General features: G+C 33.6%; 87 protein-coding genes and 1 tRNA gene (2 of these 88 cut by a window edge). 41 read left to right on the top strand and 47 right to left on the bottom strand.

The genetic code is table 11. The features are described 5' to 3' along the window. The 15 genes from NLJ00_RS05695 to NLJ00_RS05625 form a co-directional block, all read right to left on the bottom strand. Positions 1-146, bottom strand: the beginning of a protein-coding gene (locus NLJ00_RS05695; protein WP_256636533.1) for an OmpA family protein. The gene continues 1669 nt to the left of window position 1, outside the view; 146 of the gene's 1815 nt are visible here — the first part of the coding sequence; it begins with the start codon at positions 144-146; its stop codon lies beyond the left edge, outside the window. A gap of 28 nt (positions 147-174) precedes the next feature. Further along, positions 175-1296, bottom strand: a complete 1122-nt coding sequence (locus tag NLJ00_RS05690) for a hypothetical protein (RefSeq protein WP_053472980.1) — start codon at positions 1294-1296, stop codon at positions 175-177. Beyond that, complete coding sequence (locus tag NLJ00_RS05685) at positions 1296-1973, bottom strand: kinetochore protein SPC24 (protein WP_256636532.1); 678 nt, start codon at positions 1971-1973, stop codon at positions 1296-1298. The genes NLJ00_RS05690 and NLJ00_RS05685 overlap by 1 nt, the downstream gene beginning before the upstream one ends. A 397-nt stretch (positions 1974-2370) precedes the next feature. After that, complete coding sequence (gene atpG, locus NLJ00_RS05680) at positions 2371-3231, bottom strand: ATP synthase F1 subunit gamma (RefSeq protein WP_053472982.1); 861 nt, start codon at positions 3229-3231, stop codon at positions 2371-2373. Positions 3232-3321: 90 nt separating this feature from the next. Beyond that, entirely contained in the window at positions 3322-4899 is a 1578-nt protein-coding gene (gene atpA, locus NLJ00_RS05675; RefSeq protein WP_053472983.1) for a F0F1 ATP synthase subunit alpha, read from the bottom strand. 39 nt (positions 4900-4938) lie between these two features. Next, positions 4939-5472: an ATP synthase F1 subunit delta gene (atpH, locus tag NLJ00_RS05670; RefSeq protein ID WP_256636531.1), complete on the bottom strand. Its 534-nt coding sequence runs from the start codon at positions 5470-5472 to the stop codon at positions 4939-4941. Positions 5473-5477: 5 nt separating this feature from the next. Then, positions 5478-5978, bottom strand: coding sequence for a F0F1 ATP synthase subunit B (locus NLJ00_RS05665; RefSeq protein WP_256636530.1), 501 nt, complete (start codon positions 5976-5978; stop codon positions 5478-5480). A gap of 87 nt (positions 5979-6065) precedes the next feature. Next, entirely contained in the window at positions 6066-6263 is a 198-nt protein-coding gene (gene atpE / locus NLJ00_RS05660; RefSeq protein WP_008465835.1) for an ATP synthase F0 subunit C, read from the bottom strand. Positions 6264-6295: 32 nt separating this feature from the next. Then, on the bottom strand, positions 6296-7474 hold the full coding sequence (atpB, locus tag NLJ00_RS05655; protein ID WP_256636529.1) for a F0F1 ATP synthase subunit A: 1179 nt from the start codon (positions 7472-7474) through the stop codon (positions 6296-6298). Between the two features lie 118 nt (positions 7475-7592). Beyond that, a complete protein-coding gene (locus tag NLJ00_RS05650) occupies positions 7593-7985 on the bottom strand; it encodes a hypothetical protein (RefSeq protein WP_256636528.1) in 393 nt (130 codons plus the stop codon). A 58-nt stretch (positions 7986-8043) separates the two neighbouring features. Next, on the bottom strand, positions 8044-8268 hold the full coding sequence (locus NLJ00_RS05645) for an AtpZ/AtpI family protein (RefSeq protein WP_256636527.1): 225 nt from the start codon (positions 8266-8268) through the stop codon (positions 8044-8046). Beyond that, positions 8249-8647: a bactofilin family protein gene (locus NLJ00_RS05640; protein WP_053472990.1), complete on the bottom strand. Its 399-nt coding sequence runs from the start codon at positions 8645-8647 to the stop codon at positions 8249-8251. The genes NLJ00_RS05645 and NLJ00_RS05640 overlap by 20 nt, the downstream gene beginning before the upstream one ends. Positions 8648-8651: 4 nt before the next feature. Continuing rightward, positions 8652-11264, bottom strand: coding sequence for a type IX secretion system periplasmic lipoprotein PorW/SprE (gene porW / locus NLJ00_RS05635; protein WP_256636526.1), 2613 nt, complete (start codon positions 11262-11264; stop codon positions 8652-8654). 89 nt (positions 11265-11353) lie between these two features. Then, positions 11354-12049, bottom strand: coding sequence for an ABC transporter ATP-binding protein (locus NLJ00_RS05630; protein ID WP_053472992.1), 696 nt, complete (start codon positions 12047-12049; stop codon positions 11354-11356). Positions 12050-12120: 71 nt separating this feature from the next. Then, entirely contained in the window at positions 12121-13590 is a 1470-nt protein-coding gene (locus tag NLJ00_RS05625) for a DUF5687 family protein (protein WP_256636525.1), read from the bottom strand. 127 nt (positions 13591-13717) lie between these two features. Here NLJ00_RS05625 and NLJ00_RS05620 point away from each other — a divergent pair, with 127 nt between their 5' ends. Beyond that, positions 13718-14770 carry a ferredoxin--NADP reductase gene (locus tag NLJ00_RS05620; protein ID WP_053472994.1) on the top strand — a complete coding sequence of 351 codons (1053 nt, stop codon included), beginning with the start codon at positions 13718-13720 and terminating at the stop codon, positions 14768-14770. A 391-nt stretch (positions 14771-15161) separates the two neighbouring features. Beyond that, positions 15162-15407: a hypothetical protein gene (locus tag NLJ00_RS05615; protein WP_235991996.1), complete on the top strand. Its 246-nt coding sequence runs from the start codon at positions 15162-15164 to the stop codon at positions 15405-15407. Between the two features lie 74 nt (positions 15408-15481). On the opposite strand, the gene NLJ00_RS05610 is transcribed toward NLJ00_RS05615, so the two are convergent. Together NLJ00_RS05610 and NLJ00_RS05605 are read right to left on the bottom strand one after the other, a co-directional pair. Then, the gene (locus NLJ00_RS05610; protein WP_256636524.1) at positions 15482-16492 is read right to left on the bottom strand and encodes a glycosyltransferase family 9 protein; all 1011 of its coding nucleotides are present in this window, start codon (positions 16490-16492) and stop codon (positions 15482-15484) included. A 43-nt stretch (positions 16493-16535) separates the two neighbouring features. Next, complete coding sequence (locus NLJ00_RS05605; protein ID WP_053472996.1) at positions 16536-17141, bottom strand: DUF4254 domain-containing protein; 606 nt, start codon at positions 17139-17141, stop codon at positions 16536-16538. A 110-nt stretch (positions 17142-17251) separates the two neighbouring features. Here NLJ00_RS05605 and upp point away from each other — a divergent pair, with 110 nt between their 5' ends. Further along, complete coding sequence (gene upp / locus NLJ00_RS05600) at positions 17252-17905, top strand: uracil phosphoribosyltransferase (RefSeq protein WP_256636523.1); 654 nt, start codon at positions 17252-17254, stop codon at positions 17903-17905. On the opposite strand, the gene NLJ00_RS05595 is transcribed toward upp, so the two are convergent. Then, complete coding sequence (locus NLJ00_RS05595) at positions 17900-18829, bottom strand: DUF6427 family protein (protein WP_256636522.1); 930 nt, start codon at positions 18827-18829, stop codon at positions 17900-17902. The genes upp and NLJ00_RS05595 overlap by 6 nt on opposite strands. Before the next feature lie 135 nt (positions 18830-18964). On the opposite strand from NLJ00_RS05595, the gene NLJ00_RS05590 reads away from it, so the two are divergent. Beyond that, positions 18965-19195 (top strand): DUF6341 family protein, encoded by a 231-nt coding sequence (locus tag NLJ00_RS05590; protein ID WP_053472999.1) that lies wholly within the window; start codon positions 18965-18967, stop codon positions 19193-19195. On the opposite strand, the gene purD is transcribed toward NLJ00_RS05590, so the two are convergent. Beyond that, on the bottom strand, positions 19187-20461 hold the full coding sequence (gene purD / locus NLJ00_RS05585) for a phosphoribosylamine--glycine ligase (RefSeq protein ID WP_256636521.1): 1275 nt from the start codon (positions 20459-20461) through the stop codon (positions 19187-19189). The two genes, NLJ00_RS05590 and purD, sit on opposite strands and share 9 nt — an antisense overlap. 97 nt (positions 20462-20558) lie before the next feature. Here purD and NLJ00_RS05580 point away from each other — a divergent pair, with 97 nt between their 5' ends. The 4 genes from NLJ00_RS05580 to NLJ00_RS05565 are packed head-to-tail and all read left to right on the top strand — an operon-like array spanning position 20559 to position 23037. Continuing rightward, the gene (locus NLJ00_RS05580; RefSeq protein WP_256636520.1) at positions 20559-20840 is read left to right on the top strand and encodes a type II toxin-antitoxin system RelE/ParE family toxin; all 282 of its coding nucleotides are present in this window, start codon (positions 20559-20561) and stop codon (positions 20838-20840) included. A 12-nt stretch (positions 20841-20852) separates the two neighbouring features. Next, positions 20853-21155, top strand: coding sequence for a HigA family addiction module antitoxin (locus tag NLJ00_RS05575; RefSeq protein ID WP_053473002.1), 303 nt, complete (start codon positions 20853-20855; stop codon positions 21153-21155). Continuing rightward, entirely contained in the window at positions 21155-22465 is a 1311-nt protein-coding gene (locus NLJ00_RS05570; RefSeq protein WP_256636519.1) for a phenylacetate--CoA ligase family protein, read from the top strand. Before NLJ00_RS05575 ends, NLJ00_RS05570 begins: the two co-directional genes overlap by 1 nt. Positions 22466-22506: 41 nt before the next feature. Then, positions 22507-23037, top strand: coding sequence for an ORF6N domain-containing protein (locus NLJ00_RS05565; RefSeq protein WP_256636518.1), 531 nt, complete (start codon positions 22507-22509; stop codon positions 23035-23037). A gap of 293 nt (positions 23038-23330) precedes the next feature. Here NLJ00_RS05565 and NLJ00_RS05560 read toward each other — a convergent pair whose 3' ends face one another. The 3 genes from NLJ00_RS05560 to NLJ00_RS05550 are packed head-to-tail and all read right to left on the bottom strand — an operon-like array spanning position 23331 to position 26499. Beyond that, positions 23331-24098 (bottom strand): glycosyltransferase family 2 protein, encoded by a 768-nt coding sequence (locus NLJ00_RS05560; RefSeq protein ID WP_256636517.1) that lies wholly within the window; start codon positions 24096-24098, stop codon positions 23331-23333. Beyond that, positions 24098-25465 carry an undecaprenyl-phosphate glucose phosphotransferase gene (locus NLJ00_RS05555; RefSeq protein ID WP_256636516.1) on the bottom strand — a complete coding sequence of 456 codons (1368 nt, stop codon included), beginning with the start codon at positions 25463-25465 and terminating at the stop codon, positions 24098-24100. Before NLJ00_RS05555 ends, NLJ00_RS05560 begins: the two co-directional genes overlap by 1 nt. A gap of 50 nt (positions 25466-25515) precedes the next feature. Next, the gene (locus NLJ00_RS05550) at positions 25516-26499 is read right to left on the bottom strand and encodes a UDP-glucuronic acid decarboxylase family protein (protein WP_056207444.1); all 984 of its coding nucleotides are present in this window, start codon (positions 26497-26499) and stop codon (positions 25516-25518) included. Positions 26500-26669: 170 nt separating this feature from the next. Here NLJ00_RS05550 and NLJ00_RS05545 point away from each other — a divergent pair, with 170 nt between their 5' ends. Then, complete coding sequence (locus NLJ00_RS05545; RefSeq protein WP_256636515.1) at positions 26670-27746, top strand: glycosyltransferase; 1077 nt, start codon at positions 26670-26672, stop codon at positions 27744-27746. Here the strand turns inward: NLJ00_RS05545 and NLJ00_RS05540 are convergent. From NLJ00_RS05540 to NLJ00_RS05510, 7 genes are all read right to left on the bottom strand, one after another. Continuing rightward, positions 27715-28881, bottom strand: coding sequence for an O-antigen ligase family protein (locus NLJ00_RS05540; protein ID WP_256636514.1), 1167 nt, complete (start codon positions 28879-28881; stop codon positions 27715-27717). The genes NLJ00_RS05545 and NLJ00_RS05540 overlap by 32 nt on opposite strands. A gap of 109 nt (positions 28882-28990) precedes the next feature. Next, on the bottom strand, positions 28991-30055 hold the full coding sequence (locus NLJ00_RS05535) for a hypothetical protein (protein ID WP_256636513.1): 1065 nt from the start codon (positions 30053-30055) through the stop codon (positions 28991-28993). Positions 30056-30070: 15 nt separating this feature from the next. Beyond that, on the bottom strand, positions 30071-31375 hold the full coding sequence (locus NLJ00_RS05530; RefSeq protein ID WP_256636512.1) for an oligosaccharide flippase family protein: 1305 nt from the start codon (positions 31373-31375) through the stop codon (positions 30071-30073). 7 nt (positions 31376-31382) lie between these two features. Further along, complete coding sequence (locus tag NLJ00_RS05525) at positions 31383-32369, bottom strand: hypothetical protein (RefSeq protein ID WP_256636511.1); 987 nt, start codon at positions 32367-32369, stop codon at positions 31383-31385. 9 nt (positions 32370-32378) lie between these two features. Continuing rightward, positions 32379-34058, bottom strand: coding sequence for a DUF6909 family protein (locus NLJ00_RS05520; protein WP_256636510.1), 1680 nt, complete (start codon positions 34056-34058; stop codon positions 32379-32381). Between the two features lie 136 nt (positions 34059-34194). After that, a complete protein-coding gene (locus tag NLJ00_RS05515; protein ID WP_256636509.1) occupies positions 34195-35679 on the bottom strand; it encodes a GH3 auxin-responsive promoter family protein in 1485 nt (494 codons plus the stop codon). A gap of 11 nt (positions 35680-35690) precedes the next feature. Further along, positions 35691-36191: a hypothetical protein gene (locus tag NLJ00_RS05510; protein ID WP_053473019.1), complete on the bottom strand. Its 501-nt coding sequence runs from the start codon at positions 36189-36191 to the stop codon at positions 35691-35693. Between the two features lie 211 nt (positions 36192-36402). Here NLJ00_RS05510 and NLJ00_RS05505 point away from each other — a divergent pair, with 211 nt between their 5' ends. Further along, positions 36403-36582: a Sec-independent protein translocase subunit TatA/TatB gene (locus NLJ00_RS05505; protein WP_042564899.1), complete on the top strand. Its 180-nt coding sequence runs from the start codon at positions 36403-36405 to the stop codon at positions 36580-36582. Between the two features lie 96 nt (positions 36583-36678). On the opposite strand, the gene NLJ00_RS05500 is transcribed toward NLJ00_RS05505, so the two are convergent. Next, entirely contained in the window at positions 36679-38802 is a 2124-nt protein-coding gene (locus NLJ00_RS05500; RefSeq protein WP_256636508.1) for a Tex family protein, read from the bottom strand. 115 nt (positions 38803-38917) lie between these two features. On the opposite strand from NLJ00_RS05500, the gene NLJ00_RS05495 reads away from it, so the two are divergent. Beyond that, complete coding sequence (locus NLJ00_RS05495; protein ID WP_256636507.1) at positions 38918-39187, top strand: DUF1294 domain-containing protein; 270 nt, start codon at positions 38918-38920, stop codon at positions 39185-39187. A 157-nt stretch (positions 39188-39344) separates the two neighbouring features. Here NLJ00_RS05495 and rpiB read toward each other — a convergent pair whose 3' ends face one another. Next, positions 39345-39773, bottom strand: a complete 429-nt coding sequence (gene rpiB, locus NLJ00_RS05490; protein WP_256636506.1) for a ribose 5-phosphate isomerase B — start codon at positions 39771-39773, stop codon at positions 39345-39347. Positions 39774-40667: 894 nt separating this feature from the next. Further along, positions 40668-40901, bottom strand: a complete 234-nt coding sequence (locus NLJ00_RS05485) for a putative signal transducing protein (protein WP_053473022.1) — start codon at positions 40899-40901, stop codon at positions 40668-40670. 110 nt (positions 40902-41011) lie between these two features. Here NLJ00_RS05485 and rnr point away from each other — a divergent pair, with 110 nt between their 5' ends. The 3 genes from rnr to NLJ00_RS05470 are packed head-to-tail and all read left to right on the top strand — an operon-like array spanning position 41012 to position 44581. Then, a complete protein-coding gene (gene rnr / locus NLJ00_RS05480; RefSeq protein WP_256636505.1) occupies positions 41012-43192 on the top strand; it encodes a ribonuclease R in 2181 nt (726 codons plus the stop codon). Between the two features lie 25 nt (positions 43193-43217). Then, positions 43218-43886, top strand: coding sequence for a head GIN domain-containing protein (locus NLJ00_RS05475; protein ID WP_256636504.1), 669 nt, complete (start codon positions 43218-43220; stop codon positions 43884-43886). Between the two features lie 14 nt (positions 43887-43900). Continuing rightward, on the top strand, positions 43901-44581 hold the full coding sequence (locus tag NLJ00_RS05470) for a LysE family translocator (protein ID WP_053473025.1): 681 nt from the start codon (positions 43901-43903) through the stop codon (positions 44579-44581). Between the two features lie 272 nt (positions 44582-44853). On the opposite strand, the gene NLJ00_RS05465 is transcribed toward NLJ00_RS05470, so the two are convergent. From NLJ00_RS05465 to NLJ00_RS05455, 3 genes are all read right to left on the bottom strand, one after another. Further along, a tRNA-Cys gene (locus NLJ00_RS05465) sits at positions 44854-44924 on the bottom strand. 94 nt (positions 44925-45018) lie between these two features. Continuing rightward, positions 45019-45378: a dihydroneopterin aldolase gene (folB, locus tag NLJ00_RS05460; protein ID WP_256636503.1), complete on the bottom strand. Its 360-nt coding sequence runs from the start codon at positions 45376-45378 to the stop codon at positions 45019-45021. A gap of 60 nt (positions 45379-45438) precedes the next feature. Then, complete coding sequence (locus NLJ00_RS05455; RefSeq protein WP_256636502.1) at positions 45439-45639, bottom strand: hypothetical protein; 201 nt, start codon at positions 45637-45639, stop codon at positions 45439-45441. A 129-nt stretch (positions 45640-45768) separates the two neighbouring features. Between NLJ00_RS05455 and NLJ00_RS05450 the strand changes: the two genes are divergently transcribed. From NLJ00_RS05450 to NLJ00_RS05430, 5 genes are all read left to right on the top strand, one after another. Beyond that, positions 45769-47886 (top strand): glutamine--tRNA ligase/YqeY domain fusion protein, encoded by a 2118-nt coding sequence (locus NLJ00_RS05450; protein WP_256636501.1) that lies wholly within the window; start codon positions 45769-45771, stop codon positions 47884-47886. Positions 47887-48716: 830 nt separating this feature from the next. Beyond that, positions 48717-49196 (top strand): hypothetical protein, encoded by a 480-nt coding sequence (locus NLJ00_RS05445; RefSeq protein WP_053474334.1) that lies wholly within the window; start codon positions 48717-48719, stop codon positions 49194-49196. Between the two features lie 81 nt (positions 49197-49277). Beyond that, entirely contained in the window at positions 49278-49604 is a 327-nt protein-coding gene (locus tag NLJ00_RS05440; protein ID WP_053474335.1) for a YtxH domain-containing protein, read from the top strand. A gap of 75 nt (positions 49605-49679) precedes the next feature. Beyond that, a complete protein-coding gene (locus NLJ00_RS05435) occupies positions 49680-50030 on the top strand; it encodes a competence protein (protein ID WP_180861935.1) in 351 nt (116 codons plus the stop codon). Between the two features lie 5 nt (positions 50031-50035). Next, entirely contained in the window at positions 50036-50290 is a 255-nt protein-coding gene (locus NLJ00_RS05430) for a DUF6327 family protein (protein WP_053474337.1), read from the top strand. A gap of 20 nt (positions 50291-50310) precedes the next feature. Here NLJ00_RS05430 and NLJ00_RS05425 read toward each other — a convergent pair whose 3' ends face one another. Both NLJ00_RS05425 and gltX read right to left on the bottom strand, forming a co-directional pair. Further along, positions 50311-51294 (bottom strand): SPFH domain-containing protein, encoded by a 984-nt coding sequence (locus tag NLJ00_RS05425; protein ID WP_180856291.1) that lies wholly within the window; start codon positions 51292-51294, stop codon positions 50311-50313. A gap of 243 nt (positions 51295-51537) precedes the next feature. Next, positions 51538-53043, bottom strand: coding sequence for a glutamate--tRNA ligase (gltX, locus tag NLJ00_RS05420; protein ID WP_256636500.1), 1506 nt, complete (start codon positions 53041-53043; stop codon positions 51538-51540). Positions 53044-53206: 163 nt separating this feature from the next. On the opposite strand from gltX, the gene NLJ00_RS05415 reads away from it, so the two are divergent. The 8 genes from NLJ00_RS05415 (at position 53207) to NLJ00_RS05380 (ending at position 65572) form a co-directional block, all read left to right on the top strand. Continuing rightward, positions 53207-56611, top strand: a complete 3405-nt coding sequence (locus NLJ00_RS05415) for a coiled-coil domain-containing protein (RefSeq protein WP_180856281.1) — start codon at positions 53207-53209, stop codon at positions 56609-56611. Beyond that, positions 56608-57027, top strand: coding sequence for an rRNA maturation RNase YbeY (gene ybeY, locus NLJ00_RS05410; RefSeq protein ID WP_180856279.1), 420 nt, complete (start codon positions 56608-56610; stop codon positions 57025-57027). Before NLJ00_RS05415 ends, ybeY begins: the two co-directional genes overlap by 4 nt. Before the next feature lie 506 nt (positions 57028-57533). Further along, positions 57534-59405: a tRNA uridine-5-carboxymethylaminomethyl(34) synthesis enzyme MnmG gene (gene mnmG / locus NLJ00_RS05405; protein ID WP_256636499.1), complete on the top strand. Its 1872-nt coding sequence runs from the start codon at positions 57534-57536 to the stop codon at positions 59403-59405. A gap of 234 nt (positions 59406-59639) precedes the next feature. Beyond that, on the top strand, positions 59640-60104 hold the full coding sequence (locus tag NLJ00_RS05400) for a hypothetical protein (RefSeq protein WP_256636498.1): 465 nt from the start codon (positions 59640-59642) through the stop codon (positions 60102-60104). Positions 60105-60193: 89 nt separating this feature from the next. Further along, positions 60194-61042: a class I SAM-dependent methyltransferase gene (locus NLJ00_RS05395; RefSeq protein ID WP_256636497.1), complete on the top strand. Its 849-nt coding sequence runs from the start codon at positions 60194-60196 to the stop codon at positions 61040-61042. Positions 61043-61727: 685 nt separating this feature from the next. After that, the gene (locus NLJ00_RS05390; protein WP_053474345.1) at positions 61728-62303 is read left to right on the top strand and encodes an OmpH family outer membrane protein; all 576 of its coding nucleotides are present in this window, start codon (positions 61728-61730) and stop codon (positions 62301-62303) included. Positions 62304-62409: 106 nt separating this feature from the next. Next, complete coding sequence (locus NLJ00_RS05385) at positions 62410-64689, top strand: helix-turn-helix domain-containing protein (RefSeq protein ID WP_256636496.1); 2280 nt, start codon at positions 62410-62412, stop codon at positions 64687-64689. A gap of 124 nt (positions 64690-64813) precedes the next feature. After that, positions 64814-65572 carry a hypothetical protein gene (locus NLJ00_RS05380; protein WP_256636495.1) on the top strand — a complete coding sequence of 253 codons (759 nt, stop codon included), beginning with the start codon at positions 64814-64816 and terminating at the stop codon, positions 65570-65572. A gap of 43 nt (positions 65573-65615) precedes the next feature. Here the strand turns inward: NLJ00_RS05380 and NLJ00_RS05375 are convergent, their stop codons facing one another. Together NLJ00_RS05375 and NLJ00_RS05370 are read right to left on the bottom strand one after the other, a co-directional pair. Further along, positions 65616-66086: a hypothetical protein gene (locus tag NLJ00_RS05375; RefSeq protein ID WP_256636494.1), complete on the bottom strand. Its 471-nt coding sequence runs from the start codon at positions 66084-66086 to the stop codon at positions 65616-65618. Between the two features lie 121 nt (positions 66087-66207). After that, a complete protein-coding gene (locus NLJ00_RS05370) occupies positions 66208-67173 on the bottom strand; it encodes an HU domain-containing protein (protein ID WP_053474349.1) in 966 nt (321 codons plus the stop codon). 238 nt (positions 67174-67411) lie between these two features. Between NLJ00_RS05370 and dprA the strand changes: the two genes are divergently transcribed. Further along, on the top strand, positions 67412-68512 hold the full coding sequence (gene dprA, locus NLJ00_RS05365) for a DNA-processing protein DprA (protein WP_256636493.1): 1101 nt from the start codon (positions 67412-67414) through the stop codon (positions 68510-68512). 154 nt (positions 68513-68666) lie between these two features. Further along, on the top strand, positions 68667-69527 hold the full coding sequence (locus tag NLJ00_RS05360; RefSeq protein WP_256636492.1) for a hypothetical protein: 861 nt from the start codon (positions 68667-68669) through the stop codon (positions 69525-69527). Positions 69528-69592: 65 nt separating this feature from the next. On the opposite strand, the gene NLJ00_RS05355 is transcribed toward NLJ00_RS05360, so the two are convergent. The 3 genes from NLJ00_RS05355 to NLJ00_RS05345 form a co-directional block, all read right to left on the bottom strand. Then, positions 69593-70003 (bottom strand): hypothetical protein, encoded by a 411-nt coding sequence (locus NLJ00_RS05355; RefSeq protein ID WP_256636491.1) that lies wholly within the window; start codon positions 70001-70003, stop codon positions 69593-69595. A 25-nt stretch (positions 70004-70028) separates the two neighbouring features. Beyond that, on the bottom strand, positions 70029-71003 hold the full coding sequence (trpS, locus tag NLJ00_RS05350; RefSeq protein ID WP_256636490.1) for a tryptophan--tRNA ligase: 975 nt from the start codon (positions 71001-71003) through the stop codon (positions 70029-70031). A 171-nt stretch (positions 71004-71174) separates the two neighbouring features. Continuing rightward, a complete protein-coding gene (locus tag NLJ00_RS05345) occupies positions 71175-71552 on the bottom strand; it encodes a GxxExxY protein (protein ID WP_256636489.1) in 378 nt (125 codons plus the stop codon). A 295-nt stretch (positions 71553-71847) separates the two neighbouring features. Between NLJ00_RS05345 and NLJ00_RS05340 the strand changes: the two genes are divergently transcribed. Then, positions 71848-72603, top strand: coding sequence for a lysophospholipid acyltransferase family protein (locus NLJ00_RS05340; protein ID WP_256636488.1), 756 nt, complete (start codon positions 71848-71850; stop codon positions 72601-72603). Positions 72604-73164: 561 nt separating this feature from the next. Here the strand turns inward: NLJ00_RS05340 and recA are convergent. From recA to NLJ00_RS05315, 5 genes are all read right to left on the bottom strand, one after another. After that, positions 73165-74172, bottom strand: coding sequence for a recombinase RecA (recA, locus tag NLJ00_RS05335; RefSeq protein WP_053474356.1), 1008 nt, complete (start codon positions 74170-74172; stop codon positions 73165-73167). Positions 74173-74327: 155 nt separating this feature from the next. Beyond that, positions 74328-74837, bottom strand: coding sequence for an acyl-CoA thioesterase (locus tag NLJ00_RS05330; RefSeq protein WP_073486072.1), 510 nt, complete (start codon positions 74835-74837; stop codon positions 74328-74330). Between the two features lie 28 nt (positions 74838-74865). After that, complete coding sequence (locus NLJ00_RS05325) at positions 74866-75837, bottom strand: KilA-N domain-containing protein (protein ID WP_082356489.1); 972 nt, start codon at positions 75835-75837, stop codon at positions 74866-74868. Between the two features lie 68 nt (positions 75838-75905). Further along, complete coding sequence (locus tag NLJ00_RS05320; protein WP_180856253.1) at positions 75906-76289, bottom strand: DoxX family protein; 384 nt, start codon at positions 76287-76289, stop codon at positions 75906-75908. Positions 76290-76296: 7 nt separating this feature from the next. Next, on the bottom strand, positions 76297-77445 hold the full coding sequence (locus NLJ00_RS05315; RefSeq protein ID WP_180856251.1) for a DNA polymerase III subunit: 1149 nt from the start codon (positions 77443-77445) through the stop codon (positions 76297-76299). Positions 77446-77868: 423 nt separating this feature from the next. On the opposite strand from NLJ00_RS05315, the gene NLJ00_RS05310 reads away from it, so the two are divergent. From NLJ00_RS05310 to NLJ00_RS05260, 11 genes are all read left to right on the top strand, one after another. After that, positions 77869-78321, top strand: a complete 453-nt coding sequence (locus tag NLJ00_RS05310; protein WP_180856249.1) for a hypothetical protein — start codon at positions 77869-77871, stop codon at positions 78319-78321. Positions 78322-78533: 212 nt separating this feature from the next. Beyond that, positions 78534-79826, top strand: a complete 1293-nt coding sequence (locus tag NLJ00_RS05305) for a hypothetical protein (RefSeq protein WP_180856248.1) — start codon at positions 78534-78536, stop codon at positions 79824-79826. A 101-nt stretch (positions 79827-79927) separates the two neighbouring features. After that, positions 79928-80338 carry a hypothetical protein gene (locus NLJ00_RS05300; protein WP_053474362.1) on the top strand — a complete coding sequence of 137 codons (411 nt, stop codon included), beginning with the start codon at positions 79928-79930 and terminating at the stop codon, positions 80336-80338. Beyond that, entirely contained in the window at positions 80335-81816 is a 1482-nt protein-coding gene (gene sprC, locus NLJ00_RS05295) for a gliding motility protein SprC (RefSeq protein ID WP_256636487.1), read from the top strand. Before NLJ00_RS05300 ends, sprC begins: the two co-directional genes overlap by 4 nt. Beyond that, positions 81816-86426 (top strand): PorP/SprF family type IX secretion system membrane protein, encoded by a 4611-nt coding sequence (locus NLJ00_RS05290; protein WP_256636486.1) that lies wholly within the window; start codon positions 81816-81818, stop codon positions 86424-86426. Before sprC ends, NLJ00_RS05290 begins: the two co-directional genes overlap by 1 nt. Before the next feature lie 128 nt (positions 86427-86554). Next, a complete protein-coding gene (locus NLJ00_RS05285) occupies positions 86555-110992 on the top strand; it encodes a T9SS type B sorting domain-containing protein (protein ID WP_256636485.1) in 24438 nt (8145 codons plus the stop codon). A gap of 43 nt (positions 110993-111035) precedes the next feature. Further along, positions 111036-112010: a PorP/SprF family type IX secretion system membrane protein gene (locus NLJ00_RS05280; protein ID WP_256636484.1), complete on the top strand. Its 975-nt coding sequence runs from the start codon at positions 111036-111038 to the stop codon at positions 112008-112010. A 165-nt stretch (positions 112011-112175) separates the two neighbouring features. Continuing rightward, positions 112176-113264 (top strand): sensor histidine kinase, encoded by a 1089-nt coding sequence (locus NLJ00_RS05275; RefSeq protein ID WP_256636483.1) that lies wholly within the window; start codon positions 112176-112178, stop codon positions 113262-113264. Further along, positions 113261-113950, top strand: a complete 690-nt coding sequence (locus NLJ00_RS05270; RefSeq protein WP_256636482.1) for a LytR/AlgR family response regulator transcription factor — start codon at positions 113261-113263, stop codon at positions 113948-113950. Before NLJ00_RS05275 ends, NLJ00_RS05270 begins: the two co-directional genes overlap by 4 nt. A 168-nt stretch (positions 113951-114118) precedes the next feature. Next, positions 114119-114871 carry a dioxygenase family protein gene (locus NLJ00_RS05265; RefSeq protein WP_256636481.1) on the top strand — a complete coding sequence of 251 codons (753 nt, stop codon included), beginning with the start codon at positions 114119-114121 and terminating at the stop codon, positions 114869-114871. A gap of 18 nt (positions 114872-114889) precedes the next feature. Further along, on the top strand, positions 114890-115343 hold the 5' portion of the coding sequence (locus NLJ00_RS05260; RefSeq protein ID WP_256636480.1) for a pirin family protein. 245 nt of this gene lie beyond the right edge of the window; the window shows 454 of its 699 coding nt (coding positions 1-454); the start codon lies at positions 114890-114892; its stop codon lies off the right edge, out of view.

The raw sequence follows: 115343 nt of genomic DNA, 5'->3' as shown, positions 1-115343 counted from the left end.
TCAATTCCATTTAATTGTTTTGAAACTGCAGTCTTAATTCCTGGAGATACATAATAAACTCCTCCTAAAATTGCACCAATTGCAACAATAACGATAAGTAATTCAGAAAAGGTTGTTAACTTTTCAGTTCTTAAAATTTTTCCCATTTTTATTTAAAAATTTAATTTAATTGTATTAAAAAATATCACCAAAACCACCACTGGATAATTTATCTTCTTTGGTCATTTTATAATTTGGACTCGTATATTTTGTTGAATCCGGAATGGTGTTATCACCTGTTTTAATTTCATCTGCTAACGAATCTAATCTTGAATAAAGCTCGTCGTTATCAACAGAATATTTAGATGTTAATGCGTCGATGTCAATCAGGTTTTCTGAAGTTCTGGCAATATCCTGAGCGATAGTAGACGTTACTACTTCAAGAGCATATTCTAATTCCCAGTCTTTAGTAAACATCATGGCGCTTTTTGCACTTTCTGTTGCTTCTTTAGCATTTCTGGCAAATTCATATTCTTTTTGAAGCATCTTAACCGTAACATCAAAATCAGCAATTTTAATATCAATAGCTGTTCCTGCCAAAGTTAATTTACGATCCATTTTTCCTAAAACATTAGCACGAACACCATATTTTTGAATAAAACTTTTGCTTTGTTCGTATTGAGTTGAAACTCTTTGAGAATCGCTTAACTTTCTGGCTAACTCACTTTGCAGGGCTACATACTCATCTGTATCTTTTGCCGCAACTCCATTTTGTTTTACCATTTCATCCATCGCCGATTTCAGTTTTTCTGACTGGCGCTGTAAGCTCAACACATCTTCCTGAAATGCTTTTGCTTCTTTTTCAGACTTACTGGCTTCAATTTCCATTTCATTTTTAAGACCTTTTAGCTTTGCTTTAGTATTCTTAAAAACTTCACGGTTTTTAATCATTTTTTGTTTTTGCTCTTCTAATTCATTGAAAGGATTACTTTGAATTAATGCTTTATGAAGATTTTTTGTTGCAAAACGAAGACCTTTCATTATAACAGGAGCCATCATTACTAAAAAAACCAAAAATACTCCTGTTGCAGATAAGGCTATTGCCTGACCTAACATTGTAAATAATGGCGGGATAATATAAGTCCAGACCAAATATCCTCCAACTCCTAATAAACCTAATGCCAAAGCCAAAAACAATGACTTCTCTCCTTTTTTAAGTGCACCTGATTTCAAAGCAATTTCTCCTTTAGACTCGTCAAAATGTTTAAGTATTGGCAGCGTCAAAAGAGTGCTTCTTTCTTGTTCGAATTTATCCATTATTGTAAATATTGATTTATTCCTGTTATTACAGTATTGATTGATGATAGTATTTTTTGTTTTGCCAAATCATTCGCTTCCATTTTCAATTGAATCTCCGAAAGCTGCTCCCTGTTAACAGGATCAATTTTTTGAAGTTCTATTTTCTTCGCTTCTAATTCTTTTTGAAGATCAAGAATTTTGGCTTCTAAATCAGAAATACTTTTGGATAAATTGTTTTTTTCTTTTGTAATTGTATTGTCTAATTCTGTTTTCTTATTTTTTCCAACAGTATCATATTTAGTATGTACTTTTTCAATTTCTGTAATATAAAAACTTCCTTTTTGTAAAAGAAAATCTTTAGTCAAATCAGATTTAATTGATTTTCCCATTGCAAAAGCCATCTGATAGCTTTGCGGATTTGTTACTCCAACAGCCATAACAGACTTATAAAGTTCAAAAAAATCAAAACCTTCTTCGTTCAATGAATCAAAACCTTTGTCATAAACTTCAAAAATTTCATTTAAAAAAGGGTTTGCCAATGAATTTGCTTGAAATGATTCAGTAATTTGATTCGGAAATTTATTGTCTGTGGTTGGTAAAACGGGAGCTGATGGTGGAGTTGCAGCTTTGCCCTCTGAATTATCGGTCTCATCATTAATGAAAAGACTCTTCCAATTAAAACTTTCTTTTGCCATTGTTTGTAGGTGATCTATTTTTAATACCTTTTTGGTTGTTAAATGTTATACGCAGAAAGCGTTAAAAAGTTACTAATTTTAAAAGTATAAATATATACTTTTTTAAAAATATAATGTAACTAATTTATTATCAGATCTTTTTGTTATAATCAAATTTTAAAAAATTTCCTTCATTATTCTCCTTATCTTTAAAAAAACAGGTATAAAACAAAAGCCAAAAATAGCTAATAAAAAATAAAATTCAGCATAAACAAGAACAAAAAGTAAGAATTAACTTAAATGTGATTATTGGGAGAAAATTTAAAATTCATCTCCATTTTTCGTTCAGCAATTCGTGTAAAAAAAAAGAGCCAGCAAATAATGCTAGCTCCTTTAAATTTTAAAAAAAATTATCTTATTATCCGTTCAAAGCTTCTGCTCCACCTACGATCTCCAAGATTTCGTTTGTAATTGCAGCTTGACGCGCTTTGTTGTAAGTTAATTTCAATTGGTTTCTTAATTCTGTTGCGTTGTCAGTTGCTTTGTGCATAGCTGTCATACGTGCTCCGTGTTCTGAAGCAAATGAATCACGAATACCTTTGTATAATTGTGTTTTTAAAGACTTTGGAATTAAAGTCAAAACAATTTCTTCTTTTGAAGGTTCGAAAATATAATCTCCAGCAGAAACTGCAACATCAGTTTTAATAGGTGCTAAAGGCAAAAACTGCTCTGTTTGAACAATTTGAGTCGCAGCATTTTTAAATTGATTGTAGATTAATTCGATTCTGTCATATTCTCCAGATAAGAATTTTTGAGTCAAATTATCAGCAATTCCGGCAACATTCTCAAAAGTTAAATGATCAAAAATTGCATTATGATGACCGTGAACTTTATGCGTTTTAGTTAAAGCATCATTTCCTTTTTTACCAATAGCAAAAACGTCAACTTGTTTTCCTGCATAAAAATCGGTACGATTTTTAATCTCTTTAATAACATTTGAATTGAATGCACCACATAAACCTCTGTTTGAAGTTATAGCAACAAGCAATACTTTTTTTACTTCACGTTGTGTAGTGTAATCTCCTCCAACTTCACCTTCAAGTGTAGCAGAAAGATTTTGCAGTAACTCCGTTAATTTCTCGGCATAAGGGCGCATTGCAGTGATTGCATCTTGTGCTTTCTTAAGCTTTGCAGCAGAAACCATTTTCATAGCCGATGTAATCTGCATCGTCGATGAAACGGAAGTAATTCTATTACGGATTTCCTTTAAATTTGCCATCTATTAATTAGAAAATGTGACAATTTGAAAATTAGATAATCAGAATAATGATAAGTCATTTTCTAATTATCTAATTTACCAATTATCTAATTAGTTATATTTTGCTGAAATTTCTTTTGCTGCTTTTTCGATAACATCAGTAATGTTGTCATCTAATTTACCAGCTTTCAACGCGTTAAGCGTATCTTTATGTTTACTGTTTAAGTAAGCTAAGAAATCAGCTTCAAATTCTTTTACTTTATTTACAGGAACGTTTCTTAATAAGTTTTTAGAACCAGCGTAAATAATAGCTACTTGGTTTTCAACTGTATAAGGATCATTTAAACCTTGTTTCAAGATCTCAACGTTTCTTTTTCCTTTTTCAATTACGTTTAATGTAACTGAATCTAAGTCAGAACCAAATTTAGCAAACGCTTCTAATTCACGGAATTGAGCTTGGTCTAATTTTAAAGTTCCTGAAACTTTTTTCATTGATTTAATTTGAGCATTACCTCCAACACGAGATACAGAGATACCTACGTTAATAGCAGGACGAACTCCAGAGTTGAACAAATCTCCATCAAGGAAAATCTGACCATCTGTAATCGAGATTACGTTTGTTGGGATGTATGCAGAAACGTCACCAGCCTGAGTTTCGATAATTGGTAAAGCAGTCAATGAACCACCACCTTTTACGATAGACTTGATAGAATCTGGTAAATCGTTCATGTTTTTAGCAATTCCGTCATCAGCAATTACTTTACAAGCACGCTCTAATAAACGAGAGTGTAAGTAGAAAACGTCTCCAGGATAAGCCTCACGTCCCGGTGGTCTTCTTAATAAAAGAGAAACCTCACGGTAAGCAACAGCTTGTTTAGATAAATCATCATACACGATAAGTGCAGGACGACCTGAATCTCTAAAGTATTCTCCAATTGCAGCACCTGCGAAAGGAGCATAAACTTGCATTGGAGCTGGGTCAGAAGCATTTGCAGCAACGATAACTGTATAAGCCATTGCTCCTTTTTCTTCTAACATTTTTGCGATTCCTGCTACAGTTGAAGCTTTTTGTCCAATTGCAACATATATACAAAATACAGGTTTTCCTGCATCGTAAAATTCTTTTTGATTTAAGATAGTATCGATACAAACAGTTGATTTACCTGTTTGACGGTCACCGATAACAAGCTCACGTTGTCCACGTCCAACCGGGATCATAGCATCTACTGCTTTTACTCCTGTTTGTAATGGCTCAGTAACTGGCTGACGGAAGATAACTCCAGGAGCTTTTCTTTCTAAAGGCATTTCGTATAAGTCCCCACCAATTGGTCCTTTTCCATCAATTGGAAAACCAAGAGTGTTAACCACACGTCCTACCATTTGCTCACCTACTTTAAGAGAAGCAATACGTTGTGTTCTTTTTGCTGTTGATCCTTCTTTGATTCCTGTTGATGGTCCTAAAAGTACCACACCAACATTGTCTTCTTCAAGGTTCAATACAATAGCTTCAAGTCCGTTATCAAATTCAACTAACTCACCATATTGTACATTCGATAACCCGTAAATACGAGCAATACCGTCTCCAACTTGAAGTACTGTTCCTACTTCCTCTAGCGTAGCACCAGATTCAAAACCTTCTACTTGCTTTCTTAATATTGCTGAAATTTCAGCAGGTTTGATTTCCGCCATCTTAATTTATAATTTAGACACTTTTTATGTGTAATAAAACTAATTACTTAACTCTCTTTTTAATACTTGTAATCTGTTTGCAACAGATGCATTGTATTGATTATCACCTATTCTTAAAATAAATCCACCAATGATTGAAGGATCTACTATATTTTCAATTGTAATTTTTTTATCTGACAAAGTTGCAATTTTAGCTAAAACTTTTGCTTCTAATGCAGCATCCATAGGAATTGCAGTTGTAACTTTTGCTACTTCAACACCATTACTTTGATCAAATAATTTGATGTATTCTACTGCAATTGCATCTAGAATTTCAAATCTTTTGTTTTCGAATAATAAATGAAATAAACCTTTGGTTACGCCATTTACATTTGCGAAAACTTCTAAAAGAGCACTTTCTTTAACTTCAACTTTTGTCGTTGGGTTCTCGATAAAGGTACTCAATTCTAAATTTGTTTCAATTGCATTCGCAATTGTTTTCATATCGTTATTGACAGCTTCGGCAACACCTTTAGAGTTTGCTAAGTCTAGAATTGCTTTTGCATAACGAATTGCTGCTCTTGTACTTGCCATAATCTTTAGTTTAACTTTACGTCACCTAACATTTTCTCTACTAATTTAGTTTGAGATTCTTTGTTAGATAATTCTTCTTTCAATAATTTTTCAGCAATACTTAATGACAAACTTGAAACTTGTGCTTTCACTTCAGCCATTGCAGCATTTTTTTCACTTTCGATAGCAGCTTTAGCCTGCTCAATCATTTTTTGACCAGCTTCTTGTGCTTCGTTTTTAGAATCAGCAATCATTTTCTCCTTCATTTCGCGAGCTTCTTTCAACATCGCATCACGTTCTGCACGAGCCTCATTCAATATTCTTTGGTTATCTGCTTGCAGATTTTCCATTTCTCTTTTTGCATTTTCAGCAGAAAGTAATGCATTTTTAATACCTTCTTCTCTTGCAGTAATGGATTCCATAATTGGTTTCCAAGCGAATTTTACTAAAAGTAAAATTAATATTACCAAGATTAAAGCTTGCCAGAAGAATAACCCGAATGAAAAATCGTTAATTAACTTATCCATTTTATAACTATATTAAATATTTAATTTCTTTTTTAAAAGTAACAACATCTTTAACCAACCGTTAAAGATGCTGTTATTTCTTCTTTATTATTTTCCTAAGATCAAAGCAGCAAATGCTAAACCTTCTAATAAAGCCGCGATAATAATCATCGCAGTTTGGATTTTACCAGCAGCTTCTGGCTGACGAGCAATAGCGTCCATAGCAGATCCACCGATTTTACCTAAACCTAAACCTGCACCGATTACTACTAAACCAGCACCTACTAAAGTTGGAATTGTTCCCATAAGTATTTATATATATAAAATTAAACTTCTAATTAAATAATTACATTTTCTTCGTGATGTCCATGATCATCATGGTGGTGATCTTGAACTGCCATACCAATAAATAATGATGATAACATTGTAAAGATAAATGCTTGTAAAAATGCAACTAAAACTTCAATAACAGAGATAAATAATGTCAATCCTAATGAAATTGGCAAATCTGCTGCTAAATTTTTACCAACAAAAATCATCGCAATCAAACTCATAATTACTACGTGACCAGCAGTAATGTTTGCATACAAACGAATTAATAATGCGAATGGTTTTGTTAATGTTCCTAGAACCTCAATTGGTGCTAAAATAATTTTCATTGGAACAGGTACTCCCGGCATCCAGAAAATGTGCCCCCAATACTCTTTGTTTGCACTGAATTGTGTAATGATAAAAGTAAAGGCTGCTAAACAAACTGTAATAGCAATATTTCCTGTAACGTTAATTCCAAGTGGAGTCATTCCTAATAAGTTTAATACCCAAACAAAGAAAAATACAGTTAATAGGTATCCCATATATTTACGATACTTTGTCTCCCCAATATTAGGAACAGCAATTTCGTCTCTGATAAAAATTACTAATGGTTCTAAAACTCTACCAAATCCAGTTGGGATTGGTCCTTTTTTATATGATCTTGCTAAACCAGTAAACATTAAGAATAATAATACTGAAACAAAAAGCATTGAAACAACATTTTTTGTGATTGAAAAATCTAAAGGTTTTTCGTTTGATGGATGACCGTGTTCGTCAAAGTTAATTGTACCAGCTGCATCCGTTTTATAAATTTTACCATGAACAAGTTTGTAAAAGTTTCCGTCAACTTCCGCAACTTCTTCTCCGTGATGTAATTTTGAAGAAGAGAAAATTTTCAAACCCCCATCCATTAATATAACAGGCAATGGGAAACCATATTCTTTATTTTCTTTTTCATCTGAAAAGAAAACAAAATCATGAGAATCTTGTAAGTGGTGATCAATAAAAGCATCCACTTTTGCTTTTGGATCAAGAGTAACATGCTCTTCTTCATGAGAGGCATTGTGTGAAACTACTTTCTCTTCATGAGCTGTTTCAGTTTGAACATGCGTTGAGTCATTCTCTGGATTTGCAAAACCCATAATCGGTAGAGAAGCTACAAAAGCGGCAAGAATAAAGCTGAGCGGTTTGTTTGAAATCACCATATCGTGGAAAATCTTATTTTTTTACGTTTCTAAAATTTGGTGCAAAGGTACATTTTTTATTAATATTCAAAAGGATATGAAAAATTATTTTTAAACCTTGTTTTAAAGAATTGTTATTTTAAGGCTTTTCATTTAATAATCGGACAGTTAAAAGCGTCTGAAATAACAAAAACAGCACAAATGTTATAAAAAAACTAACTTTTTCAACATTGGTTTCTCCCATTTCGTTTTTTAAAATTGGCTGCAAAATTAAATAGGCTAATAACATTTGTGTAAAAGTTCCGAATAAAAACGCCATTCCGACGATTTCAAAATTCTTCTTTTTTACTATCAATAATATAATGTATAATAAAGAGGAGATTGCAAAGAAGTATAAATACAATAATTCTAAACTGTAATGAAAGTTCTTGATAGTAATTTCATTAAAGAAAAAAATAGCTTTATGAATAATATAGGTTCCTAAAGCAAGACATAACAAATAAAAAATAGGTTTGTAATTCTTTGAAAGCATTTGAAATAATTTTAGTGCAAAGATGCAACTTTTATCTCAAGCGGTTTTTATTTGCAAACTACTTTGTTTTATTAATATCATTTACTTGTCGAATTACATTATATAAAGCAATTCCAACACCTAGTAATACAAAAATGGTATTATAATACACTTTAGGGCTTGGATGGTTTTCATCAAGCCAAGTTCCAAAATATGAGAATACAAATATAATTACTCCCATTTGAAAAGGAATATTTATAAATGCAAGCCACTTATTTCTTCTATTATTCGGGTCCTTTTCCATCTTCTAACATAATTACTGGATTTGAATGTGCCAGCATGGTACAAGTTGCTGTAAACTCTGCTCCTGGTTCTATAGACAGTTTTCCAACGGCAACTTCGCCGTGAATTTTTGCCGCTGCTTTGATATTAAGGATTTCAAGAACTTTAATTTTTCCATGAAATTCTCCTTCGATATCGGCATTATTACAAATGATTTCTCCTTTTACTGCGCCTGTTGCGCCTATCACTAATTTTCCCTGTGAGGTGAAATTTCCAATCAATTCGCCGTCTAATCTAAAATCGGCTTTTGAAACAATATCTCCTACAATAGAAGTTCCTTCAACAATTCGGTTTGTTTTTCCTAAAAGTTCAGTTCCGTTTTTTTTTACTTTGTCAAACATTATATTATGGGGTTTTTGGGGCAAGGTAGGCGTCTAGGTTCTTTTTAATTTGAACCACTTTGTAATTATCTGCTGATATAATAATTGACGGATATGCAATTTTATATTTATCGTCTTCTCTCAAAACTCCAGCCACATCTCTGGCATAAGCTTCAGATTTTAAACCATGAATTGACACAAAACTTTGGGTTCTGTTGTATTTATCAAAAGACGTTGTTAGTCTCTCAAAATTTTCGACTAATAAAAATACTCTAATTGCTTCTTCAATTTTTTTAACTGTTTTAGTATCCGTATTAGAAACCAGATATACGATTTTCCAGTTTTTATTATCTACAGTTGTAAAATTAAGTCTTTCTAAAGCTGGGACATCTTTCTCCAAAATTTCTCTTGCTTTTTTTCCTTCTTCACTATTTGGATAATTATCTGCCACGTTTTCTAAACCTTTTTTATAGGCATCCAGTCCGTTGACTTTTCCTAAAGTGTTTGCTTTTAGCAATTCAAATTTAGAAACAATTTCTTCTCCAGAATATTGATTGATCAAATTATCAATATTATCTAAGACAATATCAAAATTCTCTTCCTGAAATAGTTTATACCATTTTTGGTATTCTTTTTCAGGCGAAGCTATATCATCAGCATTTGTGTTATTTAAAATCTGAGCATATCTCGATGTTGGATAATTTGTTGTTATGTCTGATTTAATTCTTGCTGCTTTTTCAGGATCTGTAATTTGGTATATTTTATACAAATTATACTTTGATGGAAGCACCAATTTTTCTTCTGGATTATTTTTAAGTAATTGCTCCAGTTTATCACTTGCCAATTTATATTCCTTAAATTTCTCCTTATATATAAGACCTAATTGATAATAGGCAAAGTTGCGTTCTTTACCAATGCTGTCCATTGCTGTTTGTGTTTTCGGAAGTTGCTTTTCATAAAAAGCAGTGGTATATTTTTCAATAACAACGGTATCTTTCAACTTCGCCGCTTCTACTTCATTTATACTGTCATTGAGCATTGCTGCATCATTTGCAGATTTTATTGTGGCCAGTCTCCAGTTTCCGCCAAGCGTTCTGTTACCCCACATTTTTTTAAACTGAAGTTTTCCGTATGCAACTGTTGTTGGGTTGTAAAAATAAAAAGTACTTGCCGTGGCATCATTTCCAGATGGCGGTCTTATCCCGTCATCAGGATCTACGGGTTTTCCTAATGAATTCGGATTTACTGCTGTTGGTGCACTCGAAGCATTTGTGTTTCGGTCAATATTCGCTAATTTCTCTTTTTCCTTCTCTTCTAAAATTCGTTTTGCTTCGTCTTTCTTTTTAAGCTCGGCAATATAATTTTCAAAATAAATTTTTCTGTCAGCATCAGGTAATCCGTAAACCTTAATAATACTGTCGTTTCGTTTTGCAATTCCTTCGTATTTAATTACGTTGTCAAGATTTTTTCTGTTTTTCTCTATTAAAACAAATTCCCTTGTTTTTGGATCTAACTTGGTCAATGTACTGTCATAATATTTAGCAGCCATTGTATAATCTGTATTTTTAAAATACATGTTTCCAATGTTTCGGTAAGCCGATGCCATTAAATAAGGATCTGTAGATTTTCTGCCTAAAGATTTATTGTAGAATTTTAATGCATTTTCTTTGTCTTTCTTTTTATCATAGAAAACTCCCATTTCATAAAAAAGAACATCATAATAAGGTCGGTTTTCACGATCTGCAACTAGCTTATTATAGATTTTTAAAAATATAGTATCATTGCCTTTTTCATAATCGTACATCTGCGCTTTTTTTGCGTAAGCGTGCATCATGTATTTTCTGTTGGCTTTACGATTCATATCGATTACGCCATCATAATAATAAGTGGCGCTGTCTTTATTTCCAACTTCCTGATACATTTGTCCCAGGATGAATTTATAACGGGCACGATCTTCATTTATTCTTGAAAATTCTTCTGCAATTCTAAGTTTTGCAACGGCACTGTCTCTTTCTTCTAAATTCAGGAAAGCTTCGGCCAATAAAGCATTGGCATCAGAAAATGTTTGTTTATTTAAATCTGTTTTCTTTAATAATTGATTGATATTTTTAACCACAATCGCATCATTTCCTAAACGCATATTGGTTTTTTCGCGCCATATTTTTGCCGTATAAATATTACTGCTGTTCGGGTATTTGTAGAGAATGTAATTGAAAGCATCTAAGGCCGGAATAAAACGCTGATCGTAATATCTGGCTTTTCCAAGCATTAAATATGCTTCATCAATTTGATAGTTTCTTTCTCTTCCTCCAATATTCATGGAGTGTTTTTGAATTGCTTTTGTTGCTTTAGTTTCCGCTTTTTCGAAGTCAGGATTTTTTGTTTTTGATCCTTCCGAAAAATTTTCATCAAACTGCATTTTTTCTATAGGAAGCCTTTTCCAGAAATTATCCTGATTATTGGCCTGAATAGCCAGCAGCCCTTTGTCAAGACCAATCCCGCCATTATACAAAATGTTATATTTTGTACTTAATGCATGGGAATTTCTGTTCACAAAAGTATTATTCTTGGTAGAACATGCTATCAAAAGGAGAAAAAACGTGAGAAAAAAACTATATTTAAGAGTATTCTTTTTCAATAGAACTGATTTTAAAGCATTAACTTCTAAAAAGCATTTTTAGTATAATGACTTGTAAAAATACACTTCTTTTTTGAAACTTTAGAGGGTTATACCGCAAAAAACAATTCCAATTCTTGTAAGGTTTCTTCTGAGGTTTGAATATCCTTTACAATTTCACCTTTATTGAGTGCAACAATTCGGTCGCAAACCTCAACGGTGTGTTGTAAATCATGGCTAGAAACCAAAACAGTAACGTTTGGATTTTCAGCTAATTCTTTAATAATTTTCTTTAATCTGCTTACTGTTGTCGGATCTAAATTTGCAAAAGGTTCGTCTAAAATTACTACTTCAGGATTTCCAATAAGTGTGGCAATAATTCCAACTTTCTTTTGATTTCCTTTTGATAAATCACGAAGGTATTTTTTGTTGTTTAAAATTTCTCCATTAAAAAATTCTTCATGTTTCGCTAGCAATGCATCAATATCGGCTTTATTTTGATGACGTAAATCTCCAATAAAATAAAAATATTCTTCGGGAGTTAAATAGCCAATCAGGAAGCTTTCATCTAAAAAAGAACCAGTAAAAGATTTCCAGTTTTCACTCGTATTTACCTGAATATCATTGCTTGTTATATTTCCTGTTGAAGGCTGGATCAAATCTAAAAGCAAACTAAAAAAAGTAGTTTTTCCTGCTCCGTTATTGCCCACTAATCCAAAGCTCTGTCCTTTTGGAATTTCAAGATTTTGAATATTTAAAACTGTAGTACCGTTATATTTTTTTGAAAGTTGATTTACTTGTATCATGGTGTAATTTTAGATTTTAGATTGTTGATTTTAGATTAATTATCAAATTGACTCATTTTCTAATTATCTAATTAACTCTTTTGTTTATAAGCATTTATTGTACTGTACTTTTCGATTTTATATCTTTTTTCGATTAAAGAAAAAACTTTGTCTTTAAAGATAAAACCTAAAACACCTGCTCCGGCAACTAGTGCTAATCCCAGGTTTTTATTGTCAAAATAAATTCCTGCTCCATATAGTCCCAAAGGCAGTAAAATTTTGGGAAGTGTTAATAACATCGCACTTACATTAAACGCTTTTTTATCTCCAAAAGCACCGCCTGCATTACTTAAATCGATTGGAGTTTTAGTAAAAGCACCTCCCAATAAAACTAAATGCGAATTGACTCCAATGTTATAAATTGCCGCAACAACAATAGTTAAATAAATCTGCCATCCAAAATAAATATAAAATGAAGCCAGAATTGTAGAAATAATTGTGGCAATAACAATCAACCACCATTTTGCCATAATATAACCGCGATATGGAATATTTTGTGTCATCATTAATTGATAATACGCACTATCCCAGCTTGGAACAAATTGTCCAAAGACAAATAAAAATCCGCCCGAAACAAAAATCCCCGCCAAAAGGTGCATTACTGGTTTGTCGTAGGTTTCAATCCCTCCGGAGAAAAACAAAAATCCGTAGAACAAAAATAAAATGCTCATAAAAATAGTCGTTTTCGACCTTTTGTTTCTTTTGATAAGTTTAATATCGTTTTTCAGAAAAGTTCCCAAAGTTCCAAACTGATTCAGCCACGAAAGATTTTCTGTTTGAGCAACATCTTCTTTTACAGAAAGGCCTGCGTCGAGATAAAGATTTTTTTTGAGGAATTTAAAACTAAAAATATACAAACCTGCTAATACTAAAACGGGAATTAAAAATAATCCTTTTATATTATAAAGTCCTTGAAAAAAGGGAGTTGTGAAAATTGTGACATCAAACAATTTGTAATATTGCGCACCGCCCAAAACAAGAATTAATCCAAGAAAAACAACAAATAATTTGTCGATATTACTTAAAATTATATTCAAAAAATTGTTGATGTATATAAAAGAAAGCATTGCCAAATTCCAGAAAATAATAGCTGTTATATCATATCCTTCAATTGCCAAAACAACTGAAAACGGAACAAAGAATAAAGCATGAACCCAATTAAAAAAAGACAAAACAGTTTTGCCCAATGAAAAATGAACAATTACGGGTTTCTTAAAAGGCAAAACCAATAACGGTTTGATATTTAAAACGGGAATTGATTGCAGCAGCAAACGAATTACTAAATCAAGAAGAAAGTAATAAATCAAAAACCTGTTTACGGTTACAAATGGTTCCAGATGTATTTCTTTCAGAATGTAAAATGCCCCAACACCCATTCCTATAAAAATTAATGAAAAATAGATCATTAAAAACCCCAGTATAATTTTCATTGCCAGGTTTTTACCAAATGATGCCGACCTGATAAAGGCTTTCCATTCGAGATAAATAAACTTTTTAATCATGGTTAATTGGTTTTGATTTTTGTAGTAAGAGATCAAATGTAGGAAAACGTTACAAAAAAAGTTAAAAAAAATATTTTAGTAAGTGTCAATTACTTATGGTTTGCTACTTTTGCAAAAAAATTAAATCATGCCTTCATTCTTAAAACTTATAATTAAAGAGGTAAAACGTGAAACTGCCGATGCGGTTTCTGTACTTTTTAATGTTCCAGAAGAACTTAAACAAGACTATAAATTTATAGCCGGACAATACATAAATTTAAAATTAACGCTTGATAATCAAGAAATTCGTCGTGCCTACTCTATTTGTTCTGCGCCAGAAAGCGGTGAATTGCGAATTGCGGTTAAGGCTGTAAAAAGCGGTTTGTTTTCGCAATTTGCGAATACAATACTAAAAGCAGGAGACGTTCTTGAAGTGGGTCAGCCAGAAGGAAAATTTACTTTTGAGCCTGATGCTGAAAGACAAAAAAATTATGTGGCGTTTGCTGCCGGAAGTGGAATCACGCCGGTACTTTCTATTTTAAAATCAGTTTTAAAGAATGAACCAAAAAGTTCATTTGTATTGGTTTACGGAAACAGAACTCCTGAAGCAACTATTTTTCATCAGGAATTACACGACTTACAATTACAGTATGTTGGCCGTTTTTTCGTGCATTATGTTTACAGTCAGGCGAAAGTTGAAAATGCATTGTTTGGAAGAATCGAAAAATCGACCGTAAATTTTGTATTGAACAACAAACACAAAGAATTAGAATTTGATAAATTTTATTTGTGCGGACCTGAAGAAATGATCAATACAGTTTCGAATGTTTTGAAAGAGAAAAACGTAAAAGAATCTGCTATTAAATTTGAACTTTTTACTAGTTCTTCTGAAGAACACGTAATCCAGGGTTCCCAGGAAGGACATACTAAAATTACTGTTTTAGTTGACGATGAAGAAGTTACTTTTGAAATGTCTAAAAAACAAACTATTCTTGATGCAGCTTTAAAACATGGTGTTGATGCTCCTTACTCTTGTCAGGGCGGAATTTGCAGCAGCTGTTTAGGAAGAGTTACTGCCGGAACTGCTGAAATGACAAAAAATTCTATTTTAACAGATGGTGAAATTGCCGAAGGTTTAATTTTAACTTGTCAGGCGCACCCAACTTCAGATACTATTTATGTAGATTACGACGACGTTTAATCTTTTTAAATTCCAATATAAAAAAATCCAAATTCCAAACTTTCAACTGGGATTTGGATTTTTTTTGTGAGTTATTTCTTTTGTTAGGTTTAAAATTTTGAAAGTATATTTTTCAGGTTTAAGAAATACACAAAAAAGCATTTAGATTATTGGATTATTTTTAAAAAACATACTGGAAATTTAGTATATTAGTAGTGCGCTTAAGACTTGTCAACACGTTTTTAAAACATTCAATATTATGGCAATGCATCACTACCTCCGTCTAACTTTTATATTACTTTTTGTAATAACTTCTCTTTTTTGTCTCTACTTCGTAATCAAAAAAAGAAGAAACAGAAAAGCTCCTAAACTACTTTCAAAAAAAAAGTATGATTGCTCAAAGAATGAGGGAATGACCGAAATATCAATCTCTAATGATAGCTTTTTTAATATTTGGCCTTATGTAAGTGAATTGAAAGCGGCTAAAATTCTATCGAAAAAAATTAAAGAATCTGAATTGGTACATAAAGTTTACAGAAATTCAACCAATGATTTTGAACACATTTTATTGGCTACAGAAAAAGAAAATCATTTTGTAAAAGTTGTAGTTGATAAAAACAAAAAGAAAGCGATAGGATATCTTCTTTTGGATTTATAAGAAATTCCAATAAAAAAAATTCCAAATTCCATTTAACGTTGGAATTTGGAATTTTTTTATTGAAACTTAACTATTTAGTTTAATTGGTTCTTAATTTTAGAAACAACGTCATCTGGAGAAATTGTTTTCATCGCATCCTCATAACCTTCTACAATTTTATTTCCGTAAACAGAAGTTGGTAGTTTTGGATATTGATTTCTGTCTGAAGTTAAAGCATTTTCTAAATTTTGGTTGAAAGGCAAAAATCCCGCATAAGGATGTGTTGCGCCCCAAAGTGTAATTACTTTTACACCAAGCATTGCAGCAATATGAGCATTTCCAGAATCCATAGAAAGCATTACATCAAGATTGCTTATTAATTTTAGTTCCTGCTGAAACTTAATTTTTCCGGCAACGTTTATTACATTTTTAAAAGGTTCTGAAAGTGAATTTAAAATTTCAATTTCTTTATTTCCTCCTCCAAAAAGTAAAATAGTATAATCTTTATTTTCTGCCAGTTTTGTTATTACTTCCTTCATTAAATCTAAAGGATAAACTTTAGAATCGTATTGGGCAAAAGGAGCAATTCCAATTAGTTTTTCATAATTTTCTTCAACTAGATCTGTAATTTCTCCACCAAAAACCGCTTTTTTAGGAAACTCAGGGTTTGACAAATCTACAGGAAAACCAAGTTGTTCAAACACTTTTGCATGTCTTTCGAACATCGTTGGCAATTGCTTGAAAATTTTGTTTTCTGCTCTTGTCAATTCTTTTTTTCCTTCTCGGCCCTTATCTACAGTTGCTCTTTTTTTTCCGCTTAAAGCAAAAAGCAAACTCACCACTTTAGATCGTAAAACATTATGAAGATCTGCAAAAGCATCAATTTTGAGTTGTTGCACGTCTTTATATAAACGTAAAAGTCCCGGAAATCCTCTGTGTCTTTCTTTTTCATCAAAAGCAAAAAACTCAAGATTCGGGATTCCGTCAAAAAAAGGTTTAAAAAAAGGACGCGAAATAACGGTTAGTTTTACCTCTGGATATTGCTTTACAAAAGCACGTAAAACAGGAACCGTCATGGCGACATCTCCCATAGCGGAAAGTCTCATGACGGCTATATGTTTAATTTGGGTGTTAGACAACTCTGCCAAATTATTTTTTATTTTGATATAAAACCGGATTCAAATCATCGTCGTTGTACATTTTCATTTGTTTGTACACTTTCATGAATTTTTCACCACTTTCGATATCAGTCAATAATTCTTCAATTGCTGTAGATAAATCTGTTCTTTGCTCTAACAGGATATTTAATTTTTCCTGACATTTATCTCTGTGTTCCTGAGTAGCTTCTGCACGAGTCGCTTCTTCGTTCATGTGATAAATTTTTAAAGCCAGAATAGACAATCTGTCAAATGCCCAAGCCGGACTTTCAGAGTTGATTTTTGCTCCGTCTTTTGCTTTTACATGGCTGTATTTTTGCAAAAAGTAACTGTCGATATATTCAACCATATCAGTACGCTCCTGATTTGAAGCATCAATGCGTCTTTTTAAAGTCAAAGCTGCTACAGGATCAATTTGCGGATCACGAATAATATCTTCAAAATGCCATTGAACAGTGTCAATCCAGTTTTTTAAATATAATAAATGTTCGAATTTATCTTTTGGAAATGGATTGTTTATAGGCTGGTCAACATTATCAAATTGATGATAATCTTTAATGCTTTGTTCGAAAACAGAATATGCTAATTTTGAAAACATGTCTTTATTTTTTAGAGATACAAAGATACTTTTTATACTTTTATGCTGCGAAAAAAAGAAATTATTTTTTGTTTTTATATAATTGTTCGTTAATAAATTAAAAAATCATCATGAAAATTCATTATATATCTGAAAACAATAGTGTTCTAAATCATTTTCTGGGACAAATTAGAAATGTAAATGTGCAGAACGACAGTATGCGTTTTAGAAGAAATATTGAACGCATTGGCGAAATTATGGCTTATGAATTAAGCAAAACTTTACCGTATAAAAGTGTTGAAATTCAAACTCCGCTGGGCATTAAAAAAACTACTGAAATTGAAACTGATTTGGTTTTATGTCCGATTTTGAGAGCTGGATTACCGCTTCATAATGGCTTTTTAAATTATTTTGACCATGCCGAAAACAGCTTTGTTTCTGCCTGCAGATTTCATCCAAATGGCGGTGACGATTTTGAAATTTTAGTTGAATATCAGGCTATTTCAAATTTAAACAATAAAACGGTTTTGCTTCTTGACCCAATGCTGGCAACGGGACAATCTATTGTAGCGGTTCACAAAAAACTGATTGAAAATGCTTCGCCTACAGAATTTCATATTGTAGTAGTTATTGCTGCGCCGGAAGGAATTGCGCATCTTCAAAAAAACCTTCCCGAAAATTGTCATTTATGGGTTGCTTCTTTAGATGAAAAACTGAATGAGAAAAATTACATTGTTCCCGGTCTTGGTGACGCCGGCGATCTTGCGTACGGAAGTAAATTATAACTGAGAGAAAAAAGTAAATAAACTGCACAAAATCAAAACATAAAATACAATTTCGTTGTTGAGTTTTTGCTGCATATATTCTACATGACTTGCCGCCATCATTGACAATGGTGCGATGCTGAACAATAATAAATCGTTGGTTTTATCTGGAGAAATAAGGAAAACAAGAACGGCAATAAAAAAGCAGGCTACGACTTTTTTATAAGATGTATGCACAATCTGTGGTCTGTTTGATAAGGTTGTTAACATTGAAAACACAAAAAATACCACAACCGCTGCATATATAGAAAGCGCTCCATTTTCGTAATTATTTTTAAAATAATCTATTCTAAAATCGACCACGGCACGTTCCTGAACAAACTTAAAAGCATCAATATGGAACATTAATGAAACCATATAAAACACGATTGACACAGCCAAAAGTGCAATAAATGGCAAAACCCAGTTTCTATAATCTCTGGAAACGTGAAAAATTATCGATATAAAAACTAAAATTACAAAGAGGATACTCCAAAATTGAAATAAAGAAGCTACAAAAATCCAAAAAGACGCGTCGAATATTTTTTCCTTTGATGCTTTTAAAGACTGAAGGGAAATCAATCTGCGAAGTGCCAATAATATAAAGAAATTGGCATAAACAACATTTGGATGATTGAATATTGTGGGGAAAAACAATATGAATAATAAGTAGAAAAATATCGCGTAACCGTTGTCTTTACTGAGCCCGTTTTTCTTGACAATAAAATTGACCATGAAAAATGAAGCAAAAATAAAGCACAGTAAACTTACTTTTTGAAATATCGTAAAATAAGAATTTATCCAAGACGTTTCTCGAATTTGAAACATAAAGAAGAAAACCAGTATCAAAATTACAACCAACGAATAATTTAATGGTGTAGATTTTTTAAAAACACTTGTTATCATAAGGATATTTTATACTTTTGTGACTGTAAATATAATACTTGTTTAAAAAGGAAAACCAACAAGTTGAAAAAAGATTCTCAGTTTGAATTTTGCTTCAAGGCGTTAAAACAATAATAACATATAATTTTATAAATTATGAAAGCTTTTTTTGAAGGAATACAATACTTATTCGTTAACATTTTATTTGCTCCACTTGACTTTTTACGTCATTTAGAATTAAAAACATGGTTTGGTGCAAACACTATCAACTGGATTTTTATGATTATCTGTTCTGCAGCAATCGTATATTGGATTAAACAATTACGTATTTTTGATGCTGCAGGAACTGAAAACCAAGATACAACGGCTCACTCTTTCTTAAAGTAAGTCGAAGCCGATATCCTTTCTAAAATACATCTTATCAAAATTTAGTTTATCTATATTTTGGTAAGATTTTTTTATGGCCTGTTGAAAATCATCTCCATATGATGTCACAGTCAAAACACGTCCTCCATTACTAACGACATTTTCTCCATCTAATTTTGTTCCGGCGTGAAAAACTATCGAATCAGTAACATTTTCTAAACCTGTAATTACTTTTCCTTTTTCGAAATCTTCAGGATATCCACCAGAAACTACCATAATTGTAGTCGCACTTCTTGGATCAACTTTTAATTCGAATTCATCTAATTTTTGATTTGCAACCGATAGGAACAATTCAACTAAATCAGATTCTAATCTAGGAACTACAACTTCAGTTTCCGGATCTCCCATTCTTACGTTGTATTCAATAACAATTGGTTCATTTTTTACATTGATTAAACCAATAAATACAAATCCTTTATATTCGATTCCATCTTTTTGGAAACCTTCAATTGTTGGTTTTACGATACGAGTTTCGATTTTTTCCATCAAAACAGCATCAACATAAGGAACTGGAGAAACTGCTCCCATTCCGCCTGTATTTAATCCTGTATCACCTTCACCAATTCTTTTGTAATCTTTTGCAGTTGGAAGAATTTTATAGCTTTTACCATCTGTTAAAACGAAACAGCTTAATTCGATTCCGTCTAAAAATTCTTCGATAACCACTTTTGAACTTGCTGCTCCAAATTTCTCGTGAACTAGCATATTTCTAAGTTCCGTTTTTGCTTCTTCAAGATCCTGAATAATCAAAACTCCTTTTCCTGCCGCTAAACCATCAGCTTTTAAAACGAATGGAGGTTGTAACGTTTCTAAAAATTTACATCCTTCTTCAACTGTTTCGGCAGTAAAACTATCATAAGCCGCAGTCGGGATATTGTGTTTCATCAAGAATTCTTTTGCAAATTCTTTACTTCCTTCTAATTGAGCCCCTAATTTTGATGGACCAATTACCGGGATATTTTTTAAACTTTCGTCGTTTTTAAAATAATCATAAATACCTTTTACCAACGGATCTTCTGGCCCTACGACTACTAAGCTTATGTTTTCTTTAAGCACTAATGCTTTTATTGCTTCAAAATCGGTTGGAGCAATTGCCACATTTTCAGCAATTGCAGCTGTTCCTGCATTTCCTGGTGCAACAAAAAGTTTTTCGCAAAGCGGACTCTGAATCATTTTCCACGCAAAAGCATGTTCTCTTCCGCCTGATCCCAATAATAAAATTGTCATGGTATAGTTGTATTTATGTTGTGGTGCAAAAATAGTTGCTTTTAACCGTATATAATAATTTTTTTTACTTACTTTTGACGTTAGTAATGCGAAAGGTATGATAATCTCATTTGGATCGAAAGAAACTGAAAAAATTTGGAATGGTGTTGTTGTCAAAAAACCTTTAATTGAAATACAGCAAATTGGTAGAAGAAAACTTAGAATGCTTCATAACTCTCAAAATTTAACCGATTTAAGAATTCCACCTTCTAACCGTCTTGAAAAATTAAGTGGTAATTTAAAGGATTTTTACAGCATCCGAATTAACAATCAATGGCGCATAATTTTTGTTTGGGAAAATGGAAATGCTTCAAATGTTGAAATTATCGATTATCATTAAAAAAGAATTAAAATGGAAAAATTAAAAAATATACATCCAGGAGAGATTTTATCGGAAGAATTTTTAATTCCTCTAAATATTACACCTTATCGTTTATCTAAAGATTTGAAAATTCCGCAAACGAGGATTTCTGAAATCATTAAAGGTAATAGAAGAATTACTGCTGATACTGCTCTGCGATTAAGTCATTATTTTGGAAATTCTGCTAAATTTTGGCTGGGACTTCAGGACGATTTTGATATTGAAGAAGAAGAATCAAATAAACGTCAGGAATTGAAATCAATTAAACGTTACGATTTAAAAGAAGCTGTTTAATGGTTCACCTTTTTGATCTTTCCCTTCAATTAAATGGTTTTCCTATAAAGAAAGCCAAAGCCGAATTGGATAAAATTGTTCATTTTTCTGAAGAAGAATATGTTTCGTTTCTCGAAAGTAAAAAGAAAGAAATTGTTGATTTTCATTTAAAGAATAACTCTTTTTATAGAGAATTAGTTGGAAATACTACTGCCGAAAATTGGGAAGATTTACCGATTTTAAACAAACAAAATCTACAAAAACCACTCGAAGAAAGACTTTCAAAAGGTTATTCAAAAAACAACATTTACCTCAACAAAACCTCCGGATCAAGCGGAACACCTTTTGTTTTTGCTAAAGATAAATATTCGCATGCTTTAACATGGGCATCCAATATTATGCGTTTTGGATGGTTTAATATTGACTTTAATCATTCGTATCAAGCACGTTTTTATGGCATTCCGATGGATTTTATTGGATATCAAAAAGAACGTTTTAAAGATTTCCTGACGCATCGTTTTCGTTTTCCGGTTTTTGATTTATCTGATGAAATCCTTGAAAAATTTCTGCAGAAATTCAGATCGAAAAAATTCGATTATATCAATGGCTATACAAGTTCAATTGTTTTATTTGCCAAATTTTTAGAACACAGAAATATCATATTAAATGAAATCTGTCCGACTTTAAAAGCTTGTTTTGTGACTTCGGAAATGCTTTTTGAAATGGATAAAAAATTGTTGGAAAAACAATTCGGCATTCCGATTATCAGCGAATATGGTGCTTCTGAACTTGATCTAATTGCTTTTGAAAATCCACAAGGCGAATGGCAGGTAAATGCTGAAACTCTTTTTGTAGAGATTTTAGATGAAAACAATAATGTTGTTCCACATGGAACGGAAGGAAAAATTGTAATTACATCTTTATTCAACAAAGCAAATCCTTTTATCAGATATGAAATTGGAGATATCGGAATTCTTGATGAAAAAAGTACTCCTCAAAAACCAATTTTAAAAAAATTAATTGGCAGAACAAATGATGTTGCCATTTTACCAAGCGGGAAAAAATCTCCTGGTTTGACGTTCTATTATGTTACTAAAAGCATTATTGAAGATGATGGAAATGTAAAAGAATTTATAATCAAACAAATGCAATTAGATACTTTTGAAATTGAATATGTTGCTGAAAAAGAATTGGTTTCAGAACAAATTCAAAAAATAAAAGAAGCCATCGATTTATATTTAGAACCAAATTTGAACTTCACTTTTACTAGAAAATCTGTTTTAGAAAGAACTAATCGTGGGAAATTAAAACAGTTTAAATCTCATTTATAAATATAAATAAAATCTTACATTTGTTTTTCTAATAAAAACTTATGGACGATCAATCTCTGCTTTCTGAAGAAACAATTTCAAATAAAATATATTTTATCCGTGGTCAAAAAGTGATGCTTGATCGTGATCTAGCTTTACTTTATGAAATAGAAAGTAGAGTTTTAAATCAGGCTGTAAAAAGAAATTTATCTCGATTTCCGCCAGATTTTATGTTTCAACTTACTGAAATTGAGCATAATTCTTTAAGATCACAAATTGTGATCTTAAAGAAAGGAAGAGGTGAACATCAAAAATATTTGCCTTTTGCATTTACGGAACACGGTGTACTAATGCTTTCTAGTGTATTAAAAAGCGACAAAGCAATTCAAACCAATATTCAAATCATGCGCATTTTCACGAAAGTGAGACAAATGCTTTTGGATACAACCGAAATTAAAGTTGATATTATGCAGATTCAAAAGAAGTTAGAGAATCATGATAAAAATATTGAACTAGTTTTTTCCTATTTGGATGAACTAACTGAGAAAAAAGAAAATGAAGTTGGAAGAATCAAGATTGGGTATAAAAAATAATTCTCTAAGGTCACAAATTGTGACAGAACTTGATATCACAATTTGTGACCTCAAGTTTTGCGAAGATTTTATGTTTAAATTGGAGGACGCAAATTGCGTCCTCCAATTCTGAACGAGATTTTCAAGGTCACAGATTGTGACCTTGAAAACTTGAAGTCGCAAATTGCGACTTCAAGTTTTGCGATGATTGACTCTCAAAATATCTTAATTTCAGAATTGGATGTCACAATTTGTGATCTCCAATTCTATTTGTGATTCTCTAAGGTCGCAAATTGCGACCTTAGAGAGAATATTTAAACTTTCTTTATATATCTTGGTTTTATAACCAGCTGAGTAAATAGAAATCGTATCATCAATAAAACAGAAGACACTAAATTAAAACCATGAAAATCTCGATAAACACCAAAGTTGTGTTTTATCAATTTGAATTTTGAAGATGAAATAGAATCTTTTCTAATTCTATAAAAAGCTAAAGATTCTGGAACGGCTTCTACCGCTTTTAATTGTTTTAAAATCGTAAGCCATATTCTCCAATCCTGCCTTTTTTCTGAAGATTCTAATTTGATTTTTCCAAAATATTCAGTGTCGTAAATAGCCGTAAGATTACCAACGTAATTACAAAAAAACAATTCTTTATACGTTAACGGATTTGGCGATTCTACTCTTCTTTTTAAATTATTTCCCTCTTCATCAATAGAATCATAATAACTAAAAGTAAAAGGCTGATTATTTGTTTTTAAAAACTGAATCTGTTTTTCTAATTTAGTTGAAGACCACAAATCATCTGCATCAAGATAGGCAATGTATTTTCCCGTAGCTTTTTCCAAAGCTTCATTTCTTGCGAAACCATTTCCTGAATTTTTAGATAATTTGAATAATTTAATTCTGGAATCCTTTTGAACAAATTCTTCAATAATAGAAACCGTTTCATCTGTCGATGCATCATCAACCAAAATCATTTCCCAGTTTTGATACGTCTGGTTTTGAACTGATTCTATAGTGGCTCTAATGAACTTTTCAGTATTATAGGTCGGTGTTAAAATAGATACTAAATCGTTCATTAATATGCTTTTTTATCGCCTTTGAAAATGTTTATTATCGTTTGCGAAATTATTTTCAAATCCAGAATTAATGACCAGTTTTCGATATAAAAAACATCAAATTTTATTCTGTTTACCATATCTCTTTCTGCTGTAATTTCTCCTCGAAAACCGCTTACTTGTGCTAATCCGGTAATTCCGGGTTTTACACAATGACGAATCATGTATTTTTTGACCCTATTGCCATATTCTTTATTCTGAGACCATAAATGTGGTCTAGGACCAACTACGGACATATCTCCTAACAAAACATTTATAAATTGCGGAAGCTCATCTATACTCGTTTTTCTCATAAATCGTCCCATTTTTGTCACACGCGGGTCGTCTTTTGAAGCTTCTTTTTCTGTTGTTTTGTTAATGTACATTGAACGGAATTTATAACATACAAATTCATTTTCTTCCATTCCAGGCCTTCCCTGTCTAAAAAATACCGGTCCTTTTGATTCTAATTTTATTAAAATTGCCAGTAACGGAATTAACCATGACAACAAAAAAATAATCACTAATATTGAGAATGAAATATCAAAAAAGCGTTTTATAAATTTTATTGTCGGTTCGTTAAGCATTGTTTGTTTTAACGAAAGCACGGGAAAAAAATCGTAATAATCTATCTTTAAGTTTTTCGAAAAAATCTCTTTTGTATCAGGAATAAACTTTATGGTTTTATTATTTTCATCTGCAAAATCAATGAGGTCTTTCAAACTTTTATTCGAAACTTCATTTAAGGAACAATAAATTTCATCGACCTCGTTCTCAATTACAAATGGTTTTAAATCAGCTAGCTTACCTGTAATTTTTTGGTTTACTTTTTTATCTGAAAAATATCCCAGAAACCGATATCCATAATCTCTTCTTGTTTCAAAAAGATCTTTTAATCGAATGGCTTCTGGTGTAAACCCAATGATAACAGCATTTCTATAATTGCTTCCTGTTATGATTCTATATTCTTTTAAATAGAAAAATAGAGCAAATTTAAAAACCGTTACCAAGACCAAAATCAAGGATATAAATACTACAATCTTATATTCGCTAAAAATCGCTTGTTTCGAAAATGGAAAAAATGCAATACTTGTTAAGAGAAATAAAGTTCCTTGTTTTATTATTTTTGATGCAATAGCTATTGGCGTCGTAAAACGGTATACTTCGTAAAATTTAATTGAAAATGCAACGATTACCCACGCTGCATTTTGATATAAAATAAGAATCCAGATGTTTGAAACCAAATCATTAAAAACAAAAAAACTTACGATCGAGATCACAAATAGGTCGATTAAAATACTTATTGGCCGAATATATTTTGAATATCTTCCTGTGTGAAATGAGGTCATATTATAGTTACTGTACTATTGAATATAAATTTATATCGATCGAATTGTTGTTATTTAATATAGCTTGAAAAATCTTTATGTTCTTCTTTTGAAAGTTCTTCTTTTGAAAGTGATCTAAAATAATCATACGTGATTTTCATCCCTTCTGAGCGGCTTACTTTTGCTTCCCAACCTAATAATTCTTTTGCTTTAGTCGTATCTGGCTGGCGCTGTAATGGATCGTTTATAGGCAATGGGTGATATACTACTTTTTGATTTGTTCCGGTAAGTTTTATAATTTCTTCTGCAAAATCTTTAATTGTAATTTCATCCGGATTTCCAATATTTACCGGATAAACATAATCAGAATGTAGTAATCTAAAAATACCTTCAACCTGATCGTCTACATAACAAAATGAACGAGTCTGCATACCATCTCCAAAAATAGTTAAATCTTCTCCACGAAGTGCTTGCCCAATAAATGCTGGAATTACACGTCCGTCGTTCAGACGCATTCTTGGACCATAAGTATTAAAAATACGAACGATTCTGGTTTCTACTCCGTGAAAAGTATGATAAGCCATTGTTATCGATTCCTGAAAACGTTTAGCTTCGTCATAAACGCCTCTTGGTCCAATTGTATTCACGTTTCCGTAGTATTCTTCGGTTTGAGGATGTACTAAAGGATCTCCGTACACTTCAGAAGTTGAAGCGATCAAAATTCTTGCCTTTTTAACTCTTGCCAATCCTAACAAATTGTGTGTTCCTAAAGAACCAACTTTTAAAGTCTGAATTGGAATTTTTAAATAATCGATAGGGCTTGCTGGTGAAGCAAAATGTAAAATATAATCTAAGTCTCCAGGTATGTGGACAAATTTTGTAATATCGTGATGGTAAAATTCAAAATGCTCTAATTTGAATAGATGCTCAATGTTTTTAAGATCCCCAGTAATCAAATTATCCATTCCGATAACAAAATAACCTTCCTTGATAAATCGATCGCACAAATGTGATCCTAAAAAACCCGCTGCTCCGGTAATAAGTATTCTTTTCATAATGATTTTGTTGAACCTTTTGTTTTGGTAATCTCTGTAAATTTGCACAAATGTAATAAAATATCTCGCCTTTTAAATTGACTAAAATCTTAATCAATAGGAGAATTCTATTTTTTAATTCATTATTAAATTGGTTTATTCTATTTTTACGAAACTAAATTTTGAATGTTTTGAAAGTTGTACACGTTGTGGAAGCACTAGAAGGTGGTGTTTATACTTATTTTAAAGATTTGTCAGCTTTCTTTGGTGATGAGAAAAATCCCAAAACCATAGAAACTACCATTATTTATAGCAGTAACAGAAATGGTGTTAGTGTAGAGAAAGTTAACTCTGAATTTTCTAAAGGCATTAACTTAATAAATATCAATATGGTAAGAGAGATTTCTTTCCTGCAGGATTACCGCGCCATTATTAAACTTACCAAAGAACTTAAAAAAATCAATCCTGACATAATTCACCTTCATTCGTCAAAAGCGGGTGTTTTAGGGCGAATCGCTGCTTTTTTCTTATTCAAAAAAGTAAAAATTTTTTATACGCCACACGGCTATGCTTTTTTAAGAACGGATATTTCAAAAACTACAAAAAAATTCTATTCTGTTATAGAAAAAGGTCTTCAATGGATTTTTGGAGGAACAATTATTGCATGCGGCGACACCGAGTTTGAAATTGCAAAAAATATTGGACCTGCAAAACTCATTCGAAATGGAGTTGATATTATAGATATTCGTCAGCATTTTTTTCCTCACCAAAATGCAAAATTGACAATTGGAATTTTGGGCAGAATCACCGCAGCAAGAAATCCACAATTGTTTAATGATATTGCTTTACGTTTTCCTGATTTTAATTTTGTCTGGATTGGAGATGGAGAACTAAATCATTTAATTACAGCTCCTAACATTAAAATTACCGGATGGATTTTAGACAAAAAAGTCGTTTTTGAAAAATTAAATTCTATCGATGTTTATCTTCAAACTTCTCTTTGGGAAGGTTTACCTATTGCTGTTTTAGAAGCTATGGTATTAGAAAAACCTATAATTGCAACGAACATTATTGGAAATAAAGACATTGTTGTTCCTGATCAAACCGGGTTTCTTTTTGACAAAATCGATGAATTAGAAAACTATTTTGATATTTTAAAAGAGCCAAAAACGAGAGCTCAATTTGGAGAAAATGCATTAAAAAGATGCTATGAGCTTTTTGATAAAGATGAAAATTTTAAACAGCTTCTGGCCCTTTATCAAGTGTAATTTTTTGCTGTAGCCAATAACTGGAAAAAATAGAAAACCAAAGTCCGCTAAAGGCAATTCCATCAAATCGAAGCAGGAAATCATCTATTAAGTTTGAAGTCAAAAAGATGATGAAAAACGTAATTATTACGGCGTTTTTTAAATCGTAACCTAAATATCCAATAGTAAAAATATAAAGCATTACAACCAGAGGGCCGAGGATTCCAAACTTCAATAAAAAATCTAAAAACTGGTTATGCGTTGGGAATTCGAATTTGGCCAGAAACTTTTGGTTTGTTTCTTTGTAATATTTATTTAATTCCGGCTTTCCATCTGAAGCACCAACTCCAAAAGGAAGGTTTTTAACCGATAATTCCCATGCTGATTTCCAGATTGAAAATCGTGTTGCCAAGGTATTAAAAGCATAAATTTCCGGATGATCTATTTCATCTAGTTTCCCCACTTTATCCATGTAAGCAAAAGTTACCGTAGAATATTTCTGTTTCATGTATGGATTCTTCTGCACGAAAAAAAACAATATACCGCCTAATACAATTAAAAGTCCTATTGACGTTAATGCGATTCTGCTTAAACTAATCTTTGACTTTATTTCAACAATAAAAACGATAGCGTAACCAATTAAAACATTCACTAACGCCATTCTTGTATTGACCAAAAGCACAAAGGAAAACGATAATAAAAAGACCGCAAATCGAAGAATTTTAAGGGCTCTTTTTTCATCATTATGAAAACTGTAAAAAACAAAATAAAATGCACAAACGGAAACAAATGCCAAGTGCATATTTAGGGCTGGTGCATGAATACCAATACTGTCTGCAAATTTATAACCTATTTCAAACAGGTCAATTCTGTTTAAATATTTGCTTAACAAATCAGGATATAGAATATAAAACCTTATTGTAAATCCCAGCATTATCATTGTTGTTGCAATACTGTAAGTTTCTATTAATTTTAAAAATTTTACCCGTTGATAATTCCCAATAATAAAAATTGGAAATAACACTAATGAGGTGCTTTTTTCAATAGCTTTTAATCCTTTAGAAAAAGAATCGTTGTTCCAAAAAAGTAATAATTCTAACAAAACTGGTGAAGCAATACAAAGAATTAAAATCCATGATGTTTTGGTGAATTTCAATTTTCGGATAAAAATCAAATTAAAAACACCAAACAAAATAATAAGTAATGAGCATGGTTTTCTGAAAATCATTGCAATAGCAATCAGACACAAAAAAACATGGAATAATTTATTGAAGTTCTTTTCTGAAAGATTCATAGTATAATGCAAAATAAATTAATGGAAAAACACCCATTTTATGGCGAACTGCGGTACCCAAATCGGGTTCGAAAACCCCTTGTACAATAAAAAAAGCAAAAATGATAAGCAGTACTAAAAGTTCTTTAGAATATCGTTTTCTATCTGCCAGACATTTGGCAAAACGGACTAATAAAATGTAAAATAAAAGCAGCTGCCAAATTATAAAAACAACAATTTGCGGAGACAGTATATGTTTTAAGCCGTTTAAAGGAACATTGACTGTGAAAAATCCATAAAAGATACCAATTGTTTCTCCGTACCATGTATCTGTCTTCACGGGAGAAATAATTATAGAATTCGCATCTGAAGAACCAACCCTATCGCTGTTTACCAGTTCACGGCTAATTTCAGAAAGGTATTTTCCTTTTATAATACCATGACTAAAAGATAGAAAAACTGCAATCAATAAACCATAAAATATAGTGGTTATGGTTTTACTTTTGAAACTTATCAAACTTACGAAATACATTCCGGCTCCAATAACGGGAATCAAAAGATAATAGGGACGAAAAAATACTCCAAAAATTAATAATAAAAGTGTGGAATATATAATTGTTTTTTTTAGAGAAATCTGTTGATTCAGACACATAAAAACAATTGGTGAGATATATAAAAAGGTTATAAACTCTTTTGATGGCATTGACATAAAAATGGCAATCATTAAAATTCCCATATATACCAGTATGTTCTTAACTGTTAGCTTTTCAAATTGATCCGGGATCCCAATTTTATAGAGAATATACATTAAAAGCGGAAACTGAATTAAGGCAATAACAGGAAATGGCAAATAACGAAGTCCGGAAATTTTATATAATAAAATGGAAACCGGATAACTTCCTATGTAACCTATTTCATTACTTTTATCATAAGCAATAATGGCTGCATCATAAAAAAACTTGGGTGGTAAAATAAAAAAAGCTATTACTGCAACAAACAAATTTGCCGCCGCAATCAGCAAAAATGCTGCCTTACTTTTTTCAATTTTAGTTTTCATGTTAAACTCATTTTTTTAATGCAAAAAAATCAATATTTTATCTTTTCGATAGATAATTATAGCCGCAATACCATTCCAAAAAAGCATACTTGAAACGAATGCAATTGCTGCTCCAATCATGCCATATTCCGGAATCAAAAATCGGTTTAAAATAAAATTAATTACGACAGCCACAATTAGAATAATCTGAAAAATATGCTGTCTTCCGGTCATATTTAAATAAACAGGAGCCGAACCAAATGCTGAACAAATTCCCTGACCGATTATTAAAATTAAAAAAGCTTGCTGTGCGGCAATATATTGATGCCCGAAAAAGGACAAAACATACTCTGAAAAAACACTTATTAATAAAATTACAGGAAAGGTAATCCCAAATATTAAACGAGAACTGTTCCTAAGAATCTTTCTTAATTCTGTGATGTTATGACTTGAAAACAGCTCTGCAATTTTGGCTGAAACGGTAATGTTTACTGTTAATATAATTACTGAAACAATAGTCATAACTTTTACTCCAACAGAATAAAATGCAACTGCTTCGTCGTTTCGATATTTTTTTAAAAACATAATATCAAAACACATTAATAAAAACATAGCCATTCCGCTAATTGCAATTGGGTATGATTTTTTAAAAATTTCTTTTTTAGAAAAAATTTCAGGTGTGCTTTTTTCTACTGTGTTATTAAAATAAATGAAAACAAAAATTGAGCTTAAAATCGCTAAAACAACAAATCCTAATAAAAAAACATCTACTAAATAAGTTTCTTTATGGTAATAAAATAAGACTATTGAACCAATTATCAATGGAATATATTTTAAGATATTTCTAAATAACTCCGCAATATATAATTTATCTAAGGCTCTAAAAACCTCGGTGTTAAAAAGCGATAATCCATAGAAAAATAATATTGACGCCCCTTTTAAAAGTATCGTATAAACCTCATCATCTGAAAAATAATTATTTATTCTTTTTTCATCAATACATAAAATGATAATTAAAGCCAATACCGAAGCCGTAAAAAGCATCATTATCATTTTTATATATACTTTTTTGAGCTGTTCAACTTCATTTTTACTTACCAAAAAGCCTTTGAAATATAAAATTGACTGGTCAAAACCAAGCATACATATACATCCGGCAGCTAATAAAAAGGATCTTACAAAATCGTATTGACCAACTAGTTTTGGGGTATAGTTTTTGGTTAAAAAAACGGTGAAAACAAACAATAAAAAAACTCCAGATATCCGCAAAAACAAAGTACTTAAACTTTGCTTTAGAAATGGATTTTTTGAAATTCTTTCAAAGATTTTATTCGTTTTCAAATGAATGTTATTTAACCTGCGATTTCAAAAGTTGTTTACGATAAAACTTTTTAAACAAATGAATTAAAACAAAAGCTAAGATCAAGAAAAGAGGAAACATTATTTTGAAATTTCCATTTGTAATTTTAGTATTATTGATGTTTAAAGTCGCATTAATTTCTTTAATCGTCTTGTCATAATTCACCAGCCTTAATCTGTTTTTTCCCTGATCTGTAATTAAATACTGTTTTGTTTTAATCATGTCATTTAACTGGGTGTTTTCATTGTAATAAACCAGTTTGTCATTTTTAGGTCCGTTTTTTACAGTATTTGAAAAACCATTTAAAACTTGGTCAATTTGCGATATAATAGTATCATTTTGAACTATTTGCTGTTCAAGGTTTTTATATCCTATTTTTTGAAGCGCATCAAAATATTTTGAATTGTTTAAATATTTCAACAATGGCTCAACAATATCTTTTTCGTTTGTTACTGCGTTTGATACAAACGAAATAGTATGAAAAGTATAGTTTTTGCTCGTTACATTATCTTCTAAAACTTTACTGACTTCGCCAACCTCAGCCATTAATTTTATAAGTTCAAAATTCTGTTCTTTGTCTTCGATAAATTTATAGACATCGGCGATTGGTTTTATTTCAATTTTTTTGATTGTTTTTGGATGCTGAATTCCAACAACATTTTTTAAGAAAACTGTATCGCCCGAAATAATTTTCGATTCTATTAAATCTATTTTAGTATACAGATAATCAACGCTGCCAAAATTTGGTGTTACAATAATCTGATTTTGAAACGATTTTTTACTTGCATCTAAATACCAGCCCAATCCAAATCCGAGAATTACTAAAATGGCAACGATAATCCAGTTTCTAATAAAAAACTGAATCGATCGAAAAATTAAGACATTTATTCGATCAAAAAAGCTGCCGATACTTTTAGAAAGCTGAAAAATATCAATCTCTTGATCAGTATTATTTTGTGGTACTTTTGTACTCATTTTTGGTTTTTATTTGATGTTGAAAATCTGCTCTAAAATTTTAATTGTGATCAGATAAGTTGGTTTTACACCCGTTGTTCCCAATCCGCCCGAAGCTAATGTACTTCCTGTTTCTAATGGATTATCTGAAGCATAATATGCGTAACGAACTTTTATATCGTGCGGCACGCTTTTTCTAATTTTTGATGCCGACTGAATTGCTTTTTGATAATAAGAACCTTCCATTTCAAGACCAATTACACCCCAAGTTGATTCGTGGAAAAATTTCAATAAATCTCTGTTTTGTAATGAAGTTCCCAAAACGGTAACCATTGCACCTTCATAAACGTCGATGTCGTTTCCTTCGAACATTGCGCCTGTTAATTCATTTTCGAAGAAATAGTTATCCGCCGTTCCTTCATTTATATGTGCCGAAGGAATCATGATATCACCTTTTCCTCCTTCCAGAATTCCGGCTTTACCCATAATAGAAACTGATCTTACATTTAGTAATGTTTCTTTTTTAAATGGTTTTAAAAGCTCATCGATTGTTTCATAGGCCTGTTCTCCAAAAGCATAATCCATTACGATAATTACCGGTTTCTCTTCGTCGATATTAGCGTATGAAAATGCCGTTTTTGACCAGTCAATTTTGGCGGTATCAAAAATTTGAACGTCGATATTTGTTCCTGAAGTATCTGGTAAAGAAATCATTCCATTTTTTAACGCCAATTCTTCAACCTGAGTTCTTATTTCTTTTGAACCCGAGCTGCTTAATTCTTCATAAATAAAGAAATCTGTTTTGCCTTTGTATTTTGATGTTAATAAAGGTGTTGCAAAAATCGAGTTCATCACGCTGTGCATATTGGCACTTATTACGTGAATTGGACGTTTTAAAAGATCGTTTGCTTTTAGAACTTCTTTGATGTTTGTTGCCCAGATTTCTCCGTGAATATGATGTCCAAGACGTTCACGTAAAACCGGACTAAAAGTTATCGTTCGTTTATTGTTTTCTACAATTTCTTCAATTGCTAATTTCCCTAACCAATAGATAACATGCAGGAAACGATCTGGCGCATTTTCGGAACCAAAAGCATCGTAAATATCTAAAACTTCTTCAAAAGTTCTGGCTAAAATATTCGCAACATGCGAAATTGCTTTTTCTTTTTCAATCTGCGAAAGCTTTTTTGTCTGCGTAACGGCTTGTTCTAATTTTAGCCAATCACGCGAAACTTCTCCGCCATCGTCAATTAAAACTCTATTTTTAATTTTATGAGATTCGATGAAAATAAAAGTCAAATGTGTCAGGATATCATAAATGTCCGAACGTCCACGCGTGATTTCAACATTCATTTGTTCTTCGTCAATTCTGTAGCAATTTCTTCTTCTTTTTGGAGGAACAATTGGCTGAAAATGTGATTTAGAATATCCTTCGTCTGAAGTTAAGTTAATGAATCGGCATTGTTCAATTCCTATCGGAAGACGCTCTATAACGTATAAAAGCCCGTTTAATTCTACTTTTTCTTCGGCAATATTTCCGTAGATTTCCGGACGTAATGCTAATAATGATTCGCGTAAGCTGTCACCAGAAACTCCCATTGGTTTGTAAAAACCACGGTTGAATAAATGGCGCATTGTAATGTACATTTTTTCTATCGCTGCAGATGATTCCTGAGCTCTTGATCTTGATATATGTTTGGTTTCTTTCATTTTATTTTATTTTAAAAATCTTCGAAATAGTGAAGATCATTCTAACTTTTGACAAGCGAAAGTAGGAATTATATATGTAATTTCAGTAAAATGGTATTTAACAAATTGTTAGAAGAGATTAATAAAATCGATGATTCTATTTCAAATTATCCGCAATCTTTCTGTCATTTGACAATCTCGGAATTTTATTTTGTCCGCCAAGTTTGCCTTGCGATTTCATGTATTCCTGAAATCCGTTTTTTGAAACTTTACTGATAACGACTTTTCTTAAAACGTTTCCGGTAATTAAATCGTCATAATAAATATTTTGTTTTCGCATCGAATCATCAATTGCTTCCGCAAAAATTTCTATATTTTCTGGCTCTTTTTCAAACTCTATTAACCATTCATGATATGGCAATCCATTTGCCGGCGTGATTTGCGGCGCAACGGTAAATTCGTTTATGACAATGTTAGTTCCTGCAGTTGCTTCTTTCATGGCGTTTTCGACTTCATTTGCAATAACATGTTCTCCAAAAGCAGAAATGTAATGTTTGATACGTCCTGAAACTATGACACGATACGGAGCCAAAGAGGTGAACTGAATCGTATCGCCAATATTATAACCCCAAAGTCCGGCATTCGTAGAAACTATTAGAGCATAATTTACGCCCATTTCTACTTCACCAATTGTATAACGTTTTGGGTTTTCGGTAAAGAATTCATCGGCTTTAATGAATTCGTAGAAAATTCCGGAATTCAATAGTAAAAGCATTCCTTTTGCTTCTTGAGAATCCTGATACGCAAAAAATCCTTCAGAAGCAGGAAACAGCTCAATGCTGTCTACTTTTTTACCAATCATTTGCTCAAACTTGGCACGATAAGGTTCGTAATTAACACCTCCGTAAATGAACAAATTAAAATTCTTAAAGATTTCGCTTATCTTTTTTCCTCCGCTTTTTTCCTGTAAACGCTCAAAGTACATTTGTACCCAGGACGGAATTCCGGAAATCACAGACATGTTTTCATTAATCGTCTCGCCTACAATTGTATTTACTTTGGTTTCCCAATCATCAATACAATTGGTTTCCCAAGATGGCATTCGGTTTTTTTGTAAATATTTCGGAACAAAATGTGCCACAATTCCCGAAAGTCTTCCAAATTTAATTCCGTGCTTTTCAGTCAAAATTGGGCTACCTTGTAAAAAAATCATTTTACCATCAACAAAATCAGCATTTCCGGTTTCGTTAATATAATGTAGAATTGCATTACGAGCCGCATTGACATGCGTAGGCATTGATTCTTTTGTGAGCGGAATATATTTGGCGCCAGAAGTTGTTCCCGATGTTTTGGCAAAATAAAGAGGTTTTCCTTTCCACAGAATGTTTTCTTCTCCAGCCTTAACCTTTTCGATATAATTTTTTAAATCTTCGTAATCGCGAATAGGAACGTTTTTTTGAAAATCTTCAAATGTTTTTATTGAGGCAAAATTATGATCTTTTCCAAATTCTGTTTCTTTCGCATTTTCGATCAGGCTTTTAAAAACTTCTATTTGAGTTTCAATTGGTTTATTGGCCCAAGAAAGTGTTTGGTTGTATATTTTGCGGGCAAATATTTTTGCTGCTATCGATTTAATTGACATTTTTTGTGGTATTATTTTTTGTCGCTTTTGTTTTTCTTGCCCTTTTTCTGGCTTGTCTCCTGCTCTATTTTTGCCACTTCTTCCCTTAGTTTAATTTCTTCTTCAGAAGCTTTCATATTTAAATCTGAAGGTTCATCGGCTTCACCTATAATAGAGTCTTTATTAAATTTTGCGTATTCAAGCTGACCACTCAAAACTTTTTGAACTCCTTTTATATAAGCTTCATTTTTTTTAAGCGCTGTTTCTAATGAATCCGATTTTATGGCCAATTCCGTGGCATTTCTTTTTAATTGAGAAGAAGAATAACCCGGAATAAATTCTCGTAAAGGAGTAAATGCGATAATGAAAGTAGTAACCAGAATAAGAAATATTCCGCCTAAAGTAAACATTACAAACACATTCATTAGTGTAAGTCTGAAAGAAAAAATTTCTTCAAAAGTATCTTCATTCAAAATTACCAATCGGTTTTTGATGAATAATTTTTTCCTTAAGTTCCTTTTTTTCTTAGCCATTTTGGTTATTTATATGAGCAAATATAGTAATTAATCGCATTGTTAATGCTTGCAAAAAATGAGCATTTGCAGTAATATAATGATTTTATAAAATATTTAACGCACTAAAAAAGAAATTTTTTAATCCAAAAACCATTCTTGTTCGTATATTCTATATACCTTTGCGGTGAAAATAAAAAATCAATTTGCTTCGGCATTAAATATAATAGTCATGGGAAGATTAGGTCTTACAGAAATCCTTGTTATCGTAGGTATTGTGATATTACTTTTTGGAGGTAAAAAAATTCCAGAATTAATGAAAGGTTTAGGAAGTGGAATTAAGGAATTTAAAAACGCTGCTAAAGACGATCAACCAGCTCCTGCAAAAAAACAAGAGGAAGAAACAAAATAATAACCTTCAACTTATTAAAAATCCCAGATTACAAATTGTAGTCTGGGATTTTTTGTTTTATATCCTTTTGGATTAGGAATTTCTTTTTTGAAAATTTTAAAGCACCATCGTCAACTGAATTCTCTTTCTATCCTCATCAACCTCAGTAACCTTCACATCAACATGCTGATGTAATTTTACTACTTCGTTTACATCGCTTACAAAACCAGCTTTCAACTGCGAAATATGAACCAATCCGCTTTCTTTGATTCCGATATCAACAAAACAACCAAAGTTGGTGATGTTATTAACAATTCCCGGAAGAATCATTCCGGTTCTCAAATCTTTGATCGATTTTACATTTGCATCAAATTCAAAAACCTTAGCCGACTTTCTTGGGTCTAAGCCAGGCTTTTCAAGCTCTTTTATGATATCTTTTAGTGTAAGTAAACCTATTTCAGGCGTTACATATTTTTCGGGCTTAATAAGCGCCGTTTTATCTTTATTTGCAATTAAGTCATTTAACGAAAGATTCAAATCTTTTGCCATTTTTTCCACAACCGGATAAGCCTCCGGATGCACCGCCGAATTATCAAGCGGATTTTTAGCATTTGTAATTCTAATAAATGCAGCTCCCTGCTGATAAGCTTTATCGCCTAAACGCGGTACTTTTTTCAACTGTTTTCTGTCTTCAAAAGGTCCGTTTTCAGAACGGTATTGCACAATATTTTCAGCAAGCTTCTCTCCTATTCCACTCACATAACTTAGTAAATGTTTACTTGCCGTGTTAATATTAATTCCAACCGAGTTTACGCAGCGAATTACCGTACTGTCTAGTTCTTCTTTTAATTTAGTCTGGTCAACATCGTGTTGATATTGTCCAACTCCAATTGCTTTTGGGTCAATTTTTACCAATTCGGCCAAAGGATCTGAAAGTCGTCGTCCAATAGAAACCGAACCACGAACCGTTACATCATAATTAGGGAATTCTTCTCTAGCAATTTTTGATGCTGAATAAACCGACGCTCCAGCTTCAGAAACAATAAAAACCTGCACTGGTTTGTCAAACGCGATTTTTTTGATGAAAAATTCCGTTTCTCTTGAAGCAGTTCCGTTACCGATAGAAATCGCGTCAATTTGATACGCATTGACCATCGAACGGATTTTTTTTATCGCCATCGATTCCTCGTTTTGAGGTGCGTGCGGATAAATCGTTTCGTTGTATAATAAATCGCCTTTTTCGTCCAGACACACTACTTTACATCCGCTTCTAAATCCTGGATCGATTGCCAAAATTCGTTTTTCTCCTAAAGGCGGAGCCAATAATAACTGTCCTAAATTGTTAGCAAAAACCTGAATCGAATTAGCATCGGCTTTTGCTTTTGCTTCCTGCAAAGTTTCATTTCCAATTGCCGGATTCAATAAACGTTTGTAACTGTCCTCAATTGCTAATTGCAAATGAGCCGTTGTATTATTTTGTTTTTTAATGATGATTTCGTCAATAACATCGTAAGCATCATCGATATCAACATCAATTTTCATTTTGATAAAACCTTCATTTTCTGCACGAAGCATTGCTAGTAAACGATGCGCGGGCGCTTTTGTTAAAGATTCTTCCCAATCAAAATATTGACTGAATTTTTGAGCACCTTCTTCTTCGGCTTTCTTTTTTACGACTTTAGTTCCAATAGTTGCTTTTCTCTGGAACAATCTACGAAGCTGTTTACGAACGTAAATATTTTCGTTAATCCATTCGGCCACAATATCTCTTGCGCCTTGAATGGCTGCTTCTTCGTTAATAACATTTTCATTGATGTATTGTGTAGAAAGGAAATCAATATCAACATTACTTTCAGATATAATCAACTTTGCCAAAGGCTCCAAACCAAATTCGCGGGCAACATCGGCTTTTGTTTTTTTCTTCTTTTTATACGGAAGGTAAAAATCTTCTATTTCCTGTAAATCAAAACTTTCTTCAATTTTTTTCTTCAAATCTGGCGTAAGCGCTTTTTGTTCTTCAATAGATTTCAGAACTGCTTCTTTACGTTTTACAAGTGTATCATAATCTTTTTGCAATTTTGCAATCTGCTCAATTACAACTTCATCAAGATTTCCGGTAACGTCTTTTCGGTAACGCGAAATAAAAGGAATCGTACAATCCTCCTCTAGTAATTTTACAGTGTTTTGAATACTAACTGCAGGTGCCTGAACAGACTTTGCAATGAATTGAATATTAGTCATACTTTAATGAAATAAATTCTTAATTATAAATTGATATAATTTACTTGTTAAAATTAATTCGGAAATTAATCAATGATTCGGCTAAAATAATATCTTTGTTTTGAATATTATGCCAATGGAAATTTTTTTACTCTATTTTTTATTTATAAATATCATCGTTTTTATTTTTGCAGGTTATGATAAATATCTGGCCCGAAATAATAAACGAAGAATCCCCGAAAATACTTTGTTTTTTCTTGAAGCGATTGGAGGAACACCAGGTTTATTAACAGCAATGTTTTTCTACAGACATAAAACGACTAAAACCTCATTTATTATAAAATTCTCCCTAATTTTTTTGATTCAGGCTGGTTTAGTTTATTTCTACTTAACTAACAAAACATAGATATTAACAATGTTAATAACCTTCAAATTAGTTGATTTAATTCAACTTAATTAACTGTATTTTAATATATTAAACAAAAAACCGGATGAATTTTAAAAATCCGCCCGGTGTGTTTTTATTTATTTGGTGCGAAGCACCCGATTTTTTGAGACTCTTATTAACAAGCAATCTTATTAACTCGATTTTGGTGTCTTCCGCCTTCAAATGCAGTCGTTAAAAAAGTCTCAACGATTTCAACCGCTTGGTGAATAGAAGTAAAACGCGCCGGAATACTCACGATATTAGCATCGTTGTGTAAACGTGTTAAATAAGCAATTTCTTTAGTCCAGCATAATCCGGCTCTCACTTTTGGGTGTTTATTAACCGTCATTGCAATTCCGTTTCCGCTTCCGCAGATAACGATTCCAAAATCAGCTTTTCCTTCAGATACATCATTTGCAACCGGATGTCCAAAATCTGGGTAATCGACAGAGGCATCAGTATCTGTTCCATAATTCGTTACTTCATATCCTTTTGCTTCAAGCATTGCCACAATTGCTTTTTTATATTCTGGTCCTGCGTGGTCGTTTCCTATCGAAATTTTCATTTTTCTATACTATTAAGTTGTGTAGTACAAATTTACTCAATTAATAAATGTTTGCCACGAATTTCACTAATTTTCACTAATTTTTTGCTTACTAACATTTTACTGTGTTTTAAAAAATCAAAATTGAATTTGTTTACAAAAATTTAATACTTTAAAACTAAACTTTGTGTTCTTTTGCAGCAACAATTTAGTCAAAGATTATGCAAATTTCAATTTATCAACTTTGAGTAAAAACTTTATGTGCTTTACGTTAAATCCACTAAATACTGGATTATTTATAACTCACATCATATCAAAACCTTAACACTTATCAACATTTTTGATAACTCCATAAGTATCTCATAATCAATTAAGAATAAACAAAAAATTTGTTAAAATTTTAGAATGTTAATACCAAATCGTAATTCGTTGATATTCAATTAACTTTAAGTTAACATTATTTGTTAATAAGTTGAGATAGAAAATTAGAAGTTTTTTTTGGTTGTGTCAAAAAAAAACCTAATCCAAAACTGGAATTAAAAATCCTAATAAAGTTTCAGGAATTTTTGGAAAAGTTATCAATATCAAAAATGCCATTTTCAACAAATATCAACATATGAACTTATCTACAAAATGAATCTATTTTTGGTTGTCAACCGTTGTTAATTAAAATACAAAAAGTCTTATAAATTAATCTTTTAGCTCAATATAACTATGTTGATAACTCCCAATAACTAAGAGAAACTTCATTTCAATACTTTTAAAAATAAATTTATTCGACATATTAACAAGCTATAATAACCATCAAAAATTAATTAAATTTAAAATTTCTTTTTTGTTGTATTTAATATATGTTGAAAACTAAAAAAGTTGAAAAGGAAAAAAAATTTTTTTGAGTTTGAAAAAAGAAGGAATTTAAACGATTTTAAGTGGATTGTTTAGATTGTCCAGAATTTGCTGCACTTCTTCGAAATCGTTTGGATGAACTTTGAGTTTGATTCCGCCGAGCGCATTTGAGTAAAGCGGCATAACAGAAAGCGTCACTTCGTTTTCAAAAAAATATGGAATTTCTTCTTGTTCAAGTAAGTGTTTGAGAACCACTGTTTCGTGCAGATAATTGAATACGGCGATCGTCTTAAAGCTTTCCATATGAGGTCTTTTTGTAAATGTACGAAAAGTTATATTTTTAATAATTCTATTTGTTAAAAAGAATTATCTGATTTCTTATTTGTAATTTTAAACCTTATAAGAAAAGATATATGAGTAAGAAAATTAGAAAGCCGATAAAAAAAGAGAAAGATTTCTCTGGGAAGATCCTTAAGATTTTATCGCAAAATGCCAATAAGCCATTTAATTATAAACAGATAGGAGCGAAGTTAGAACTTGACGATACAAATAGCAGAAACCAGATTATAAAAGATTTAAAAATTCTGGCTGCTCAAAAGAAAATTGTAGAAACAGAACCTGGAAAATATTTAGTTAAAGCAATTAGTCAGGATTATTACGAAGGAACGATAGATATGACGAGCAGAAAAACGGCATATTTTATTTGTGACGAATTTGAAGAAGATGTTTTTATTCCGACTAATAATTTGAATCGTGCTTTAGATAAAGACAAAGTAAAAGTTTACGTTTATAACCGTAGAAAAGGTAAAAGACCAGAAGGTGAAGTAATTGAAGTTATAGAAAGAGATAAAACTGAATTTGTTGGAGTAATTGATATTCAGGCAAATTTTGCTTTTGTTTCAACTGCAAATCCTAAAATGTATACCGATATTTTTATTCCAAAGGATAAAATCGGTGAAGCAGAAAATGGAGATGTTGTTCTTGTAAAAATTGATGACTGGCCAAAAAGAGCCGATAGTCCGTTTGGATCTGTAATTAGAGTTTTAGGAAAACCCGGAGAACACAATACTGAGATTCATGCTATTTTAGCTGAATACGGATTGCCATCTGATTTCCCGGTAGAAGTAGAAGTTTTTGCACAAAAATTAGATACTTCGATTCAGGAATCTGAAATTGCAAAACGTCGTGATATGCGTGATACGCTTACGTTTACGATAGATCCAAAAGATGCAAAAGATTTTGATGATGCATTATCTTTCAAAAAGTTAGAGAACGGAAATTTCGAAATCGGAATCCATATTGCCGATGTTTCTTATTATTTAGAAGAAGGAACAATTCTGGATGATGAAGCTTATCAAAGAGCAACTTCGGTTTATTTAGTGGATAGAGTAGTGCCAATGCTTCCTGAAGTATTGTCTAATTTTGCCTGTTCACTTCGTCCGAATGAAGAGAAATATACATTCTCTGCAGTATTTGAAGTTTCTCCAGCTTCACAAGTTATCAACCAATGGTTTGGAAGAACAGTAATTTATTCAGATCAGCGTTTTGCTTATGAAGAAGCACAATATATCATTGAAACAAAAGACAATACGATTCCGGTTGATATTTCTATTACTGGAGAATCTTATGTGGTTTCAGATGAAATTGTAGAAGCAACTTTAAAACTAGATGAATTAGCTAAGATTTTAAGAAAGAAAAGAATGCAGAATGGTGCTATTTCTTTTGATAAAGTTGAAGTAAAATTTAATTTGAATGAAGAAGGAGAACCAGAAGGGGTTTACTTTAAAATCTCAAAAGATGCCAATCATCTAATTGAAGAATTCATGCTTTTGGCAAACAGAAAAGTGGCGGAATACATTGGTAAACAAAAGAAAACCTTTGTTTACAGGATTCACGACGAACCAAACGAAGATAAATTGATTGCGATGCAAACTGTAATTGCTAAATTTGGTTATAAAATTGATTTTAGAAATAAAGGCGATATTGCAAAATCATTGAACTCTTTGATGGAAGAAGTAAATGGTAAAAAAGAGCAAAACTTAATTGATACTCTTGCAATTAGAAGTATGAGTAAAGCCAAATATTCAACAGATAATATTGGACATTATGGTTTAGCTTTTGATTATTACAGCCATTTTACATCGCCAATTCGTCGTTATCCAGATGTTATGGTACATCGTTTGTTACAGTATTATCTGGATGGAGGAGCTTCTGTAGATGAAGAAACATATGAAACAAAAAGTTTACATTGTTCTAATATGGAAAGTTTAGCGACTAATGCTGAACGAGATAGTATTAAATACATGCAGGTTAAATACATGCAGGATCATCAGGATGAAGAATTTCTTGGTGTTATTTCTGGTGTTACAGAATGGGGAATTTATGTTGAAATCGTTTCTAATAAATGCGAAGGAATGGTAAGAATCAGAGAAATAAAAGATGATTATTATACTTTCGATGAAAAACAATATGCATTGGTTGGAGCTACTTCAAACAGCATTTTGCAATTAGGAGACGAAATTTATGTGAAAGTAAAAAATGCCGATTTAGTGAAGAAACAACTGGATTTTCATTTTTTACGAAGAGCAGAATAAGTATTAATTTTTTAAAAATAAAAGTATGAAAAAGCTAATTATTGGAGTAGCAATTTTATTTGTACAAATGTCTTTTAGTCAGGTTACTAAAGAGTTAGGTGATTTTGATACCGTAAAAGTTTACGATAAATTAAGTGTAAAATTAGTTCCGTCATCTGAAAATAAAGTTGTTATAAAAGGAGCAAGAGAAGCAGAGCTGGAAGCTGTTAACAAAAATGGTGTATTAAAATTAAGAATGCCTTTTCCTAAATTGCTGTCAGGAAATGATCTTGAAGTTACTTTGTATTATAAACACATTGAACTGATTGATGTTAATGAAGGTGCAGAAGTAATCAGTAAAGATGCTATAAAAGCAACTTCATTTAAAGTAAGTGCACAGGAAGGTGGAAAAATTAATGTAGATTTGAATGTTGATAAACTAAAAGTAAGTTCAGTTTCCGGCGGAGAAATCACGGCAACGGGTAAAGCAGATAACCTTGATGCAAGTTTAGGAGCCGGCGGATATTTCTTAGGAAGTAAATTAGCCACATCTCAGACTAAAGTAAGCGTTTCTGCGGGCGGAAAAGCTGATGTTAATGCATCAACCCTTGTTGACGCAAAAGTAAGCGCAGGAGGCTCTATTTACATTTATGGTAAACCAAAGCAAATAAATCAAAAAACAGTATTTGGAGGTAAAATCGAAGAAGTAAAATAACAACTAGTAATTTGATGATAAATGATATTCTGGCTGGACTGCCATGGGGACTTTTTCTAAGCTTTATGGTAGGTCCGGTATTTTTTATACTATTAGAAACCAGTATTACAAAAGGATTCAGAGCCGCATTGGTATTTGATCTAGGTGTAGTTCTAGGTGATATTTTTTTTATAGCAATTGCCTATTTAGGAAGTTATAGATTAATTCAGAGTTTAAAAGATAAACCTGCCCTTTTCATTTTTGGCGGAATAATTATGCTGGCTTACGGTATAATTTCCTTTGTAAGATTAAGAAATGAAGAAAAAATTGATGATGAAGAAATTGACCGTGATATTATAAAAAGAAATTACGGTAGTTTATTTATAAAAGGCTTTTTACTCAACGTTATCAACATTGGAGTTTTAGGTTTTTGGTTAGCTGTAATTATTTCAGTTGGACCAAAATTAGAAATGCAAAACTCAAGAATGATTACTTTTTTTACTTCAGTAATCATCACATATTTGTTAGTTGACTGTCTTAAAATATTATTAGCCAAACAATTAAAATCTAAAATGACACCAACTAATATCTTAAAAATCAAAAAAGGAATTAGTATTGTTTTAATGGTTTTTGGAGTGGTGTTAATAACTCAAGGCTGGTTTCCAAAAGAAAAAGAAATGGTTAAGAATGCTTTCGAAAAGATAGAAAATAAGTAGTTGTTAATAACTCAAAAATATAAAATTAAACCTCTGAATTTCAGAGGTTTTTTTATGTTTATAAGTCATTGCGAGGAACGAAGCAATCTCACGAAGTTATTCACGAAAAGTTTGTCATTTCGACCGAAGGGAGAAATCTTCGCAAGTAACTCCGCAACAATTATCCAATCTTTGTCGAGCTTCTCGCGAAGATTTCTCCTTCGTCGAAATGACAAGAATGTGGAAAAATTAGGCACAAAAAAAAAAGAGACACATTTCTGTATCTCTTTTAGAGGCATCGTCCGGATTCGAACCGGAGTAGGAGCTTTTGCAGAGCCCAGCCTAGCCGCTCGGCCACGACGCCATTGCTTGAACGGATGGCAAAAGTAACTAAAATCTTTAAAATTCAAAAGTTTCATATGAACTATTTTGAAAAAATACGATTTTAATTTAAATAATTACGCTCTAATTTCCGTCATTTTTATGGTAACTGATTCAACATCACCGCCAATAGGAGGATTTATTTTAGAAACCCAAACTGTTGTTTTTTCTACAGTTTCTATCTCTGCAAGTACACGATTATTGATTCTTTTAGCCACATGTTCTAATAAATGCGAACGAATTGCCATTTCTTCGGTAACAATTTTGTTCAAATGAACATAGTCAACAGTATCTAAAAGATGATCTGTATCTGCAGATTTTTGAAGATTAGTTTTCACTTTTAGATCTACTGTATAATCAGATCCAATTTTTCCTTCTTCAATTAAACATCCATGGTAAGAAAAAGTACGAATGTTTTTTAGTTTAATAACTCCCATTTTTATAATTTTATTCTTGTAGTATTTGGATTTCTATTGTAGTTTTTATTTTAGCCATTTTTAATCCATTTTATTTTTAAAATCTTCCCAACTAATATCCTCAGGTTTAGAATTTTTTATACGGTCTAAAATTATTTCTTGCTGCCATAATGGAATTTCATTTTCTATGTTTTCATCTATAGAAACATTTGGAATATATTTTAAAAAATTAATGAAAATATCATAAAAATCATCCTGAACGGTAATAGTCAATTGTCTCATAACTTTTAGTATTTATAGAAAATACAATATTCTAAGTTTCAGGTTTACTGAGAAGTTTCTAAAGAAAACTGTAAACTGTAAACCGAAAACTGTAAACTTTTTTATCTTTGCTAAAATTACTATAAAATAATGGCATCAGAAGAGAAATCACTCAATTTTATTGAACAAATCATAGAGGAAGATTTAAAATCAGGTCTTTCACAAACTAAACTTCATTTTCGTTTTCCACCAGAACCAAATGGTTATTTACACATTGGACATGCAAGTTCTATTGCATTAAATTTTGGTTTAGGTATTGATTATCAATCACCTGTAAACTTACGTTTTGATGATACAAACCCAGAAAAAGAAGAGCAGGAATTTGTTGACGCCATTAAAAAAGATGTAGAATGGCTGGGTTATACCTGGGCCGAAGAGCGTTATGCATCAGATTATTTTCAACAATTGTATGATTGGGCAGTTTTATTAATTAAAAAAGATAAAGCGTATGTTGACAGCCAGTCTTCTGAAGATATGGCTATTCAAAAAGGAACTCCATCTACAACTGGAACCGATTCTCCATTTAGAAATCGTTCTGTTGAAGAAAACTTAGATTTATTCGAAAGAATGAAAAACGGTGAATTTGAGGCTGGTACACATATTCTTCGTGCAAAAATTGACATGAAATCAACAAACATGTTAATGCGTGATCCTATCATGTACAGAATTTTACACAAGCATCATCATAGAACTGGAGATGCCTGGAAAATATATCCAATGTACGATTGGGCACATGGACAAAGTGATTATTTAGAAGAAATCTCACACTCATTTTGTACACTTGAATTCTTGCCTCACCGTGAATTATACGATTGGTTTTTAGATCAAATTTTAGATGAAAATAAACTACGTCCAAAGCAAAGAGAATTTGCAAGACGTAACTTATCACATACCGTTGTTAGTAAAAGAAAATTACAGCAACTAGTTAAAGAAAAGCATGTTAACGGTTGGGATGATCCTAGAATGTCAACAATTTCCGGGTTAAGAAGAAGAGGATATACAGCTGCATCTTTACGTAATTTTGCCAATACAATTGGTATTGCAAAACGTGATAATTTAATAAATGTATCGGTTTTAGAATTTTGTATTCGTGAAGATTTGAACAAAATTGCACCTCGTGTAATGGCTGTTTTAGATCCGGTAAAATTGGTAATTACAAATTATCCAGAAGGAAAAGAAGAATGGTTAGAAGCCGAAAATAATCAGGAAGATGAAAATGCAGGATTCAGAAAAGTACCTTTTTCTCGTGAATTATACATAGAAAGAGAAGACTTTTTAGAAGAAGCTCCAGCTAAATTTTTCCGCTTGACTTTAGGAAAAGAAGTACGTCTTAAAAATGCTTATATCATTAAAGGTGAAAGTGTTATAAAAGATGCTGAAGGTAATATTACCGAAATTCATGTAACGTATGACACCGATTCTTTAAGTGGAAGCGGGACAGAAGCAAGCCAAAGAAAAGTATCTGGAACATTGCATTGGGTTTCAATCCAGCATGCTCTTGAAGCCGAAGTTCGTTTGTACGATCGTTTGTTTACAGATGAAGCGCCGGACAGTTATAAAGACAAAAATTTCTTAGATTTTGTCAATCCAAATTCATTAGAAATTGTAACCGGATTTGTTGAACCAAGTTTATCAACAGTTCAAAATGAAGATAAATTCCAATTTCAACGTTTAGGTTATTTTACTGTTGATAAAGACTCAACTGCTTCAAAATTAGTATTTAACAAAACTGTTGGACTAAAAGATGCCTGGGAAGAAAAAGGCAAAAAAGAAGAAAACAGTATTAATAATTCTTTAAAAGAAATCAACAAATATTTTAAAGTTGAAACTAAACCAGAACGTATTGCAATTGAAAGTGCAATAGGGGAGAACATCAAAAATGTTTCTAGTTTTTCACTTTTACAAAATTCATTAAAGAAGAATATCAACAATAATAAAGCTTCATTGTTGTTTTCTCAATTTATTTTGAAATATTCAAGCTGGAAATCTTCAGATTTTGAAGAAGAAGATGTTAAGAAATTATATTCAATGTCTTTAAAAAGTGAATCAACTTATGTTCGATCAAAAGCACTTTTAAATTTAAGAGATATTGAAAGTGAAAGTTTAAAAAATCAATTTGATGATGAAATTTTAAAATTATATTCAAATCCTCCAAAAAATGCATCGGAGAGAGAAATTGAAATTTTATCTGAAATGGTAAAAAAATAAAAATAATTAGAATCTATTAAAAGCGCTTTTTATAAGCGCTTTTTTTATTATTTATATTTTCTATTAGAATTAAAATTTTTATAAATATTTTAAATTAAAAGTGACTTTAATAAATTAATTTTAAGACATTTTTTAATTTTCTCCATCTCTAGAATCCTTTTTTTTGAAATGTTTTTTTAAAACTCTTTATTTTAAGTTTCGTCTTTTTTTGTCATTTTTTGTTTTTTTCACTTCATAAAAATGGAAATTGAACTAATTTTTATTCATTAAAATAATTTATTAAATTTTTAATATTATTAATTTTAATTATTATTTATAAAATCTATTTAAATATTATAAATAATAGTTTTTATAGATTAATTTCAACCTTCATAAATTAATTTTAAGGTAATATTTAATTTAGGTCGACACATAACTCGTTTTTTGAATTATTGTTTATTTATGGCCTTAATTTAAAGTTTCACCGTTATTTTTGTCAGTTTAACGGGTTATTAACATACAATTGTTTATAAAGTTGCTATTTTTATCTCAATACCAAAAGTCAGAAATGATTTTATAAAATTGATATTTCCAATTAGATTCTAAGTTGAATTTTTTGAAAACAAAAGACAATGCTTTTTGTTTTTAAGATTATTTCTAATTTGAATTCTTGAAACGACAAATTTTATGTTCTAATTTTATTATGAAGTTGTTTTGATAATATTTCGCGTAAAAGGTATTTTTCAAATTTCTTTATAATTATAAAATTTCCATAGCATTAGTTTTAGGGAATTATTTTTTTATAATTCAATCTGACAAATTTTAATTATAAAAACTTAAATCCAATTATCATGAAAATTTTATATTTTACGCTAATGATGTTATTTGCAAATATTGCAATTTCTCAAACTCATCAAATTACAAAACACAACGGTGAACAACTTGATGTCAATTTTATTAAAAATGAAAATGGTTTAATTTATTATTCGTTGAACGGAAGTTCTGAAGAAATTAAAATTAGCAAATATGCTGTTTCATCAATTACAAATAAGCAGACAAAACAAACTCAAAAAATTTCTGATAAAATAATAGTTGATTCAAAAGACGACTACAAAATGGTAACGGTTCTTCCTCAGGAAAAGACAATAGGACTGAAGCAGGCAGCAAGTTTTACCGGAGTCTCGACAAGGACAAAAGGTGAACCGCCAATTGCAAATCAAAAGCAGACTGCTATGAGAATTAAAACTAAGTCAGCTTCAAATGGTTATCCTTTTGTAAGTATTATTGAAAAGGCCGATGGAAAATATGAGGCCGTTGCTTATGTGTATTAATTATATTGTTAAATTTTAAATTTTAAAGTTTAGCATTTTAAAAAAGGAGTATCTTTATTAATCACTTTAAATATAAATATCATGTCAAATAATTCAAATACAATTGCAGCAATTTTAGCTGGTGCTGCAGTAGGAGCAGCGATCGGAATTTTGTTTGCCCCGGATAAAGGATCAAAAACGAGAGCTAAACTGAAAGAAGGAATTGATGATGCAAAACATAATCTGCAGGATTCTTTTCAGGCAAGTTCTGAAGTGCTTCGTGAAAAATTCACAGGTGCGACACAAAATCTTGATGGAACTTTAAATGATTTACTTTCAAATGTAAGCCATAAAACAGAAGAAGTAATCACTTTTTTAGAATCTAAATTGGCTGATTTAAAAGCACAAAACGCTAAACTTCAAAAATAATAATTGTTAAAGAAGCACATAATTGTCTTATTTTTATAAGACAGTTTTGTGCTTTTTCATTTTAAAAAACTAATTATGGCTTTTGAAGAGTTAAAAGAAAATACCGAGAAAATTCAGGATCAAACTAAAGTTTACATTGACAGTCATTTAGCTTACTACAAACTTTGGGGTTTTAAAGTAGCAATGAAATCAACTACTTTAATTTTCAAATTTACTTTGATATTATTGTGTTTTAGTATGGTTTTACTTTTCGGATCTTTTGCAGCAGCATATGCTTTTGGAGATTTATTCGGAAGTAATGCTTTGGGATTTTTAGCAGTAGGAGGGATCTATCTTTTGTTCACTATTTTACTTTTCTTCATAAAAGATAAGATTGTTGAAGGACCAATTTTAGAGAAATTTTCAGAAATATTTTTTAACGATTAAGAATTATGGAAAAGAAAAAATACTCCTCATATGCTGAAATCGACAGAGATTTAGAAATTCTAAAACTGGAAAAAGATATCAATTATCAGAAATTAGTTCTGAGTTTTCAGAGAACTAAAGAAAGCATAACACCGCAAAACATTGTAAACGGATTCGTTTCATCTTATACAGATTACTTTAAAAATTCGTATCCGCAAATTTTGCAATCCATTTTACCTTATGTAATTGGTTGGTTTATAAATAAAAAAAGAGGCAGTTAAGCCTCTTTTTTATTTTCAAATTATGATTGAACTTCTGGTTGAATGTCATCTTCATAGCCAGATTGTGGTTGAATTGGTTTTGGTTTCTCCACTTTTTTATTGTGTTTTTTCATCATTTCACCAACCTGGTTTGATGCTGAAAATGAAGCAACCATATTATTCAACATATCACTTCCGGCTTGTGGAGAATTAGGTAACAAAATTAAATTTGAATTTGCATCAGCTCCAATTGCTTGTAAAGTATCGTAATGCTGTGTAACGACAATTAGGGCAGAAGCTTCTTGAGAATTAATACCAACATTATTTAAAACTTCAACACTTTCTACAAGACCTCTTGCAATTTCACGACGTTGATCTGCAATACCTTGACCTTGTAAACGTTTACTTTCAGCTTCGGCTTTTGCTTTTGCAACAATTCTAATTCTTGAACTTTCAGCTTCAAATTCTGCAGCCGTTTTTTCTCTGTCAGCAGCGTTGATTCTGTTCATTGCATTTTTAACCTGAATGTCCGGGTCAATATCTGTAACCAAAGTATTGATGATATCGTATCCGTAAGTTGTCATCGCTTCGTTCAATTCTCTTTTTACTGCAATTGCGATATCGTCTTTTCTTTCAAAAACATCATCCAATTTTAGTTTCGGAACCTCGGCACGAACTACGTCAAATACATAAGCAGTAATCTGATCGTGTGGATATTCTAGTTTATAAAATGCATCATATACTTTATCCTGAATAACTTTAAACTGAACAGAAACTTTCATTTTGATAAAAACGTTGTCTCTTGTTTTGGTTTCAATGATAACATCAAGCTGTTGAATTTTAAGATTTACACGTCCGGCCAATCTGTCAACCAATGGAATTTTTAACTGTAATCCTGAATTTCTAACACTATGAAATTTTCCAAATCTTTCAATAATTACAGAACTTTGCTGTTTTACTGTAAAGAAAGAAGACATGAAAATAAAGAATGCTAGTACTGATAAGATAATAAATGCTGTACTCATGGTGATATATTTTATATTTTTGATCTTGGTAAATTACGAAAATTCTTCTAAATTAAATTTTTTAAACATTAAAAAAACGCTAAGAACATTTGTTAGATGTTTCTTAGCGTTTAAAGTTTTTTACCATTAAGTAAATTAAGTCAAGCTTTGTCAAGTTAATTAAGCTAAGCTTTATGAACTTAAATATTTATAATTTTACCATTTAGTAAGCTTTATAAACTTAATATCTTAATGGTAAAATTTTTATAAAGTTGCTATCGCTTTCTGAATTCTGGCAATAGTTTCTTCTTTTCCAATGATTTCAACAATGTCAAATAGGTGAGGACCTTTAAGAGCTCCAACTAAACTTAAACGGAAAGGCTGCATAACTTTACCCATTCCAATTTCATTTTTCGTCAACCAGTCTTTTACGATTGCTTCGATATTTGCTGAATCAAAACCATCAATATATTCTAGTGTTGAAATCAATTCCTGCATCAAAGCCGGAGTTTCTTCCTTCCAGTTTTTACTTGCTTTTTCATCATAAGATGTTGGAGCCTGGAAAAAGAAATCAGTTAAATCCCAAAATTCAGAAACAAAATGTGCTCTTTCTTTAATAAGTGAAACTATACGAGTTGTCACTTCGAGGGGAGTCGAGAAGCCTTTTTCAACCAAAATAGGAGAGAAGCTCTTCGCTAAATCGGCATCATTTTGTTTGATTAAATATTGGTGATTGAACCATTTGTTTTTCTCAGGATCAAATTTTGCTCCCGCTTTATGTACTCGGTTTAAGTCAAAAGCTTCTACTAATTCTTCTAATGAATATAATTCTTTCTCTGTTCCATCATTCCAACCTAACAAAGCAAGGAAGTTTACAACTGCTTCTGGGAAAAATCCTTTCTCTCTGTAACCAGATGAAATCCCTTCTTCGGTTTTCCATTCTAGTGGAAACACAGGAAATCCTAATTTATCACCATCTCTTTTAGATAATTTTCCGTTTCCAACCGGTTTTAAAATCAAAGGTAAATGTGCAAACTCTGGAGCATCCCAACCAAAAGCTCTGTATAATAAAACGTGAAGTGGCATCGATGGCAACCATTCTTCACCACGAATTACATGTGAAGTTTCCATTAAATGATCATCAACAATATTCGCTAAATGGTAGGTTGGCATTCCGTCACTTTTAAACAAAACTTTATCGTCAAGAAGATTCGTTTCAAACTTAACATCTCCACGAATGATATCTTTTAAATGTAAAGTTTCGTTAACCGGAGTTTTAAAACGAATCACATAATGCTCTCCATTTGCAATTCTTTTAGCAGTTTCTTCAGCAGAAATTACTAACGAAGTATCTAATTTTTCACGGTTGTGATGATTGTATATAAAAGTTTTTCCTTCAGCTTCGTGTTGTTTTCTATGTGCATCAAGAGCTTCAGGAGTATCAAAAGCGTAATAAGCCCAGCCCGAATTGATCAGTTGATCTGCATATTTTTGGTATATTTCTTTACGATCACTTTGTCTGTACGGACCAAATTTTTCATTTTTTCCAACCGTTTCTTCAGGAGAAATTCCTAACCATTCCAGCGCTTCCATAATATAAGCTTCGGCACCAGGAACAAAACGAGTCTGATCTGTATCTTCAATTCTCAGATAAAAAACACCGTTATGTTTTTTTGCAAATAAATAATTAAATAGGGCAGTACGAACTCCGCCAATATGTAATGGTCCAGTCGGACTTGGTGCAAAACGCACTCGAACTTGCTTTGACATTTGTTTATAATTTTGCTGCAAAGATACAACTTTAGATAAATCCCAATTTTTTAAAATTCCAAATTCTAATGTGTATTTCAGGTTGGAATTTGGAATTTATTTTTTGGAATTTGAATCTTTATAATTACTACTTTTATGGGTTATAATTAAAAGAGATTTTATTTTGAAAACATCATCTGCAATATATCAGAAGTTAGAAGGATTTATAAAGAAATATTACATGAATGAATTGATAAAAGGAGCACTTCTTTTTATTGGTTTTGGACTTTTGTATTTCTTATTTACACTTTTTATAGAGTATTTTCTTTGGCTTAAACCATTAGGAAGAACACTTTTATTCTGGATATTTATTGCAGTAGAAGTTTTTCTGTTGTTTCGTTTTATCTTATTTCCAATTTTCAAGTTGTTCAAACTTCAAAAAGGAATCGATTATAATCAGGCTTCGGCAATTATTGGAAATCATTTTACAGAAGTAAGTGATAAGCTGACTAACTTTTTACAGCTTTCTTCAAACGAGAATTCTGCTGAAAGTTCAGAATTAATGTTGGCTTCGATCGAACAAAAAGCAAATTCATTACAGCCAATTCCGTTTGGAAATGCCATCAATTATAAATCAAATAAAAAATATTTGCCATTAGCTTTAATTCCGGTTTTGTTATTTGCAGTGTTTTTTGTTTCGGGAAATAGCAATATTATTTCTCAAAGTTTTAATAGAGTAGTACATTTTAATTCTGCATTTTTACCGCCGGCACCTTTTAAATTTGTGGTTTTAAATGATAAACTTCAAACAGAACAAAACAAAGATTTTATTGTAAAAGTAGAAACAGAAGGAAACGTTGTTCCGGAAAATGTGATGATTCATATAGGTAACGAAAGCTATTTTATGGAATCTTCTCAAACCGGAAAGTTTGAATTTAAGATTGAAAAACCAACATCAGATGTTCAATTTTCATTTGAAGGAAATTCAGTTTCATCAAATGAATATGAATTAAAAGTTATTACAGTTCCATCAATTGCCAACTTCGAAATGGTTTTGAATTTTCCATCTTACCTAAAAAAGAAATCAGAAACGATTCAGGGAACAGGAAATGCAATCGTACCAGAAGGAACAATTGTAACCTGGAAAATGAAAACGCAGTCAACTCAAGAGGTAGTTTGGAAAGATGAAAACTCAGTTTTGAAGTTTAATAAGGCCGAAAACGAGTTTAAATTAGCTAAAAATATTAATCAAAATACAGAATATCAAATTCTTACTTCCAATAATAAGGTTAAAAACTACGAGAAATTAGACTATCAGCTGTCAGTTATCAAAGATCAGCATCCAACAATTACTGTTTCGCCAGCTCCGGATAGTTTAAAATTAGATAAGAATTATGTTTTAGGAAGATTGGGAGATGACTATGGTTTATCAAAATTACAGGTTGTTTATTACGAACATGGAAAACCACAAGCTGCTAAACGCGGAACCATTCCTGTAAAGCAAGGAGTGTTCGATCAGTTCGTTTTTAACTTTCCAAGTAATCTTGCAGTTGAAGAAGGAGTATCGTATGAATACTATTTTGAGGTTTTTGATAACGATGCATTGCACGGATTTAAGAGCACAAAATCTTCTACATTTTCAGATCGTGTTTCTACTACAGATGAAATTCAAGATGCAGAATTGCAGCAGCAAAATGCCAATATTAATAGTTTATCTAAATCATTAAAGAATCAGGAAAAGCAATTTTCTGAAATGGATAAACTTAAAAATACAGGAAAAGAAAAAGATAATTTAGAGTTTAAAGATCAGCAAAAAGTAAATGATTTTATCAAACGTCAAAAGCAACAAGATGAAATGATGAAGCAGTTTGCTGAAAAAATGAACAAGAATTTAGATAAATATAATACAGACAAGAAAGATAAAACTGCCGAAGATTTACAAAAGCGTTTAGATAATGCCGAGAAAGATTTAGAGAAAAATCAGAAATTGATGGATGAGTTAAAGAACCTAAACGACAAATTAAACAGCGAAGAGTTGTTTGATAAAATGGAAAAGTTCAAACAAATCAGCAAAAATCAATCTCGTAATTTAGAACAATTAGTTGAATTAACGAAGCGTTTTTATGTTGAAAAGAAAGCAGAGCAGGTTGCAGAGAAGTTAAATAAGTTAGCAGAAAAACAAGAACAGCTTTCTAATAAAGATGCTGAAAATACAAAAGAAAAACAAGACGATATCAATAAATCATTTGATAAAATTCAAGAAGACCTTAAAGATTTAAAAGATGAAAACAATAGTTTAAAATCTCCTTTGGATATTCCGAAAGATGCTTCAAAAGAAAAAGATGTAGAGAATGATTTGAACAAAGCATCAGAAGAATTAAATAAAAAGAATACTTCTTCGGCTAAGCCAAAACAAAAAAGTGCTTCAAAGAAAATGAAGTCAATGGCAGAGCAAATGAGTTCAAGTATGGAAGGTGGAGAACAAGATCAATTAGAAGAAGATGTTGCCATGCTTCGTCAAATTCTGGATAACCTTTTAGCATTTTCATTATCTCAGGAAGATGTAATGAAACAATTTAAATCGATGAAATTAGGTTCTTCTGCATATACGAAGAACATAAAAATTCAGCAGAATTTAAAACAACAGTTCCGTCATGTCGATGACAGTTTGTTTGCAATGTCTCTTAGAAATCCAAAAATAGCAGAAGATGTTACGAAGGAAATTGGTAACGTACAATATAATATGGACAAAGCGATTGAAGTTTTAACCGATGTTCAAATCCCAAAAGGAGTTTCGCATCAACAATATGCTGTTTCATCTGCAAACAAATTAGCCGATTTTTTAAGTGATCTTTTAAATAATATGCAGATGCAAATGTCTAAACCGGGAACGGGTAAACCAAAACCTGGAGACGGACAAGGAATGCAATTACCAGATATTATTCAAAAACAAAAAGGCTTGGCTGATAAAATGAAAGAAGGAATGAAGCCGGGAGATAAACCGGGAAGTGGTCAGCAAGGAAAAAGTGGAGAAGGAAAACAAGGCCAAGGACAGGGTAAAGAAAGCGGACAAGGAAAAGATGGACAAGGCAAAGACGGTAAAAATGGTCAGGGTAAAAATGGACAAGGAGGAAAAGAAGGAGGAAAAGGTAACGAAGGAAATGATGGTGAAGATGGAGAAGGTGACGCTGAAAAGATAATGGAGATTTACAAAGAGCAGGTTAAACTTCGTGAAGCTTTACAAAAAGAGTTAGCCAAAAAAGGATTAGACATGCAAGGTAGATCTGCAATCGAACAAATGAAAGCATCAGAAAAACAGATTTTAAATAAAGGATTTAAGAATGAGAACCTGCAAAGAATTTTAAATATTCAGCAAGAGTTATTAAAATTAAACAACGCAGTTCAGCAACAAGGTCAGGATACGAAGCGTCAATCTGAAACAAACAAGGCTGAATTTTCTAATCGTTCAAATGCGTTGCCAAGCTCATTAACTGATTATTTAAATAGTGTAGAAATTTTAAATAGACAATCGCTACCTTTGCGCTCGAATTTTAATCAAAAGGTTCAAGAATATTTTAATACAAAATGATAAACTTTAATTACGAAACCGAATTTTCTTTAGATAACGAACAAGCTTTTACAGATTGGTTAAGCGCAGTTATTGTTTCTGAAAAGAAGAACGAGGGAGAAATAAATTATATTTTTTGTGATGATGAATACCTGCATAAAATAAATGTAGAATATTTAAACCACGACACATTAACTGATATTATCAGTTTTGATTATACAGTTGGTAACGAACTAAACGGAGATATTTTTATTTCTGTTGAAAGAGTAGAAGACAATGCGAAAGATTTTAATGTTTCTTTCGATGAAGAATTGAAACGCGTATTGGCTCACGGTATATTACACTACTGTGGTTATAAAGACAAAAGTGATGCTGATGTAGAACTTATGCGTTCTAAAGAAGACGAAAAGATCGCGATGTTTCACGTGGAACAGTAACAAGGAAATAAATTCCAAAGTTTTAAAATTTTAAATTCCAACTGTTCCACGTGAAACATATTAAATCTTGTTTCGGTTTCAAAGCAGATTTTAATATTTATACATAACGTTCCACGTGAAACATTTCTGTTTTTTGATTGAATTTATAATAAACGTTCCACGTGAAACACTGGTGAAAGCGTTTCGTTTTTTTTAACCGTATCGAGTTTAAATAAGGATTTTAGGTTTTTAAAATCTACAAAGTGTTTCACGTGGAACACGAATCTGTTTTTTTGGACTCGTGATTTATAATGTTTCACGTGGAACAAGAAATCAAGAAGCTTGTGTTTTTTAGATTTGGTTATTTCTGATTCAAAACAAACGTTCCACGTGGAACGCAACGAAGTTGGAATTTGGAATTTTTGAAAGTGTTATTTGTGCTTTAGCACAGTTCCACGTGGAACAAAAGAAAATAAAGTTAATTCTGAGAACCACCTTAAACGGTTTGCAGAGAATAATAAAACAAAATGTTTTTAGAAGAATACGATGTTATTGTAGTTGGTGCTGGACATGCAGGATCTGAAGCCGCGGCAGCGGCCGCAAATTTAGGATCCAAAACTTTGTTGGTTACAATGAGTTTGCAGAACATAGCCCAGATGTCTTGCAATCCTGCAATGGGAGGAATTGCAAAAGGACAAATTGTTCGTGAGATCGATGCGCTTGGAGGTTACTCCGGAATTGTTTCAGATCGAACTGCAATTCAATTTAAGATGTTGAACAAATCAAAAGGACCAGCAATGTGGTCGCCGAGAGTTCAAAGTGACCGAATGCGTTTTGCAGAAGAATGGAGAATGATGTTGGAGGGAACTCCAAATTTGGATTTTTACCAAGAGATGGTAAAAGGTCTGATTATCGAGAACGGAAAGATAAAAGGAATTAGAACTTCGCTTGGAGTTGAGATTCGATCCAAATCGGTTGTGTTGACAAACGGAACTTTTTTGAACGGATTAATTCATATTGGAGAAAAACAATTTGGTGGAGGTAGAGCAGGCGAAAGTGCCGCAACCGGAATTACCGAAGATTTGATCAAAGCAGGATTTGAAGCTGGAAGAATGAAAACAGGAACGCCGCCACGAGTTGATGGACGCTCTTTAGATTATTCTAAGATGAACGAAGAAAAAGGAGATGCAGTTCCGGATAAGTTTTCTTATTCGGATTTAACCGTTCCGTTAACGCATCAAAGATCTTGTCACATGACATACACTTCGCTTGAAGTTCATGATATTTTGAGAGAAGGTTTTGATCGTTCGCCAATGTTCAACGGAAGAATAAAAAGTTTAGGTCCGAGATATTGCCCGTCGATTGAAGATAAAATTAATCGTTTTGCAGATAAAGAACGTCACCAACTTTTTGTTGAACCGGAAGGTTGGAATACTTGTGAAGTTTACGTAAACGGATTTTCAACTTCGCTTCCGGAAGATATTCAATTTAAAGCTTTGAGTTCTGTTGCCGGTTTTGAGAAAGTGAAATTCTTCCGTCCGGGTTATGCAATCGAATATGATTATTTCCCGCCAACACAATTGAAACATACTTTGGAAACGAAGTTAGTTGAAGGATTATATTTTGCCGGACAAATTAATGGAACGACAGGATATGAAGAAGCAGCTTCGCAAGGTTTGATGGCAGGAATAAATGCGCATTTAAAAGTGCACGAAAAAGCGCCGTTAATTTTAAAACGTGACGAAGCTTATATTGGAGTTTTGATCGACGACTTAATTACGAAAGGTACGGAAGAACCTTATCGTATGTTTACGTCAAGAGCAGAATATAGAACATTGTTGCGACAAGATAATGCCGATTTCAGATTGACGCCAATGTCGCATGAAATTGGTCTTGCTTCTGAAGCTCGTTTGAGAAGAATGGAAAAGAAATTAAACGAGTCTGAAAAGATGGTTGCGTTCTTCAGAGAAACGAGTGTTTCGGTTGCAGAAACAAATCCAATTTTAGAAGCGAAAGAAACGGCTCCAATTACGCAAGGCGATAAAATGTTTAAAGTATTCTCTCGTCCGCAAATTGATTTAGAAGATATGCTGAAATTTGAAAAAGTAAAAGCATATGTTGAAGAAAATGATTTGGACAAAGAGATTTTAGAGCAAGCCGAAATCCAGGTTAAATATTCTGGTTATATCGAAAAGGAAAGAAACAACGCTGACAAACTAACTCGTTTAGAAGAAGTGAAAATTCCGGAGAATTTCGATTACAATAAAATCAAATCAATGTCGATTGAAGCGAAACAAAAATTAAGCAAAATTCGACCAGTTACAATTTCTCAGGCATCAAGAATCAGCGGCGTATCACCAAGTGATATTTCCGTGCTTTTGATTTATATGGGAAGGTAAGGATTTTAAATTTTAGATTTCTGAGTTTAGATTTTAGATTTTATATTTTTCTAGAATTGCATATTAGAAAGTATTTGATTTGTTTCACGTGAAACAAATTGAAGTGAATTGAAATTTTAGATTCTAATAAAGCAATCTAAAATCTAAAGTCAGAAATCTAAAATAGAATTTGTTCCACGTGAAACTTATTTGATTCTGTTAATCGAATAGGTGGTTAAAGTTTAAATTTCATTTATGAAGATTGTCGAAAGAGAAATTTTATCTCAAGAAGAAAAAGAAGTTTTGAGAGAACTTTGGAACGAAGAATATCCGGCAAGATTAAATTGCAAAACAATGCAGGATTTTGAATTTTACTTAAACGGTCTTTCAAATACAAAACATTATTTGCTGTTTGATGCGTTAGATAAAATTAACGGCTGGGCATTTACTTTTTTGAGAGAAGATGAAAATTGGTTTGCTATAATTTTGAATCATCAAATTCAGGGAAAAGGAAATGGGACACTTTTGATGAACGAATTAAAAAAGAATAATACAAGTTTAAATGGCTGGGTTGTGGATCATGAAAATGAAGTAAAACAAAACGCTGCTCATTATAGATCTCCAATGCCATTTTACATTAAAAATGATTTTACAATTTTGACAGAAATCAGAATTGAAAACGAAAAAATGTCGGGAGTAAAAATTAATTGGAAACGATAAATAAAATATAAAAACAAGAAGCCCTAAAAGTAGAAATTTCACTTTTAGGGTTTGCTATGAAATTCAACCAAAATACCTATAATTAAAAAATGGACGTTTTAAACAAAAAACATTTTCTTACTGTAAAAGACCATTCTGTTTCGAAAGAAATTTTCGATTTGTACTATGATGAAAATCTGGATATGCTGATAACTTCTCCGCAGCCGGATTTAGAAAATTTAGGAAGATATTACGAAAGCGAAGATTATATTTCGCATACAGATAACAAACGTTCTGTTTTTGAAAAAGCATATCATTTTGTAAAAAGTATCGCTTTAAAAAATAAACTGAATTTAATTAATTCAGAACAATCTCAAAAAGGAAAAATTTTAGACATCGGTGCCGGAACCGGTGATTTTTTGTTAACAGCAAAAAATGACGGCTGGAATGTAATTGGAGTTGAACCGAGTGAGCGAGCAAAAAATATTGCCAAGCAAAAAGGAATTTCATTTGTTGAAGAAATCAGCGAACTCGAAAATAATTCTTTTGACGTAATTACAATGTGGCACGTTTTAGAACACGTTCCAAATTTGGAACTTCAAATTCAGGAATTGAAGCGATTATTAAAACCAACTGGAACATTAATTGTTGCGGTTCCAAATTTCAAATCGTTCGACGCAAAACATTACGGAGAATTTTGGGCAGCTTTTGATGTGCCAATTCATTTTTGGCATTTTTCAAAAAAAGCCATCAAAACGCTTTTTGAAAAAGTCGACATGAAATTAGAAAAAGTACTTCCCATGAAATTTGATTCATTTTATGTGAGTCTTCTTTCTGAAAAATACAAAACCGGAAAAATGAATTTTATCAAAGCATTTTTTATCGGTTTAAAATCAAATTTAAAAGCGTCGAGTACAAAAGAGTATTCATCTCACATTTACGTTCTAAAAAACAGCTAAAACGCAAAATAAACGCATTTAAGGCATTTTCTTTGGTTAGGTGAGGCTTTGTGTCGTCTTTTTAGAGAAAACAGCTCTAATAAAAGCTATGAAAGTCACTTTTGATAGTGATATTTTATAGCTTTTTTTGCATCTATAAAGAAAACTAATACCTTGAAATTGCTACAGTTTTTGGCTTTTTTTCTTGTTTTTTCCGATTTTTAAATTTTGAATTTTATCAAGCAAAAAAATGCGGGATTTTTTGTTTTTTTCATTTCCGGGTTTTTTTCAAAAAATGAAAATTTTCAAAAAACCTTCAAGAAAAATTTTTCTATCAAATTTTTAAAAAAAAAGCAAAAATCCTAAAATGAACATTTTTTCACTCATTTTTTCATCAAATTCAAAAACGGAATATTCAAAAAAGTTTTGGACACAAATTAAGCACTTAAAAAGGATCAAAGCGTAAAATAAGCGTACTTAAGACGTTTTCTTTGGTAAATTGAGGCTTTGTGTTGTCTTTTTTGAGAAAATTGCTTTAACAAAAGCTATGAAAGCCACTTTTAATAGTGATATTTTATAGTAGTATTTTTGTCCATAAATAAAACCAATATCATAAAATCATAGCATTTTTTAAACTTTATGTCGATGCTATTTATTTTTTTATATTTTTGTCTTCAATACAATAAAAAAATTAGAAATTTAAAAAATGAAAAAAGCATTAGTAATTACCGCACTTTCAATTTTGGTTGTTTCGTGTAATAAAGCGACAGAAGCTAAAGAAGTAAAAACAGCTTACGTGGATACTTCAGTTTTGATGAAAGAGTACACTGAGGCAAAAGACCTTGAAGCTAAATACAAAGCTCAGGCAGAAGAAAAAGGAAGACAACTGCAAGCTGAGATTACTCGTTTTAAACAAGACGCTGCTAATTTTCAAAGTCAGGCACAAGCAAATGGACAAGCTTGGGCACAACAAAGAGGGGCTGAATTGCAAAAAAGAGAGCAGCAATTGGGTTATGCTCAACAAGCTTTATCACAGCAATTACAGCAAGAAAGTGGTGTAGAAATGGATTCTCTTGTAAGCGGAGTTAAAAAATTCATCAAAGATTACGGAAAGAAAAACGGATATTCTTATATCTACGGGACAGGTGATGCTGCTACAGTTTTATACGCTGAAGACAAGTACGATATCACTAAAGTTATTATTAAAGAGTTGAACGATAAGTACAAAGCATCTCCAAAAGCAGAAGATAAACCAGCTGCAAAAGAAGAGGCTAAAAAATAATAAACTGCCAAACTAACTAAACTAAATGAAAAACCTAAATCCATATCGGATTTAGGTTTTTTTCTTTTATAAAAATGCGATATTTGTGACGTTTAATACCTGCCTAATGCAAAACGTTTCAGAAGCTGCAGCTTACACCTTACAATTCATCAATCAAACGCAAAAATCGATATTCCTTACGGGCAAAGCCGGTACAGGAAAAACCACTTTATTGCGTGAAATTATTGCCACGACGCACAAAAATACAGTAGTTGTGGCGCCCACAGGTATTGCGGCATTAAACGCAGGCGGAGTAACGATTCATTCCATGTTTCAACTGCCATTTTCGGCATTTTTACCCACTTATGAAGAGAGTTCTCAGTTTACAGAAACCGTAAAATTTGAGAATAAAGAATCACTTCGCCGACATTTCAAAATGAACAATGTCAAGCGAAATGTGATCCGCAATATGGAGTTGCTGATTATTGATGAAGTCAGTATGCTCCGCGCTGATTTGCTGGATGCTATCGACTTTATGATGCAGACAGTTCGAAGAAATACAAAAGCTTTTGGCGGCGTTCAGGTACTTTTTATTGGTGATTTATTACAGCTTCCGCCCGTAATTCGGGATGAAGAATGGCGAACTTTGCGTAATTATTACAAAGGAAAATTCTTTTTTCATTCGCATGTAATGCAGCATAATCCGCCGCTGTATATTGAATTGTCTAAGATTTACCGTCAAAGCGATGACACTTTTATTTCGGTTTTAAACAACCTTCGAAACAATCAAATTACAAAAGAAGATGTTCAGGTTTTAAACCAATATGTAAAACCAGATTTTGATCTAAAAATGAATCCTGGTTTTATCACCTTAACCACACATAACGCAAAAGCAGACACAATCAACGAACAAGCAATCAATGATTTATCTGGAAATGAATTCGCTTATCAGCCCTTTGTTGTTGGAGATTTTCCAGAGAAGATTTTTCCGGTAGAAGAAAACCTAAAGCTCAAAGTTGGTGCTCAGGTTATGTTTGTTAAAAACGATTTGTCTTTTGATAAGAGATATTTCAACGGAAAAATGGGTGTTATCAAATCACTTTCGCCAGAAGAAATCTTCGTTCATTTTCCGGAAGAAAACAAAACAATCGAAGTCGAAAAATACGAGTGGAAAAACATTCGCTACAAAGTAAACGAACTCACAAAAGAGATTGAAGAAGAAGTTTTAGGCACATTTGCACATTATCCAATTAAATTGGCGTGGGCCATTACGGTGCATAAAAGCCAGGGATTAACATTTGAAAAAGCTGCGCTCGATGTATCGCAAGTTTTTTTGCCTGGGCAGGCGTATGTAGCACTTTCTCGTTTAACGTCCTTAAATGGGCTTATTTTGCTTTCTCCCATACAAATGAACGGACTGTCGAACGATCAGGATGTGATGGATTACGCTTTAAACAAAGCAACGGAAGACGACTTGAAAAATTCGCTTCATTTCGAAACCAAAAATTTTATTCATAACTATTTGATTAACAGTTTTAACTGGATAGATTTAGCGCAGGAATGGCGAAACCATCGTTTTAGTTATAACGAAAATGCCGTCGCATCAGAAAAATCTAAACATTCTGCATGGGCACATAAACGTCTCGAAATTATCGACGGACTAACAGATCCTTCACAGAAATTCGTGCAGCAGCTTAATAAAATTTTCAATAAAGAAACCGTCGATTTGTTATTTGTGAAGGAAAGAGTAGAGGCAGCTTACGATTACTTTTTTAAACCGATGGACAAACTGGTTACGGATCTTTTGAGTAAAATGGCTGAAATTCAGAAATTTAAAAAAGTGAAAGAGTTTTATGAAGAATTAGCCTTTTTGGATGATTTGCAGACAAAAGCGGTTTTACGTTTGATGAAAGCCAAACTGCTTGTTGAAATCGTGGTTTCCCGTGAAACAATCAGCAAAGAAAGCCTGACTTCTCCAGCAATAAAAAATTACAAAACCGAAAAGATTTCGAGAACGAAAGAAGAGTTCAAAATGACTAATACAGACATGTTTCAGGTTGATGAGCCAGTTACTCGTTATTCGTATAAAAAAGCCGATAAAACGGAAGAAAAAGCTAAAAAAAAGACTACTGTTGAAGAGACGCACGAACTATGGCTGGCAAAAAACTCTGTTGAAGATATTGCCCGAATGAGAAAGCTCACAGTTCAAACGGTTGAATCGCATTTAATAAAATTGATTCAGGCCAAGAAAGTAGAGATCACAGATGTTCTTCCCTACGATAAAATCCTGGCTTTAAGAGAGGCATTTGAATTTTATGCAGAAGAATCTTTAAGTCCGTTAAAGGAAAAATACGGAGATGAATTTACCTGGGATGAACTTAAGATGTTCAAAGCTAGTATTAATTGATTTTAGATTTTAGATTTTAGATTTTTACGGCGAAGTCCCGAATTAAAATTTGATTTTGTAACTTAGGGTTTAATAGACTGAAATTTTAAATCATCTCTAAAAACATTATGTAAAATAGAAAATCATGAAAAAGCTTATATACATCACATTAGTTATTTTTTCTGTCACGAGTGTGAGCGGACAGGAACTCAAAAAGGAATATCAAAAATTCATTCAAGCCTTTATCAACAACGTAAAAGGGGATAAGAAAGAAGCAATTGCAAACATGATTTCTTATCCGCTGGAAAGAGAGACCCCAATCCCTTCAATCAAAAATAAAACAGAGTTTATAAAGCGATATTCGGAGATTTTTGATGCAGATTTAAAGAAAGAAATAACATCGTCAAAACCCGATAAAGACTGGTCAGAAGTGGGATGGCGCGGCATTATGCTCAACAACGGAACGATCTGGATTGATACTGATGGAAAATTGACATCGATTAACTATCAGTCGAAAATTGAGAAAGATTTAAAAACAAAACTTGTTTCCTCTCAAAAGCAAAACGTTCATTCGAGTATAGCAAAGTTCAAAAGTCCGATTTGTGTTTTAGAAACCTCAAAATTCAAAATTAGGATTGATGATTTAGGAAATAATAATTACCGTTATGCATCTTGGTCTGTAAAGCAGAAGATGAGTGAGAAACCGGATTTAATTATTCAAAGTGGTAAATTTATTGCTGATGGTACGGGAGGAAATCACAGTTACGAATTCAAAAAAGGAAATTATGTTTACACTTGCGATATTATAGTTTTAGGAGAAAAAGGTTCTCCGCCAGCAAGATTAGTTATTACGCAAGATGGAAAAGAAATCCTTTCACAAAATGCCAAAATTGTTTCACGATAAACAAAAAACCCGATTCGAAGAGAATCGGGTTTTTTGTTTTCAGTTATAGAGACGAAATGGCTTTTTCAAGCTCTTTTTGCTGCGTTATTTGCGTTAATTTGAGTTTTTGAATACTAACCTCATTTTCTTTGGTTTTTAGCCTCTGTTTTTGAATTTCTTCATTTGAGATTGAAGATGTTGTTATTTTGTTTTCAATTTTTTGATTGGCCAGCTCCAGTTTGTTGATCTTTTCCTTTGTAGATTTTAAATTATCTTCAGATTTGACCAATGCTTTTTTCTTTGATTCAACCTCTTTTCTTTGCTTTTCAATTTCCTTTTGCTGCTTTTGCAATTCCGAAATTTTATTGTCAAGCTTTTTGTGATTTTCAATTGAAGCTTTTCTGGCATCGTTTTCAGCTTTTTGCAATTCCATTTCGTAAGCTTTTTGATCCTGAATTGTTTGCTGTGCCATAAAATATTGTGAGTTCATTATAAACAGCACAACTGCAAATGTTTTAAGAATTTTATTCATCATTTTTAAATTTATTGGCGACGAAATTAAATGATGATTGATTCTCAAATTACCAGATAACTATTTAAAAATGATAAAATAAGACAAAAAAATCCTATTCGGTAAGAATAGGATTTTGAGGATTTTATAAGTTTTCGACCAGAATCCAGGCATCTGGATTTTCGCCTTTTTGAATTTCTTTTTGTGCTTTTTCAGCTTCTCCCATTGTGGCATAACTTCCATATAAAACAGGGAATAAACCATGCTTGTTTTCGCCAAGCATTCTGGCGTTATAACCGTCTTTGATTAATTGGTTGTACGCTTTTTTTGCATTTGCTTCGCTTCTAAAAGCACCGGCCATGATATGATAAGGCATAAGTTTGACTTCTGCAGTTTCTACTTTTGCAGAATCAACAGCTAAAGTTACAGCAGGCAGCGGATTTTGAATCACGAATGTTGCTTCCTGTATTTTGTTCTGAACTTTTTTCTGGACATTACCTTCTACAACAAGCGTTTGTGCAGCAATTTGATTTTGGTACAAAGGATAACCAATACTTCCGGTAACGCCTAAACCAAGAACAAAAATAGCAGCATATCTTAAATAAGATCTTGATGATCTTACTTCTTCATCTTCATACAATTCGACAGTTTCTCTCTCTGAGATTTGCTCGATTTTCTTTTCGAAAATTTCTCTTTTCACCATTGGAGAAACAAACGGACTTAATCCGAACGAAGTCGATAAATAGTTAATTTGATCGTTTGGTGAAAAAATGATATTGTTCTCAGAATTTAAACGAAGATCTCCAATATTTTTCAGGCTGATAACGCCATTTTCTTCAAGTGTCTGTCTCCATTTTTGAACCTCAAAAGCGATACCATTTACGGCAGTTCCGTAAGATATATTTTCTGCTTGGGCAACATGATTGGCCAGAAGTCCGTCATTATTTTTTAAGCGGCTGTTGAAAAAAACCGTTTTCTTCGGTGGAAAAAACGAATTAGTACTTTCATTCAGCTGTGCTGATTGAATTTCGGTTAAAAATGCCCCAAATCCGGGAACCGTTACACACTGATAACGATATAATAATTGCGCGATATAAGTTTCGATTTTCATAGCAACAAAGTTAAGTAATGAATATAGTTATCAAAATTTTATTCACAATTTTTATTAACAATTGCAAGATTTTTATATACAATTAATTATCAGTATTTTAATTAAAACTTTATTAGCATCACTTATTTTGTTTCTGTATAAATTTTATTTTTTATTAAGAAATTACTTTGTTTTTAGCATATTTGCACTATTATTTGAGTACAGTTTTTATTTCTATTTTACATAATATTTTTTGCAAATGTCAGATCAGGATTTATTTTATTTATTAGCCTTAATGAAAGTGGATGGAGTGGGTGATATTATGGCAAAAAAATTATTGAATCATTGCGGAAATGCAGAAGCAATTTTTAACTCAAAAACCAATCAAATTGCTGCAATTGATGGAGTTGGTTCTGTTATGCTGAAAAACATAAAAGACAAAGCTATTTTTGAAAAGGCTAATCAGGAACTTGAATTTATCAGAAAAAATGATATCAAGATTTCTTTCTTTCAGGACGAAACATATCCGGATCGTTTAAAACATTGTATAGATTCTCCTGTTTTGATTTTTACCGGGGGAAATATAGATTTAAAAAACAAGAAGATAATTAGTATCGTTGGCACACGTCAAATTACATCTTACGGAACTGAATTTTGCAGAAAACTTATTGAAGATCTTGCACCGCTGGATCCTGTAATTGTGAGCGGCTTTGCTTATGGTGTTGATATCGTGGCGCATCAATTTGCAATGGATTATAAATTGCAGACTATTGGGGTTTTAGCTCATGGATTAAATCAGGTTTATCCAAAAGCACACAAAAAGTACATGGCAAAAATGGAAGAAAATGGAGGTTTTATTACCGAGTTTTGGAGTACTTCTAATCCGGATAAAGAGAATTTTGTCCGCCGAAATCGTATTGTTGCCGGAATAAGTGAAGCCACAATAGTAATTGAATCTGCAGATAAAGGCGGATCGCTTATCACGGCCAATTTAGCCAATGATTATAACCGCGATGTTTTTGCCGTTCCGGGGAGAGTAACAGACAGATACAGTCAAGGATGTAATGATTTAATTAAAACTCAAAAAGCGAATTTGCTGACAAGTGCAGCCGACTTGATTTATGTTCTCAATTGGGATATTGAAAATAAACCAAAAGCCATTCAAAAACAGTTGTTTATTGATCTGGACCCCGATGAACAAAAGATTTACGATTTCCTCTTAAAAAACGGAAAAGAATTACTTGACACTATTGCGCTCGAATGTAATTTTCCTGTTTTTAAAATCTCAGGAATTCTTTTAAACATGGAGCTTAAAGGCGTTATCAGGCCTTTGCCGGGGAAATTATTTGAAGCGATTTAATGTGTATTCTTACTAAAGATATTTCATATTTAAATTCCAGATTTCTTAAATATTAATTCAATGTAAAGGATATTTAATTATTTAACATTTATGCCAAAATAAATTAGGCAAAGTGTAATAAAAGTATATTTTTGCTCTACCAAAAACCTTAAAAATGAATATAATAGAACTAATTGAAAACGCTGGGATTTATAAAGAAAACCGAAGCGGATTCAGCACTGAAGACTCTGAAAAAGTCAGGAAGCAATTTGAAATTGAGCGATCACAAAACCCAAATTTAGATCCAAATCTTGCAGATAATTTGATTACTGCATTTAACGAATTTCCAAAAGAACTTCTGTTTATTTCGAATAATCGAATTCTGTATAATTTCTTCGCCAGAAAAAATTACTCCCGAAACAGATTCATTACAGATTACTCTGTTTCTGTTAACGAAGAAAATATTAAATCATTTATAGACAGATTTTTATCTAAAGATTTAGATACGTTTTTCGATCAAAACATAGCGCAGAATAGATTTGATGTTATTGATGATCTTTTGAATGTTAAAGAATATCTGCCTCAAAATTCATTAGACAACCTGAGTCAAATGGTAAGTACAAAACTTGATTTTGTTGTAAATAAATTTGATGAAAATCCTTCTTTATCATCTGGTGCTGAAACAATTGAATTTATAAAATACAGAAGTTTTTACACCTTGCTTTCTCATTTCAGATCTGCAGAAAATGACAAGAAAATCAGGGCAATTTACAGTAAAATGTCTGGTTCAATTGTTAGTGCAGGCGTACGAAATGAGTTTTTAGAACCAATGGTATCTTCAATGGTTAATTATAAACCAATAGATTACGAATTGAGTAATACAATACGATCTCACAAAGACCGAATCGACGCTGCAAAGGATAGAGAATATAGCAGCAGCAGTTCATCTGGAGGAATGTCTACTTGGTCCATAGTTGTTATTATCATCGTTGTATTACGATTGATTTTATTATTGGCGAGATTAGGAAGAGCTTAAAGATTTTTATATAAAAAAAGCCTGCTAAAATCAATTAGCAGGCTTTTTTATTTTTAGATTTTAATCTACTCTTTGTTTTCTTTATTATAATTCCAAAAGGCTTCTTCTACAGCACCTTCCAAAAGGCAGGAAGCAGCATATGAAATATCAATTAACCACTGATCAATTTGTTCTACTTGTTCTTTGGTAATCAAATTATTACCTTGCAGCATTCCTTGCGGATAAAGTGCCCACATTCTTCCATAATGACAAATTCCCCAAACACAAGAGATTATTCTTTTATCTACAAAATCCTTTTCTAATTCTGGCGAAAGAACTTGTAAAGCTTGCATAATTAGATGATAATTTTCCTCGTGTAAAACTCTTCTAAACGGGCGTAATTGACCTAGAAAACCATTTTCCCAGCGATCACTTTCTATGTTTTCATGGTGAGCGCTTTGGTACATTAGTTCTTCTATTGCTTCTTCCTTCGTCATAAATTAAATGTCATATCAGAAAAATTTAATTCTCAAATCCAAGAACATTACGAACCTTTGCTAAAACACCATCAGCAACGACAGAAGCTTTTGCAGCGCCTTTTTTCAATAAGGCGTCAACTTCTTCAAGGTTGTTTATGTAGTAATTATATTTTTCTCTTTCGGTTTTGAATTTTTCTGTAATCAGTTCAAAAAGAGCTTGTTTTGCATGACCGTAACCGTAGTTGCCACCAAGGTAATTTGCTCTCATTTCGGCAATTTGAGTTTCATTTGCCAGTAAAGCATATATAGCAAAAGCATTGCAGGTATCAGGATTTTTTGGTTCTTCCAATGGAGTACTGTCTGTTTCAATACTCATAATTTGTTTGCGTAACACTTTATCATCAAGGAAAATATTGATAATATTATTGGCAGATTTACTCATTTTTCCGCCATTTGTTCCGGGAATTAATTTGCCTTCTTCCTGAATTTTGGCTTCTGGAAGTACAAATGTTTCTCCCATTTGGTGATTAAATCTTGAAGCGACATCACGTGTAATTTCTAAATGCTGCTCTTGATCTTTTCCAACAGGAACAAACTCTGCATCATATAATAAAATATCGGCCGCCATTAACATCGGATAGGTGAAAAGCCCAGCATTTACATCTGCTAAACGATCAGATTTATCTTTGAAAGAATGTGCCAAAGTTAATCTTTGGTAAGGAAAAAAACAGCTTAAATACCAGGTCAATTCAGCAGTTTGAGTCACATCAGATTGTCTGTAGAAGGTAACTTTATCTGGATTTAAACCACAGGCAAGCCATGCGGCAGCAGTGCTGTATGTATTTTCTCTTAATGTTTTACCATCTTTAATTTGTGTGATCGAGTGTAAATCAGCAATAAACAAAAATGATTCATTTGCCGGATTATTCGATAATTCAATTGCAGGGATGATTGCTCCCAATAGATTGCCTAAGTGTGGCGTTCCAGTACTCTGAACACCAGTAAGTATTTTTGCCATTCTCGTTTTTTCTTATTCTTTAAACACAAAGGTCGTGATGTTTTTTTTAACCGCAAAGTTTTAGAAGTTTCCGCGAATTTTTTTTAACGCAAAGTTCGCTAAGGATTTTCGCAAAGGAAAGAAGTTTTTTACTTTGAAGGATTGCTTTGCAATGAGTTCGCTAAGCTTTGTCTATAAGTTGTTTACGACCCTTCGAATTCCATTTTTTAAGAGTGTTTCATTAAAATTTATGAGTAAACCTAATTTGTAATTTCCAAGTCTTAGATAAGTTAATGTTTGTGCTAAGTGATTTACGCTGAGAGATTCTACGCTTTTTATTTCGATTAGGAATTTGTTTTCGACAAGCAAATCTATGCGATATCCACAATCAAGTTGAACTTCTTCAAAAGTTAAAGGCATTGATTTTTCCTTTTCGACTAGAAGTCCACGTTGCGTAATTTTGTAAAACAAACATTCTTTATAGACATTCTCTAACAAATCAGGTCCAAGTTTTCTGTGGATTTCAATTGCAAGTCCAATTATAATATTAGATATTTCGTTTTCTGTCATAAATCTCATTTTAACTTCCGCAAAAATATATAAAATTTAATAATTAATTTCTTATAAATAATTAACCGCCCAACAGAAAAAATAATTTAACCATTCAATCTACATCCAGCCTTTGCGGACTTATTGCAAAGCAATAATCAAAGAATATTTTAACTTCTTTCCTTTGCGAAAATCCTTAGCGAACTTTGCGTTAAAAAACCACACAAGAAACTTAAAAGCTTTACTAAAAACCTATGTACGCTTTGCAGTAAAAAAAATACGTAACATTCTCGTCTGTTTTCTTACATTTGAAACCATGAAAGGATTAAAGATTGTTTTTTGGATTATTTGGCGCATTTGGTTTTACGTTTTAATGGCGGTTCCAATATTGATTATGCTGCCGTTTTTACTGATTTCTATTATCTCGGAGAGAGGATACCCTTATTTTTTTAAAATGGCCCGCATTTGGGCTAAATTCATCCTTTTTGGGATGGGTTTTTATTACAAAGTAAAACGCGAACAAAAGCTTATCAAAAACACAAGCTACATGATTGTCGCAAATCATACTTCAATGACAGATATTATGCTGATGCTTGCCATTATAAAAAACCCGTTTGTTTTTGTTGGAAAGAAAGAGCTTGTGAAGATTCCGCTATTTGGATTTTTCTATAAAAGAACCTGTATTTTGGTAGACAGAAATTCTTCAAAAAGCAAAAATGAAGTTTTTAAACGTGCTCAAGACCGTTTAAATCAAGGTTTAAGTATTTGTATTTTCCCGGAAGGCGGAGTTCCTGACGATGAATCTATTTTACTGGATGAGTTTAAAGACGGCGCTTTTAGACTGGCAATTGAACATCAAATTCCTATTGTGCCCATTGTTTTTGCCGATAATAAACAACGTTTCTCGTATACTTTTTTAAGCGGAAGTCCCGGGAAAATGAGAGGGAAAATCCTCCCTTTTGTAGAAACAAGCGGTATAACACTGGATCACAGAAAAGAGTTAAGAGATCAGATAAGACAATTGATTTATAATGGTTTACTCGAATTTCAAAAGAAAGATTTAAAAAAGTAATTAAAATAACAAACCCGGCAGGATTTTACACTTGCCGGGTTTTCTTTCGAAATAAAAACCCCCGTTTATATTCAAAAAGCTTATCGATGAATTATTTTCTCAGAGATAAAACGCAATATTTTTTTAATTTTTAATTTGGTTTTTTTTCGTTTTCTACTCCTCAGCACTTCTCTTTTTTCTTTCATGGTTAAATATTTATGGCTTGATAATAAGGAGTTTGGGTAAACTCAAGTTAACGGCATAATATATTAGATCGCAAAAAAGTAAAAAGGTTGTATGAGCTGCTAAATTTTTTTTCAAAAAGCAGTAAAAACCCGTTAGAACCATGAGAGAAACTAACGGACTTTTAATGAATCAACCAACCAAATTTATTATAAAAAAAATGTTGAACTGTGTATTTATGGCCAATACCAATTAAACATTATGTCTATTTGTATAGATGAAAGAGGTGCAAAAAGGTTGCGTCTTTTTTTTATTTTTTTTCAAATAAAAAACCCGAAAGGTTTTAAATCTTTCGGGTTTAGAGTGTAAAGTATTGATTTTTAAATACTTTTATAGGTTTTAAGCATCAGCTAATTCTTTGATGTGAGCTTTAATTTTAACTTCTAATTCATCAGCCAATTCTGGATTGTCTTTAATTAAAGCTTTTACAGCATCACGTCCCTGACCTAATTTAGTGTCTCCGTAGCTAAACCAAGATCCTGCTTTTTTAACGATTTCAAATTCAACCGCTAAGTCAAGAATTTCACCTGTTTTAGAAACTCCTTCTCCGTACATAATGTCGAATTCGGCAGTTTTAAACGGCGGTGCCACTTTGTTTTTAACGATTTTAACTTTAGTTCTGTTACCAATCACGTTTTCACCGTCTTTAATTTGAGAAGAACGACGAATATCTAAACGTACAGAAGCGTAGAATTTTAATGCGTTACCACCGGTTGTTGTTTCAGGATTTCCGAACATAACACCAATTTTTTCACGCAGCTGGTTGATAAAGAAAACAGTACAATTTGTTTTGCTGATTGTTCCCGTTAATTTTCTTAAAGCCTGAGACATTAAACGCGCATGAAGACCCATTTTAGAATCTCCCATTTCACCTTCGATCTCACTTTTTGGAGTTAAAGCCGCAACAGAGTCAATTACAACAATGTCGATAGCTCCGGAACGAATCAGGTTTTCGGCAATTTCTAATGCCTGCTCACCATTATCTGGCTGAGAGATAATTAAGTTTTCGATATCAACGCCTAATTTTTCAGCATAATTTCTGTCAAAAGCGTGTTCCGCATCAATAAACGCTGCAATTCCGCCCGCTTTTTGAGCTTCGGCAATTGCATGCAATGTCAATGTGGTTTTACCAGATGATTCTGGTCCGTATATTTCAATAATTCTTCCTTTTGGATATCCATTTACTCCAAGAGCTAAATCAACGCCAAGAGAACCAGAAGAAATCGTTTCTACCTCTACAATGGCTCTGTCGCCCATTTTCATTACGGTTCCTTTTCCGTAGGTTTTGTCAAGTTTATCAAGCGTTAACTGCAGCGCTTTTAATTTGGCTTCTTTGTCTGAACTCATCTTTTCTTAAATATCTAAAATTGTTATTTTCTGCCTTTCAAAACCAAATAATGGAAATAACTTCCTGATTTTATTTGGCGAATTAGAATGTGTAAAAATACTTCTTTTTTTGAAGTTTGATTGCTTCAAATTGTTTCAAATTGTAACAATTTGTATTACAAAAATAAAGCCTTTAATTCTGTAGCGTCAGAAGGTTTTAATTTTCCTGCAAGTACTAAACTTAACTGTTTACGGCGTAAAGCAGCTTCAAAACGTTGTATTTCTAACTCTGTTTCAGGAACAATTGCCGGTACTTCAACAGGTCTTCCCGTATCGTCAACAGCGACAAAAGTATAAATAGCTTCGTTTGCTTTGGTTCTGTTTCCAGATTCGCGGTCTTCTACCCAAACGTCTATAAAAACTTCCATAGAACTTTTGAATGATCTTGAAACTTTTGCTTCTACAGTAACAACGCTTCCAAGGGAAATTGCTCTGTTAAAAGCAACGTGATTTACAGATGCTGTAACTACAATTCGGCGTGAATGTCTGCGCGCTGCAATACTTGCTGCACGATCCATTCGGGCTAATAATTCGCCGCCAAAAAGATTGTTTAAAGGATTTGTTTCACTCGGTAAAACTAAATCAGTTAATATGGTCAGCGATTCTGAAGGGTGTTTTGGATTCATTTTTTTGATAAAGTATATATGAAAGGATTTAATCTTTCTTTTTTTGATTTGATTCTTTGTCTTTTTTAAATTTTAAGAGATTTTCTTTGTTAATTTCAAGTATGGATTTTTTAGATTCGCCTTCTAACTCTTCACCTGTTTTATCTTTCGCCTGAAGATATGTAGTTTCGTCTTTTTTCCTAACAGATTTTATTATATCTACTTTTGAAAGTTGCTCTAAGTGTTCTTTAGCCATTTTTTGAAGTAGAGTAAATCTTATTTTTTTTTCAGTATTTAATTTTATCATTTCAGCATTCATTACTTCTAAGTTAGACATAACTAGAAGTTCATTTATGCTAGAAAAATCCCTCATGTTTTTTGTTTTTGATAAATCTGGATTTGCTTCTTTCCATTCTTTAGACGTATAACCATAAAGGGCAAGATTTAATATTTCTGCTTCATTTGCATACTCAATTCCTCTTTTATCTAGTGGAAGAGAACTTTTTGGGATTATAAATTTTTGAACAGCATCTGTATGTATTGAATAATTTGCTTTACTCAAAATTCTTCTTACATCCCACTCTAAGTTATATTGATTTGTTTCAATTTCTTTTAATCTTTGGTACTCTGTAACAATGTACAATTGAAAAACAGGGCTTATCCACATTCCAAAGTTAAAGGCAATATCTTTGTGAGCATAAGTACCACCATATCTGCCTGTTGTTGCAGTGATGCCTATTGCATTTGTTTTTTCACACCATTCCTTAACGCTTACTTTAAAAGTATTTAATCCAGCACCTTCTTTAATTATGGCGAATTCGCCATAATTAAAATTTGGATTGTTTAAACTTTCCCAAGCAGCTAAATATTCTAAAGTATTTCTATTTCTTAACCAGTCACTTATAAAAAAATCACCATCATTAGCTTTTATCATATCAGTTAAACAGATATAATCGCTTTTGTTAATATTTAGCATAGATATTTCGTGATCCTGTACTATTAATTTTATGTGTTTTGACATATTAGTGTTTTTAGAAATATTGATTTTAAAATGCTTTAGTACTTTAGAAACAAATAGGTTTCTATAAATTAATTCATCCAGTTCACTAACATAACGGCAGGAATTAAATAAATAACAATGGTTCTTGCGCCATCGTAATCTTTGGCTAATCGTTGTCCGAAAAGCATCATTAACAAACAGATACATGAAAAAATTCCGGCATAAAAACCATAGTCACGACCGCTGTTTGTTAGTAATTGAATCGCGCCCACAACACTTAAAATTCCGGAAATTAATTCTAAAATTAACAAGTGTAAAAGAGCAAGCGGCACCTGATTTTTTAATGGCGTTTTGGCAAAATGTTCTTTAAGCCAGGCAACATTATCTTTCCAGTAAAAAATTTTTTCATAGCCGGATTGTAAAAATGTTAAGGCTAAAAATGCTAATATTAAAATAGAGGCAACATTGTTCATTTGAGGACTATTTTTTATGAATTAAACGAGTCAGTTTTATAGATAAATCAGTTAAGATTATTTTCGCATTTCCGTTTCTTTCAATGTGATACATCGCATCAGAAAGCTCTTTGAAAATTTCGTGAATATTATTTCCGTTTACAAAAGGCGCAAAATTTTCAAGTTTAAACTTGTCGACTTTTGGCTCAATGTAAACTAAACTTGGCGTTTGATAATTCAGTAATAAAGCTTGTCTGAACATTTCGATACAAAACTGAATAAATTTTTTCTGGCTTTCGCGGCCAAGTCCTGCAATTTCTTCGCTCCAGGAAATTAAATCCTGAATCGCTGCGGCATTTCCTTTTGCCCTAAAAGCAGCACGAACCCAGTTTACAAACCATTGCTCAAAAGGATATTCAGAGTCATCTTCTTTCAATAAATGCAGTGCTTTATTAAAATTTCCCTGTGCTTGATGGGCAATTTTTTTGGCTAAATTTGGATCTATATTTTCTTTGGAAACCAATGCTTCGGCAATTACTTTTTCGGGAAGTCCGTTAAAGTGAATCACCTGACAGCGAGAACGTATGGTTTGAATAATGTCTTCTTCGTTTTCAGAAATCAGAATAAAAATTGTTTTATCTGAAGGTTCTTCGAGCAGTTTCAAAAGTTTATTTGAAGCTGCAATATTCATCTTATCTGCCATCCAGATAATCATGATTTTATAACCGCCTTCGTAGGATTTCAGCGCAAGCGATTTTAAAACTTCCTGAGCATCCTCGACCCTGATTTCGCCTTGCTTGTTTTGAACACCAAGGAGTTTATACCAGTCAAATAATCCGCCGTAAGGCATTTCCTGAATAAAGTTTCGCCAGTCCTGAATAAAGTCTAAACTTTTGGGTTTTGTTTTGACATCTTCTGTCGTAACAGTTGGGTAAATAAAATGCAGATCGGGATGCGAAATATTTTGAAATTTCAAATTACACGAATCATTTCCGTTTTCGTTTTCATTTCCCGTATTACTGCACAAAATGTATTGTGCATAAGCAATTGCTGTAGATAATGTACCGCTTCCTTCAGGCCCAATAAATAATTGTGCATGAGGAATTCGCCCGGAAGATGCACTTTTTATCAAGTGACTTTTGATGTAATCCTGACCTAAAATTTGAGAAAATTGCATGAAGCAAAGATAGCAGAAAATGATGTAGTCAAAAATTTTAGATTAAAGATTATTGTGCGGGATTTCATTAATGAGAATATGATTGTTTTTTGCTAAATTTTTTGTTCTGTTGCTGCTAAGTTTTGTTAATAAATTACTTCACGCGAGCAGATATCAAGACTTTTTTGTTAATATTTTTTTGTTCAAAACGATAAACGTATGCTTTTTTTGGCTATTTATAGTAAAATTTTATAGATAATCTCTTACGTTTCCTGTTTTAACAAATTTAACAAAAAGCCCGTTAAAACGCACATTTTCTCGACATAGAGCGGGGTTTTAAGGTTTTTTTAAGCTTTTTTTTTGAAAAAAGAATTCAATAAAGTTGCAATTTAAGTTAATTTCTATATTTTTGTTTGCATCAACAACCAATATAAATAAGAATTTATGAAAGGGAAAATTATTTTATTTAGTGCATTTTTTATCATGACTACTGCAGCTGTTTCTGCACAGGCAAAAAACGCTCCAAGAAGTATTATTAGTACAACAGCTCTTATTCGTAAATACCATGATCAAAAAGAATTGAGTGGTATGCAAAAAGGAGAACTTTTGGAATTGTATATTGAGCGAATTAAAGTATTAGTAAAAACTCTCCCTTACATTGCGTTGGTTACAAAACCGGGTGTTACTATGGCAGACTTAGGTATTCCAGACGATAGTGAACACAAAAAAGTTTTGGATGCTCAGGCACTTGGAACAACAACTTTCTTAGATACTACAGTTGAGTTTCAAAGAAAAATGATGCCTTACTCAGATAAAGGAAACCTTATCGCGGCAATTTTATTTTACGAAAACACATTAAAATCTTTACACGAGTTCAACGAATTGAACGAAATGTAAAATTTAAAAAAATATTTTAAAACCTTTTTTGGAATGTTTACGTAGATGGATTTAGTTTCTGCGTTATTTTGAAAAAGTAAAACAAAACAACTCGTTCTCGATTTACTCTGAATAATACTTAGAAAAACCGAGAACAGTTTTTTTCATTTACGCATACCCAAATTATTTAAAGCATACCCAAATTTATTATTAACCTAATACACACCTTTATCATGAAAAAAATTACTCAAATGATCTGCGTTCTTTTGACAGTTACGAGTATGAGTGCTCAACAAGAGAAAGGAATTATGGGCTACACTAACTGGTTAAATAACTGGACTGAATTTAAGCCTAACAAAGTAGAGTATGGAGAAGCAAATCAAATTTTAGCAGGAAACATTTCTGTTAATACTAAATTGCTTAAAAGGAATATCTATGTTTTGCAAGGTAACGTTTACGTTACAAACAATGCGGTTTTAACAATCGAACCTGGAACTTTAATTATTGGTGATTTCGAAACAAAAGGAACATTGGTAGTTACAAAAGGTGCACAACTTGTTGCTGATGGTTTAGAAACTGATCCAATCGTATTTACATCTAACCGCAGCCAGAAAAAAGCTGGAGACTGGGGTGGAGTTGTAATTCTTGGTGACGCTCCAATCAACAAATTCGGTAACGTAGGATCTTACAATATGGATCTTGATCCAACTTTAACTACTTATGGTGGTGACAATGTTGCTTCAAACTCTGGAATTTTAAGATATGTTAGAATCGAATTTGCAGGTAAAAAAGTGAAAGGGGTTGATACTTTCAACGGTTTAACTATTGCAGGTGTTGGTAACAAAACAATTATGGAAAACGTTATGGTTAGCTACTCTGGAGGAGATTCATTTGCTTTCTTCGGTGGAGACGTTAACGCTACAAAATTTGTTTCTTATAAATCAATCAACGACGATTACAAATTTACACAAGGTGTACAATGTCGTTTATATAACTCTTTAGCAGTTAGATCTTCTTACTTATCTAGTAACAAAGACGGATCTCGTTGTATGGAGGTAAAATCATTCGAAAAGAAAAGCGAAACAGATTTTACTAAAAAAACTACTTTAGTTGTTGCGACTAACATTACAATGCTTAATGACAGTGAAAACATCAATGCTGACATTCAATCAGGTTTAGTAAAAGAGGCTGTTTACGTAGCCGAAACTGCTTCTCTTGAAATGAAAAGAAGTGTGATCTCTGGATTTAACCCTGCAGTGTTATTAGACAGCAAAACTGAAATCAATGATGCCAACCTTAAAAAAATCAAATTTGAGGAAATGTATTTCAACTTATGTAAAGGAAACATCTTTACTGAATACAACTCAAATAACGAAGATTTAGAGAGCTGGTATGGAAACAGTGTGTTCTTTAATGTTTACTCTCAAAGTGATAACAAAGAAACATTTATTGATATCTTCAACCCTAAAAAGCCAGACTTTAGATTACAATTAGGAAAAATTACAGCTTCAAGCGGCAATAGATAAATAGATTTCGATTTTTATTTCAAAGCGTAAATTTTATTAATAAAGTCCCCAGACACAATTTATGTATCGTCTTAAAAGGACCAAATAAAGATCAAAACATAATGGCTCTATCTACAAAAAAGTATTTATATATATTCTTTTTGGTTTCTCCTATTTCGTTAAGTCTGTATGCACAAAGTTCAGCAATAGAAAAGCCTACGGTTTCTGCTGTTTCTGACTGCAAATTAGCTTCAATTGAGATAAATCAAAATAACGAATCAGCTGATAAATCTATCAGCAAATTAGATAATTCTAATCAGTTAATAGTAGGGCTGTCCACCCCCAAGGACAGCCTTACTATGCCGGCTGATTTGAAAGATCAATCTTCAGATTGTGAAGAAAACTCATTGATTGGTTCTACTTCAATTCTTGCAAAAGATATTATTGAGAACTACAAATATGATTTTTCTGAAACATTCATTGATATCTTGTTTTTTGAGCGTATAGACTTAGCAAGAACACGTACTATATGATTCAAAAAACTACTTTATCTTTTTTTAAAGTTTTCATTTTATTTAGTATAATTCTGTTTACTAAATCGCATACCTATGCTCAAACACCAGCAATAGTTGGACAGCAGCTTCCTTTTGACAGAATTTGTGCCGGTTTAGAAGTAAATGGAACACCATTTAATGAATACTTCGCAACATTCAGCTATTTAAACTTTCCGGCAGGAACTACTTTTGAAGTAGAACTTTCAGATGATTTAGGAAGTTTCACAACTCCTACTGCTACAACAAAAATTTCGTTTGTAGACGATCCTGTGGCGCAGCAGCAAACGATTAAGTTTGCTATTCCTACGAATTTAAAAGGATCAAATACATACAGCCTTCGCATTAAAAGTAATACGGCCACGCCTGTTTACAGCCAGAGGGTTAAGAATTTCCAGAACCAGACTTCGTTTCCGGCTTATTACAGAATCTTTGCAGAGAAATTTTTTATCAATAATAACGAAGCCAATGCAACTATTTGTTCAGGTGGAAATTTAAGTCTTTCTGTAGATAATCCAACTCCAGCAGACACACCATCATCTCCTGCCAATTATCCAAATTTAAAGTATAAATGGTACAAAGATGACGTATTAATAGCAGGACAAAGCGGTACAACGTTAGTAGCAAATAGTCCAGGTGTTTATTATGCTCAAATCGATTACGGCGGTTGTGATGATGATAACTTTAGTTCTAATCGTGTTACAGTAGTATCTTCTGGCGGAGGATCTGCAGTAACAGTTGATTCAAGCTTAGGAAACCCTTTCTGTTCAAACGGTTCAGGAACTATTTTAACAGCAACATCAGGTAACAGTTATGTTTGGAAAAAAGATGGTGTTGTAATCGCGCAAACATCTCGCAGTATTACTACAAGTGAATCTGGTCTTTATTCTGTTGAGGTTGATTTTGGCGGTTGTAAAGCTACAGGAAGCATCGATTTAAAAAGCAATAGTTTCACGGCCAGCATAGATGTTCCGGAAACTTATGAGCTTCAAGAAGGAGAAACATTAAACGTATCTGTAACGACAGATGCAGGGACTCCAAAATTCGAATGGTTTTTAAATAATATACCAATAAATGGTGCTAACGGTCCAAGTTATCTGGTAGCCGTAAGAGGTTTATATAAAGTTAAAATATCACAGGAATCAGGTTGTATAGCTTCAAGAGAATTTACATTTAGAGTTACATCAGCAACAGATGCTGTTACTAGTGTAATTCCAAATATTGTTAAACTGAGCGGTGCTTATCCTTACTGGAATATTCCAGATGCGTATAAAACGCCGTCGACGAAGCTAATAATTTTAAGTTCAAATGGAGAGGTAATGTATGATGATGTCGGCAGCAATTACGATCCAGAACTTAACTCTTTTATAAAAGATTTTAAAAATGTAAATCCAGTTTATTACTATGTCATTCAATCAGACACAGGTGAAAAAAAAGGATCAATAACTGTGATTAAATAATGAAGAAAATTTTACTATTCATAACTTTATTTTACGGTTTTTCTAATGTACTCTATTCTCAGGACAAAGTTGAGAATGGAGTTGTTTCGTTTTCATTACCTATCAGAAATTCATTAAAGTTTAATAGATATTTAATAAACCCTGCATTTAGCTTTGTTCGCGAATCAAATGCTTATGCAAGCTTTTACAACAAAAGACAATGGGTGCAGTTTGACAATGCACCGCAAACTTATTTAGCTAATTATTCTGGCCGATTCAGAGAAAATGAAGCCTTTGCTATTGGTTTGTTTCAACAAAATTATGGTTTAATGACCGTGTTTGGCGGAGTTGTTAATTTCGCTCACAATATCGTTTTGCAGGAAGACAGTAATCTTACTTTTGGTTTAAACGTAGGCGCTTACCAAAGCGGTTTAGACAAAGGAAAAATTATATCTGATGATCCGGATATTTTAAATGGTGACTACCCTTCAAACACAATGCTTACTGTAAATCCGGGGATTAATTATGGAACCGCTTTTCTTGATTTCGGATTATCGGTAAACAACTTAATTCTTTACAATTTTGGTTCTGGCGTTGTAAAAGAAGATCCGGAAAGAGCAATTGAATTACACGCAATGTACACCGGATACATTGACAGTTATGGTTTTTTTGAGCAAAGTAAATTCTCAGGAATCGTAAAAACAGAAATTAAAAAAGATAAAACAGTTCTTTCAGGACTTGCCATGCTTTCGCTGAAACAAGGAGTTTGGGCACAAGCAGGTTATAATACATTATACGGAGTTTCTGCAGGTTTAGGGGTTAACATTTCACCTAGCATTGCAATCGAATATAACTACGAAAGAGGAATGGGCAATTTTACAAATATGGGAGGTTCTCATGAATTTGCTATTGCTTATAAATTCAAAAACAGAAATTACTATTACGGAGATGATGAAGAAGGATCATTAATAGACCCTTCGAGAACGACATCTAAACCAGTAATTGCTAAACCAAAAACAAATGCAGCTCCTGTAACAAGAGTAGATGGAGCTGAGAAAGCAAGATTAGCTGCTGAAGCAAAAGCAAAAGCTGATGCCGAAGCAAAACAAGCAAGACTTGCTGCTGCAGAAAAAGTTAAGGCTGATGCCGATGCTGCAGCAAAAGCAAAATTAGACGCAGACAATAAAGCTAAAGCAGATGCTGAAGCTCTTAAGATAAAATTAGCCGCCGATGCTAAAGCTAAAGCAGATGCCGCAGCTGCCGCAAGAGCACAGACAGCAACAGCAAACAGAGCCGTTGCTGCAGAACAAAAAACAACTGCACAATTAGCTGCAGATAAAGCAAGAGCAGATGCTGAGGCAAGAAGAATAAAATTAGCTGCAGATAATAAAGCTAGAGTAGATGCTGCTGCTGCCGCGAGAGCACAAGCACAAGCAAGCAAACCATCTGCAACAGCTGCACAAAAAACAGCCGCACAATTAGCTGCAGATAAATCGAAAGCAGATGCTGAAGCATTAAAAATTAAGCTTGCAGCCGATGCTAAAGCTAAGGCAGACGCAGAAGCAAAAGCGAAACAAACAGCTGCTGCAACGCCGACGACGCCAGCTCCGGCTCCGCAAAAAACACAAGCACAATTAACTGCTGAGAAAGCAAAAGCGGATGCAGAAGCACTTAAAATAAAACTAGCTGCAGATGCTAAAGCTAAAGCAGATGCTGCAGAAGCAAAACGTAAAGCAGATGCTAAAGCAAAAGCTGAAGAAGCAGATTTACAATCAATCCTGGCTGCAGATGCTAAAGCAAAAGCAGATTCTGATGCACTTCAGGCAAGATTAGCTGCAGAAGCTAAAGCAAAAGCCGCTGCTGAAGCAAAAACAAAAGCTTCTATTGATGCTGCAAACAGAGCAAAAGCAGCCGCTGACGCAAAAGCAAAAGCAGCAGAAGGAGCTGCTCTAAAAGAAAAATTAGCAGCTGATGCAAAAGCAAAAGCGGATGCAGAAGCCAGACAAGCAATTATAGCTGCAGAAGCAAAAGCAAAAGCGGATGCAGAAGCATTAAAAATAAAATTAGCAGCCGATGCAAAAGCAAAAGCTGACGCAGAAGCTCAGGCTAAATTAGATGCGGAAGCAAAAGCGAAAGCTGATGCAGAAGCACTTCAGGCAAAATTAGCAGCGGATGCAAAAGCAAAAGCCGACGCTGAGGCTCAGGCAAAACTTGATGCAGAAGCAAAAGCTAAAGCAGATGCAGAAGCATTACAAGCAAAATTAGTAGCTGATGCAAAAGCTAAAGCCGACGCTGAAGCATTAAAAGCTAAACTAGCTGCAGACGCAAAAGCTAAGGCAGATGCAGAAGCATTACAAGCAAAACAAGCGGCAGATGCTAAAGCGAAAGCAGATGAAGAAGCACGTCAGGCTAAATTAGCAGCAGACGCAAAAGCTAAGGCTGACGCAGAAGCATTACAAGCTAAGTTAGCAGCAGATGCAAAAGCAAAAGCGGATGCAGAAGCAGAAAAAACAAGATTAGCTGCAGAAGCGAAAGCAAAAGCAGATATGGAAGCTTTACAAGCTAAATTAATTGCCGATGCAAGAGTTAAGGCCGATGCGGAAGCAACTGCAAAAGCAAAAGCGGAAGCAGAAGAAAAACAATTAAGAGAAGCTGAAGAAGCACGTCAGGCTAAATTGGCTGCAGACGCAAAAGCAAAAGCTGATACAGAAGCATTACAGGCGAAACTAGCAGCAGATGCAAAAGCTAAGGCAGATGCAGAAGCACTACAAGCTAAATTGGCTGCAGATGCAAAAGCAAAAGCTGACGCAGAAGCATTACAAGCGAAATTAGCAGCAGACGCAAAAGCGAAAGCTGATGCAGAAGCATTACAAGCTAAACTTGCAGCGGATGCAAAAGCAAAAGCCGATGCAGAAGCATTACAAGCTAAATTGGCAGCAGATGCAAAAGCGAAAGCCGATGCAGAAGTACTTCAAGCTAAGTTAGCAGCAGATGCAAAAGCAAAAGCCGATGCAGAAGCGTTACAAGCTAAATTAGCAGCCAACGCAAAAGCTAAGGCAGATGCAGAAGCATTACAAGCTAAGTTAGCAGCCGACGCAAAAGCTAAGGCAGATGCAGAAGCATTACAAGCTAAACTGGCAGCCGACGCAAAAGCTAAGGCAGACGCAGAAGCATTACAAGCTAAGTTAGCAGCAGATGCAAAAGCAAAAGCCGATGCAGAAGCACTACAAGCTAAACTGGCAGCCGACGCAAAAGCTAAGGCAGACGCAGAAGCATTACAAGCGAAATTGGCAGCAGATGCAAAAGCTAAGGCGGACGCAGAAGCATTACAAGCTAAGTTAGCAGCAGATGCAAAAGCAAAAGCCGATGCAGAAGCATTACAAGCGAAACTAGCAGCCGACGCAAAAGCTAAGGCCGACGCAGAAGCATTACAAGCTAAGTTAGCAGCCGACGCAAAGGCAAAAGCAGATGCAGAAGCTCTTAAAGCAAAATTAGCTGCTGATGCAAAAGCGAAAGCAGACGCAGAAGCATTACAAGCTAAGTTGGCAGCGGATGCAAAAGCTAAGGCAGATGCAGAAGCATTACAAGCTAAACTTGCTGCAGATGCAAAAGCAAAAGCGGATGCTGAAGCTTCAGAAAAACAAAAAGCTGACGAAGAAACAAGAAAATTAAAAGAAGAAGAAGAACGTCAGGCAAGATTAGCAGCGGAGAAAGCAAAAGCTGATGCAGAAGCAGCAGCAGCCAGAGCAGCAGCGGCAGCAAAAGATGAAACAGCAAAAGCGATTGAAAGCTTAACTCAGTCAATTGAAAGTTCAGGTAAAACACAAAATGATTTATTAGATCAGTTTAAATCAACAGTAGCTAATAAACAAAAAGACTTGAATGATTTAAAAGAAGAGAATGATTTAAGTGAAAAAGGTATTTACAAAGAACCAAAACCTTTCAAAAGTGTAGCTGCAGAAAACAGTCAGATAGAAGCTTTAAAATCACAACTTGCAGATGCTAGTAAAGCACAGAAAGATGAGATTGCTAAGCTGACAAATTTATATAACGAAAGACTTAAAAAAGTTCCTAATAAAAATGATGCTTTAAACAAAGCTTATCTTGAGAAGATAAACGAATTGAAAGCAGCACAGTTAAAAATGGAACTTGAAGGTGCGGCATTACTTGCCGATTTAGAGCGTATTAAAGCTGAAACTGAAATTGAGAAAAAACGTAGAATTAAGCGTGCGGCATACGAAAATGATCAGGGAAGATATGCTCAGGATGTAGCTGCTCTTAAACGTATTAAAGAAACAACGAAAGTAAGCAGTACACCGCTCACGGCAGCTGATTTTGATTTTGGTGAAGATCAGTCAAACATGCAGATTATTAAGAATATTAAAAATTCTGAAAGTGGTTATTATATGATTCTTGCAGTACACAGCAGTGTTGAAAAACGAGATGAGTTCTTAACTAAAGCTGTAGCATCAGGGCTTTCAAATATTAATTTCTTTTACAATATAACAACAAGTAAATATTATATCTATTACGAGAAATTCGATGGTCTGCAAGAAGCAACTAAGGCATTAGAAGCTAAAGGTAAATCACCATACAACGGGAAAATGGCTATCGTAAAAGTCGAAAATTAATAATAGGATATAGACGGCGGCTTCTTCGAAAGAAGAAGGAAAGTAAAAACATAAATTTAAATTAAGATTGAATGTTGTTCTTTGAATGCCCCTTCAAAGAACAACAGTTAAACTGAAACCATAGTAACATGAAGAAACCTACTACTTTAAAATTAGTTTTAACTGTATTATTTTTTATACAGAGTTTTATTATGTTCTCTCAAAAGGATTTCACCCCTCGCTTTGACCAAAGTTTAAAAGGTGATATGCTCTTGATAGGTAATAATATTTTGAATAGAGATAACAATAAGAATGGTGAGCGGCCGAACAATGCGTTCAATGCGACGAACCAGAACAATAACGACCTTACTATGCAATATATTGATATTGATAGTGACAATACTACGTTTAGTTCGAGTTCGGCAAATTTAACTGTTCCGCAATCTAGTAGAGAATGTTATAAAATAGTATATGCAGGTCTTTATTGGGCTGGTATTTACAGTAAAGGTACTGTTGACAATGGTACTGTAAATCGTGCTAATCTTGGTTCAATTAAGATTAAACTTCCAAATCAAACAGCTTATACGAATATTTCAGGATCATTAATTTATGATTACTATCCAACGACGTCAAATGGTGATCAGATGCCTTATGCATACTATTATGATCTAACAACGATGGTACAAGGATTAGCAAATCCTGAAGGAACGTATACAGTTGCTAATATTATTTCTGGAAGAGGTGGAATCAATGGAGGTTTTTCTGCAGGTTGGAATTTATTTGTGGTTTATGAAGATCCAAAATCATCTGCAAAATATATCACTTCTTTCGATGGTCTTCGTTGGATACAAGCATCTAGTGGACCTGTAACTTATGACTTAACAGGTTTTAAAACAATTCCAACAGGAGTTGTAAAAGCAAAACTGGCTTTTGCTGCTTTAGAGGGAGACGTTAACCTTACAGGGGATAAATACTCTATCAATAATACTGATATTTTTACTACTGAACGTAATGTAAATAACTTCTTTAATAGTACGTTTAATGACGTTAATGGTCCCTATACAGACCGAACACCAAGTAGTGGTAATACCCTGGGGTTTGAAGCGGGGATTATAAATCTTAATAATGCCGCAAATGCAATTATTAAAAACAACGATACCTCGGCACAATTAAAGCTTAGTACGGGAGGAGACGGTTATGGACTCTTTTTCAATGCTTTTAACGTTGAGATTATTGAACCGAAAATTGTTTTAACTAAAATTGTAAAAAATAATTTAGGAGCAAATATTGGCGGGCAAAATGTTACTTTAGGACAGCAGTTAAACTACGAAATTGGTTTTAAAAATACAGGTAATGATAATGCTACCTCATTTACAATTCGAGATCAGCTGCCTATTAATATTATTTTCAATTATCCGGCTGATATTGTTTCGTTACCAACTGGGGTAACGGTTCAAAGTTATAATGCAACGACAAGAAATATTGTTTTTGCAATAAACAACAACATTGTTAAAGTTGGTGACCCTGAAAAAATTATAAGCTTTAAGGTTAAGGTTGTTCCTGATTGTCAAAGTTTAAGTGAGGCTTGTTCTAATAGTATTGACAACTCTGCTTATGCAACGTACAAAGGACAGCAAAATACAAGTTTTACAATTTCTGATGACCCGAGTGTTAATACCAATACAGGATGTATTTTAGTTCCAAAAGCGACAAACTTTTTAGTTGGAGTAGATGGTTGTAAATACACCACGAACGTTACACTTTGTGGAGCAAATATTAACTTAACAGCTGCTAATGGTTATTCAGATTATACTTGGTATAGTGATGAAGCAAGAACTATTGAAATAGGAAAAGGACAAGTATTTAATGTAAAAGATCCTGGAACTTATTATGTTTATAATCTCGCTGCTGCACCTTGTAGATCAATCTATCAGTCATTTGTTGTAACAAGATTTGGAGCAACAGTAGAAAATCCGGTAATTCCTTTCGCAGATCAGGTAGTAACTTGTTCTAATGATGGAAAAAAATTACCAAATATTTTCTTGTGTGGTTCAAATGCTGTCAGACAAATTACTACAAGTATTTCTGACGCAACAAGTATTGTTTGGGAGAAATTAAATGAAGGAAGTTGTACTGCTGTTACAAATCAAAATTGTGCCAATGAAAATGCTGCCTGTACATGGGCTAGTGTTGGTTCAGGGCCAAATTATACGGCAAACCAGGCAGGACAATTTCGAGTAACATTAAATTATGCGGGAGGATGTTTCAACCGTTTCTACTTTAATGTTTATACGAATTTGTTAACTCCAACAGAAACACATAAAGATATTATTTGTGGTGTTCCTGGAAGTATTACAATTGGCGGCGTGCCTGCAGGTTATGAATATGCTATCAGAACTGATCCTAGTGGTGCAGTAGGAGCATATCAAACAAGTAATACTTTCAATATTACAACTCCTAACTCTTATACTGTTTATATCAGACAAATTGGTGTTGCTACTAATCCATGTATTTTTTCTGTTCCGGGTATTCTTATTAGAAGCAGAGACTTACAGATTACTACAGCAGTAACTCAACCAACTTGTTACGGAGATAAAGGAAGTATAAAAGTAGGTGCTTTAAATATAGACCCGCAATATTATTATTACTTATATAATAATGCTACAAATGCACTTGTAAATAGTGTTGGGCCTATTGCAGCTTCAGATTATACTTTTGCTAATTTAAATCCTGGAACCACTTACAGGGTAAGAGTTACAAATGCACCAATTGGCGGTACACCAGCTCCAACTTGTAATGTGTCAAGTGTTATTTCTATAAATAACATTGCAGCTCCTCTAGTAGCAACTGCAGCCTTGACAACACCTCTTACAGCATGTAGCGATGGTAAAATTACATTATCGGGTTCAGGTGGAACAGCTCCGTATTTCTTCTTTGTAAATGGATCGACCACTTTCCTTACTTCAAACGAAATTACTTTTACAACAGCTGGAACATATAATATTCGTTTAGTTGATTCTAATAACTGTGAGGCAACAACATCAATTACAGTTACAGGAAATCCTAAGCCTGTTTACAATATAACAAATACAGAAATCAATTGTAACGGCGGTACAGCTCAAATCAATATTAATGTTACAAACGCAAACGGATACACTTTACAATACAGTATTGACAATGGTGCAACATTTAGCACTACTCCTGTTTTCTCTAATTTAACAGGCGGTACTTATAATGTTGTAGTTAAATATACTTTATCGGGAACTACATGTACTGATCCGGCTACTACTATTACAATTACAGCTCCTGCAAATGCATTAAGTGCTTCTGCGGGTGTTTCTGAATTAGCAGGTTGTGATCCATCAGGTAATGGTTTTGGTAAAGTACGTATTACAAACCCTCAAGGTGGAACTCCTCCTTACACATATAGCTTTAACGGAGGAACAACTTACGGAGCATCAAATGAAGCTTACGTAGCACCGGGAACTTATACACTTTATGTTAGAGATTCAAAAGGCTGTACGTTCGCAATGCCTGGAGTTATATTAGATCCAAAACCTGCAGACCCTACAATTGCAGTTGGAGCACCAGTATTTAATTGTAATGGAACTGCAACAAGTACTGTAACGGTAACAAATGGTGGTGGGGCAAATTACAGCTATGAATATTATTTAGATAATGTTTTAAACACAAATACTCCTTCGAACGTTTTTGTAAATGTTCCATCAGGATCTCACACAGTAAGTGTAAAATACAATTTAGTTTCAGTACCAACTTATAGTAATTTATTACAAGAAGATTTTGGTTCTGGAGGAACTACAACAACTCCTGGTATTGCATCGGCTTACTGTTTCAACGACCAAAGAGTTAACCCTCCATATACTTGTTCTTTAAACGGAACTCCAACTCGTTCTGTTGAAGATAACCAATACTCAGTTACAAGTTTCTTCTGGAGAGGTGATACAGCTTGGTACCACTTTAAAGACCATACAACAAATGGAACAGATGCAAACGGAAGATATTTATTAGTAAATATTGGTGGTGCAGCAGGACCTTATGGAGTTTTATATAGCAAACCAATTATTGATGTTATCCCAAATCAGCCTGTAATGGTTTCCTTATATGTAGGTAACTTATTAAATACAGGTGTAACCGGAGCAGCTCCAATTGTAAGATTCGAATTGGTTGATGGTTCTGGTAATGTTGTTGCTACTGAAGATACAGGTAAAATTGCTGAAGCAGCAAATGATGCTAACAGAACAAAATGGGTTCCAATAAACATCTCGTTAAATCCAGGAAATAATACAAACCTTACTTTCAGAATTCGTTCAGGAAGTACTGAATATGGAGGTAATGACTTAGTTATCGATGATATCTGGGTACGTCAGATTCCAAAATCATGTATTACTCAAAAAGATTTTCCTATTGTTATCGACAGTAATAAAGCATTTACAGCTTCTATAACAGGAGTTAAAAATGTTACTTGTAATGGAGGAAATAACGGAGAAATTACATTAGCAGCAGAAAATTTTAATCTTCCATACGGATTCGATTATTCTATGAATAATGGAACTACCTGGGTAAATTCTAAAGTATCTCCTGTAACTGTAACAGGTTTAACAAGCCAAACCTATTCAATTCAAGTTCGTTTCAACAATAGTGCATCGACTTGTAGTTTCCCATTCTCTCAACCTATTACTGCACCAGCAGCATTAGCAGTTACAGCTCAGGTTACGGCTCAGCCTACTTGTACAACTGGCGCTTCTATTACCGCAACAGTAACAGGAGGGACACCGGCTTACCAATATGAGTTAAGACAATCTAATGGAACTACAGTTGTAGTACCATTCCAAACTTCGAATATATTTACAAACGTTGCTTCAGGAACATATAGAATAGTGGTTAGAGATGCAAACGCTTGTACTTCTCCAGCTTCAGCTACTGTAAATATTAATAATCCAACAGCTCCAACAGCTTCATTAGCTGCGAGTTCAGATTTATGTTATGATTCTACTAATCAGGCAACACTTGTAGTAACAGCTACAGGAACAGGAACTTTAACTTATAGTTTAGACGGCGGAGCTGCACAAACTTCAAATACATTTACGAATGTAGGTCCTGGTACACATAATGTTGTTGTAACAGACAGTAATAACTGTACAGCTACAGTTAGCAACATTGTAATTGCACCTGAATTAGAAGGAAGCGCAACAATCTCTAAAACGTTAGATTGTACTACTTCTCCAAATGCTACTATCACAGTTTCTATTACGGGAGGTACAAGTGCATTTAAATATAAAGTTAAAATAGGTTCAGGAACTTACAGTGGTAGTAACAATGTAACAGGTAATTCATTTGTATATACTGCAACAACTGCAAATACTTATACTTTTGAAATTACAGATTCAAAAGGTTGTATTACTACAACTAGCGCAGTTGTAAATCCAATTTCAAATCCAACAGTTACAGCTACAAAAGTAAATGCAACATGTAATGGAGCTTCAACAGGTTCTATTCAATTGGTCGGAGCAGGTGGATCTGGAGGTTATACTTACAGCTTCAACGGAAGTGCAACATTTATTGCTCAATCAGATTACACAGGATTAGCTGCAGGAACTTATACATTCCAGGTAATGGATAGTAAAGGTTGTAAATCTGCAGTTGGAAATATTACTATTACGCAGCCAACAACATTAACAGCTACTGCAAGTGCAACTGCATTTTCATGTAATGCTTCAAATGTGAAACAAGCGGCTACTGTAACAATTGCTGTTCCAACAACAGGTACAGCTCCTTATCAATATAGTTTTGACGGAGGGACAACTTTTACAAGCACGCGTACATTATCTGTAACAGATAATGGAACAAACCAAACTATTTCTTATGTAGTTAGTGATGCACAAGGTTGTAAAACTCCAGTTCAAACAGTTACAATTAACAGATTAAACCCTCCAACAGATTTAGCATTTAGTAATGCTGCGGTTACTTGTACAGCAACTACAACTACAGTTACTGCTACTGCCACAAATGGAGTAGGGACTTTAACGTATGCAATTACATCACCAGCAGCATCTGTAGCAACAAATACTACAGGAGTATTTGCTGGATTAGCAGCGGGAACTTATAACTTTAAAGTTACTGATGCTAACGGATGTTATTATGAAGAACCATATATTATCAATGCTGTAAGTCCAATTTCAGTTGCTGGTAATAAAACAAGTGATGCTCTTTGTAAAGGAGGAGCAACAGGATCTGGAACTTTTACAGTTTCTGGTAATGCAACAATTGGTGCTTATACTTATACCGTAACACCTGCTGCAGCTGCTGCCTCTATAACAAAATCAGGAAATACATTAACATTAGCAAACGTTGCTGCAGGAACATATTCTGTACAAGTAAGAGACAATGCAACAGGTTGTACAAATACAGCAAGTATTATTATTACTGAGCCTGCAAATGCATTAACATTTACAGCAACATCTACTAATGTAAATTGTAATAATGATAATTCACAAATTACAGTTACTGCCGCAGGCGGTACGCCAAATTATACTTACGCTTTCGCGAAAAGCCCATCAACAGTACCATCATCGACTTATGGCAATAGTGCTACTTTAACTGTAGATACTAATTCTGGAGCTGATTTAGTTTGGGATGTTTATGTAAAAGACGCAAATGGCTGTACAACAAAAAATACAGTTACTATTGCTACAGATAATTTACCAAGTGTAACTGCAGCAATCAATAACCAATGTACAGGTTCAGGTAATTCGTTTACTATTACTGCAACAGGAACAGGTTTAGCTCCGTTGACATATAGTATTGATGGAACTTCTTTCCAAACTTCAAATACATTTACAGTTGCTGCGGGAACTTACACAGTAAGTGTAAAAGATAAAAACGGCTGTATCGCTTCAGCTCCGGCTGCAACAGTAGTTTATCCACAGTTAACAGCTGTAGGTGCTGTTACAAAAGAATTAGATTGTACAGTAACTCCAAACGCAACAATTACAGTTACAATTGGCGGAGGAAGAATTCCATTTACATATACATCTAGAAAAGGTTCAGGTACTACAAGTGCACCAAGCGCTTCTATTGCCGGACCAACATTTACTTTCTCAGTTACTCCTGGAAATGCAGACACTTATACATTTGTAATTACAGATGCTAATGGATGTCAGGCTACAGCAGTAACTACAGTAGACCCAATTTCAAACCCAACGGTTACAGCTGCTCAGACAAATTCAAGCTGTAATGGAGCTGCAGATGGTTCAGTTACTTTAACAGGTGCTGGAGGATCAGGTAGTTTCACATACAGTAATAATGCAACAACAGGATTTACTACTAATCCAGTATTTAACGGATTAGCGGCAGGTTCTTATACTTTCTATGTAAAAGACAGTAAAGGTTGTACAGGATCAGTAGCAGTTACAATTACGCAGCCAAGTACTTTAGCAGCTACAGTTGCCGTTGTAGGATTTACATGTAACACTTCAAATGCTAAAGTAGCAGGAACAGTTACTATTAATGTTACAGCAGGAACAGGAACAGCTCCTTACGAATACAGCTTCAATGGAAGCGGATACAGCTCAAATAATGTATTAACATTAAATGACAACGGTGCAGATCAGCCATATACTTACTCAGTAAGAGATGCAAAAGGATGTCCGGTTACAGGTAATGGAACTTTATTGAGACTAAACCCTCCAACAGATTTAACTTTTGCTTCTCCAGCGGTTACTTGTACAGCTACAAGTACAACTGTTACTTTAACAGCAGTAAATGGAGTAGGAACTTTACAATACGAAACAATTGCTCCATCGACAGTAATTAGAGCAAAACAAACATCAAATGCATTCACAAACCTTGCACCTGGATCTTATACTTTCAGAGTTACAGATACAAACGGATGTTATTATACAGAACCTTACATTGTAAATCCAGTTACTCCAATTGCAATTACTGGAAATAAAACAAGTGATGTTTTATGTAGAGGAGGTTCAACAGGATCTGGAACTTACACAGTTTCTGGTAATGCTACACCAGGTGCTTATACATTTACTTTAACAGCAGGAACTTTAGGATCAGGAACACTAACAAAATCAGGAGATACATTAACATTATCAAATGTTGCAGCAGGAACTTATACTGTTCAGGTAACAGATACTGCAACAGGATGTACTAATTCTGCAAGTATTGTTATTGGTCAGCCAGCGGCTGCATTGGCAATTACGACAGCAGTTGCTACAAACGTAAATTGTAATAATGATAATTCAAATATTACAGTTACAGCAACAGGAGGTACTCCAAATTATACTTACGCTTTCGCGAAAAGCCCATCAACAGTACCATCATCGACTTATGGCGCTAGTAATGTTTTAACAGTAGACACCAACTCTGGAGCTGATTTAGTTTGGGATGTTTACGTGAAAGACGCAAATGGATGTATTGCTAAATCAACAGCTACAGTTATTTTGGATGGAATGCCAGCTATAACTAATGTAACGGTTAACAATCAATGTACAGCTTCTGGAAGCGGATTCACGATTACTGCAACTGCTACAGGTTTAGCTCCATTGACATATAGTATTGATGGAACTTCTTTCCAAACTTCAAATACATTTACAGTTGCTGCGGGAACTTACACAGTAAGTGTAAAAGATAAAAACGGCTGTACTGCTTCAGCTCCGGCTGCAACAGTAGTTTACCCACAATTAACAGCAGCTGGTACAGTTACAAAAGAATTAGATTGTACAGCTACTCCAAACGCAACTATTACAGTTACAATTGGAGGTGGTAGATCTACTTTTACTTACACAGTTCAAAAAGGTGCTGGTGCTCCAAGTGCAGCAAGTGCACCTATTACAGGGCCAACATTTACTTATACAGTAACACCTGCAAATGCAGATACTTACACATTTGTAATTACAGATTCTAACAGCTGTACGAGAACAGCAGTTGTTACAGTTGCCCCAATTGCAAATCCAACGGTTACGGCTGTTCAGGTAAATGCAAGCTGTAATGGCGCTGCAGATGGTTCAGTTACTTTAACAGGTGCTGGAGGATCAGGTAGTTTCACATACAGTAATAATCCAACAACAGGATTTACAACTAATCCGGTATTTACAGGATTAGCTGCAGGTTCTTATACTTTCTACGTAAAAGACAGCAAAAATTGTTCTGGATCAGTAGCTGTTACAATTACGCAGCCTATAACATTAGCTGCAACAGTTGCAGTAGTTCCATTTACATGTAACACTTCAAATGCTAAAGTTGCAGGAACAGTTACAATTAATGTTACTGCAGGAACAGGAACAGCTCCTTATGAATACAGCTTCAACGGAAGCGGATACAGCTCAAATAATGTACTAACATTAAATGACAACGGTGCAGATCAGCCATATACTTACTCAGTAAGAGATGCAAAAGGCTGTCCGGTTACAGGTAATGGAACTTTATTGAGACTAAACCCTCCAACAGACTTAACTTTTGCTAATCCGGCTGTTACTTGTACAGCAACAACAACAACTGTTACTTTGACAGCAGTAAATGGAGTTGGAGCTTTGCAATACGAAACAATCGCTCCATCGACAGTAATCATTGCTAAACAAACATCAAATTCATTCGCAAATCTTGCACCTGGATCTTATACTTTTAGAGTTACAGATGCAAACGGATGTTATTATACAGAACCTTACATTGTAAATCCAGTTACTCCAATTGCAATTACAGGTAACAAAACAAGTGATGTTTTATGTAGAGGAGGTTCAACAGGATCTGGTACTTATACAGTTTCTGGTAATGCTGTAGTTGGTGCTTATACATTTACTTTAACAGCAGGAACTTTAGGATCAGGAACATTAACACAATCAGGAAATACATTAACATTATCAAATGTTGCTGCAGGAACTTATACTGTTCAGGTAACAGATACTGCAACAGGATGTACTAATTCTGCAAGCATTGTTATTGGTCAGCCAGCGGCTGCTTTAGCAATTACTACAGCAGTAGGAACTAATGTTAATTGTAATAACGATAATTCACAAATTACGGTTACAGCTACAGGCGGTACACCAAATTATACTTACGCTTTCGCGAAAAGCCCGTCAACAGTTCCAACTTCAACTTACGGAAATAGTGCTGTTTTAACAGTAGATACTAATTCTGGAGCTGATTTAGTTTGGGATGTTTACGTAAAAGATGCAAATGGCTGTATTGCTAAATCAACAGCTACAGTTATTTTGGATCCAATGCCAGCGATTACTAACGTAACGGTTAATAATCAATGTACAGCTTCTGGAAGCGGATTCACTATTACTGCGACTGCTACAGGTTTAGCACCATTAACTTACGGAATTAATGGTCCAACTGGAGCGTTCCAAACAAGTAATACTTTCTCAGTAGCTGCAGGAACTTATACCGTTTATGTAAAAGATAAAAACGGATGTATTGCTGCGGCTCCGGCTGCAACAGTGGTTTACCCGCAATTAACAGCTGCTGGTACAGTTACAAAAACATTAGATTGTACAGCTACTCCAAATGCAACAATTACAGTTACAATAGGCGGAGGTAGATCTACATATACTTATACAGTACAAAAAGGTGCTGGTGCTCCAAGTGCAGCAAGTGCACCTATTTCGGGACCAACATTTACATACACAGTAACACCTGCAAATGCAGATACTTATACATTTGTAATTACAGATTCTAACAGCTGTACAAGAACTGCAGTTGTTACAGTTGCTCCTATTACAAACCCAACAGTTACAGCTGTTCAGGTAAATGCAAGCTGTAATGGAAGTTCAAATGGTTCAGTTACTTTAACAGGTGCTGGAGGATCAGGCGGATTTACATATAGCAACAATGTTGCAGGACCATTTGCTGCAAATCCGGTATTTACAGGATTAGCTGCAGGTTCTTATACTTTCTACGTAAAAGACAGTAAAAACTGTACTGGATCAGTAGCAGTTACAATTACGCAGCCTTTAACATTAGCTGCTACAGTAGTTGAAGTTCCGTTCTCATGTAACACTTCAAATGCTAAAGTAGCAGGAACAGTTACAATTAATGTTACAGCAGGAACAGGAACTGCTCCTTACGAATACAGCTTCAACGGAAGCGGGTACAGCTCAAATAATGTTTTAACATTAAATGATAACGGAACTAACCAAGCTTATACTTACTCAGTAAGAGATGCAAAAGGATGTCCAGTAACAGGTAATGGAACTTTATTGAGATTAAACTCTCCAACAGATTTAACATTTGCTGCTCCGGCAGTTACTTGTACGGCTACAACAACTACTGTTACTTTAACAGCGACAAATGGTGTTGGAACTTTACAATACGAAACAATTGCTCCATCTCCGGTTATCATTCCTAAACAAACATCTAATGCTTTTGCAAATCTTGCACCAGGTACTTATATGTTTAAAGTTACCGATGCTAACGGATGTTATTATACAGAATCATATACAGTTAATCCGGTAACTCCAATTACTGTTTTAGCTAGTAAATTAAGTGATGTATTATGTAACGGAGGAAATACAGGATCTATAAGATTAACTGTTTCAGGTTTCGGTTCTACATATTCTTATACAGTTAATGGAGGTACGGCAGTAACAGGAGTTAATACTGGAACTGTAACTTTACCAAATTTAACAGCAAATACTTACGCAATTGTTATTACAGATGAAGTAACAGGTTGTACAGCTAACGCTTCGATTACTATTAATCAACCGGCAGCTGCTTTATCTGCAACTTATGCTGCGGTAAATGCTAACTGTTTTGTTAGTACTTCAGCAGTTACAGTTACAGCAACTGGAGGAACTCCTATATACAGATATTCATTTGTTCAGGATGGTGCTGCGGTAGGAGCTTATTCAAACAATAACAAAGCAAACTTAGACCCAGCTGTTAACTTAAACTGGGACGTTCATATTATAGATGCAAACGGATGTACATTTAAATTAGATATTACTATAGCTAAAGATGTTGTTCCAACTGTTACAGCTTCTGCTGCTGGTCAATGTTTTGGGGTAGGAAGCTATACTATTACAGCAACTCCGGGAGCTGGACTAGTAGCACCATTGAGTTACAGTATTAATGGAGGAGCTTCATATCAGGCAGGTAACACGTTTGTTGTTACTACACCTGGAAGTTATACTATCAGAATTAAAGATGGTAACGGATGTACAGCAGATAGTAATGTTGTTTTAGTAAATAACGCATTAACACTAAATGCGACATTAGACAAGGACATTACATGTTCAGTTCCAACTGATGCTCAAATTACTTTAACACCAACAGGAGGAAGCGGACCATTTACTTATACAGCTTCTCCTAACACAGGAACATTCGCTGGAAATGTATTTACAACTAACACAGCAGGATCATACACTTTCACAGTAACTGATTCTAGAGGTTGTACAGCTACGTCTTCTGCGGTTATCGTTACGACACCAGTTAATCCAGATATTACTGGAGTTTCACAAACTCAAAGTATAAACTGTAATGGTGATGCTACAGCAGCAATTGCTATTACAATTGATAATACAAAAGGTCAGGCACCATTTGTATATACTGTTTTAAATACAACTACAGGAGTTAATTACGGTTCACAAACTTCAGGTTTAGCCGCTGGTAATTATGTAATTACTGTAACTGATGCAAAAGGATGTACAGATACAGATAATATTAATATTGCTCAGCCAACACCAATCGTAGTAAACAGAACAATTACGCCTATTACTTGTGGTGCATTAGGTGTTTCATTAGGAGCTATTACAATTACTTCTGTTACGGGAGGAACTCCTAATTATACTTATCATGTAACCGGAGTAAATGGATATAACAAACAAATTACAGGTCAAACTGGAGCTTCAGTTGTTTTCGAAGTAGTTGACTTTGGTTTATACCAAATTATCATTACAGATGCAAATGGTTGTACTAATATAGAGCAAAATATATTTGTTGCTTCACCGCCAAATGATCTTGATATTACAGTAACACCACCGCCAGCTGATTGTTCTTCTTTAGGTTCAGCAGTTGTAGCTATTGGTGCTGCATCTACTAATATTACAGGTAATGGGCCATTCCACTTCGCTGTTTACACAGGTCCTGGAATGACTTATACTTCTCCAACTACTTTACCGTGGTATGATGAAGACGTTTTAGGAGTTCCTGCAGGAGTAAACCCAGGAAGTAAAAAAACAAGCATACCAAACTTATTACCAGGAGTTAAATATACTTTCATCGTTCATGATGCAGGAACAGGTTGTTACTACTATGAAACAGCTCAATTCCCTATTCCAACTAACTCTACTTTAACTGTAACTGGATTAACAGCTAACAATGTTACTTGTAAAGGAAGCAATAATGGAAATGTTTCATTGACAGTAAATAGTACATATCCAACACCAACGCCTATTAGTTATGAGATATTCAATTCTTTCACTATGGTTACTACAGGTGTTACCGGAACAGGTACAGTACCTGCTAATGGTTCACTTCCAATTAACAACATTGGTGCATTAGGTTTTGGAAATTACGTTGTTGTAATTAAAGAAACTGCAGGTGGAACTAATGCAGGTTGTAGTGTTGCTAGTAATACATTTAACATTACTGAATCTGCTATTGATTTATCAGTTACGGCTTCAGTTACTAAAAATGCAAATTGTAATCCAAACTCTGGTATAATTACAGCTGTTGCAAAAGACGGAACAGGTCCATATACATATCAATTATTATTATCTACAGATCCTGCACCAACAGCAGCTTCTACAGGTTGGGCTTCTGTAAATACATTTAACAGAAATGCAGGAAACTACATTGCTTACGCAAAAGATGCTTATGGCTGTATCAAATTCGCAGCTATTACATTAAATAAAGATGTCGATCCAACAATTACAGCACCAGCTGGAATTTGTTATGACGGTAATCCATTCACATTTGCAATTTCTGGAACAGTTGATCCAGCAGTTGGAGGAGCTACTTACAGCGTAAACGGAAGTACTTTCCAAACAAGTCCAAGCTTCACGTTTAATGCTTCAGGTACTTATACTTTAGTAATTAAAGATGGTAATGGTTGTACAGCAACTACAACTTATGAAGTTAAACCACAGCTACACATAAGTGCAGCATTAACAAAAGAACTAGATTGTACTATAACTCCAGACGCTCAAATTACATTAACAGCTACAGGAGGTTACAACACAGCATACACTTATTATTATTCTACTGATGGAGGTCTTAACTATACCTTGATGCCATCAAATGTTCTAACAACTAGTGTTTTAGCTAACTATATGTTCAAAGTAAATGATGCTAAATTGCCAACAGCATGTGAGGCAACTACTACTTTAACATTAGATCCTATCCAGCCTACATTATTTACTACTGTTGAAACACATGTAAGTTGTAATGGAGGTACAGATGGAACAATTACGGTAAATGTTACTTCAGGAGTTGGTCCTTATCAATATCAATTAGATGGTGGAGCTTTCCAAACATCAAATGTATTTACAGGATTAGCGGCAGGTACTGCATATACTATTACGGTAAGAGATGCTAAATCTTGTCTTTATCCAGGTACGCCAATCACAATAACGCAACCGGCAGCATTAACAGCAACGTCTGCTTTAACAACAGCATTGACATGTGCTGCAGGAAATGTACCAACAAAAGCAGTAGTTACTGTAACAGCTGCAGATGGTACTGCTCCTTACTTATATAGTTTTGATAACGGTGTAACTTATACAAGTACAAATACATACGAAGCTTTTGCTGGAACAACATTCAATGTTTTAGTTAAAGATGCTAAAGGATGTATATTCACTTTAACAAATGGAGTTAATATTCCAGCGTTAAATCCGCCAACAATTACAAACATTACTGGAACACCAATTTATTGTGCTCCGGCGGCTAGTACTACAAGTACAGTTACTATCACTACAACAAATGGTGTTGGTACTTTAGCTTACGCAATTTTATCACCAGCTAGTGCAACTTCAAATGTTTCAGGTGCTGCTAGCGGAATATTCACATTATTAGCTCCGGATACTTACTTATTTGAAGTAACTGATGCTAACGGATGTAAAGATCAAAAATCATACACAGTTGCTCCGGTAACTAATATTACAGTTGCAGGTCAATTAGTAAGTAATGTAATTTGTAACGGACAAGCAAATGGTGCCGTTAAATTCACAGTTGCAAACTTTGGAGGAACATATACTGCAACATTAACAGCAGGAACAGGTACGGTAACACAAACAGGAAATACTGTTGACGTTACAGGATTAGTTCCGGCAACATACACTCTTCAGGTTACTGATGATATTACAGGATGTATTGCAACTGCTTCAGTTGTAGTTACTCAGCCAACAGCTCTAAGCATCAACTTGGTTAGCAACGTAAATGCAAATTGTAATTCTGGTGCAAAAGTTGAAGTTATTGCTTCAGGTGCAACACCTAACTATACTTATGCATTCGTTCAGGATGGTGTTACTCCGGTAGCTGCAGATTACACAAATAGTGCAAGCGCTGTATTAGCTCCGGCTACAAACACACTATGGGATGTTTATGCTAAAGATGCAAACGGATGTACAGTTAAATTAGACGTAACAATTGGTACAGACGCATTACCAACAATTGACTTAACTGCTTCAGTATACTGTTATACAGGAGGTCCAGTACCAATTACAATCACTGGAACTTTTGTAGGTGCTACAGCTGAATACAGTATTGGTAACGGATTCCAGTCTAGTCCTAACTTTGTATTGAATGCGCCGGGAACTTATACATTCTCTATTAAAGATGTTAATGGCTGTATTGTTTCAGTTCCTTATACATTAAACCAACAATTATTATTAAATGCTACTTTAACGCAAGATTTAACTTGTGCAGGATCAGCTAGTATTACATTATTGGCAACTCAGGGAACTACAACTTACACAGGATTTGAAGTTGACTTTAACGGAGGTGGATATGTTGCTGCAACATCACCTTACACGGCTACTGCTGCTGGAACTTACACTTTCAGAGTAACAGACAGCCAAGGATGTCAGGCACTTTCTATCCCGGTAGTAGTAACTCCAACAACAACTCCAACAGCAACATTAGCACAAACAAATGTGAGCTGTATTGGAGGAAATGACGGAAGTATTACTGTTACTGCTGCAAATGGAATTACGCCATATCAGTACAGCATTAATGGAGGAGCTTTCCAAACTTCAAATATATTCACAGGATTAATTGCAGGAACTTACAACATCGTTGTTCGTGACGCTAAGCAATGTTCTTCAGTAAGCGTACCAGCTACAATTACTCAACCGACAGCTTTAGCTGCAACAGCTGTGTTAACGCAAGGATTAACTTGTGGAACAGGAAATGCTACTCAGCCAGCAGTTGTTACAATCAATGTAACTGCAGGAACAGGAACAGCGCCTTACCAATACAGTTTCAACGGAGGAACAAATTATAGTACAACAAATACGTTGACTACTTATAATGCAGGATTAGTTACAGCTTATGTAAAAGATGCTAATAATTGTATCATTGCAGTGCCAGTTACTATCACTATTCCAGCGTTGAATGCGCCGACTAATATGGATATTAACGGAACACCTATTTATTGTGCTCCAGCGGCAAACACAACAAGTACAGTTACAATTAGTAACGTAATTAACGGAGTTGGAACGCTTCAATATGAGATTCTTTCTCCAATTGTTGTAGCGAAACAAACTTCAGCAGTATTTGCAGGATTAACACCAGATACTTACTTATTCCAGGTGACTGATGCTAACGGTTGTACTTACCAAGAATCATATACTGTTTTACCGGTAACTAACATTACAGTTGCAGGTCAATTAATAAGCAACGTTACTTGTAACGGAAACGCAAATGGTGCAGTTAGATTTACAGTTGCTAATTATGGAACTTCTTATACTGCTACATTAACTGCAGGAACGGGTACATTAGTTCAAACAGGAAATACTGTAAACGTTACAGGATTAGTTCCTGGAACATACACAGTTCAGGTTGTTGATGGAACAACAGGATGTATTGCAACTGCTTCAGTAGTTGTGGCTCAGCCAACAGTTCTAGGTCTTAACTTAGTAAGCAACGTAAATGCAAATTGTAATTTCGGTGCAAAAGTGACTGTTTTAGCAAACGGAGGAACACCAAATTATACATACGCATTTGTTCAGGATGGTGTTACACCAGTTGCTGCAGATTATACAAATAGTGCAAATGCAGTATTAGCACCAACAGTAAATACTCTATGGGATGTTTATGCTAAGGATGCAAACGGATGTACAGTAAAACTTGATGTAACAATTGGTACAGATGCATTGCCAACAATCAATTCATCAGTTGGATTATATTGCTACACAGGAGGTCCAGTACCAATTACTATAACAGGAACAGGTGTTGCACCTTTAACATACAGCATTGGAAATGGATACCAATCTAGCCCTAACTTTGTATTGAATGCGCCAGGAAACTATGTATTCTATATTAAAGATGGAAATGGCTGTATCGTTTCAAGCCCTTATACATTACGTCAGGAATTGTTGTTAAAAGCTACATTAACACAAGATTTAACTTGTGCAGGATCAGCTAGTATTACATTATTGGCAACTCAGGGTACTCTTACTTACACAGGATTTGAAGTTTCCTTTAACAGTGGAGCATATGTTGCTGCAACATCACCTTATACTGCAACTGCTGCTGGAACTTATACTTTCAGAGTAACAGACAGCCAAGGATGTCAGGCAGTTTCTATTCCGGTAGTAGTTACACCAACGACAACTCCAACGGCAACATTTACACAAACTAATGTGAGCTGTATAGGAGGAAATAACGGAAGTATTATTGTTACTGCTGCAAATGGAGTTGTTCCATATCAGTACAGTATCAACGGAGGAGCTTTCCAGGCTTCAAATATATTCACAGGATTAGTTGCAGGAACTTACAACATCGTTGTTCGTGATGCTAAACAATGTTCTTCAGTAAGCGTACAAGCTACAATTACTGAGCCGACAGCTTTAGCAGCAACAGCTGTGTTAACGCAAGGATTAACTTGTGGTACAGGTAATTCAACTCAACCTGCGATTGTTACTATCAATGTAACTGCAGGAACAGGAACAGCACCTTACCAATACAGTTTTAACGGAGGAATAAATTACAGTACAACAAATACGTTGACTACTTATAATGCAGGTACAATTACAGCTTATGTAAAAGATGCTAATAACTGTATCATTGCTACGCCAGTTACTATCACTATTCCAGCGTTAAATGCGCCGACAAATATGGATATTAATGGAACACCAATTTATTGTGCTCCAGCCGCAAGTACAACAAGTACAGTTACGATTAGTAACGTAGTTAATGGTGTAGGAACACTTCAATATGAGATTCTTTCTCCAATCGCTGTAGCAAAACAAACTTCAGCGGTATTTGCAGGATTAACTCCAGACACTTACTTATTCCAAGTGACAGATGCTAATGGTTGTACTTACCAAGAATCATATACTATTAATCCGGTAACAAATATTACAGTTGCAGGTCAATTAGTAAGTAATGTGGTTTGTAATGGACAATCAAATGGAGCGGTTAAATTTACAGTTGCAAATTACACAGGAACTTACACAGCAGTATTAACAGCAGGTACTGGTACATTAGCTATAACAGGAAATACTGTAAATGTGACAGGATTAGTTCCGGGAACTTATACAGTTCTTATTACTGATGCAATTACTGGATGTACAGCTACTGCTTCAGTAGTTGTGGCTCAGCCAACAGCTATAGCTCTTAACGTAGTAAGCAACATAAATGCAAATTGTAATTTCGGTGCTAAAGTTGAAGTTCTTGCTTCTGGCGGTACTCCGGTTTATAAATATGTATTCGTTGAAGACGGAGTTACTCCAAATGTTTTAGATTACGATACTGTTGCAAACGCTGTATTAGACCCAACTGTAAATACACAATGGGATGTTTATGCAATGGATGCAAACGGATGTACAACTAAAATTGATGTAACAATTGCTACAGATGCATTGCCAACAATCAATTCATCAGCTGGATTATATTGCTACACAGGAGGTCCGGTGCCAATTACAATTACAGGAACTTATGTTGGAACACCAACATACAGCATTGGTAACGGATACCAATCTAGCCCTAACTTTGTATTGAATGCGCCAGGAAACTACACATTCTATATTAAAGATGGTAACGGTTGTATCGTTTCAAGCCCTTATAAATTAAATCAGGAATTATTATTACAAGCTAGTTTAACACAAGATTTAACTTGTGCAGGATCAGCTGTTATTACACTATTGGCAACTCAGGGTACTCTTACTTACACAGGATTCGAAGTTGACTTTAATGCAGGAGGATACTTCCCTGCAACATCACCTTACACGGCTACAGCTGCTGGAACTTATACTTTCAGAGTAACAGACAGTCAGGGATGTCAGGCAGTTTCTATTCCGGTAATAGTAACTCCAACAACAACTCCATCAGCAACATTTACACAAACTAATGTTAGCTGTGTAGGAGGAAATAACGGAAGTATCATTGTTACTGCTGCTAATGGTGTTGTACCATATGAGTACAGTATCAATGGAGGAGCCTTCCAAGCTTCAAATGTTTTCACAGGATTAATCGCAGGAACTTATGACATCGTTGTTCGTGATGCTAAACAATGTTCTTCAGTAAGCGTACAAGCTACAATTACGGAGCCGACGGCTCTTGCTGCAACTGCGGTATTAACTCAAAGTTTAACTTGTGGAACAGGTAATGCTACTCAACCGGCAATTGTTACAATCAATGTAACTGCTGGAACAGGAACAGCACCTTACCAATATAGTTTCAACGGAATAAATTATAGTGCAACGAATACATTCACTACGTATAATGCAGGAACAATTACAGCTTCGGTAAAAGATGCTAATAATTGTACAATTGCAGTACCGGTAAGTGTTACAATTCCGGCACTAGATGCTCCAGTAATCGATTCTGTAACAGGAACAGATATTTGGTGTACACCAGCTGCTAACACAACAAGTACAGTTACTGTAACTGTTTCACATGGTGTTGGTGCATTACACTACGAGATTCTTTCTCCAGCTAGCGCCGTTACAAATGTTTCTGGTGCAGCAAACGGAATCTTTACAGGTCTAACAGCAGATACTTACTTATTCCAGGTAACAGACGCTAACGGATGTAAAGATGATATCTATTACACTGTTGATCCATTAGTAAACATTACAGCAGCAGGTCAGTTAGTAAATGACGTAAGCTGTAATGGAGGTTCAAACGGATCAGTGAAATTTGATGTTGACAATTTTGGCGGGGCTTACACAGCAGCTTTAATTGGAGGACCAACTACAGGAACTCTAACACAAGTTGGAAAAGTAGTAACGCTGACAAACTTACCAATCGGTACGTATACATTAGAAGTTACAGACACAACAACAGGATGTACAGCTTCGGCTTCAGTAACTGTTGGTCAGCCTTCAGTATTAACATTGACTGTAGCTTCAAATGTAAATGCTAATTGTAATTCAGGTGCTCAGGTTAGTGTAACAGCTGCAGGGGGAACACCAGATTATAAATATGCTTTCATCGCAGGAGCAGGAACTCCAACAGCAGCAGATTATACAAACAGTAATAATGCTGTTTTAGATCCGTCAGTAAGCTTAAACTGGAGAGCATACGTATTAGATTCTAAAGGTTGTGAAACATTTATCCCAATAACAATTGCGGTAGATCCATTACCAACTGCAATAACAGCTAATGTTACTAGCCAATGTCCTACGGCAGCAGGTGAATATACATTTACAGTTACTGTTGGTTCTGGTGTAGCACCTTACGAATACAGTATTGGAGCAGGATTCCAAGCAAGCCCTACATTTACTGTAAACGCTGCAGGAACATACGACGTAACAGTAAGAGATGCAAACGGATGTACAGCTACAGCAACTGCTGCAGTAACGATCACTCCGGGATTACAGTTAGAGACTACAGTTACAACATTACCAAGTTGTACATTTAATAATGGTGTAATTACTGCTACTGCAACAGGAGGTTCAGGAACAGCTAATTATAGATATACTTTAGACGGAGGTGTAAGCATAAATACTACACCGGCTGTATTTAACAACGTTGCTCCGGGTACACACGTTATCAGAGTGAGAGATGTATTAACAACTTGTGACTTTAACGTTACAATCGTAATTGATCCGGCAACAGTTATTACTGGATTTACTTTAAACGGAACAAATGTTTCTTGTAGAGGTAATTCAGATGGTTCAATCACGGCTAATTTAGCTCCAAGTGCACCAGGCGTAAACGATAACCCGGTTTATACGTATACATTAACAGGAACTACAGCTTTAGGAGTAGCGGTTAACAGACCAGCTCAGACTCAAAATATTTTTGATAACCTTCAGGCTGGAGATTATACGGTAACAGTAACTTCTGGAAGAGGTTGTGTGGATTCTGAAGATATTAGAATCAGCGAACCAAACGTGATTACAGTTAACGCACCAGTTATCACACAATACAATTGTACAGCTGGAACAAATGTTTCAAGCTATGCAGTTATTACAGTAAATAACGTTGTTGGTGGTTCTGGAGTTTATACAATCTATGAGTTCATTAAAGGTGGAGTTGTAGTTCAAAGAGGTCCATCAAATGCTTACAGCGAGTCAGACTTCACTGGTGGTGACTATACTGTAAATGTTTACGATGATAAAGGATGTATGGGATCTAGTACAGGAATAATTAGAGTAAATCCTTTCATTCGTTTAGATCAAATAAATGTTGCTGTAAATACTGCTGTAACTTGTATTTCTAATGAAGATATTACTGTAACGGTAACATCTATTGGAGGAACACCAGCAATATTGAATTACAATGTTGCCGGAACTGATGGAAATACATACAATCAGTCAAATACAACTGGAGTATTCACAGGATTAACTATCGGAAATTATTTAATTACCGTTACAAACCTTGCTACAGGATGTTCAATTGTACAAGCACATTATGTTAATGATCCTAATACTTTTGATATTAACGTAACACCAGTTAACGGACAAATCTGTTACGGTACTGCAAACGGAAGTGTTGATTTAACTTTTGTAGATAATCAGTTAAACCCAACAAATGATGCAGGTGCATTCAACTATGTAATTACAGGACCAGTTCCAAGTAACGGAACAACAACAAATGCAGGTCCGGTTAGTATTTCTAACTTAACTGCTGGTCAATACACAGTTGTTGTAACACTAGTAAACAACCCATTCTGTACAGTTTCTACATTGTTCACAATTGAGCAGCCAACAGCAGCTCTTACAGTAACAACAGCGAAATCGGATATTACTTGTGTAACAGGAAATAACGACGGAGAAATCACTGCTTCAGCAGCAGGTGGATGGGATAATAAATACGAATACCAATTGGTATTGAATGGTACAACATTAGTTGACTACTCTGATCAATTCGTATGGTCAGGATTATCAGCAGGTAACTATACAATTAACGTTAGAGATAATGTAGGTTGTATCGCTACAGCAACAGAAGTATTAGTTGTTCCGGCACCAATCGTGGTTACTGCATCAGCAAGTGCTACAACACTAACATGTTTTGGAGATAAAACGGCAATAATTACAGTAGATCCTCCAACAGGTGGTCAAGGAAGTAACTATCAGTATACATTAAATATTATTTCAGCAACTCCAGTAATTAGTTCTGGACCACAACTTAGCCCAATTTTCACAGGTTTAGGTGCTGGAACTTATAGTATCACTGTTACTGACGGATTTAGTTGTTCTGCAACTTCAGCAAACATTGTGATCAATGAGCCAACAGAAGTTATTCCAACTTTAGTTGAAGCTAGCTCACAAACATGTTTAACTCAGGCAACACTTACATTAAGCGCAGTGGGCGGAACAGCTCCTTACACTTATAGTACTGATGCTAATTTTGCAACAACTATTGGTTCATTCAATGCATCAGTTACGTTCCCGGTTGCTGTTGGTAAATACAGCTACTATGTAAAAGATGCTGCAGGATGTGTAGGTTATGTTTCTAATGAGATCACAATTGATCCTCTTGAACCGCTTAACATTGAGGTTGATGTAACAAATGCAGTTGTAAAATGTACAGGTGAAGCTACAGGAGTTATCGTAGCAGAAGCTAAAGGAGGTTTAGGAAACTATATCTATACATTAGAGAATACTGCTGGAACTATTATCCAAGGTCCTCAGGCTACTGGAATCTTCGAAGACTTAGTAATTGGAGATTACATTGTAAAAGTAGAAAGTGGAGATTGTGATGATGCATCTGCTGTAATTACAATCAACGAGCCGCCAGTTGCTTTACAAGCTGTGTTTACGCCAACTAATGTTACATGTTTCGGTGAAAACAATGGTAAAATTGTAGTAACTGCAACAGGAGGAACAGGAGTTATTAAATACGCAATCTCACCAGATCTAAATCAGTTTGATACAATCAGTGTGTTTGATAAACTTGCTCCAGGATTGTATACTGTAATTGCGCAAGATGAAAACGGATGTTATGTAATGACAGATATAACAATCACGCAGCCAACAGCACCGCTTATAGTTACAGCAGGTTCAATATTAGGAGAACAATGTAAAGGTGACTTAAATGGAGAATTTACAATTGATATCACTGGTGGAACTGCTCCTTACACAGTAAGTCTTGATTTACCAAATGGTCCTTTTGATCCAATTACTGGAACTCAGCATACATTTGATGGTCTTGCAGGAGGTAATCATACCGCTTATGTTAAAGATGCAAATGGTTGTAATTTTGAAATTGAGGTTCTTGTGCCATTGGCAGTTGACATCAATCCAACAGCAGAAGTTGTTTACGGTTGTGAAACTAATACAGTGACAGTAACTATAGATCCTTCTGTAGATCCTGCTGATGTTGATTACTCTTTAGATGTTATAGCTGGTCCATATCAATTATCTAATGAATTTAAAGATGTATTACCTGGTGATCACGTAATTTACGCAAGACATACAAACGGATGTATCCAGCCAACAGCAAGTTTCACAATCCAGGCATTTGATAAATTACATATTCAATTAGCTGGAGGACAACAAGAAATGAATATTGTTTCTTTAACTGCAATTGGCGGAAGACCTGCTTATGAATACAGTTTTGACGGAGGTCCATTTACATCTGAGACTAAATTTAAATATTATGAGTCTAGAGATTATGTAATTAAGGTAAAAGATCAAAACGGATGTATTGATACGATTACAATACCGTTGACTTACATTGATGTTTGTCTTGATAATTACTTTACACCAAACGGAACTCACAGTGGTTGGGGACCTGGATGTACAAATATTTATACTAATCTTGAGTTTGCGATCTTCGATAGATACGGACGTCAGATTGCTAAATATCATTATGGTCAAAAATGGGATGGTAGATACAATGGCGAGGAATTACCAACAGGTGATTACTGGTATGTTCTTAAACTTAATGACGTGAATGATGCAAGAGAGTTTGTTGGACATTTCACTTTATACAGATAACAAAATATAGCCCCTTATGATGTTATCTAAAAAAATTATTACAATGAAAAAGTTTATTTTATCCTTAGTACTCATGGCTGTAACAACAAGTTACAGCCAAGAGTTAAACCTACCAGTTTTTACTCAGTATCTGGCTGATAATCCGTTTGTGCTTTCTCCTGCTTATGCAGGTATTGGTGACAACCTTAGAATTAGAGCAAATGGTTTAACACAATGGGTTGGAATTAAAGATGCACCTCAAAACCAGTCGCTTTACGCCGATTTTAGAATCCTGGATCGTTCTGGTGTGGGTATATCGCTTTATAACGATAAAAACGGATATACAAGACAAACAGGAGCCAAAGTATCCTTTGCGCACCACCTTATCTTAGACTATTACTCAAAACAGTATTTATCTTTTGGTATTTCATACAACTTCAATACATTTAGAATTGATACGGATGAATTCAATACCACGATAGAACATCCTGTTATAGATCCAACAGTTACAGACAATCGTTACAATGCAAACAACAACTTTGACATTAGTGCTTTGTACCGTAATAAAGATTTTTATATAAGTTTTAATGCCAACAACGTTTTAAAGAAAAATACAGATAAATATCGTGGAGTAGAACCAAACCTGCTTTCAAACTATCAGGTTTATACTGGTTATGTTTTTCGTGATGCTGAAAACAGCCGTATCGAATACGAACCATCTGTTTTCTATCAGTACTTTGCAAGTGATAAACGTTCAACAACCGATATTAACTTCAAGTACAGAAGATACAATCGTTACGAAGATTACTATTGGATTGGAGTTTCATACCGTTTCTTAAACGACCAGTTTCCAAAACCATTATCAGTTGGGCCAATGGCAGGTTTCATGAAATCTAAGTTTTACTTCGGATATTCATATCAGGTTATGTTCAACGATTTAGGAAATTACAATACAGGAACACACGTTGTAACAATCGGATTCGATTTCTTACAATCTATCAGTAACTGTCCTTGTACACAAAGTCCGGTACACGATTAATCGCCAAAAGACGATTATTTTAAAATAGGCTGAAAAGCCAAAAATTATAAAGCGAGTCGCAACATTATGTGTTTTTACCGCAATAATTTGAAATAAAGATGCAATAACATTAAATTTGAATATATCATTTTGGTTGTCAAAACGATATAAAATCAAATTTGATTCATGAAAGCAAAATTTTCACTTTATGCGAAACATATAATTCTGTGCCTCGCTTTTTTATTTATTCCGTATGCGTTCACGTCTACAAATACCGTTTTCTCCTTACCGCATTTGTACACAAACCCGCACGACCGCATTTACCTGTTTATCTATTTTACACTTCTTTGTTTCTTTTACTTTAATTATTATTATCTAATTCCCAGATTATACTTTTCAGAAAAAAAGCTTCTGTATTATTTCATAATAGCCATTTTCCTTTTGTTTTTTCTTTGGATATCTACCGTTTTAGACCATCCAAGCCGAAACTTTTTAGATTTTGAATACCATTCGGGAAAATTACCAATTCACCCCAAACCATTTGAAGGGAGATTCCCGCCGCCGCATAGAAACGAACCAATGTCTTTTGGATTCACTGGAGGTCCGCCAACACAATACGGACACACAACACTTGTTTATTTAATTGGCGTAGTTTCAAGTTTGCTTTTTGCAATTTCAGGAAGATTGCAAAGTGTTGAAAAAGAAAAAGTAAAATCAGAGTTGGCATTTTTGAAAGCCCAGATAAACCCGCATTTTTTATTCAATACACTAAACAGCATTTACGCTTTGGCTTTAAAAAAAGACGATAAAACGGCAGACGCTGTAGTCCAACTATCGGAGTTAATGCGATATATCATGACCAATTCAAACGATGAGGTTATTGAATTAAACAAGGAAATCAATTACATCAATAATTTCATTTCCCTTCAAAAAACACGATTAGGAAACACCGTAAACGTAGATTATAATGTAACCGGAAACACTTTTGGAAAAGTAATAACACCGCTCATCTTGATTTCATTTATTGAAAATGCCTTCAAATATGGAGTAAATCCAGATCAGACTTCCGAGATTTGTATCAAAATTGATATAGATGATGAAACACTAACTTTATACGTTTCTAATAAAAAGACATTTTCCATACAATCAGATTCAGGAATTGGACTTCACAATACAATCGAAAGATTGAAGTTAGTATATCCTAATAAACATCATTTAAAAATCGAAGATTCAGCAGAAAAATACATTGTAAACTTGAGCGTTAAAATACGATGATAAAAGCAATAGCATTAGATGACGAGCCATTGGCATTAGAAATTCTTCAGAGTTTATGTGACACAATTCATTACATAGAACTGAAGAAGACTTTCACGAAATCTGATGAAGCATTTAAATATCTTAAAAAGTATCCAGTCGATTTATTGTTTCTCGATATCAATATGCCGTCGATCTCCGGTTTAGACTTCTACAAAAAACTGCCACACAAAACAATGGTAATCTTTACAACAGCTTATTCTGAATTTGCCGTTGAAGGCTTTACGCTCAGCGCAACCGATTATCTGTTAAAACCAATTTCCCTTTCCCGATTTCAACAAGCGGCCGAAAAAGCTTTTTCAAAATGGAAACAGCAAAACCAAAACATCGAACAGCAGTATGTTTTTATTCGTGCCGATTATAGTTTGATTAAAATTCTGTTTTCGGATATTTTATATATCGAAGGTTTAGACGATTATTTAAAAATCCACATCCAAAACCAGAAAACAGTTGTGGCGCGAATGACCTTAAAAGCAATTCTCCAAAAATTGCCTGAAACCGAATTCATAAGAGTTCATCGTTCCTTTATTATTCCTATTTCTAAAATCTCTAAAATAAGAAATAAGATAATTTTCATCGGTCAAGCCGAAATTCCAATCAGCGTCAGTTATGAAGAAGCTTTTTCGAAACTTTTTGACCAAAAGTAACATACTTTTTTGGTTAAAGATTTTTACTACAAAAAATTAATATTCATTCGTTCACCTCATAAATTATAACCTTTACCTCAAACTTTTTACAACGCTTTAATTTCGAATAATTTTACTTGAAAACAACTGTTATTCATTCAATTAAAATAACATTTAAACGAAAAAGCAATGAAAAGAAAAGAGTTTTTAAGAGGTTTGGGTTTAATAGGAATTGGTTCATTAGCAATTCCCATCATAAACTCATGTAGTCAGGATAATGATGACGGTTCATCAAATTCTTCAACTAATACAGGTTCATCTTCGGGTTCAGGTTCATCTTCAGGCGATTGTTCCGTTACAGCTTCAGAAACTGCAGGGCCATTTCCAACCATTACACCATCTTCTTTAGTAAAATCAGACATTACAATGGACAGAACTGGTGTAGCTTTCACCATAAAAATTACAATAAAAAACACAAATGCAAGCTGTGCCGTATTAAAAGATGCCATTGTAGACATTTGGCACTGCGACAAAGACGGCTATTATTCAGAATACGGAGGAACTTCAATGCAGTCTGTAAATTACACAACCGTTCACTTTTTAAGAGGAAGACAAACTACAGATGCAAATGGTTTGGTAACTTTTACCTCAATCTTTCCGGGCTGGTATTCTGGAAGAGCAACTCACATTCACGTTCATATTTATAACGCCAGCGGAACGTCATTACTCGTAACACAAATTGCTTTTCCCGAAGGAACAAATAGTGCCGTTGCATTAGTAAATGCTTCAAGTGCTAACGGTTACACAAAAGGAATGTCCGGTTACACTTATAATGCTTCAGATAATGTCTTTTCAGATTCTGTTGCAAATGAATTAGGAACAATAACAGGAAGCGTTAATGAAGGTTTTGTTTTAACTCATACCATAAACGTTGCAGGATAATTTCAATAATAACTTATTATGATAGCTCAAATTCCAGCACAAATTTACAAGTCAGATTCCAGAGGTTTTTCCAATTCAGAAAAACACAATTGCTTCTCGACTTTTGATTTTGAACATTACCAAGATTTATCCCGTAAAGCATTTGGAACCTTAAAAGTTTTAAATGAAGTAATATTAGCACCCCAACAAAGTATTACTCGATTTATAAACCCAAACACAAATGTGATCATCCTTCCTTTATTTGGCGGAATTGAATATAAAGATAATGTTGGTAATGAGGAATTTTTGCATGTAGAACAAATTGGGATTTTCGCGGCTGTTGAAGAATCAACTGTTGAAATCCATAATCCATACGAAAAGGAAAATGTGAGTTATTTAGAATTTGAATTTCAAATGGAAAAAGAAGATTTTAAAAACGATTTTCAGCAATATAAATTCGATTTAAGTTCACACAATAAGCTTAATTCATTAT

It is taken from the genome of Flavobacterium panici (assembly GCF_024499525.1).
Taxonomy (GTDB): domain Bacteria; phylum Bacteroidota; class Bacteroidia; order Flavobacteriales; family Flavobacteriaceae; genus Flavobacterium; species Flavobacterium panici.
The sequence above is the reverse complement of the archived record's forward strand: the minus strand, read 5'-3'. Positions and strand labels throughout refer to the sequence as shown.

Coding starts and splice junctions, on each gene's coding strand:
- atpB (WP_256636529.1), bottom strand. CDS start 7,474: ATGGTGATTTCAAACAAACCGCTCAGCTTTATTCTTGCCGCTTTTGTA.
- NLJ00_RS05520 (WP_256636510.1), bottom strand. CDS start 34,058: ATGAAAGAAACCAAACATATATCAAGATCAAGAGCTCAGGAATCATCT.
- NLJ00_RS05425 (WP_180856291.1), bottom strand. CDS start 51,294: ATGAGTACAGCATTTATTATCTTATCAGTACTAGCATTCTTTATTTTC.
- NLJ00_RS05625 (WP_256636525.1), bottom strand. CDS start 13,590: ATGATTAAAAAGTTTATTTATCTCGAATGGAAAGCCTTTATCAGGTCG.
- NLJ00_RS05555 (WP_256636516.1), bottom strand. CDS start 25,465: ATGACCTCATTTCACACAGGAAGATATTCAAAATATATTCGGCCAATA.
- NLJ00_RS05605 (WP_053472996.1), bottom strand. CDS start 17,141: ATGTTTTCAAAATTAGCATATTCTGTTTTCGAACAAAGCATTAAAGAT.
- NLJ00_RS05630 (WP_053472992.1), bottom strand. CDS start 12,049: ATGATACAAGTAAATCAACTTTCAAAAAAATATAACGGTACTACAGTT.
- NLJ00_RS05495 (WP_256636507.1), top strand. CDS start 38,918: ATGGAAATTTTTTTACTCTATTTTTTATTTATAAATATCATCGTTTTT.
- ybeY (WP_180856279.1), top strand. CDS start 56,608: ATGATAAACTTTAATTACGAAACCGAATTTTCTTTAGATAACGAACAA.
- NLJ00_RS05645 (WP_256636527.1), bottom strand. CDS start 8,268: ATGGAAAAGGACCCGAATAATAGAAGAAATAAGTGGCTTGCATTTATA.
- NLJ00_RS05510 (WP_053473019.1), bottom strand. CDS start 36,191: ATGGCTAAGAAAAAAAGGAACTTAAGGAAAAAATTATTCATCAAAAAC.
- NLJ00_RS05550 (WP_056207444.1), bottom strand. CDS start 26,499: ATGAAAAGAATACTTATTACCGGAGCAGCGGGTTTTTTAGGATCACAT.
- NLJ00_RS05370 (WP_053474349.1), bottom strand. CDS start 67,173: ATGAAAATCGAAACTTATATCGCGCAATTATTATATCGTTATCAGTGT.
- mnmG (WP_256636499.1), top strand. CDS start 57,534: ATGTTTTTAGAAGAATACGATGTTATTGTAGTTGGTGCTGGACATGCA.
- NLJ00_RS05395 (WP_256636497.1), top strand. CDS start 60,194: ATGGACGTTTTAAACAAAAAACATTTTCTTACTGTAAAAGACCATTCT.
- folB (WP_256636503.1), bottom strand. CDS start 45,378: ATGGGAGTTATTAAACTAAAAAACATTCGTACTTTTTCTTACCATGGA.
- NLJ00_RS05360 (WP_256636492.1), top strand. CDS start 68,667: ATGAATATAATAGAACTAATTGAAAACGCTGGGATTTATAAAGAAAAC.
- NLJ00_RS05525 (WP_256636511.1), bottom strand. CDS start 32,369: ATGAGTACAAAAGTACCACAAAATAATACTGATCAAGAGATTGATATT.
- NLJ00_RS05505 (WP_042564899.1), top strand. CDS start 36,403: ATGGGAAGATTAGGTCTTACAGAAATCCTTGTTATCGTAGGTATTGTG.
- NLJ00_RS05285 (WP_256636485.1), top strand. CDS start 86,555: ATGAAGAAACCTACTACTTTAAAATTAGTTTTAACTGTATTATTTTTT.
- NLJ00_RS05590 (WP_053472999.1), top strand. CDS start 18,965: ATGAAAGCTTTTTTTGAAGGAATACAATACTTATTCGTTAACATTTTA.
- NLJ00_RS05470 (WP_053473025.1), top strand. CDS start 43,901: ATGATAAATGATATTCTGGCTGGACTGCCATGGGGACTTTTTCTAAGC.
- NLJ00_RS05430 (WP_053474337.1), top strand. CDS start 50,036: ATGGAAAAGAAAAAATACTCCTCATATGCTGAAATCGACAGAGATTTA.
- purD (WP_256636521.1), bottom strand. CDS start 20,461: ATGACAATTTTATTATTGGGATCAGGCGGAAGAGAACATGCTTTTGCG.
- NLJ00_RS05320 (WP_180856253.1), bottom strand. CDS start 76,289: ATGAACAATGTTGCCTCTATTTTAATATTAGCATTTTTAGCCTTAACA.
- rnr (WP_256636505.1), top strand. CDS start 41,012: ATGAGTAAGAAAATTAGAAAGCCGATAAAAAAAGAGAAAGATTTCTCT.
- NLJ00_RS05475 (WP_256636504.1), top strand. CDS start 43,218: ATGAAAAAGCTAATTATTGGAGTAGCAATTTTATTTGTACAAATGTCT.
- NLJ00_RS05500 (WP_256636508.1), bottom strand. CDS start 38,802: ATGACTAATATTCAATTCATTGCAAAGTCTGTTCAGGCACCTGCAGTT.
- NLJ00_RS05650 (WP_256636528.1), bottom strand. CDS start 7,985: ATGCTTTCAAAGAATTACAAACCTATTTTTTATTTGTTATGTCTTGCT.
- NLJ00_RS05265 (WP_256636481.1), top strand. CDS start 114,119: ATGAAAAGAAAAGAGTTTTTAAGAGGTTTGGGTTTAATAGGAATTGGT.
- NLJ00_RS05685 (WP_256636532.1), bottom strand. CDS start 1,973: ATGGCAAAAGAAAGTTTTAATTGGAAGAGTCTTTTCATTAATGATGAG.
- NLJ00_RS05355 (WP_256636491.1), bottom strand. CDS start 70,003: ATGACGAAGGAAGAAGCAATAGAAGAACTAATGTACCAAAGCGCTCAC.
- dprA (WP_256636493.1), top strand. CDS start 67,412: ATGTCAGATCAGGATTTATTTTATTTATTAGCCTTAATGAAAGTGGAT.
- NLJ00_RS05400 (WP_256636498.1), top strand. CDS start 59,640: ATGAAGATTGTCGAAAGAGAAATTTTATCTCAAGAAGAAAAAGAAGTT.
- NLJ00_RS05450 (WP_256636501.1), top strand. CDS start 45,769: ATGGCATCAGAAGAGAAATCACTCAATTTTATTGAACAAATCATAGAG.
- NLJ00_RS05570 (WP_256636519.1), top strand. CDS start 21,155: ATGGTTCACCTTTTTGATCTTTCCCTTCAATTAAATGGTTTTCCTATA.
- NLJ00_RS05620 (WP_053472994.1), top strand. CDS start 13,718: ATGCCTTCATTCTTAAAACTTATAATTAAAGAGGTAAAACGTGAAACT.
- NLJ00_RS05330 (WP_073486072.1), bottom strand. CDS start 74,837: ATGAATCCAAAACACCCTTCAGAATCGCTGACCATATTAACTGATTTA.
- NLJ00_RS05310 (WP_180856249.1), top strand. CDS start 77,869: ATGAAAGGGAAAATTATTTTATTTAGTGCATTTTTTATCATGACTACT.
- sprC (WP_256636487.1), top strand. CDS start 80,335: ATGATTCAAAAAACTACTTTATCTTTTTTTAAAGTTTTCATTTTATTT.
- NLJ00_RS05615 (WP_235991996.1), top strand. CDS start 15,162: ATGACCGAAATATCAATCTCTAATGATAGCTTTTTTAATATTTGGCCT.
- NLJ00_RS05515 (WP_256636509.1), bottom strand. CDS start 35,679: ATGTCAATTAAATCGATAGCAGCAAAAATATTTGCCCGCAAAATATAC.
- NLJ00_RS05280 (WP_256636484.1), top strand. CDS start 111,036: ATGAAAAAGTTTATTTTATCCTTAGTACTCATGGCTGTAACAACAAGT.
- NLJ00_RS05270 (WP_256636482.1), top strand. CDS start 113,261: ATGATAAAAGCAATAGCATTAGATGACGAGCCATTGGCATTAGAAATT.
- NLJ00_RS05440 (WP_053474335.1), top strand. CDS start 49,278: ATGTCAAATAATTCAAATACAATTGCAGCAATTTTAGCTGGTGCTGCA.
- gltX (WP_256636500.1), bottom strand. CDS start 53,043: ATGTCAAAGCAAGTTCGAGTGCGTTTTGCACCAAGTCCGACTGGACCA.
- NLJ00_RS05665 (WP_256636530.1), bottom strand. CDS start 5,978: ATGGATAAGTTAATTAACGATTTTTCATTCGGGTTATTCTTCTGGCAA.
- NLJ00_RS05275 (WP_256636483.1), top strand. CDS start 112,176: ATGAAAGCAAAATTTTCACTTTATGCGAAACATATAATTCTGTGCCTC.
- NLJ00_RS05690 (WP_053472980.1), bottom strand. CDS start 1,296: ATGGATAAATTCGAACAAGAAAGAAGCACTCTTTTGACGCTGCCAATA.
- NLJ00_RS05340 (WP_256636488.1), top strand. CDS start 71,848: ATGAAAGGATTAAAGATTGTTTTTTGGATTATTTGGCGCATTTGGTTT.
- NLJ00_RS05345 (WP_256636489.1), bottom strand. CDS start 71,552: ATGACAGAAAACGAAATATCTAATATTATAATTGGACTTGCAATTGAA.
- NLJ00_RS05290 (WP_256636486.1), top strand. CDS start 81,816: ATGAAGAAAATTTTACTATTCATAACTTTATTTTACGGTTTTTCTAAT.
- NLJ00_RS05560 (WP_256636517.1), bottom strand. CDS start 24,098: ATGAACGATTTAGTATCTATTTTAACACCGACCTATAATACTGAAAAG.
- NLJ00_RS05610 (WP_256636524.1), bottom strand. CDS start 16,492: ATGAGACTTTCCGCTATGGGAGATGTCGCCATGACGGTTCCTGTTTTA.
- NLJ00_RS05305 (WP_180856248.1), top strand. CDS start 78,534: ATGAAAAAAATTACTCAAATGATCTGCGTTCTTTTGACAGTTACGAGT.
- atpG (WP_053472982.1), bottom strand. CDS start 3,231: ATGGCAAATTTAAAGGAAATCCGTAATAGAATTACTTCCGTTTCATCG.
- NLJ00_RS05485 (WP_053473022.1), bottom strand. CDS start 40,901: ATGGAAAGCTTTAAGACGATCGCCGTATTCAATTATCTGCACGAAACA.
- atpH (WP_256636531.1), bottom strand. CDS start 5,472: ATGGCAAGTACAAGAGCAGCAATTCGTTATGCAAAAGCAATTCTAGAC.
- NLJ00_RS05595 (WP_256636522.1), bottom strand. CDS start 18,829: ATGATAACAAGTGTTTTTAAAAAATCTACACCATTAAATTATTCGTTG.
- NLJ00_RS05565 (WP_256636518.1), top strand. CDS start 22,507: ATGGACGATCAATCTCTGCTTTCTGAAGAAACAATTTCAAATAAAATA.
- NLJ00_RS05640 (WP_053472990.1), bottom strand. CDS start 8,647: ATGTTTGACAAAGTAAAAAAAAACGGAACTGAACTTTTAGGAAAAACA.
- upp (WP_256636523.1), top strand. CDS start 17,252: ATGAAAATTCATTATATATCTGAAAACAATAGTGTTCTAAATCATTTT.
- NLJ00_RS05390 (WP_053474345.1), top strand. CDS start 61,728: ATGAAAAAAGCATTAGTAATTACCGCACTTTCAATTTTGGTTGTTTCG.
- NLJ00_RS05435 (WP_180861935.1), top strand. CDS start 49,680: ATGGCTTTTGAAGAGTTAAAAGAAAATACCGAGAAAATTCAGGATCAA.
- NLJ00_RS05375 (WP_256636494.1), bottom strand. CDS start 66,086: ATGATGAATAAAATTCTTAAAACATTTGCAGTTGTGCTGTTTATAATG.
- atpE (WP_008465835.1), bottom strand. CDS start 6,263: ATGGGAACAATTCCAACTTTAGTAGGTGCTGGTTTAGTAGTAATCGGT.
- NLJ00_RS05385 (WP_256636496.1), top strand. CDS start 62,410: ATGCAAAACGTTTCAGAAGCTGCAGCTTACACCTTACAATTCATCAAT.
- atpA (WP_053472983.1), bottom strand. CDS start 4,899: ATGGCGGAAATCAAACCTGCTGAAATTTCAGCAATATTAAGAAAGCAA.
- NLJ00_RS05580 (WP_256636520.1), top strand. CDS start 20,559: ATGATAATCTCATTTGGATCGAAAGAAACTGAAAAAATTTGGAATGGT.
- NLJ00_RS05455 (WP_256636502.1), bottom strand. CDS start 45,639: ATGAGACAATTGACTATTACCGTTCAGGATGATTTTTATGATATTTTC.
- recA (WP_053474356.1), bottom strand. CDS start 74,172: ATGAGTTCAGACAAAGAAGCCAAATTAAAAGCGCTGCAGTTAACGCTT.
- rpiB (WP_256636506.1), bottom strand. CDS start 39,773: ATGAAAATTTCGATAGGAAACGACCACGCAGGACCAGAATATAAAAAA.
- NLJ00_RS05380 (WP_256636495.1), top strand. CDS start 64,814: ATGAAAAAGCTTATATACATCACATTAGTTATTTTTTCTGTCACGAGT.
- NLJ00_RS05315 (WP_180856251.1), bottom strand. CDS start 77,445: ATGCAATTTTCTCAAATTTTAGGTCAGGATTACATCAAAAGTCACTTG.
- NLJ00_RS05575 (WP_053473002.1), top strand. CDS start 20,853: ATGGAAAAATTAAAAAATATACATCCAGGAGAGATTTTATCGGAAGAA.
- NLJ00_RS05300 (WP_053474362.1), top strand. CDS start 79,928: ATGGCTCTATCTACAAAAAAGTATTTATATATATTCTTTTTGGTTTCT.
- NLJ00_RS05325 (WP_082356489.1), bottom strand. CDS start 75,837: ATGTCAAAACACATAAAATTAATAGTACAGGATCACGAAATATCTATG.
- NLJ00_RS05535 (WP_256636513.1), bottom strand. CDS start 30,055: ATGAAAACTAAAATTGAAAAAAGTAAGGCAGCATTTTTGCTGATTGCG.
- NLJ00_RS05445 (WP_053474334.1), top strand. CDS start 48,717: ATGAAAATTTTATATTTTACGCTAATGATGTTATTTGCAAATATTGCA.
- trpS (WP_256636490.1), bottom strand. CDS start 71,003: ATGGCAAAAATACTTACTGGTGTTCAGAGTACTGGAACGCCACACTTA.